This is a genomic window from Photorhabdus laumondii subsp. laumondii (genome assembly GCF_003343245.1).
GTDB classification, from domain to species: Bacteria; Pseudomonadota; Gammaproteobacteria; order Enterobacterales; family Enterobacteriaceae; genus Photorhabdus; species Photorhabdus laumondii.
On sequence record NZ_CP024901.1, the window covers coordinates 3,114,260 to 3,229,602 of the forward strand.

Annotated in this window: 61 protein-coding genes, 1 pseudogene and 1 other annotated feature (2 of these 63 running past the window's edge); of the genes and pseudogenes, 25 read left to right on the forward strand and 37 right to left on the reverse strand. The window is 46.2% G+C overall.

Annotated elements, in window-relative coordinates; genetic code table 11:
* The 12 genes from arnB to PluTT01m_RS13750 form a co-directional block, all read right to left on the reverse strand.
* A protein-coding gene (gene arnB / locus PluTT01m_RS13690; protein ID WP_011146882.1) for a UDP-4-amino-4-deoxy-L-arabinose aminotransferase crosses the window boundary here: on the reverse strand, positions 1-796 show its 5' portion. It extends 350 nt beyond the left edge of the window; only the first 796 of its 1,146 coding nucleotides appear in the window; it begins with the start codon at positions 794-796; the stop codon falls past the left edge of the window.
* A 160-nt stretch (positions 797-956) separates the two neighbouring features.
* Positions 957-1,703: a vitamin B12 ABC transporter ATP-binding protein BtuD gene (gene btuD / locus PluTT01m_RS13695; protein ID WP_041380894.1), complete on the reverse strand. Its 747-nt coding sequence runs from the start codon at positions 1,701-1,703 to the stop codon at positions 957-959.
* Positions 1,704-1,736: 33 nt separating this feature from the next.
* On the reverse strand, positions 1,737-2,744 hold the full coding sequence (gene btuC / locus PluTT01m_RS13700) for a vitamin B12 ABC transporter permease BtuC (RefSeq protein WP_011146884.1): 1,008 nt from the start codon (positions 2,742-2,744) through the stop codon (positions 1,737-1,739).
* A 65-nt stretch (positions 2,745-2,809) separates the two neighbouring features.
* Positions 2,810-3,106, reverse strand: a complete 297-nt coding sequence (ihfA, locus tag PluTT01m_RS13705) for an integration host factor subunit alpha (protein WP_011146885.1) — start codon at positions 3,104-3,106, stop codon at positions 2,810-2,812.
* A 4-nt stretch (positions 3,107-3,110) separates the two neighbouring features.
* Positions 3,111-5,498: a phenylalanine--tRNA ligase subunit beta gene (gene pheT, locus PluTT01m_RS13710; RefSeq protein WP_011146886.1), complete on the reverse strand. Its 2,388-nt coding sequence runs from the start codon at positions 5,496-5,498 to the stop codon at positions 3,111-3,113.
* A 15-nt stretch (positions 5,499-5,513) separates the two neighbouring features.
* Positions 5,514-6,497: a phenylalanine--tRNA ligase subunit alpha gene (pheS, locus tag PluTT01m_RS13715; RefSeq protein WP_011146887.1), complete on the reverse strand. Its 984-nt coding sequence runs from the start codon at positions 6,495-6,497 to the stop codon at positions 5,514-5,516.
* Between the two features lie 42 nt (positions 6,498-6,539).
* Positions 6,540-6,664: a sequence feature (Phe leader region), on the reverse strand.
* Between the two features lie 104 nt (positions 6,665-6,768).
* Positions 6,769-7,125 carry a 50S ribosomal protein L20 gene (gene rplT / locus PluTT01m_RS13720; RefSeq protein ID WP_011146888.1) on the reverse strand — a complete coding sequence of 119 codons (357 nt, stop codon included), beginning with the start codon at positions 7,123-7,125 and terminating at the stop codon, positions 6,769-6,771.
* 41 nt (positions 7,126-7,166) lie between these two features.
* Positions 7,167-7,364, reverse strand: coding sequence for a 50S ribosomal protein L35 (gene rpmI / locus PluTT01m_RS13725; protein WP_011146889.1), 198 nt, complete (start codon positions 7,362-7,364; stop codon positions 7,167-7,169).
* A 97-nt stretch (positions 7,365-7,461) separates the two neighbouring features.
* Positions 7,462-8,001, reverse strand: coding sequence for a translation initiation factor IF-3 (gene infC, locus PluTT01m_RS13730; RefSeq protein ID WP_071824118.1), 540 nt, complete (start codon positions 7,999-8,001; stop codon positions 7,462-7,464).
* 3 nt (positions 8,002-8,004) lie between these two features.
* Positions 8,005-9,933, reverse strand: a complete 1,929-nt coding sequence (gene thrS, locus PluTT01m_RS13735) for a threonine--tRNA ligase (protein WP_011146891.1) — start codon at positions 9,931-9,933, stop codon at positions 8,005-8,007.
* Between the two features lie 377 nt (positions 9,934-10,310).
* Positions 10,311-59,414: a non-ribosomal peptide synthase/polyketide synthase gene (locus tag PluTT01m_RS13740; protein WP_011146892.1), complete on the reverse strand. Its 49,104-nt coding sequence runs from the start codon at positions 59,412-59,414 to the stop codon at positions 10,311-10,313.
* 955 nt (positions 59,415-60,369) lie between these two features.
* Positions 60,370-61,041, reverse strand: coding sequence for a transglycosylase SLT domain-containing protein (locus tag PluTT01m_RS13750; RefSeq protein WP_011146893.1), 672 nt, complete (start codon positions 61,039-61,041; stop codon positions 60,370-60,372).
* Positions 61,042-61,309: 268 nt separating this feature from the next.
* On the opposite strand from PluTT01m_RS13750, the gene PluTT01m_RS13755 reads away from it, so the two are divergent.
* The 5 genes from PluTT01m_RS13755 (at position 61,310) to PluTT01m_RS13775 (ending at position 65,819) form a co-directional block, all read left to right on the forward strand.
* Positions 61,310-62,179, forward strand: a complete 870-nt coding sequence (locus tag PluTT01m_RS13755; protein WP_228956983.1) for a metal ABC transporter substrate-binding protein — start codon at positions 61,310-61,312, stop codon at positions 62,177-62,179.
* Positions 62,176-63,072 carry a manganese/iron ABC transporter ATP-binding protein gene (locus tag PluTT01m_RS13760; RefSeq protein ID WP_011146895.1) on the forward strand — a complete coding sequence of 299 codons (897 nt, stop codon included), beginning with the start codon at positions 62,176-62,178 and terminating at the stop codon, positions 63,070-63,072. Before PluTT01m_RS13755 ends, PluTT01m_RS13760 begins: the two co-directional genes overlap by 4 nt.
* On the forward strand, positions 63,069-63,947 hold the full coding sequence (locus PluTT01m_RS13765) for a metal ABC transporter permease (RefSeq protein WP_011146896.1): 879 nt from the start codon (positions 63,069-63,071) through the stop codon (positions 63,945-63,947). Before PluTT01m_RS13760 ends, PluTT01m_RS13765 begins: the two co-directional genes overlap by 4 nt.
* Positions 63,944-64,831, forward strand: a complete 888-nt coding sequence (locus PluTT01m_RS13770; RefSeq protein WP_011146897.1) for a metal ABC transporter permease — start codon at positions 63,944-63,946, stop codon at positions 64,829-64,831. The genes PluTT01m_RS13765 and PluTT01m_RS13770 overlap by 4 nt, the downstream gene beginning before the upstream one ends.
* Before the next feature lie 118 nt (positions 64,832-64,949).
* Positions 64,950-65,819 (forward strand): fructosamine kinase family protein, encoded by an 870-nt coding sequence (locus tag PluTT01m_RS13775; protein WP_011146898.1) that lies wholly within the window; start codon positions 64,950-64,952, stop codon positions 65,817-65,819.
* A 55-nt stretch (positions 65,820-65,874) separates the two neighbouring features.
* Here the strand turns inward: PluTT01m_RS13775 and PluTT01m_RS13780 are convergent, their stop codons facing one another.
* Positions 65,875-66,417 (reverse strand): YniB family protein, encoded by a 543-nt coding sequence (locus PluTT01m_RS13780; protein WP_011146899.1) that lies wholly within the window; start codon positions 66,415-66,417, stop codon positions 65,875-65,877.
* Positions 66,418-66,603: 186 nt separating this feature from the next.
* Between PluTT01m_RS13780 and hxpB the strand changes: the two genes are divergently transcribed.
* The 3 genes from hxpB to PluTT01m_RS13795 all read left to right on the forward strand — a co-directional run bounded on the left by hxpB (position 66,604) and on the right by PluTT01m_RS13795 (position 69,734).
* On the forward strand, positions 66,604-67,269 hold the full coding sequence (gene hxpB / locus PluTT01m_RS13785) for a hexitol phosphatase HxpB (protein ID WP_011146900.1): 666 nt from the start codon (positions 66,604-66,606) through the stop codon (positions 67,267-67,269).
* 337 nt (positions 67,270-67,606) lie between these two features.
* Positions 67,607-68,155: a metal-dependent hydrolase gene (locus PluTT01m_RS13790; protein WP_011146901.1), complete on the forward strand. Its 549-nt coding sequence runs from the start codon at positions 67,607-67,609 to the stop codon at positions 68,153-68,155.
* Between the two features lie 187 nt (positions 68,156-68,342).
* Positions 68,343-69,734 carry an L-cystine transporter gene (locus PluTT01m_RS13795; protein ID WP_011146902.1) on the forward strand — a complete coding sequence of 464 codons (1,392 nt, stop codon included), beginning with the start codon at positions 68,343-68,345 and terminating at the stop codon, positions 69,732-69,734.
* A gap of 67 nt (positions 69,735-69,801) precedes the next feature.
* On the opposite strand, the gene htpX is transcribed toward PluTT01m_RS13795, so the two are convergent.
* From htpX to PluTT01m_RS13815, 4 genes and pseudogenes are all read right to left on the reverse strand, one after another.
* On the reverse strand, positions 69,802-70,689 hold the full coding sequence (gene htpX / locus PluTT01m_RS13800; RefSeq protein ID WP_011146903.1) for a protease HtpX: 888 nt from the start codon (positions 70,687-70,689) through the stop codon (positions 69,802-69,804).
* 329 nt (positions 70,690-71,018) lie between these two features.
* Positions 71,019-72,974 (reverse strand): annotated as a pseudogene (prc, locus tag PluTT01m_RS13805) (carboxy terminal-processing peptidase); the annotation flags it as partial.
* A 115-nt stretch (positions 72,975-73,089) separates the two neighbouring features.
* Positions 73,090-73,809, reverse strand: a complete 720-nt coding sequence (gene proQ / locus PluTT01m_RS13810; RefSeq protein ID WP_011146905.1) for an RNA chaperone ProQ — start codon at positions 73,807-73,809, stop codon at positions 73,090-73,092.
* 95 nt (positions 73,810-73,904) lie between these two features.
* Complete coding sequence (locus PluTT01m_RS13815) at positions 73,905-74,402, reverse strand: GAF domain-containing protein (protein ID WP_011146906.1); 498 nt, start codon at positions 74,400-74,402, stop codon at positions 73,905-73,907.
* A gap of 665 nt (positions 74,403-75,067) precedes the next feature.
* Between PluTT01m_RS13815 and PluTT01m_RS13820 the strand changes: the two genes are divergently transcribed.
* Positions 75,068-75,310 carry a YebV family protein gene (locus tag PluTT01m_RS13820; RefSeq protein WP_011146907.1) on the forward strand — a complete coding sequence of 81 codons (243 nt, stop codon included), beginning with the start codon at positions 75,068-75,070 and terminating at the stop codon, positions 75,308-75,310.
* A gap of 351 nt (positions 75,311-75,661) precedes the next feature.
* Here PluTT01m_RS13820 and PluTT01m_RS13825 read toward each other — a convergent pair whose 3' ends face one another.
* From PluTT01m_RS13825 to ftnA, 4 genes are all read right to left on the reverse strand, one after another.
* On the reverse strand, positions 75,662-76,003 hold the full coding sequence (locus tag PluTT01m_RS13825; RefSeq protein WP_041380109.1) for a YebY family protein: 342 nt from the start codon (positions 76,001-76,003) through the stop codon (positions 75,662-75,664).
* A 211-nt stretch (positions 76,004-76,214) separates the two neighbouring features.
* On the reverse strand, positions 76,215-77,108 hold the full coding sequence (gene copD / locus PluTT01m_RS13830; RefSeq protein WP_011146909.1) for a copper homeostasis membrane protein CopD: 894 nt from the start codon (positions 77,106-77,108) through the stop codon (positions 76,215-76,217).
* Between the two features lie 2 nt (positions 77,109-77,110).
* On the reverse strand, positions 77,111-77,497 hold the full coding sequence (gene yobA / locus PluTT01m_RS13835) for a CopC domain-containing protein YobA (RefSeq protein WP_011146910.1): 387 nt from the start codon (positions 77,495-77,497) through the stop codon (positions 77,111-77,113).
* 194 nt (positions 77,498-77,691) lie between these two features.
* Complete coding sequence (gene ftnA, locus PluTT01m_RS13840) at positions 77,692-78,195, reverse strand: non-heme ferritin (protein ID WP_011146911.1); 504 nt, start codon at positions 78,193-78,195, stop codon at positions 77,692-77,694.
* A 313-nt stretch (positions 78,196-78,508) separates the two neighbouring features.
* On the opposite strand from ftnA, the gene PluTT01m_RS13845 reads away from it, so the two are divergent.
* On the forward strand, positions 78,509-78,739 hold the full coding sequence (locus PluTT01m_RS13845; protein ID WP_011146912.1) for a DNA polymerase III subunit theta: 231 nt from the start codon (positions 78,509-78,511) through the stop codon (positions 78,737-78,739).
* A gap of 177 nt (positions 78,740-78,916) precedes the next feature.
* On the opposite strand, the gene pip is transcribed toward PluTT01m_RS13845, so the two are convergent.
* From pip to PluTT01m_RS13860, 3 genes are all read right to left on the reverse strand, one after another.
* A complete protein-coding gene (pip, locus tag PluTT01m_RS13850; RefSeq protein ID WP_011146913.1) occupies positions 78,917-79,870 on the reverse strand; it encodes a prolyl aminopeptidase in 954 nt (317 codons plus the stop codon).
* A 73-nt stretch (positions 79,871-79,943) separates the two neighbouring features.
* A complete protein-coding gene (gene yebF / locus PluTT01m_RS13855; RefSeq protein ID WP_011146914.1) occupies positions 79,944-80,318 on the reverse strand; it encodes a protein YebF in 375 nt (124 codons plus the stop codon).
* Between the two features lie 107 nt (positions 80,319-80,425).
* A complete protein-coding gene (locus PluTT01m_RS13860) occupies positions 80,426-80,605 on the reverse strand; it encodes a YoaH family protein (RefSeq protein ID WP_011146915.1) in 180 nt (59 codons plus the stop codon).
* Between the two features lie 139 nt (positions 80,606-80,744).
* Here PluTT01m_RS13860 and pabB point away from each other — a divergent pair, with 139 nt between their 5' ends.
* The 8 genes from pabB to mntP all read left to right on the forward strand — a co-directional run bounded on the left by pabB (position 80,745) and on the right by mntP (position 89,145).
* Positions 80,745-82,115 carry an aminodeoxychorismate synthase component 1 gene (pabB, locus tag PluTT01m_RS13865; RefSeq protein WP_011146916.1) on the forward strand — a complete coding sequence of 457 codons (1,371 nt, stop codon included), beginning with the start codon at positions 80,745-80,747 and terminating at the stop codon, positions 82,113-82,115.
* The gene (locus PluTT01m_RS13870; RefSeq protein WP_011146917.1) at positions 82,112-82,675 is read left to right on the forward strand and encodes a CoA pyrophosphatase; all 564 of its coding nucleotides are present in this window, start codon (positions 82,112-82,114) and stop codon (positions 82,673-82,675) included. Before pabB ends, PluTT01m_RS13870 begins: the two co-directional genes overlap by 4 nt.
* A 174-nt stretch (positions 82,676-82,849) precedes the next feature.
* Positions 82,850-84,214, forward strand: coding sequence for an L-serine ammonia-lyase (locus tag PluTT01m_RS13875; protein ID WP_011146918.1), 1,365 nt, complete (start codon positions 82,850-82,852; stop codon positions 84,212-84,214).
* Positions 84,215-84,836: 622 nt separating this feature from the next.
* Positions 84,837-85,820, forward strand: coding sequence for a PTS mannose transporter subunit IIAB (gene manX / locus PluTT01m_RS13880; RefSeq protein WP_011146919.1), 984 nt, complete (start codon positions 84,837-84,839; stop codon positions 85,818-85,820).
* A 58-nt stretch (positions 85,821-85,878) separates the two neighbouring features.
* Positions 85,879-86,679 carry a PTS mannose/fructose/sorbose transporter subunit IIC gene (locus PluTT01m_RS13885; protein WP_011146920.1) on the forward strand — a complete coding sequence of 267 codons (801 nt, stop codon included), beginning with the start codon at positions 85,879-85,881 and terminating at the stop codon, positions 86,677-86,679.
* Positions 86,680-86,692: 13 nt separating this feature from the next.
* Positions 86,693-87,559, forward strand: a complete 867-nt coding sequence (locus PluTT01m_RS13890; RefSeq protein WP_011146921.1) for a PTS mannose transporter subunit IID — start codon at positions 86,693-86,695, stop codon at positions 87,557-87,559.
* A 120-nt stretch (positions 87,560-87,679) separates the two neighbouring features.
* Positions 87,680-88,138: a DUF986 family protein gene (locus PluTT01m_RS13895; protein WP_011146922.1), complete on the forward strand. Its 459-nt coding sequence runs from the start codon at positions 87,680-87,682 to the stop codon at positions 88,136-88,138.
* A gap of 425 nt (positions 88,139-88,563) precedes the next feature.
* Positions 88,564-89,145, forward strand: coding sequence for a manganese efflux pump MntP (mntP, locus tag PluTT01m_RS13900; protein WP_011146923.1), 582 nt, complete (start codon positions 88,564-88,566; stop codon positions 89,143-89,145).
* A gap of 66 nt (positions 89,146-89,211) precedes the next feature.
* Here the strand turns inward: mntP and rlmA are convergent, their stop codons facing one another.
* Positions 89,212-90,030 carry a 23S rRNA (guanine(745)-N(1))-methyltransferase gene (gene rlmA, locus PluTT01m_RS13905; RefSeq protein ID WP_011146924.1) on the reverse strand — a complete coding sequence of 273 codons (819 nt, stop codon included), beginning with the start codon at positions 90,028-90,030 and terminating at the stop codon, positions 89,212-89,214.
* Between the two features lie 485 nt (positions 90,031-90,515).
* On the opposite strand from rlmA, the gene PluTT01m_RS26915 reads away from it, so the two are divergent.
* The gene (locus tag PluTT01m_RS26915) at positions 90,516-90,683 is read left to right on the forward strand and encodes a hypothetical protein (protein ID WP_157852054.1); all 168 of its coding nucleotides are present in this window, start codon (positions 90,516-90,518) and stop codon (positions 90,681-90,683) included.
* Between the two features lie 47 nt (positions 90,684-90,730).
* Entirely contained in the window at positions 90,731-94,609 is a 3,879-nt protein-coding gene (locus PluTT01m_RS13915) for an SIR2 family NAD-dependent protein deacylase (RefSeq protein WP_011146926.1), read from the forward strand.
* 181 nt (positions 94,610-94,790) lie between these two features.
* Here the strand turns inward: PluTT01m_RS13915 and PluTT01m_RS13920 are convergent, their stop codons facing one another.
* Positions 94,791-95,084, reverse strand: a complete 294-nt coding sequence (locus PluTT01m_RS13920; protein ID WP_011146928.1) for an addiction module antidote protein — start codon at positions 95,082-95,084, stop codon at positions 94,791-94,793.
* Positions 95,085-95,277: 193 nt separating this feature from the next.
* Here PluTT01m_RS13920 and PluTT01m_RS13925 point away from each other — a divergent pair, with 193 nt between their 5' ends.
* Entirely contained in the window at positions 95,278-95,538 is a 261-nt protein-coding gene (locus tag PluTT01m_RS13925) for a helix-turn-helix domain-containing protein (RefSeq protein ID WP_011146929.1), read from the forward strand.
* A 449-nt stretch (positions 95,539-95,987) separates the two neighbouring features.
* Here PluTT01m_RS13925 and PluTT01m_RS13935 read toward each other — a convergent pair whose 3' ends face one another.
* From PluTT01m_RS13935 to guaB, 6 genes are all read right to left on the reverse strand, one after another.
* Positions 95,988-96,800: an abortive infection family protein gene (locus PluTT01m_RS13935; RefSeq protein WP_011146930.1), complete on the reverse strand. Its 813-nt coding sequence runs from the start codon at positions 96,798-96,800 to the stop codon at positions 95,988-95,990.
* 13 nt (positions 96,801-96,813) lie between these two features.
* Complete coding sequence (locus PluTT01m_RS13940) at positions 96,814-97,554, reverse strand: PaeR7I family type II restriction endonuclease (RefSeq protein ID WP_011146931.1); 741 nt, start codon at positions 97,552-97,554, stop codon at positions 96,814-96,816.
* Positions 97,555-99,303 carry an Eco57I restriction-modification methylase domain-containing protein gene (locus PluTT01m_RS13945; RefSeq protein WP_082302850.1) on the reverse strand — a complete coding sequence of 583 codons (1,749 nt, stop codon included), beginning with the start codon at positions 99,301-99,303 and terminating at the stop codon, positions 97,555-97,557.
* Positions 99,304-99,312: 9 nt separating this feature from the next.
* The gene (locus PluTT01m_RS28260) at positions 99,313-99,450 is read right to left on the reverse strand and encodes a helix-turn-helix domain-containing protein (RefSeq protein ID WP_434086425.1); all 138 of its coding nucleotides are present in this window, start codon (positions 99,448-99,450) and stop codon (positions 99,313-99,315) included.
* A gap of 206 nt (positions 99,451-99,656) precedes the next feature.
* Positions 99,657-101,234, reverse strand: coding sequence for a glutamine-hydrolyzing GMP synthase (gene guaA, locus PluTT01m_RS13955; RefSeq protein ID WP_011146933.1), 1,578 nt, complete (start codon positions 101,232-101,234; stop codon positions 99,657-99,659).
* Between the two features lie 73 nt (positions 101,235-101,307).
* The gene (guaB, locus tag PluTT01m_RS13960; RefSeq protein WP_011146934.1) at positions 101,308-102,774 is read right to left on the reverse strand and encodes an IMP dehydrogenase; all 1,467 of its coding nucleotides are present in this window, start codon (positions 102,772-102,774) and stop codon (positions 101,308-101,310) included.
* Between the two features lie 172 nt (positions 102,775-102,946).
* Here guaB and xseA point away from each other — a divergent pair, with 172 nt between their 5' ends.
* A complete protein-coding gene (xseA, locus tag PluTT01m_RS13965; RefSeq protein WP_011146935.1) occupies positions 102,947-104,320 on the forward strand; it encodes an exodeoxyribonuclease VII large subunit in 1,374 nt (457 codons plus the stop codon).
* Between the two features lie 87 nt (positions 104,321-104,407).
* On the opposite strand, the gene PluTT01m_RS13970 is transcribed toward xseA, so the two are convergent.
* The 5 genes from PluTT01m_RS13970 to maeB form a co-directional block, all read right to left on the reverse strand.
* Positions 104,408-106,684: a TonB-dependent receptor gene (locus tag PluTT01m_RS13970; RefSeq protein WP_011146936.1), complete on the reverse strand. Its 2,277-nt coding sequence runs from the start codon at positions 106,682-106,684 to the stop codon at positions 104,408-104,410.
* Between the two features lie 129 nt (positions 106,685-106,813).
* Positions 106,814-108,871: a S9 family peptidase gene (locus tag PluTT01m_RS13975; RefSeq protein WP_011146937.1), complete on the reverse strand. Its 2,058-nt coding sequence runs from the start codon at positions 108,869-108,871 to the stop codon at positions 106,814-106,816.
* 131 nt (positions 108,872-109,002) lie between these two features.
* The gene (locus PluTT01m_RS13980; protein ID WP_011146938.1) at positions 109,003-109,803 is read right to left on the reverse strand and encodes an energy transducer TonB; all 801 of its coding nucleotides are present in this window, start codon (positions 109,801-109,803) and stop codon (positions 109,003-109,005) included.
* A 153-nt stretch (positions 109,804-109,956) separates the two neighbouring features.
* On the reverse strand, positions 109,957-110,832 hold the full coding sequence (locus PluTT01m_RS13985) for a ChaN family lipoprotein (RefSeq protein ID WP_041380900.1): 876 nt from the start codon (positions 110,830-110,832) through the stop codon (positions 109,957-109,959).
* A 101-nt stretch (positions 110,833-110,933) separates the two neighbouring features.
* On the reverse strand, positions 110,934-113,213 hold the full coding sequence (gene maeB, locus PluTT01m_RS13990) for an NADP-dependent oxaloacetate-decarboxylating malate dehydrogenase (RefSeq protein WP_011146940.1): 2,280 nt from the start codon (positions 113,211-113,213) through the stop codon (positions 110,934-110,936).
* A 686-nt stretch (positions 113,214-113,899) separates the two neighbouring features.
* Here maeB and PluTT01m_RS14000 point away from each other — a divergent pair.
* The 3 genes from PluTT01m_RS14000 to dapE all read left to right on the forward strand — a co-directional run.
* Positions 113,900-114,535, forward strand: coding sequence for a response regulator (locus PluTT01m_RS14000; protein WP_011146941.1), 636 nt, complete (start codon positions 113,900-113,902; stop codon positions 114,533-114,535).
* Between the two features lie 229 nt (positions 114,536-114,764).
* Positions 114,765-115,148 (forward strand): ArsC family reductase, encoded by a 384-nt coding sequence (locus tag PluTT01m_RS14005; RefSeq protein ID WP_041380902.1) that lies wholly within the window; start codon positions 114,765-114,767, stop codon positions 115,146-115,148.
* A gap of 1 nt (position 115,149) precedes the next feature.
* Positions 115,150-115,343, forward strand: partial view of a succinyl-diaminopimelate desuccinylase gene (gene dapE / locus PluTT01m_RS14010; protein ID WP_011146943.1) — the 5' portion only. Its footprint extends 934 nt past the window's final position; the window shows 194 of its 1,128 coding nt (coding positions 1-194); it begins with the start codon at positions 115,150-115,152; the stop codon falls past the right edge of the window.

Sequence of the window (115,343 nt, forward strand, 5' to 3'; positions counted from 1 at the left end):
GGGCGACAATTTGCCGACGGCGAATATTCATTGATTCCAATTTACTTAATTGCACAACAGCAATCGCAGCGTGAATATCAGATAAATTATATTTGTAACCCGGTTCTACAACTTCCGCCTGTGGTCTCCTGCCTTGAATCTGACGATCAAAAGCATCAATACCCAATCCATGAAACTTTAGACATCGAATTCGTTCAACAAGTTCATTGTTATCAGTAGCAATTAACCCCCCTTCTGCACAAGTGGCATTTTTTATGGCATGAAAAGAGAAAATCGCTGTGCCATGCTCACCAATCCATTCATTCTTATAACGGGTTCCTAATGCATGAGCGGCGTCTTCAATCAAGGGAATACCCGCCTCCTGAGCAATTCCACGCAATATATCTAAATCACAAGGCGCACCGGCATAGTGAACCGGAATAATCGCTTTGGTTCTGGAAGTAATCGCTTTTTTCACTGTCTGCGCGTCGACCATTAAAGTATGACGATCAACATCAATCATGATTGGTTCAGCACCAAGCAAACAGATCATATTTATTGTGGAAACCCAAGTTTGAGACGGTGTAATCACTTCGTCACCAGGGCCAATTCCCAGTGCCATTAGTGTCAGATGCATACCCGCCGTTGCCGAGGCTAAAGCAACCGCATGTTTGCAACCAAACATGCGGCAAAAGTCCTGTTCCAATTGATGATTTTGCGGGCCTGTTGTAATCCACCCCGAACGAAGAACCTTCTCTACTGCCTGAATTTCTTCATCACCGATTGCAGGACGAGAAAATGGAAGAAAGCTATCCATAAAACACAGTCCAATTCATTCATAATATAACGATATATTAGATGACTATATTTGAACGAATCGTAAACACAGGTATGATTTAGCAAATTAAGTGGAAATTACTATCGATCCACGATACGTACAGATTCACGGCAGGCACATACATAAGCCTGGACTGTAATTATGGTAAGAAAACCCGCCAATATTTATCTGTCTTTTCTGGCACGCATTTGATATCAGCGGCAAAAACTCTGGAGAGCGTATTTTCTTTCATTACCTCATCCGGCTTTCCATTCGCAACCAGTGATCCATCAGCAAGCAACCAGATCCGATCAGCTTTATCATAGCTATGATTGAGATCATGACCACTCATGACTACGGTTCCACCAAGTTCACAGAATTTCTTTATCAACAGATCAAGTGCCGCGACCTGAGTGATATCAAGATTATTCGTAGGCTCATCCAAGAGCAATAATTTGCCTTCCAAATTGATTGATGGCCAGACTTGTAAAAAAACTCCGGTTAATCGCACCCTTTGCCATTCACCACCAGATAGATTGCCTACAGGTGTCTCTAGAAACTTTCCCAACTTAAAAAAGGAACAGAGTTCTGACAACACACCGTCACAATTAACAAGATGAGCTGCTAAATGCAGTTGCAAATATTGAAAAACCGGCATTATTGGCACAGAAGAAATTTGCTGGCTAAGCCATGCTCTGTAGCGTGCTAATTGGCAGTGACTATATTGACTAAGGCACTTTTGTTGCAAATCGATTGCACCACTATAGGGTAAAATACCGGCCATACAGGCTAATAGTGTACTTTTTCCTGAACCATTCGGCCCAATGATATGTATCTGTTCACCTTGTTGTACCAACGCTGTCAGCGGCATTAATCGGTTTCGTACTGATACCTGATTGAGAGCCATCAACTGATTAGTCACTTGCACATTATTCACTTTTTAACTCCAGTCTCTAACCCTCAATAATAACCAAATGAAGACTGGCGCACCCAATGTTGCAGTTACAACACCAATCGGTACTTCTGCATTATTCAAGCTAAGACGAGATAGCAGATCAGCCAGCAATAATCCATAACCGCCGGATAGAACACAGGCAGGCAGTAGAGTTTTATAATCTGTTAGGCCGCATAAACGCAAAATATGTGGAATAACCAAACCAATAAAGCTAATTGTTCCAGCAAGTGCAACACTTAACCCTACCAACAACCCAACAGCAAAGACAAATAAATTACGCCAATAATAAAGTGAGATACCTAGCTGTTGGGCCTGTGTTTCTCCCAGTGAAAGAAAATTAAGTACTTTTCCTTGTCTGCTCAACCAAATAATCAAAGGAAACAAAGCGACTACCAACCATTGATGCCGCCAGTCTATTCCACTAAAACTCCCCATCATCCAATACATTAGCTGACGCAAGTCCAAGCTAGTACTAAAATAAACCATCCAGGTCATTAAAGCACCAGAGGCAACACCAAAAGCAACCCCCACCAATAACAAACGGGCGTTATTCAGATAACGATTTCTTGAAAAGGTCAGCAATATCATTGTGACGGTCAGCGCACCGAGCACAGCGCCAATACTTAATAACCAGAACGGCGCAATGCCATGAAACATCAACACCAAAAACACCACCACCACGCCAGCACCATTACTGACCCCCAATAGCCCAGGTTCCGCCAACGGATTTTCAAACAGTGCCTGCATTACTGCACCCGCCACAGTCAGGCTCGCACCTACAGCAACGACAGCTAATACACGAGGAAAACGTAACTGCCACACAAACAATTGACCTGTTTCAGAAAACCATTTATTAGGCCAGATCCAATTTTCCCCAGCACAAAGCGAGAGAAAAAAAACGAGTAAAAATAAACACGTGAGAATTGCCAGAAAACGATAATCATGTCTTTTCTGACGAGTCACTAATTCAGCGATGGAATGAGTGGATTGCATGGTAAATCAAGCTCATGAGGGAGGATCATTTAAGAAAAAGGCCGCTATTGATGCGGCCTTTTTGATTATTCTTTAGGTGTGGCTTTCTCAACCCTGCTTTTTAACTTCTGACCAGGACGGAATGTCACTACTCGGCGAGCTGTAATCGGAATGTCCTCACCAGTCTTAGGGTTACGTCCCGGACGTTGGTTTTTATCCCGTAAATCAAAGTTGCCAAATCCAGACAATTTTACCTGCTCACCATTCTCCAAAGAACGACGCACTTCTTCAAAGAATAATTCAACCAGATCTTTAGCATCACGCTTGCTAATTCCCAGTTTCTCAAACAGATTTTCTGACATTTCAGCTTTAGTAAGCGCCATAAGTTCAGTCCCTCAAGGATGCTTGGAATCGCTGTTTCAGCACTGCAACACATTTATTAATCGTCGCAGCAATCTCTTCTTCTTCCAGTGTACGCGCGGTATCCTGCAAGATAAAACTTATAGCAAGGCTCTTATGACCCTCTGCTACACCTTTACCACAATACACGTCAAACAAGTTTATGCCAACTATATGATTTACGCCAACTTTCTTGCATTCAGCCAAAACATCTTCTACAGCAACATTTTCAGGCACCACGATCGCAATATCACGACGGTTTGACGGGAAACGTGAAATCTCTTTCGCATCAGGAACCACGCGGCTTGCCAGCTTGTTCCAGAGTACTTCGAATACCACGGTGCGGCCATTTAAATCAAGTTTGCGTTCCAATTCTGGGTGAACCACACCAATATATCCGATGTATTCATTTTCCAAATAAATCCCGGCGCTTTGACCTGGGTGCAACGCCGGATTTACATCTGCTCTAAAAGAAATCTTAGATAATTTTCCAGTTAACTCTAGAACGGCTTCCAAATCGCCTTTCATATCGAAGAAATCAACGGACTGTTTTTCCAGTGACCAATGCTCTTCAAAGCGATTTCCCGTAATAACCCCCCCTAGCATCAGCTCCTGACGAATCCCCTGATCGGCATTTTCATCAGGAACAAAACGCAAGCCAGTTTCAAACAAGCGCACACGGTTTTGCTGGCGGTTCTGGTTATATACCACCGTTGTTAACAAACCAGTCAGCAGAGATAAACGCATTGCTGACATATCCGCTGAAATTGGGTTAGGCAGCATCAACGCTTGTTGCTGTGGATGTAACAGCGCCTGAATTTTGGGATCAACAAAGCTATAAGTAATCGCTTCTTGATAACCTCTATCAACGAGCACCGTTTTAACACGTTGCAGGGAAAGATCCGTTTCACGATGTTTTTTCATGATAAGATCTGCGCGAATCGGTACATCTGGAATATTGTTGTAACCGTAGATACGGGCAACCTCTTCCACCAAATCTTCTTCAATCTCCACATCAAAACGCCAGCTTGGTGCAACCGCTTGCCAACAATTTTCCTGAATAGTGACTTTGCAACCTAAGTGGGTCAGGATGTCACCAACCTGTTCATCAGGTATATAGTGACCAATCAAACGATCCAGTTTTTCACGACGCAATGTGATTGTCGCAGATTGAGGCAATTGAGATTCATCAGTAACATCAATAATCGGGCCAGCTTCACCACCACAAATATCAATCAATAATTGAGTTGTTCTCTCTATTGCTTTGTGTTGTAACTGAGGATCAACTCCACGTTCATAACGATGAGAAGCATCAGTGTGTAAACCATAACGACGAGCACGGCCAGCAATCGCTAAAGGAGCAAAAAATGCGCACTCAAGTAAAATATTTTGCGTTTCTTCATTCACACCTGAATGTTCACCGCCAAAAATACCAGCCATTGCAACAGCTTGTTTTTCATCAGAAATAACTAGGGTATCAGTAGAAAGATTGGCTTCTGTACCATCCAGCAGCACCAATTTTTCATCCTGCTTCGCCATGCGCACAGTGATTGAGCCATTCAAACGCTCCAAATCAAACGCATGCAATGGTTGGCCTAATTCAAGCAATACATAGTTAGTCACATCGACAATCGGGTCGATGGAACGGATACCACCACGACGTAATTTTTCACGCATCCATTGGGGTGTTGCCGCTTTCACATTAATGTTTTTAATTACCCGTCCAAGGTAACGTGGACAAGCTTCTGTTGCTTCAACACGAATAGGGAAAATAGCATCTGTTGTCGGTTTTACTGCCTCAATTTGTGGCTCAGATAGTGGCATTTTATTAGCGACCGCCACATCACGCGCAACCCCTATAATACTTAGGCAGTCAGCGCGATTAGGCGTAATACTAATTTCAATGACCTTATCATCCAGCTTCAGATATTCACGCAGATCAACACCTAAAGGAGCATCAATTGGCAATTCAATAATACCGTCGTGATCCTCAGAAATACCCAGTTCAGAAAAAGAACATAGCATCCCTTCAGAAGGCTCACCTCGCAGTTTTGCCGCCTTGATTTTGAAATCACCCGGTAATACAGCACCCACGGTTGCTACAGCAACTTTCAACCCCAAGCGGCAATTTGGTGCACCACAAACGATGTCCAGCAGTCGTTCACCGCCTACATTCACTTTTGTTACCCGTAGCTTATCTGCATTTGGATGCTGAGCACATTGAACAACTTCACCGACAACCACACCATGAAATTGACCGGCAACGGCTTCAACGCCATCAACTTCCAGACCTATCATGGTAATTTGATCAGATAATGTTTCACTGCTAATGGCTGGATTTACCCATTCGCGTAACCAGAGTTCACTGAATTTCATGAGATATTCCCGCCCTTATTTAAACTGTTTGAGAAAACGCAGATCATTTTCGAAGAACGCACGCAAATCAGTTACACCGTAACGTAACATTGTCAGGCGTTCCACTCCCATGCCGAAAGCAAAACCAGAATAAATTTCAGGATCAAGACCAACATTATGCAATACATTAGGATGAACCATACCGCAACCCAACACTTCCAGCCATTTACCGTTTTTACCCATTACATCAACTTCCGCCGAAGGTTCTGTAAATGGAAAGTAAGAAGGTCGGAAACGAACCTGCAAATCTTCTTCAAAAAAGTTAGTCAGGAAATCGTGCAACGTTCCTTTCAGGCTGGTAAAACTGATATCACGATCAATAATCAAACCTTCTACCTGATGGAACATGGGCGTGTGTGTCTGATCGTAGTCATTACGATACACGCGACCCGGTGCAATGACGCGAATTGGCGGCTGTTGACTGTGCATAGTTCTAACCTGAACACCTGAAGTCTGAGTACGCAACAGACGTTTGGCATCAAACCAGAAAGTATCATGATCAGCACGTGCAGGATGGTGAGCAGGAATATTCAACGCATCGAAATTATGATAATCATCTTCAATCTCAGGGCCTGATTCTATAGAAAACCCTAATTCACCAAAGAAAGTCTCAATACGCTCTATTGTGCGGTTAACCGGATGTAGTCCACCATTTTCCATACGGCGACCCGGCAATGATACATCAATTTTTTCCGCTGCTAAACGGAAGTTCAAAAGGTCAGTCTCCAGTTTTTCTTTACGGATATTCAGAGCTTCCTGGACTTCTTGCTTAACCTGATTAATAACCGCCCCTGCTGCTGGACGTTCTTCGACCGGCAGATCACGCAGCGATGACATTTGGAGAGTTAAATGGCCTTTTTTGCCTAAATATTCAACACGCACCAAATCCAACGCAGCAACATCCTGGGCATCTTCTATGGCTGCTCTTGCGTTTGCAACCAGTTCAGCGAGATGTGGCATCGTTTTCCTCTTCCTTCGGCCTAACGGCCTTACTGTCATAAAAACAAAAAAGCCTCCACAACGGAGGCTCAGGCGCTACTTTTCGTTTCTTTTCTTACGCGCAAAGCCCCCTGAATTCAGGTGCTAAAGTAAAAAAAGATGCGAAAAAAAGCTAAAGACATAATGTTAGTTCTCTCAGAGTAAAACTCTTTTTTGACAACGACTCTCTCTCGTAAGCTACATCTGACAACAAAGTAAAAGAGGGAGCATGCCCCCCTCTTACTACCCTAACTTATGCCAGAGCGCTCTTCGCTTTTTCAACTAAAGCAGCAAATGCCACTTTGTCAAACACAGCGATGTCAGCCAGGATCTTACGGTCGATTTCAATAGAGGCTTTTTTCAGACCATCGATGAAACGGCTGTAAGACAAACCATTCTGACGTGCAGCAGCGTTGATACGTGCAATCCACAGTTGACGGAACTGACGTTTACGCTGACGACGGTCACGGTAAGCGTACTGCCCTGCTTTAATTACTGCCTGGAAGGCAACACGGTAAACGCGCGAACGGGCACCGTAGTAACCTTTCGCTTGCTTTAAAATTTTCTTGTGACGTGCACGGGCGACAACACCACGTTTTACGCGAGCCATATACTTCTCCTATCGTCTCTGAATTCTAATCTAAAAATTGCTTATGCGTACGGCAAGCAAGCAACAACCAGGCCCAGATCACCTTTGGAGACCATGCCCTTTGGACGTAAATGACGTTTACGCTTGGTTGATTTCTTAGTCAGAATGTGACGAAGGTTAGCACGCTTACGCTTAAAACCACCACTTGCGGTTTTTTTAAAGCGTTTAGCGGCGCCGCGTACTGTCTTAATCTTTGGCATTTTAATTTCCACTTTGCATTGTAAATTATAACGAATTAGTCAGGCGAACAAGCCCCAATCAGATGAACCGACAGGAGCTTATTACTTGATTGCCTAACTATTTCTTCTTAGGAGCGAGCACCATTACCATCTGACGGCCTTCAATCTTCGAAGGGAAGGATTCGACTACCGCCAGTCCATCCAGATCGTTGCGAACTTTGTCAAGCATTTCGATACCAATCTGTTGGTGCGCCATTTCACGCCCACGGAAACGCAGGGTAACTTTGGCTTTATCGCTATTCTCCAGAAAACGCTTCAGGTTGCCTATTTTTACCTGATAGTCGCCTTCCTCTGTACCAGGACGGAATTTAACTTCCTTAACCTTAGTAACCTTTTGTTTTTTCTTCTGTTCTTTGGTTGACTTACTCTTCTCATACAGGAACTTGCCGTAATCCATAAGACGGCAAACCGGCGGCTCAGCATTCGGGCTGATTTCAACTAAATCAACACCCTCTTCCTTAGCTTTTTCAAGCGCTTTTCCCAGACTGACAATGCCAATCTGTTCGCCATCTGAACCTGTTAAACGAACTTCAGTAGCGCGAATCTCTTCATTAATACGATTAGGACGCGCTGGTTGAATTCTTTTTCCGCCTTTAATACCTTATTCCTCCAATTGATGAAGATTGCGACTGCGTATTTCTATCAGCAGTTTTTCGATGAACCCGTTAACATCAATGCTGCCCAAATCTTTACCACGGCGGGTACGAACAGAAACTTTCCCTGATTCGACCTCTTTTTCACCACAGACAAGCATGTAGGGCACACGACGTAGAGTGTGTTCACGGATTTTAAAGCCAATCTTCTCGTTTCTCAAGTCTGCTTTTGCACGAATGCCAGCATCTTGAAGTTTTTTTACTAATTCCTGTACATAATCAGCTTGGCTATCGGTGATATTCATCACCACTACCTGCTGTGGGGCAATCCATGTTGGGAAGAAACCCGCATACTCCTCAGTTAGGATGCCGATAAACCGTTCCAGTGAACCCAGAACCGCTCGGTGAATCATTACAGGAACTTTACGTTCATTATTTTCACCTACGTAGGACGCACTCAAACGACCTGGTAGTGAAAAGTCGAGCTGCACAGTACCACATTGCCACGCACGATCCAAACAATCATGCAAAGTAAATTCAATTTTCGGTCCGTAGAAGGCACCTTCACCTGGCTGATATTCAAATTGAACACCATTTTCTTGTAGTGCTGCCGCCAGAGATTCTTCCGCTTGATTCCATTGTTCCTCAGTACCAATGCGCTTTTCCGGGCGGGTTGACAGCTTAACCACGATTTTTTCAAAACCAAAAGTGCTGTAAACGTCATACACCATCTTAATGCAACTACTGACTTCCCGGTGAATTTGCTCTTCTGTACAGAAGATATGAGCATCATCCTGAGTAAAACCCCGAACCCGCATCAAGCCATGTAATGCCCCTGATGGTTCATTACGGTGACAACTACCAAATTCAGCCATACGTAACGGCAAATCACGATAGGATTTTAACCCTTGGTTAAAAATCTGAATATGCCCCGGGCAGTTCATCGGTTTAACGCAATATTCACGGTTCTCTGAAGAAGTGGTAAACATATGCTCACCGTAGTTTTCCCAGTGACCCGTTCTTTCCCACATAACACGGTCCATCATAAACGGACCTTTAACTTCCTGATATTGGTATTCTTTCAGTTTGGTCCGGACAAAAGTTTCCAGCTCACGGAAAATAGTCCAACCATCATTATGCCAGAATGCCATACCTGGAGCTTCTTCCTGCATGTGGTATAGATCTAATTGTTTACCAATCTTACGATGGTCACGTTTAGCCGCTTCTTCCAAACGTTGCAGATAAGTATTGAGCTGTTTCTTATCAGCCCACGCGGTACCGTATATTCGTTGCAACATTTTATTGTTGCTATCCCCACGCCAATATGCCCCTGCAACTTTCTGCAATTTAAAATGATGGCAGAAACGCATATTTGGCACATGTGGGCCACGGCACATGTCAATATATTCTTCATGATTATAGAGACCAGGACGATCATCTCGACTGATGTTTTCATCCAAAATTTGTACTTTATAATCCTCACCACGAGCAACGAAGGTATCACGAGCTTCTTGCCAGTTCACTTTTTTCTTGATGACGTCATAGTCTTTTTTGGCAAGTTCCAACATGCGCTTTTCAAGCAGTTCAATATCTTCCTGCGTCAGGGCACGGCCAAGATCAACATCATAGTAAAAACCATTATCAATAATCGGACCAATAGCCATTTTCGTATCTGGCCATAATTGTTTAATCGCATGGCCCAGCAGATGAGCGCATGAATGGCGGATAATTTCCAGCCCTGCATCATCTTTACTTGTGATGATGGCAAGATTTGCATCTGAATCGATTAATTCACAAGCATCCACTAGCTCACCATTTACGCGGCCAGCAATGCATGCTTTCGCTAAACCAGGACCAATATCACAGGCAACATCCATTACAGAAACGGCATGGTCAAACTGGCGTTGGCTACCGTCAGGAAGAGTAACAACAGGCATTTAAAATCCTTATCTACAGTGGTGACCCACACGAAAGGTCACTTGAAGGAGTTTGATATTCAACTAAAATAACGATTTAAATTATTATCTCGTCAATCCATTAAAGTTTGGTACTAAAATTGGTACACAATGTAAAAAGTGACTACCTTCAATACCGAAACACCGCGAAAATATACCACCAACAACCAGTCAGGTCACGGCGATGTTTAGTATGGGTAAAATCATTTGCATTTATTAGTCGAATCCATCTAATGAAATAATAGGGTTGAGGAAAAACAGATAACAATTCTCTTCAAAACACATATAGAAAACCCGGCATAATTTATATATGCCGGATTATTATACGGATACAGGATCGTTTTAGTCTCTTTAAGCCATTACTGAACCTCTTCGTTCCAACCCACTGCCAACGCCATATTTAAAGCCTGAACTAAAGCAACTTTATCCTCATTATTCTCCAACAGACTAAAATGGTTACCCGAAATCGGAATTAACCGAAGCGAAGAATCGGGTAATACCTGCGCCCAACCTAACGACGAACCCATGTTTAAAGGCTGTGGTTCAATATCCATAATTTTAGTATCTATAACAACAGGAACAGATGGAGAAGATTCCATTGCATAGAATTGATGCAGCGTTATCGCTGATACTTGCGGCTCATAGTCTCTAACTATTTGTGCATAATTTGCTATCTGCTCCCAACGTTTTGCGATTAAATCGGCACGCAGATTCGCCGGGTATAATGCCAATTTCTGCGCCGTTTCGATAAACTGCACCAAATTTAACTCATCAATTCGCCGGTACAGTGCCGCCATTTCTTCAATATATCCGTCCTCTGCCTGCCTCGCCAATTCAATAAAAAATTGAAGTTTTGGTGGCGTTATCCGTTGCCTGTAATAATGAGGAGCAGGCGTATCTATCAGACCGAGGAAATTAACCACCTCACTGGAATACAGAAGTTGTTGGGCAATCGCGTAAGCCAATATGCCACCGGAAGAATAACCACATATCCGATATGGACCTTCCGGTTGAACCGCTTTCATAAAGTTGATCATTCTTGTCGCTTGCTCTTCCATTGTCGACATTGGTTCTTCACTGATGGACGGCCAAGGCAGTGCATAAATCGGGTAGCCTAGATGAAGCTGTTGAGACAACCCGAACACATAGGAATAATCACCCATCCCACTGGGCACAAAGAATAACGGTAAACCTGTTCCATCAGATCGCACCGATATTGCGCTATTTCTCGGTTGAGACAGCTTATCTGATGTCATTTTCGCGGCCAGTTCAGACAGAACAGGGAATTGAAACAGATCATTCAATGTACAAATAAGTCCATGATTAGCTGCAAGATTTATCATCCGCATAGCCAACAGTGAGTGACCACCCAAGGCGAAGAAATTGTCATACCGGCTTACCTGCTCAATCGCCAGTAATTCACACCAAATAGCCACCAATACGGTTTCCATTTCTCCTTGTGGCGCTTCATAGACCTGCCGGGCAAACGCTTCATTGCCTGGAGCTGGTAACGCATGACGATCCAATTTACCGTTGGGAGTCAACGGAAAATCATCCACACGCACAAAAACCGACGGCACCATGTAATCCGGTAAAATGGCACTCAGGTAAGTATGCAAGCTATTAGCCAGTCCTTCATCCTCCTGTGCCACCACATAAGCGACCAAACGTTTGTCCTGTCCATCACCTAGCACCAACACAATGGCCTCTTGTACAGTTGGATATTCCACCAACCGTGCCTCAATTTCACCCGGCTCAATACGGAAACCTCGGATTTTAATTTGCTGATCGTTACGGCCCAAGAACTCCAAATTACCGTCTGGCAGGTAACGGGCTAAATCTCCTGTTCGGTACATGCGGGCATCAGGTAAATCACTAAATGGATCAACAAGGAAGCGTTCAGCCGTTAACTCAGGACGATTGAGATAGCCACAGGCAACCCCATCCCCACCGATATAAATCTCACCGGTTACCCCCTGCGGCACTGGCTGGCCATAGATATCCAGCAGATAAACCCGCGTATTAGCTATTGGTCGACCAATAGGGATCTGGGTCATTCCCGGTGATAATGCCGTGATGCGGTAGGTGGTGGTAAAGGTAGTGCCCTCACTTGGCCCGTAACCATTCAATAACTGTTGAGGCGGGCCATCACGCAGAACCTGCGCTATCGCATGCGGATCCAGCACATCGCCGCCGACAATCAGGATTTTGAGCTGCGGAAGAACCGTGGACAACTCTGCCGCTAATCGGTTAAACAACCCGACACTCAACCACATAACAGTGACTCGATAAGCCTGTAATGTTTGGACAAACTCCTGCGGCGTCAATACAGTAGTGTGATCAATTACCACTAGTGTTCCACCATTAAGCAATGGAGCCCAAACTTCAAAGGTACTAGCATCGAAAGCCGGATTAGCCTCAAAAGCCACCCGATCATCCGGCCCGATTTCAGCATACCCATTATTAATCACCAGTCGGACCACGGCCCGATGCGGCACCATTACCCCTTTTGGTGTGCCAGTCGAGCCAGAGGTATACATGATATAAGCCAGATCGGTACTGGAACGAGGTAAATCAAGATTGAGGTAACCTTCTTCCTCAATATCGTCTACCTCATCGGCAAAGCAATACAGGGGAATATCCAGGTCAACTGGAATATCCGTAAGCAACAATTTGGCTGAACAATCGCTTATCAGCCAATGCAGCCGTTCGTCCGGTATACGGAGATCGAGTGGCACATAAACAGCCCCGGCCTTGAGGATAGCCAACTGAGCTATCACCAGTTCAACAGAACGTTCTAACAGTACAGCCACGCGATCATCCGACCTAATCCCAAGCCCGATTAGCCGGCGAGCCAGCCGGTTAGCACGAGCATTTAATTCCGCATAGTTGAGAATGTATTCTCCATACATCAGCGCTATCGCATCAGGGGTTTTTTCTGCCTGTTGTTCAAACAGCCGGTGCATGCAACATTGGTCAGGATACAACGCTTGGGTTGCATTCCAGCTCTCCAGCAACAGCTTCTTCTCAGCTTCCGGCAAGATATTCAGCAACCGTATCGGTGTCTCCGACTTCTGTTCAAGCGCCTCTGCCAAGCTTTCCAGTGCCTGTTGCATATAATCACATATCCGCTCCGGATCAATCGGTTGAACGATTTGCGTCGTCAGCCCAAGTGCATTACTAAAATCCTCCACCGACAAAACAAACGGGTAATTAGTGCGCTCTTGCTCACCCTGAAATTCAATGCCATTGGTAACTTCATCCGTGACAATCACGGGCGCATTATGCCGGTAGTTCAACAAAGCACTAAAGAGTGGAATTCCATTTTGTACCCCGCTGCAACGTTGAGCCAATGCCAGTGAAGCGTGCTCATGTTCCAATAATCCAGCCAGCCGAGTATGTGCAGCCTGTACACTCTCCTGCACCGGGGTATCATCCATATCCAGCCTTAATGGCAATGTATTAATAAACAATCCCATGCCGCTGTCACCACCTTCCCCTGCCTGCATCCGCCCAAACAGCACGGTACCAAACACCACTTTCTCCTGTCCGCTGGTACGTGACAGCACCTGTGCCCAAGCCAAATGACACAACGCAGCCAAACTAACGCCCAGACGCCGAGCCTGATGACGTAAACGGTCATTCAACATGGCAGGCAACATCCGGTGTGATTGGGCCACCTGTGAACCATCCCGATGTACCTCCGTCAACCCGAATGGTAACGTCGGTTGATCCACCTCTGCCAACATATCGGTGAAGAAGCGGGTATGCTCGGCCTGACTCATCCCCAGCCGAGCCTGAGCCACCAGATTGCGGAAAGGAATCGGAACAGGCAAGCTGTCCCCCTGCCCGGCAAGGTACGCCTGAACTTCACGGTTCATCACATCCATTGCGGTATGGTCGCCAATCAAATGATGCTGCAATTGCAATACGATCCAACGACCATCCGTCTCTTGTGCAATAACAAAACGTAATAGTGGTGCCTGTCCTAAATCAAGACGATGCTGACGCGGGTCAAAACGTTGAGACAATTGTTCATAAACTGGCCCATCTGCGGGATCCAACGTCAATTCAGTCACTGATAACGACGCTTGACGCCAGACTACCTGAGCCGGAACTGATAATCCTTGCCAAACAAAGGCAGTACGCAGGATGTCATGGCGATTAATCACCTGTTGCACTGCCGCCAGATAACGATCCAGCAATGAACGATCAGCAAAGGCTATAGGATAAGCCAACAGATACGGATCGCCTTTGTTCGCCAGTAAATGGTGGAACAGAATACCGTCCTGCAACGGAGACAAGGCATAGATATCCTGAATATTGGCCATCCCTCCCGGCACTTGTTCCACAATATGGTCAATCTCAGGCTGGGCCAACTCAATCAGCGGCAACATCTCAGGTGTAAGTACCGTGGTCGCCGGGGTGATGACATTCGCCGGTACTACCACTGCCCGAGACAGCCCTACTGTTTGCGCAAATGCGGATAACACCGGGGATTGGAACAGATCACGTACCGCCAGTATTAGCCCCGCGTTACGCAGGCGCTCAATCATCCGCACCGCCAACAATGAATGCCCCCCCAACGCAAAGAAGCTATCATGCCGACTGACCTGCTCAACGCCTAACAACTCGCTCCAGATAGCAGCCAGTGTGGTTTCTGTCACCCCTTGCGGCGCTGCATAAACCTGCCGAGCAAAAGCTTCTTCCCCCGGTGCCGGTAACGCCCGACGGTCCAGCTTGCCGTTTGGTGTCAAGGGGAAGGTATCCAGGCGTACAAACGCTGCCGGTACCATATAATCCGGCAAAATAGCGCTTAGATGAGTACGCAGATGGTTAACCAACTCTTCATTCGCTTCTGCTGCTACATAAGCTACCAACCGTTTGTCCTGGCTGTCACCCTGTGCCAACACAACAGCTTCACTCACCGCCGGATGTTCCATCAGCCGGACTTCGATTTCCCCCGGCTCAATACGGAAACCACGGATTTTCACTTGCTGGTCATTACGGCCTAGGAATTCCAGATTACCGTCTGGCAGGTAACGGGCCAAATCCCCGGTGCGGTACAAGCGGGCATCCGGCTTATCACTAAACGGATCTAGCAGAAAACGTTCCGCGGTCAGTTCAGGGCGATTGAGATAGCCACAGGCAACCCCATCTCCACCGATATAAATCTCACCAGTTACCCCCTGTGGCACTGGCTGACCATAGGTATCTAACAGATAAACCCGCGTATTGGCTATCGGTCGACCAATGGGGATCCGGCTCACTTCCGGTGATAATGCCGTAATGCGGTAGGTGGTAGTGAAGGTGGTACCCTCACTCGGTCCATAACCATTCAATAATTGTTGAGGCGGGCCATCACGCAGAACCTGGGCAATGACATGTGGATCAAGAATATCACCGCCAACAATCAGGGTTTTGATTTGTGGCAACACCGGGGACAACGCTGTCGCCAGTCGGTTAAACAGCCCAACACTCAGCCACAGTACGGTAATGCGATAAGTCTGTAATGCCTGAACAAACTCTTTCGGCGTCAGCAATGTGGCGTGATCAATCACCACTAGCGCACCGCCATTAAGCAACGGTGCCCAAACTTCAAAGGTACTGGCATCAAAAACCGGGTTAGCTTCAAACGCGACCCGATCATCTGCCCCGATTTCAGCGTACCCATTATTAATCGCCAGCCGAACCACCGCACGATGTGGCACCATTACCCCTTTGGGTGTGCCGGTCGAGCCAGAGGTATACATAATATAGGCCAATTCGGTACTGGAGCGGGGTAAGTCAAGATTACAGTGATCTTCCTGCCTGATAGCGTCCATCTCATCATCAAGGCAGAACTGAAGGACCGCTAGGTTAACCAAGATATCGGAGAGCAATAATTTGGCTGAACAGTCGCTTATCAGCCAGTTTTTCCGCTCGTCCGGCATCCGGGGATCGATCGGCACATAAACGGCTCCTGCCTTGAGAATAGCCAACTGAGCTACAACCAGCTCAATAGATCGTTCTAACAACACCGCGATCCGATCATCCGACTGTACCCCGCGCTCAATTAACCGATAGGCCAGCCGATTGGCGCGGGCATTTAATTCAGCATAGCTGAGAATGCGCTCTTCATACACCAGCGCTACTGCGTCAGGGGTTTTCTCCGTCTGCTGCTCAAACAGCCGGTGAATACATGTCTGGTCAGGATATCGCGTTTGGGTTGCATTCCAGCTTTCCAGTAATAGCTTACGCTCCTCCACGGTCAGGATATCGATTTTCCCAACTGGCTGTTGAGGGTTAGCCGTCATCTCTCGCAATACGGTATGGAGATAGCCCACCTGCCGCTCAACGGTCGATTGATCAAACAGGGTGGTGGCATAATTCAGATAACCGACAATCCGTCCATCCATCTCAGACAAATTCAGCTCAAGATCAAACTTAGCGATATCAAAAGATCGCCCAACAGGTGAAATGGTCAGTCCGGGTAACATCCAGTCCCTATTTTCATTGCTCTGCCAAGCAAACATCACCTGGAACAATGGGGTATGCACCAGTTGGCGCGACGGCTGCACGATTTCCACCACCTGTTCAAACGGGAGATCCTGATGTTCCTGTGCCGCCAGTGCGGTTTGTCGTACACGCGCCAGCAATTCCGTCACATTCGGTGCACCGGATAAATCCATCCGCAATGCCAGCGTATTCACAAAGAAGCCGATCAGGGATTCCACTTCTTGCCGACTGCGGCCCGCACTTGGGGTACCGATAACCACATCATCCTGACCTGACAGGCGCGACAAAACCGTCGCCCAAGCGGCCAACAGGGTCATAAATAACGTGACACCCTGCTGTTCACTCAGGCGCTTGAGAGATTGGGTTAACTCCGCATCCAAACTGACGAGTAAGATATTCCCGGCAAATGACTGCTGAGGAGGGCGTGGCCGATCAGTAGGCAAATCCAAGAGAATCGGTGCGTCAGCCAGCTTCGTGCGCCAATAATCAGATTGGGACTGTATCCGTTCAGCCGACAGCCATTGTCGCTGCCAAGCGGCGTAATCAGGATACTGAATCGTCAACGGTGGCAACGGATCTGGCTGCCCCGCCAGAAATGCGGTGTAAAGGGTGTTTAATTCACGCATCAACACGCTGACAGACCAACCATCGAAAATAATATGATGCAGAGTCAGTAGGAATACATGTTCATCATTAGCCAGTTGTACCAGACTGGAGCGGATTAATGGGCCACGGGTAAGGTTAAATGGTACTTCGGTTTCCTGAGCAGAGAGAGAGGCAAGCTGCGCATCCGCATCAGGTGCGTTACGCAGATCATATTTTTTCATCGGCAAACCTGATGCTGCCGGCAATAACTCCACCTGCGGCTGACCGTCAACGGCAACGAAGACAGAACGCAACGCTTTGTGGCGGGAAAACAGTGCATCAAGCGCCTGCTGCCAAGCAGCGATATCCAACCGACCACGCAAATGCAGGGCCACCGGAATATGATAGGTTTCACTCACTCCATCAAACTGGGACAGGAACCACAGACGCTGTTGCGCAAATGACAACGGCAATTTACCCTCACCAGATAGTGGTATAATGACCGGTAGTTTGCTGCTCTGCTCATTCAATCGAGTATTTATCGCTTCAGCAAAATCGGCCAAAGCAGGGAATGTAAACAGCGTAGACAGTGGTAATTCAATCTCCAACGCCGCTATCCGGTTCATCATCCTCACCGCCAATAACGAATGGCCGCCCAGTGCGAAAAAGTTGTCGTACCGGCTAATCCGCTCAACGCCCAGTAATTCACGCCAGATAGCGGCTAATGTGGTTTCCATCTCTCCTGACGGTGCGGCGTAAATCTGCCGGACAAAAGCCTCTTCCCCCGGTACCGGTAATGCCCGACGATCTAGTTTGCCGTTCGGGGTCAGCGGGAAGGCATTCAGGCGTACAAAAGCCGCCGGCACCATATAATCCGGTAAGATTGCGCTCAAGTGTGTACGCAGACGGTTAACCAGCGCCTCATCCGCTTCTGCCACTATATAAGCTACCAACCGTTTGTTCTGCTCATCACCCAGCACCAACACAACAGCCTCTTGCACCGCTGGGTGTTCCATCAATCGGGCTTCGATTTCCCCCGGCTCAATACGGAAACCGCGGATTTTCACCTGTTGGTCATTACGGCCCAGGAACTCCAGATTGCCGTCTGGCAGGTAACGAGCCAAATCCCCGGTCCGGTACAGGCGGGCATTGGGTTCATCACTGAACGGATCCGACAGAAAACGTTCTGCGGTCAGCTCAGGACGATTAAGGTAGCCACGCGCCACCCCCACACCACCAACATACAACTCACCCACTACTCCCAGCGGCACTGGCTGGCCGTAGCTATCCAACAGATAAATCTGGGTGTTGGCCGTTGGATGGCCGATAGGCACTAACATATCCGTGTAGTCTGGTGGACAACGCCAGGTCGTCGCACACACCGTGATTTCTGTCGGGCCATAGGCATTAAACACCGTTGCCCGACGACTCAGTGCCTGAAGCAGCATTACGCTAGGTGCTTCACCACCGAGTATCACCGTAGGTCTTATCGTCATTTCCGGTAAATCGGTCCTTTCCCGGAGAAAGGCTGGGGTCAGACAGGCATGGGTCACTGCCTGTTGCTCCAGATAATGCCAGAGACGAAGCGGGTCCTGCCGGACGATATCGACTGCGATAATCAGACTGGCCCCACTTCCCAACGCCACCATGATTTCCCAAACACTGGCATCAAAACTCAATGAGGCAAACTGCAATATCCGGCTATCCGAGTGAACGTCAAACTGGGCAATTTTATCCCAGACAAGATTGATTAGCCCACGATGCTCAACCATCACACCTTTTGGTGTACCGGTTGAACCTGATGTGTAAATCACATACGCCAGATGCTGTGCAGTCAGTGCGGTCACTTGCGGGTTACTGTCCGGCTTATCAGGCAGCGTATTCGGATCCAGTACCGTGAGTCCTGACAGTGCTTCCTCACCCAATGCGGCACATCCGACATTGTCCGCCAGCAAAATAGCCGGTGCTGCATCGGTCAAAATATGTGCCAAACGTTCCCCCGGATAAGCCGGGTCCAATGGAACATAGGCACCACCCGCTTTCAATACCGCCAGCAAGCCTACGACCATCGTCGGTGAACGTGTCACGCAAATCGCTACTCGCTGGTCTGGCGCAATACCCAACGCAATCAGTTGATGGGCCAGTCGGTTAGCGCGGGTATTCAGTTCCGCATAGCTGAACGTCTGTTCTTCATACACCAGCGCCGTAGCATCCGGGTTTTTCTCCACTTGTTGTTCAAATAACTGATGGACACATAACTGCTTAGGGTAGACAGTTTCAGTCGCATTCCAAGTTTTTAGCAACAATCGGCGTTCCACTTCTGGCAGAATATTCAATGCCCGTACCGGTGTTTCCGGTGCCTGTTCAAGTGCTTCCACCAAACTCTCCAGCGCCTGTTGCATATAACCACATATCCGTTTCGGATCAAACGGTTGTACCACTTGCGCGGTCAATCCCAAAGCGTGACCAAAATCCTCCACCGATAGAGTAAACGGATAGTTGGTACGTTCCTGCCCGTTAAAGGATTCTATACCGCTGATAGTTTCATCTACGGTGATCGGCTGCGCACTATGCCGGTAGTTCAGCAAAGTACTAAAGAGGGGCGTTTCCCCCGACACTTCACTGCAACGTTGAGCCAGTGCCAGTGAAGCATGTTCATGCGCAAGCAATTCAGCTAACCGAGTATGGGTTAAGCGTGCACTATCCTGTACCGGGGTATTATTTATATCCAGTCGTAACGGCAAGGTGTTGACAAACAGTCCCATGCCGCTATCAGCGCCTTCTCCACCCTGCATCCGCCCAAACAGCACAGTGCCGAACACCACTTTCTCTTGTCCACTGATACGCGACAATACCTGTGCCCAGGCCAGATGACACAACGCCGCCAAACTAACGCCCAGACGCCGGGCCTGACTACGCAAGCGATTATTCAATATGGTGGGCAACATCCGGTGCAATTCTGTCACCTGCGAGCCGTCTCGATGTACTTCCGTCAACCCGAACGGCAGCGTCGGTTCATCCACTTCAGCCAACATGTCAGTAAAGAAACGGGTATGTTCGGCCTGGCTCACGCCCAACCGGACCTGAGCCACCAGATTGCGGAAAGGGACCGGCGCAGACAAGTTCTCTTCCCGCCCGGTAAGGTACGCCTGAACTTCTCGGTTCATCACTTCCAGTGTCGTATGATCGCCAATCAGATGATGCTGTAATTGCAGTGCAATCCAGCGACCATCCGTTTCTTGCGCCACCATAAAACGCAGCAAGGGGGCTTGGCTCAAGTCGAGACGATGATAACGCGGGTCAAAACGTTGAATGAGTTGTTCATAAACCGGTCCATCAATGGGATCCAATGTCAATTCAGTCACTGATAACGGTGCCTGACGCCAGACCACCTGAACCGGTGTTGATAATCCTTGCCAGATAAAAGCAGTGCGTAGGATGTCATGGCGGTTAATCACCTGTTGTACTACTGCCAAATAACTGTCCAACAGAGATCGATCAACGAAAGCCGTCTGACTGACTAATAGGTACGGATCACCTTTATTCGCCAGTAGATGATGGAACAAGATACCGTCCTGTAACGGCGACAGGGCATAAATATCTTGAATATTAGCCATTCCACCCGGCACTTGTTCAACGATATGGTCAATTTCCGGTTGAGTGAGATCAATTAATGGCAACATATCGGGGGTGAGTATTGTGGTTACTGGGGTGATAACATTTGCCGGCACTACCACCGCCGGTGATTGCCCTACTGTTTGGGCAAATGCCGATAACACCGGGGATTGGAATAAATCACGCACCGCTAACGTTAACCCCACGTTACGCAGACGTTCAATCATTCGCACCGCCAGCAATGAATGACCGCCTAATGCAAAGAAGCTGTCGTGTCGGCTGATCTGTTCAATACCCAACAACTCGCTCCAAACAGTGGCTAACAGAGTTTCTGTCTCCCCTTGCGGCGCTGCATAAACCTGACGGGCAAAGGCATCTTCCCCCGGTGCCGGTAGCGCCCGGCGATCCAGTTTGCCGTTCGGGGTCAACGGAAAGGTCTCCAGACGCACAAAAGCGGCCGGCACCATATAATCCGGTAAAATCGCACCTAAGTGAGTACGCAGACGATTAATCAACTCCTCATCCACTTCTGCCACTACATAAGCCACCAGCCGTTTATCCTGACCATCATCCAGCGCCAGCACAACCGCTTCTCTCACCGCCGGGTATTCCATCAATCGGGCTTCGATTTCCCCCGGCTCAATGCGGAAGCCGCGGATTTTCACCTGTTGGTCATTACGGCCCAGGAACTCCAGATTGCCGTCAGGCAGGTAGCGGGCCAAATCCCCGGTGCGGTACATCCGGGCATCTGGAATATGACTAAACGGGTCTGTCAGGAAACGTTCCGCCGTCAGTTCAGGACGATTGAGATAACCCCGTGCCACACCGGCCCCGCCAATATATAACTCACCTACAGCGCCTGACGGTACTGGCTGACCATACTTATCCAACAAATAGAGGGTTAAATCCGGGAGCCGTGTGCCAATAGGACTCGTTGTCTGCTCTACATCATGGCGAGCCAGTGCCCAGTAAGTGACGTGTACCGTGGTCTCTGTGATACCGTACATATTCACCAACTGAGGCGATGTCTCTTCACGCAGGGCATACCACGGCTTCAGCATACTCGGTTCAAGTGCTTCCCCACCAAAGATGATATAGCGCAAGCAGTCCGGTAACGGATTGGCAACATAACTGGCAATAAAGGCTTTAAAGGCACTGGGGGTCTGATTCAACACCGTAACACCGTGCTGACACACGAATTGATGCAGCTCCTGGGGTGAACGGGCAATCGCATGCGGAACCAGCACCAGTTTAGCGCCGTAGCGTAACGCCCCCCATAATTCCCATACCGAGAAGTCAAACGCAATGGAATGGAACAGACACCAAATATCTTGCCGGTTAAATCGATACCAGGATTCAGTGGCGTCAAACAAACGCAGGATATGACGATGTTCCACCATCACCCCTTTCGGCGTACCGGTCGAGCCCGAGGTGTAAATCACATACGCCAGATGCTGTGCCGTCAATCCCGGCACTTGCGGGTTACTGTCCGGTTGATCAGGCAGGCTATTTGGGTCAAGTACCGTTAACCCTGCCAGTGCGTCCTCTCCCAGCACATCACGCCCGACATTATCCGCCAGCAAAATAGCGGGGGCAGCATCGGTCAGGATATGTGTCAGGCGCTCCCCAGTATAGACCGGATCCAGCGGCACATAGGCACCTCCGGCTTTCAGCACGGCTAATACCCCCACCACCATTGCCGGTGAACGTGACACGCAAACCGCCACCCGTTGGTCCGGTATGACGCCCAACGCGATCAGTTGATGCGCCAACCGGTTGGCACGGGCATTGAGCTCGCCGTAACTGAGGGTGTGTTCTTCATATACCACTGCCGTCTCATTAGGCTCGTTCTCCACCTGTTGTTCAAATAACTGATGAATACATAACTGCTTAGGATACCGGGTTTCAATGACATTCCGGGTTTCCAATAACAGCTTGCGCTCCGCTACGGTCAGAATATCGATTTTCCCAACCGTCTGTTGAGGATTAGCTACCATCTCCCGCAGCATGGTATGGAGATAGCCTACCTGCCGCTCAATGGTCACTTGATCAAATAGAGCGGTGGCATAATTCAGATAGCCAGTAATCCTGCCCTCCACCTCAAACAAATTCAGCTCAAGATCGAACTTAACCACATCAAAAGCTTGCTCAACAGGTGAAACCACCAATCCCGGCAACCGCCATTCCGTGTTCTCATTGTTCTGCCAGGCAAACATCACTTGGAACAATGGGGTATGCGCCAGTCGGCGGGACGGTTGCACGATTTCCACCACCTGCTCAAACGGCAGATCTTGGTGTTCTTGCGCTGCCAGCGCCGTTTGTCGCACACGTGCCAGTAATTCCGCCACACTGGGTTCACCGGATAAATCCATACGCAACGCTAGTGTATTCACAAAGAAGCCGATTAAAGATTCCACTTCCTGTCGACTGCGACCAGCACTTGGCGTACCGATAACCAGATCTTCCTGACCCGATAGACGCGACAGAACCGTCGCCCAAGCCGCCAACAGGGTCATAAATAACGTGACGCCCTGTTGCTCACTCAGGAGTTTAAGAGATTGGGTTAACTCCGCATCCAGACTGATGAGTAAAGTATTTCCGGCAAATGACTGCTGAGGCGGACGTGGCCGGTCAGTCGGTAAATCCAGTAGAACTGGTACGTCAGCCAGCTTTGTGCACCAGTAGTCAGATTGAGACTGTATCTGTGCTGCCGACAGCCATTGACACTGCCAAGCGGCGTAATCAGGGTACTGAATCGTCAACGGTAGCAACGGATCTGGCTGTTGGTTCAAGTAAGCCGAATACAGCGTCTCCAGCTCTGACTTCAGTACCCCTAAAGACCAGCCATCGGAAACAATATGATGTTGGGTCAGCAGAAAAACGTGATCATTGTCAGCCAGTTGTACCAGAGTGGAACGAATTAATGGGCCACGGGCAAGATCAAACGACACACTAGCTTCCTGAACTGAGAAAGAAGCAAGCTGCGCATCCACATCAGGCGTGTCACGCAGATCATATTTTCTCATCGGCAAGCCCCATTCCGTCGGCAACAATTCCACCTGCGGCTGACCGTCAACAGCAACAAAAACAGAACGCAACGCTTCATGGCGGGCAAACAGCGTATCAAGTGCCCGTTGCCAGGCGGCGATATCCAGCCGACCACGCAAACGCAGAGCCAGCGGAATATGATAGGTTTCACTCACCCCCTCAAACTGCGCCAGGAACCACAGACGCTGTTGCGCAAATGACAACGGCAATTGGCCTTCACGGGATAGCGGAATGATAGCTGGCAATGCCTCGCCTGACTCATCAAACCGGGCACTCATCACTTCAGCAAAAGCCATCAAAGTCGGGAATGTAAACAGCGTAGACAGCGGTAATTCAATCCCCAGCGCCGCTATTCGGTTCATCATCCGCACCGCCAGCAAAGAATGGCCGCCCAGTGCGAAAAAGTTGTCATACCGGCTAATCCGCTCAACGCTCAGTAATTCACGCCAGATAGCCGCCAATGTGGTTTCCATCTCCCCTGACGGTGCTGCGTAAATTTGCCGGGCAAAATCCTCTTCCCCCGGTGCCGGTAGCGCCCGACGGTCCAGCTTGCCGTTCGGCGTCAGCGGGAAGGCATCCAAACAGACAAAAGCGGCCGGTACCATATAATCCGGCAACACCGCACTTAAGTGATCACGCAGATGGTTAACCAGCATCTCATCCGCTTCTGCCACCACATAAGCCACCAACCGTTTATCCTGACCATCACTCATCACCAACACGACTGCTTCATGCACCGCCGGGTGTTCCATCAGCCGAGCTTCGATTTCCCCCGGCTCAATGCGGAAACCACGGATTTTCACCTGTTGGTCATTACGGCCCAGGAACTCCAGATTGCCATCCGGCAGGTAACGGGCCAAATCCCCAGTTCGGTACAGGCGGGCATCGGGTTTATCACTGAACGGATCCGGCAAAAAACGCTCTGCGGTCAGTTCAGGACGATTAAGATAGCCACAGGCAACTCCATCCCCGCCGATATAAATCTCTCCTTCCACACCCAACGGCACTGGCTGACCATTGGCATCCAACAGATAAACCCGCGTATTAGCTATCGGTCGGCCAATGGGGATCCGGATCACTCCTGACGGTAACGTTGCAATACGGTAGGTAGTGGTAAAGGTGGTGCCCTCACTGGGTCCATAGCCATTCAATAACTGTTGCGGCGGGCTATCACGCAGAACTTGCGCCATCACATGCGGATCCAGCACATCGCCACCAACAATCAAGATGTTGAGCTGCGGGAAAACCGGGGACAACTCTGCTGCCAGTCGGTTAAACAACCCGACACTCAGCCACAGCACGGTAATGCGATAATTCCGTAATACTTGAGCAAACTCTTTGGGTGTTAGCACAGTGGCGTGATCAATCACCACCAGCGCACCGCCATTAAGCAGCGGTGCCCACACTTCAAAGGTGCTAGCATCGAAAACCGGGTTAGCTTCAAACGCCACCCGATCATCCGGCCCAATTTCGGCATATCCGTTATTAATCACCAGCCGAACTACAGCACGATGCGGCACCATCACCCCTTTGGGCATACCGGTCGAGCCGGAAGTATACATAATATAAGCCAGCTCGGTACTGGACCGAGATAAGTCAAGATTAAGGTAATCCTCTCCCCTAATAGCCCCCATCTCATCGGCCAAACAAAACCGAGGAATCGCCAGGTCAATCGGGATATCGGTAAGCAATAACTTGGCTGAACAGTCTCTTATCAGCCAATGCTTCCTCTCGTCCGGCACACTGGGATCGATCGGCACATAAACAGCCCCGGCTTTGAGGATAGCCAATTGAGCCACCACCAGCTCAATAGAACGCTCTAACAAAACAGCAATCCGCTCATCCGGTTGAATCCCCTGCCTGATTAACCGACGCGCTAACCGGTTAGCGCGAGCATTTAATTCGGCATAGTTGAAAATGTGTTCTCCATATATCAGTGCTATCGCATCAGGCGTGTTTTCTGCCTGTTGTTCAAACAACCGGTGAATACAACATTGGTCAGGATATGGTGCTTGGGTCGCGTTCCAGCTCTCCAGCAACAGTTTTTTCTCCGATGCCGGCAAGATATTCAGCAATCGTACTGGTGCCTCCGGCTGCTGCTCAAGCGCCGCAGCCAGACTTTCTAGCGCCTGTTGCATATAACCACATATCCGCTCCGGATCAATCGGTTGAACAATTTGCACCGTCAATCCCAGTGCGTCACCAAAATCCTCCACTGAGAGCACCAACGGATAGTTAGTGCGCTCTTGCCCGCTAAGGAATTCAATGCCGCTAATGATTGCATCCGTGGCTATCGCCGGTACATTATGCCGGTAGTTCAACAAAGCGCTAAAGAGCGGTGCTTCATTTTGCACTCCACTGCAACGTTGAGCCAACGCCAGCGAAGCATGTTCATGCTCAAGCAACCCAGCTAACCGAGTATGCGCTAACCGTACACTGTCCTGCACCGAGGTCTCATCTATATCCAACCGCAACGGCAAGGTGTTGATAAATAATCCCATGCCGCTGTCAACTCCTTCCCCTACCTGCATCCGCCCAAACAGTACTGTGCCAAACACCACTTTCGCCTGTCCGCTGGTACGCGACAAGACCTGTGCCCAGGCCAAATGACACAACGCAGCCAAACTGACGCCCAGACGCCGGGCCTGACTACGCAAACGGTTATTCAGCTCAGGCGTCAACATCCGGTGCAACTCGGCCATTTGTGAGCCGTTCCGATGTACTTCCGTCAACCCGAACGGGAGCGTTGGTTCATCCACTTCAGCCAACATGTCAGTAAAGAAACGGGTATGCTCAGCCTGACTCCCCCCCAACCGAGCCTGTGCCACCAGATTGCGGAAAGGGACTGGCGCAGACAAGTTCTCTTCCTGTCCGGCAAGATAAGCCTGAACTTCACCGTTCATCACTTCTAGCGTCGTATGGTCGCCAATCAAATGATGCAACAATTGCAATACACTCCAGCGACCATCCTCCTCCTGAGCCACTACAAAATGCAGCAAAGGTGCTCGTTTCAGATCAATACGATATCGACGCGGATCAAAACGTTGAGCTAACTGGTCTCGGACCGGCCCATCAATCGGGTTCAATGTCAGTTCAGTAATTGACAATAAAGCCTGACACCAGACCACCTGAACCGGCGTGGATAATCCCTGCCAGATAAAAGCCGTGCGCAGGATGTCATGACGGTTAATCACCTGTTGCACTGCCACTAAATAGCTATCCAACAGAGCGCGGTCAGCAAAGACCATCTGACCAACCAGCAAATACGGGTCGCCTTCACTGGCCAGCAAATGGTGGAACAGGATGCCATCCTGCAACGGTGACAGGGCATAGATATCCTGAATATTGGCAATCCCACCCGGCACTTGTTCAATGATATGGTCAATCTCAGTCTGAGTGAGATCAATCAACGGCAACATCTCGGGTGTCAGTTTCGTAGTCGCCGAGGTAATGACATTCGTCGGCACCGCCACCACCGGTGATTGCCCTACTGTTTGGGCAAATTCAGATAACACTGGGGATTGGAATAAATCACGTACCGCCAACGTTAACCCCGCATTACGCAAACGTTCAACCATCCGCACCGCCAGCAATGAATGCCCCCCCAGAGCAAAGAAGCTGTCATGCCGACTAACCTGTTCAATGCCCAACAACTCGCGCCAGACAGCAGCCAGCCGGGTTTCTATTTCTCCTTGCGGCGCTGCATAAACCTGACGGGCAAAGGCTTCCACCCCCGGCGCGGGCAGTGCCCGGCGATCCAGTTTGCCGTTCGGTGTCAACGGGAAGGTATCCAGGCGTATAAAGGCCGCCGGCACCATGTAATCCGGCAAAATGGCTCTTAGATGAGCGTACAAGTTGTTAACCAACTGGTCATCCGCTTCTGCCACCACATAAGCCACCAACCGTTTATCCTGACCGTCACCCAAAGTCAGCACCAGTGCGTCGCTTACCGCCAGGTGTTCTATTAAGCGAGCTTCGATTTCCCCAGGTTCAATACGGAAACCGCGGATTTTCACCTGCTGGTCATTACGACCCAGGAATTCCAGATTGCCATCCGGCAGGTAGCGGGCTAAATCCCCGGTCCGGTACAGACGGGCATCCGGCTCATCGCTAAATGGATCGGCCAGAAAACGTTCCGCCGTCAAATCAGGCCGGTTGAGATAGCCTCGCGCTACCCCGATACCGCCAATATAGAGCTCTCCGACTGCCCCTAACGGCACCGGCTGGCCGTCAGTATTCAGCAAATAAACCTGTGTGTTAACTGTCGGACGTCCAATCGCAATGACACCCTCAGTGTAGTCTGACGGACAACGCCAGGTGGTCGCACACACCGTGATTTCCGTCGGGCCATAGGCATTAAACACCGTTGCCCGACGGCTCAGGGCTTGAAGCAACGTTGCGCTGGGTGCCTCACCACCGAGTATCAGCGTCGGTCTTATCGTCATTTCCGGTAAATCAGTCCCCTCCCGGAGCAGGGCCGGGGTCAGACAGGCGTGAGTTATCGCCTGCTCTTCCAGATAATGCCAGAGATAACGAGGCTCCTGACGAACCGTATCAGCCGGGATCGCCAAAGTGGCCCCACTGCACAATGCCATCATGGTTTCCCAGACACCCGCATCAAAGCCAAATGAGGCAAACTGCAACATCCGGCTACCCGGATGAATCTCAAACTGAACGATTTTTTCCTGAATCAGATTAACCAGCCCACGGTGTTCAACCATCACGCCCTTTGGTATGCCGGTCGAACCGGAGGTATAAATCACATACGCCAGATGGCGTGGGGTTAATGCCGATACTTGCGGGTTGCTATCCGGCTGATCAGGCAGGCTATTCGGATCCAGTACAGTTAACGCTGCCAGCACTTTTTCACCTAATGCGGTACGTCCCGTATTATCTGCCAGCACAATAGCTGGCACAGCATCGGTTAAAATATGAACCAGACGTTCCCCCGGATAAGCCGGGTCTAGCGGTACATAGGCCCCCCCGGCTTTCAGTACTGCCAGCAGTCCCACGATCCGCGCCGGTGAGCTCGCGACGCAAATTGCCACCCGCTGCTCTGGTGCGACTCCCAACATTATCAGTTGATGCGCCAGCCGATTAGCACGGGCATTTAATTCGGCATAACTGAGAACTTGCCCTGCATACATCAGCGCCGTGGCATCCGGGCTTTTTTCTGCCTGTTGCTCAAACAGCCGGTGAATACAACAGTGAGCAGGATACGGCATTTCAGTTGCGTTCCAAGTTTCCAGTAACAGCTTACGCTCCGCCACGGTCAGGATATCGATTTTCCCGACCGGCTGTTGAGGGTTAGCTACCATCCCCCGCAATACGGTATGGAGATAGCACACCTGCCGCTCAATGGTCGCTTGATCAAATAACGCCGTAGCATAATTCAGGTAACCGACAATCTGGCCTTCAACTTCAAACAAATTCAGCTCAAGATCAAACTTAGCCACATCAAAAACTTGCTCGACTGGTGAAACCTCTAGCCCCGGCAGCCGCCATTCCGTATTCTCATTGTTCTGCCAGGCAAACATCACCTGAAACAGCGGGGTGTGCGCCAGTTGGCGCGGCAGTTGCATGATTTCTACCACCTGTTCAAACGGGAGATCCTGATGTTCCTGTGCCGCCAGTGCGGTTTGTCGTACACGTGCCAGCAATTCCGTCACATTCGGTGCATCAGATAAATCCATCCGCAACGCCAACGTATTCACAAAGAAGCCAATCAGAGATTCCACTTCCTGCCGACCACGACCAGCACTTGGCGTACCGATAACCAGATCTTCCTGACCTGACAGGCGTGACAGCACTGTCGCCCAAGCCGCCAACAGGGTCATAAATAACGTGACGCCCTGTTGCTCACTCAGGCGCTTAAGGGATTGGGTTAACTCCGCATCCAGACTGACAGGCAATAAGGCCCCGGCAAACGACTGCTGAAGCGGACGTGGCCGGTCAGTAGGTAAATCCAAAAGAACCGGTGCATCAACCAGCCTCGCGCGCCAATAATCAGATTGGGACTGTATGCGTTCAGCCGACAACCATTGACGCTGCCAAGCGGCGTAATCAGGGTACTGAATCGTCAACGGTGGCAACGGATCTGGCTGTCCCGCCAGAAACGCGGTGTAAAGGGAGCTCAATTCACGCATCAACACGCTGACAGACCAACCATCAAAAACAATATGATGTAGAGTCAGCAAGAAAACGTGATCATCATCAGCCAGTTGTATCAGACTGGAACGAATTAATGGGCCGCGAGCAAGATCAAACAGTGTTTCAATTTCCTGAGCAGAGAGAGACGCAAGCTGCGCATCTACATCAGGCATGTCACGCAGATCATATTTTCTCATCAGCAAGCCTGATGCCGCCGGCAACAACTCTATCTGCGGTTGACCATCGACAGCAACGAAGACAGAGCGCAACGCTTCATGGCGGGCAAACAGTGTATCAAGTGTCTGTTGCCAAGCGGCGATATCCAACCGACCATGTAGACGTAAGGCCAGCGGAATATGATAGGTCTCACTCACCCCGTCAAACTGAGTCAGGAACCACAGACGTTGTTGCGCAAATGACAGCGGCAATTGGCCTTCACGCGATAGCGGAACGATAGCAGGTAATATCCTGTCCGATTCCCCAAACTGGGCACTTATCGCTTCAGCAAAAGTAGTCAAAACAGGGAATGTAAACAGCGTGGACAATGGCCATTCAATCCCCAACGCCGCTATCCGGTTCATCATTCGCACTGCTAACAACGAATGGCCGCCTAAAACGAAAAAGTTGTCATATCGGCTAATTCGCTCAACACCGAGTAATTCACACCAGATAGTCGCCAATAGGGTTTCCATCTCCCCTAGCGGTGCGGCGTAAATCTGCCGGGCAAAATCTTCTTCCCCCGGCACCGGTAATGCTCGGCGATCTAGTTTGCCGTTTGGCGTCAACGGAAAGGTATCCAAACGCACAAAGGCTGCCGGCACCATATAATCCGGTAAAATCATACTTAAGTGAGTACGTAGATGGTTAACCAGCATCTCATCCGCTTCTGCCACCACATAAGCCACCAACCGTTTATCCTGACCGTTACCCAAAGTCAGCACCAACGCTTCGCTTACTGCCGGGTGTTTCAGCAATTGGGCTTCGATTTCCCCCGGTTCAATGCGGAAACCGCGGATTTTCACCTGTTGATCATTGCGGCCCAGGAATTCCAGATTACCGTCTGGTAGGTAACGAGCTAAATCCCCGGTGCGATACAGGCGAGCATTGGGTTCATCACTGAACGGATCTGGCAAAAAACGTTCCTTCGTCAGTTCAGGACGATTAAGATAGCCACAAACAACTCCATCTCCGCCGATATAAATCTCACCGATTGCCCCCTGCGGCACTGGATGACCATAAGTATCCAACAGATAAACCCGCGTATTGGCTATTGGTCGACCAATGGGAATTCTCACCACTTCTGGCGATAACGCTGTAATACGGTAAGTGGTAGTAAAGGTGGTGCCTTCACTCGGTCCATAGCCATTCAATAACTGTTGCGGTGGGTTATCACGCAGAACTTGTCTAATTACATGTGGATCCAGCACATCACCGCCGACAATGAGGATTTTGAGCTGGGGGAAAGCCGGAGACAACTCTGCCGCCAGTCGGTTAAATAACCCGACACTTAGCCACAGCACGGTAATGCGATGAGTCTGCAATGCTTGAACAAGTTCTTTAGGCATCAGCAACGTGGCGTGATCAATCACCACCAGCACGCCGCCATTAAGCAACGGCGACCAGACTTCAAAGGTGCTGGCATCAAAAGCCGGGTTAGCTTCAAACGCCACCCGATCATCCGGCCCAATTTCGGCGTACCCATTATTAATCACCAGCCGAACCACTGCCCGATGCGGTACCATCACTCCTTTGGGCGTGCCCGTTGAGCCTGAGGTATACATGATATAGGCCAGTTCAGTACTGGAACGGGGTAAGTCAGGATTGCGGTTATCTTCCTGCCTAATAGCACCCATCTCATCGGCCAGGCAAAACCGGGGGATCGCCAAGTCAATCGGAGTATCGGTAAGCAATAACTTGGCTGAACAGTCACTTATCAACCAATACTTCCGCTCATCCGGCACTCGGGGATCAATCGGCACATAAACAGCCCCAGCCTTAAGGATAGCCAACTGAGCCACCACCAGCTCAACAGAACGTTCTAATAGCACAGCGACCCGGTTATCCGGCTTGACCCCTTGCCCAATTAACCAGTGGGCTAGTTGGTTAGCGCGAGCATTTAATTCGGCATAGTTGAGAATATGTTTTCCATACACCAACGCTATCGCATTAGGGGTATTTTCTGCCTGTTGCTCAAACAGCCGGTGAATACAACTCTGGTCAGGATATGGTGCTTGAGTCGCGTTCCAAGTTGCCAGTAACAACCTCTTCTCAGCTTCCGGCAAGATATTCAGCAACCGTACCGGTGTCTCCGGCTGCTGTTCAAGCGCCGCTGCCAGACTTTCCAGCGCCTGTTGCATATAACCACACACGCGTTTCGGATCAATCGGTTGAACAATTTGCACCGTCAGCCCCAGTGCGTGACCAAAATCTTCCACCGACAAGACAAGTGGATAGTTAGTGCGCTCTTGCCCGCTAAGGAATTCAATACCGCTGATGGTTACATCCGTGGTAACCGGCTGTGCACTATGCCGGTAGTTCAGTAACGCGCTAAAGAGAGGTGTTTCCCTCGGCACCTCACTACAACGTTGGGCCAGCGCCAGTGAGGCATGTTCATGCTCCAGCAATTCGGCTAATCGAGTATGGGCTAATCGTACACCGTCCCGCACCGGGGTATCATCCATATCCAGTCGCAACGGCAAAGTATTGGTAAATAGCCCCATGCCATTGTCAGCCCCTTGTCCTGCTTGCATCCGTCCAAACAGCACGGTGCCGAATACCACTTTTACCTGTCCGCTGGTACGCGACAAGACCTGTGCCCAGGCCAGATGGCATAAAGTTGCTAAGCTGACACCCATACGCCGTGCCTGACTGCGCAGACGATCATTCAGTTCAGGCGTTAACATCTGGTGCGATTCCATCACCTGTGAACCATCTCGATGTACCTCCATCAACCCGAACGGCAGCGTCGGTTCATCCACTTCAGACAACATGTCAGTAAAGAAGCGGGTATGTGCGGCCTGACTCACCCCCAACCGGGCCTGAGCCACCAGATTGCGGAAAGGGACCGGCACAGGCAAGTTCTCTTCCTGTCCGGCAAGATAAGCCTGAATCTCGCCCTGCATCACTTCCATTGTGGTATGGTCACCAATCAGATGATGCTGCAATTGCAGTGCGCTCCAACGGCCATCGTCCTCCTGCGCCACCGCAAAATGCAACAGTGGTGCTCGTTGCAGATCAATACGATAGCGACGCGGATCAAAATGTTGAGCTAGCTGGTCACAGACCAGCCCATCAACCGGGTCTAGTGTCAGTTCAGTGACTGATAATTGAGCTTGACGCCAAACCACCTGAACTGGCGCTGATAATCCTTGCCAAACAAAGGCGGTACGCAAAATATCGTGGCGATTAACTACCTGTTGTACTGCCGCCAAATAGTTGTCCAACAAGTCGCGGTTAGCAAAGACCATCTGACCAGCCAGCAGATACGGATCTCCTTTATTCGCTAGTAAATGGTGGAACAGAATACCGTCCTGCAACGGTGATAAGCCATAGATATCCTGAATATTGGCAACCCCACCTGATACTTGTGCAATGATATGATCAATCTCAGATTGGGTCAGATCAGCCAACGGCAACATTTCAGGTGTGAGTGCCGTGGTCACCGGGGTAATGACATTCGTCGGCACCACCACTTCCAGTGATTGTCCTGCTGTTTGGGCAAATGCCGATAACACCGGGGATTGGAATAAATCACGCACCGCCAGCGTTAATCCCGCATTACGCAGACGTTCAATCATCCGTACCGCCAACAGCGAATGACCACCCAATGCAAAGAAGTTGTCATGCCGACTCACCTGTTCAATACCCAATAACTCGCTCCAAATAGTGGCTAGCAGAGTTTCTGTCTCCCCTTGCGGCGCTGCATAAACCTGACGGGCAAAGGCATTTTCCCCCGGCACCGGTAGCGCCCGACGATCCAGTTTACCGTTCGGGGTCAATGGGAAGGCATCCATACAGACAAATGCTGCCGGCACCATATAATCCGGTAAAATCGCACCTAAGTGAGTACGCAGACGATTAATCAACTCCTTATCCACTTCTGCCACTACATAAGCCACCAGCCGTTTATCCTGACCGCCGCCCATCACCTGTACAACCGCTTCATGCACTGCCGGGTGTTCCGTCAATCGGGCTTCGATTTCCCCCGGCTCAATGCGGAAACCGCGGATTTTCACCTGTTGGTCATTTCGGCCCAGGAACGCCAAATTGCCATCTGGCAAATAGCGGGCCAAATCCCCGGTGCGGTACATCCGGGCATCCGGCTCACTACTGAACGGATCTGGTAGAAAACGCTCCGCCGTCAGTTCAGGACGATTGAGATAACCCCGTGCCACACCGGCCCCGCCAATATATAACTCACCCACGGCACCTAACGGTACAGGCTGACTATACTTATCCAGCAGATAGAGAGTTAAGTCCGGGATCCGTGTGCCAATAGGACTCGTTATCTGTTCTACATCATGGCGAGCCAGTGCCCGGTAAGTGACGTGAACCGTGGTCTCTGTGATACCGTACATATTCACCAACTGCGGCAACGTCTCCTCACGCAGGGCATACCACGGCTTCAAAATACTCGGATCGAGTGCTTCCCCACCAAAGATGATATAGCGCAAGCAGTCCGGTAACGGATTGGCGATATAGCTGGCAATAAAGGCTTTAAAGGCACTGGGGGTCTGATTCAACACTGTGATGCCATGCTGACACACGAATTGATGCAGCTCCTGGGGGGAACGGGCAATCGCGTGCGGAACCAGCACTAATTTAGCACCGTAACGTAACGCCCCCCATAATTCCCACACCGAGAAGTCAAACGCAATGGAGTGGAACAGGCACCAAATATCTTGCCGATTAAAGTGATACCAAAATTCAGTCGCCTCAAACAAACGCAGGATATGGCGATGTTCCACCATTACCCCTTTCGGCGTGCCGGTCGAGCCCGAGGTGTAAATCACATACGCCAGATGCTGTGCCGTCAATGCCGGCACTTGTGGGTTACTGTCCGGTTGATCAGGCGGGCTATTTGGGTCAAGTACCGTTAACCCTGCCAGTGCGTCCTCTCCCAGCACATCACGCCCGACATTATCCGCCAGCAAAATAGCGGGGGCAGCATCGGTCAGGATATGTGTCAGGCGCTCACCGGTATAGACCGGATCCAGCGGTACATAGGCACCCCCGGCTTTCAACACGGCTAATACCCCTACCACCATTGCCAATGAACGTGACACGCAAACCGCCACCCGTTGGTCCGGTATGACGCCCAACGCGATCAGTTGATGCGCCAGACGGTTGGCGCGGTTATTGAGCTCGGCATAGCTGAAACTCTGTTCTTCATACACCAGTGCCGTGGCATCTGGACTTTTCTCTGCCCATTGCTCAAACAGTTGGTGAATACAACCGTGATCTGGATACGACGTTTCAGTTGCATTCCAGGTTTCCAGCAACAGCTTTTTCTCTGCTGTTGGCAAAATATTCAATGTTCGTACCGGTATCTCTGGATGCTGTTCAAGCGCCACTGCCAGACTCTCCAGCGCCTGCTGCATATAATCACATATCCGTTCCGGATCAATCGGTTGAGCAATTTGCGCCGTCAATCCTAAAGCATGACCAACATCCTCCACCGACAAGACAAACGGATAGTTAGTGCGCTCTTGCCCGCCGAGAAATTCAATACCGCTGATGGTTGCATCCGTGGTAACCGGTTGTGCACTATGCCGGTAGTTCAGCAAAGCACTAAAGAGAGGCGCTTCCCCCGGTATTCCACTGCAACGTTGAGCCAGCGCCAGTGACGCATGTTCATGCTCCAGCAATCCAGCTAACCGAGAATGAGCTGCCCGTACACTTTCCTGCACCGGGGTATCATCCATATCCAGTCGCAACGGCAAGGTATTGATAAACAGCCCCATGCTGCTGTCACCTCCTTGCCCTGCCTGCATTCGCCCAAACAGCACGGTACCGAACACCACTTTATCCTGCCCGCTGGTACGTGATAAAACCTGTGCCCAAGCCAGATGGCATAACGTAGCCAAACTGACACCCAGACGCCGGGCCTGATTGCGCAGACGATCGTTCAACCTAACAGGTAACATCCGGTGCGATTCCGTCACCTGCGAACCATCCCGATGTACCTCCGTCAACCCAAATGGCAGTGTTGGTTCATCCACCTCAGCCAACATGTCAGTAAAGAAGCGGGTATGTTCGGCTTGACTCACCCCCAAACGAACTTGAGCTACCAGATTGCGGAAAGGAACTGGCACAGGCAAGTTCTCTTCCTGTCCGACTAGGTAAGCCTGAACTTCGCCATGCATCACTTCCATTGTGGTATGGTCGCCAATCAGATGATGTAGCAATTGCAGTACGCTCCAACGGCCATCCTCCTCCTGTGCTACCACAAAGTGCAACAATGGGGCTCGTTGCAGATCAATACGATAGCGACGTGGATCAAAAAGTTGAGCTAACTGGTCACGGACCGGCCCATCAACTGGGTCCAATGTCAGCTTAGTGACTGATAATGGTGCCTGACGCCAAACCACTTGAGCCGGCGTTGATAATCCTTGCCAAACAAAGGCGGTACGCAGAATATCGTGGCGATTCACTACCTGTTGCACTGCTGCCAGATAACGATCCAACAAGGCGCGATCATCAAAAGTCATTTGGCTGACCAATAGATACGGGTCACCTTCATTGGCCAACAAATGGTGAAACAGAATACCGTCCTGCAACGGAGACAGGGCATAGATATCCTGAATATTAGCCATCCCACCCGGCACTTGTCCCACGATATGGTCAATTTCAAGCTGGGTCAGCTCAATCAGCGGCAACATTTCGGGTGTAAGTGCCGTGGTCGCCGGGGTGATGACATTCGCCGGCACCACCACCGGAGGTGATTGGCCTACTGTTTGGGCAAATGCCGATAACATCGGAGATTGAAATAGGTCACGTACCGCCAGCGTTAACCCCACGTTACGCAGGCGCTCAATCATCCGCACCGCAAGCAGAGAATGGCCGCCCAAGGCAAAGAAACTATCGTGCCGACTGATCTGTTCAATCCCCAACAACTCGCTCCAGATAGCAGCCAATAGGATTTCTGTTTCTCCCTGCGGTGCTTCATAAACTTGCCGGGCAAAAGCTTCCTCCCCCGGTGCCGGTAATGCCCGACGATCCAATTTGCCGTTCGGCGTCAACGGGAAAGTATCCAGACGTACAAAGGCCGTCGGCACCATATAATCCGGTAAAATGGTACTTAGGTGGGTATGCAGACGGTTAACTAACTCCTCATCCGCTTCTGTTACCACATAAGCTATCAACCGTTTGTCCTGACCGTCGCCCATCACCTGCACAACCGCTTCACTCACGAACGGGTATTCCAGCAATCGGGCTTCGATTTCCCCTAGTTCAATACGGAAACCACGGATTTTCACCTGCTGGTCATTGCGGCCCAGAAACTCCAGATTGCCGTCTGGCAGGTAACGGGCCAAATCCCCGGTCCGATACAGGCGGGCATCCGGTTTATCACTAAACGGATCCGGCAGAAAACGCTCCGCGGTCAGTTCGGGGCGATTGAGATAACCACAGGCAACCCCATCTCCACCGATATAAATCTCACCAGTTACCCCCTGTGGCACTGGCTGACCATAGGTATCTAACAGATAAACCCGCGTATTGGCTATCGGTCGACCAATGGGGATCCGGCTCACTTCCGGTGATAATGCCGTGATGCGGTAGGTGGTAGTGAAGGTGGTGCCCTCACTCGGTCCATAACCATTTAATAACTGTTGAGGCGGGCTATCACGCAGAACCTGCGCCATCACATGCGGATCCAGCACATCGCCGCCGACAATCAGGGTCTTGATTTGTGGCAGCACTGGGAACAACGCTGTCGCCAGTCGGTTAAACAGCCCGACACTCAGCCATAGTACGGTAATGCGATAAGTCTGTAATGCCTGAACAAATTCTTTAGGCGTCAGTAACGTAGTGTGATCAATCACCACCAGCGTACCGCCATTGAGCAATGGTGCCCAGACTTCAAAGGTACTGGCATCGAAAGCCGGGTTGGCCTCAAACACCACCCGATCATCCGGCCCGATTTCAGCGTACCCGTTATTGATGACCAGTCGAACCACCGCACGATGCGGCACCATTACCCCTTTGGGTGTACCGGTCGAGCCAGAGGTATACATGATATAGGCCAAGTCGGTACTGGAGCGAGGCAAGTCAAGATTGCGGTGATCTTCTTCTTCGATAGTGATCATCTCATCAGTTAGAGAAAACCGGGGGATCGCCACATCAACCGGGATACCGCTAAGCAATAACTTGGCTGAACAGTCGTTTATCAGCCAGTTTTTCCGTTCGTCCGGCACACGGGGATCGATTGGCACATAAACGGCCCCGGCTTTGAGAATTGCCAATTGGGCCACGATCAGCTCAATGGAACGTTCTAACAGCACAGCAACCCGCTCATCTGACCGTATCCCCCACTTAATTAACTGGCGCGCCAATCGGTTAGCGCGAGCATTTAATTCGGTGTAGCTGAGAATGTGTTCTTCATACACCAGCGCTACTGCGTCAGGGGTTTTCTCCTCCTGTTGTTCAAACAACCGATGAATGCATGTCTGGTCAGGATATCGCGTCTGGGTTGCATTCCAGGTTTCCAGCAACAGTTTGCGTTCCGCCACGGTCAGGATATCGATTTTCCCAACCGGCTGTTGAGGGTTAGCCGCCATCTCTCGTAGTACGGTATGGAGATAGCCCACCTGCCGCTCAATGGTAAGTTGATCAAACAGGGCGGTGGCATAATTCAGATAACCGACAATTCGGCCGTCTACTTCAGACAGACTCAATTCAAGGTCAAACTTAGCGATATCAATGCGTTGCTCGGCAGGTGAAACCGTCAGTCCCGGCATCTTCCATTCCATGCCTTCATTGTTCTGCCAAGCAAACATCACCTGGAACAGCGGAGTATGTGCCAAGTGGCGTGGTGGTTGTACAATTTCCACTACCTGTTCAAACGGGAGATCCTGATGCTCCTGTGCCGCCAGCGCAGTTTGTCGCACTCGCGCCAGCAATTCCGCCACATTGGGGGAATCGGATAAATCCATGCGTAACGCCAGTGTATTCACAAAAAAGCCGATCAGGGATTCCACTTCCTGCCGACTGCGACCGGCACTCGGCGTACCGATAACCAGATCTTCCTGGCCTGATAGGCGTGATAAGACTGTTGCCCAAGCAGCCAGCAACGTCATAAATAACGTGACTCCCTGTTGCTCACTCAAACGTTTAAGAGATTGGGTTAACTCCGCATCCAAATTGACGGGTAATAAAGCCCCGGCAAACGACTGCTGAGATGGACGTGACCGATCAGTAGGCAAATCCAGTAGAACTGGCGCATCTGCCAGACTCATTCTCCAATAGTCAGATTGGATTTGTAACCGCTCCGCCGACAGCCACTGACGCTGCCAGGCAGCATAATCAGGATACTGAATTGCCAGTGGAGGTAACGGATCTGGCAGCCCCATTGAAAAAGCGGTATAGAGGGCACTCAACTCATGCATCAACACGCCAGCCGACCAGCCGTCTGACACAATATGATGCTGAGTCAGCAAAAAGACATAATCATCGTCAGCACGTTGTATCAAACCCGCTCGAATTAACGGACCACCAGCAAGATCAAACGGCACCTCCGCTTCCTGTACACATAAACGCTCAAGTCGTTTATCTGCATCAAACACTTTACGCAAATCGTGTTTGCTCATCGGCAAACCCAATTCAGCCGGCAACAATTCGACCTGAGGCTGACCATCCTCCGAGATAAAGATGGAACGCAAAGCCTCGTGGCGGGCAAACAAGCGATTCAGCGCCTGCTGCCAAGCAGCGATATCCAACTGACCATGTAAACGCAGAGCCATTGGGACATGATAAGTCTGGCTAACCCCTTCAAATTGGGTCAGGAGCCATAGACGCTGTTGAGCAAATGACAGCGGTAATGCACCCTCTCGGGATATCGGCAGCATAGCAGACACACTATTGTTCTGTTCACCAAGCTGAGCCCTCATTACCTCAGCAAAATCTGCCAACGTCGGTGATTTAAACAACGTGGTCAGCGGCAATTCAATGCCTAAAGCCGCCATTCGGTTTATCATCCTCACCGCCAATAACGAATGGCCGCCCAGAGCAAAGAAACTGTCATACCGTCCCACCAGCTCAATCCCCAGTAACTCACGCCAGATAGCGGCCAGTGCTATCTCTGTTTCGCCTTGTGGCGCTTCGTAAATCTGGCGGGAAAAGGCTTCTTCGTCCGGTGCCGGTAACGCTAGACGGTCCAGCTTTCCATTCGGCGTCAACGGTAGTGCATCCAAACGGACAAAAGCCGCCGGCATCATATAATCTGGCAAAATTGTGCTCAGATGAGTACGCAGGCTATTCGCCAATTCATCGTTTTCTTCTGCCACCACCCAAGCCACTAGACGCTTATCATGCTCCTCACCCCGCGCTAACACTACCGCTTCACGTACCGCAGGGTACTCTGTCAACCGGGTCTCGATTTCACCCGGTTCAATCCGGAAGCCCCGAATTTTAATCTGCTGGTCATTACGACCAACAAATACTAAATTGCCATCTGGCAGATAACGGGCCAAATCGCCGGTCCGATACATCCGCGCACCCGGCATCTCACTAAATGGGTCAGCTAAAAAGCGTTCAGCCGTCAGTTCAGGACGATTAAGGTAGCCACGCGCCACCCCCGCACCACCGACATACAACTCACCTACTGCCCCCAACGGCACTGGCTGGCCGTCGCTATTCAACAAATAAATCTGGGTGTTCGCCGTCGGATGGCCGATAGGCACTAACGTATCCGTGTAGTCTGGTGGACAACGCCAAGTCGCCGCACACACCGTGATTTCTGTCGGGCCATAGGCATTAAACAGCGCCGCCCGGCGACAAAGTGTCTGAAATAGTGCTGCGCTAGGTGCTTCACCGCCTAATATCACTGTCGGTGTTATCGTTAGCGCCGGTAAATCTCCTCCATCCCGAAGCAGAGCCGGGGTCAGACAGGCATGGGTCACTACCTGTTGCTCCAGATAATGCCAGAGACGAAGCGGGTCCTGCCGGACGATATCGACTGCGATAACCAGACAGGCCCCACTTCCCAACGCCATCATGATTTCCCAAACACTGGCATCAAAGCTCAATGAGGCAAACTGCAATATCCGGCTATCTGAGTGAATGTCAAACTGGGCAATTTTATCCCGGACAAGATTGATTAGCCCACGATGCTCAACCATCACACCTTTTGGTGTACCGGTTGAACCTGATGTGTAAATCACATACGCCAGATGCTGTGCAGTCAGTGCGGTCACTTGCGGGTTACTGTCCGGCTTATCAGGCAGCGTATTCGGATCCAGTACCGTGAGTCCTGACAGTGCTTCCTCACCCAATGCGGCACATCCGACATTGTCCGCCAGCAAAATAGCCGGTGCTGCATCGGTCAAAATATGTGCCAAACGTTCCCCTGGATAAGCCGGGGCCAATGGAACATAGGCACCACCCGCTTTCAACACCGCCAGCAAGCCCACAATCATCGTCGGTGAACGTGTCACGCAAATCGCTACTCGCTGGTCTGGCACAATACCCAGCGCAATCAGTTGATGGGCTAGTCGGTTAGCGCGGGTATTCAGTTCCGCATAGCTGTACGTCTGTTCTTCATACACCAGTGCTGTGGCGTCCGGGTTTTTCTCCACTTGTTGTTCAAATAATTGATGGATACACAGCGGGTCAGAATAGGCAATTTCTGTCTCATTCCAGGTTTTTAATAACAAAGTGCGTTCAGCCTCGGGCAAAATTTCCAACGTCCGTACCGGCGTTTCCGGGGCCAGCTCAAGTGTTTCTGCCAAACTTTCCAGCGCTTGTTGCATATAACCGCACACCCGTTCCGGATCAAATGGCTGGACAATTTGCGTTGTTAGCCCCAACGCATTACCAAAATCCTCCACCGATAGAGTAAACGGATAGTTGGTACGTTCCTGCGCGCCAAGAAACTCAACACCATTCATGATTTCATTCGAAGTCGCGGATAACGCACTATGCCGGTAATTCAACAAAGCACTAAAGAGTGGAACTTCACCTTGTATCCCACTGCAACGTTGAGCCATCGCCAGTGAAGCATGTTCATGCTCCAGTAACTCGGCTAGCCGGGCGTGTGCTGCCTGTACACGCCCTCGTACTGGGGTATCATCCATATCTAGCCGTAACGGCAAGGTATTGATAAACAGCCCCATACTGCTGTCAGTCCCTTGCCCTGTCTGCATCCGTCCAAACAATACGGTGCCGAATACCACTTTCTCCTGTCCACTGGTACGCGACAATACCTGTGCCCAGGCTAGATGGCACAGCGCTGCTAGACTGACACCCAGACGCCGGGCCTGACTACGCAAGCGGTTGTTCAGTATGGCGGGCAACATTCGGTACGATTGGGTCATCTGAGAACCATCCCGATGTACTTCCGTCAATCCGAATGGCAACGTCGGTTGATCCACCTCAGCTAACATGTCAGTAAAGAAGCGGGTATGCTCGGCCTGATTCACCCCCAGACGAACCTGAGCCACCAGATTGCGGAAAGGGGCCGGCACAGGCAGGCTCTCTTCCTGCCCGGTAAGGTACGCCTGAACTTCGCGGTTCATCACTTCCAGTGTCGTATGGTCGCCAATCAAATGATGCTGTAATTGCAGTGCAATCCAACGACCATCCATTTCCTGTGCAATAACAAAACGTAACAGTGGCGCTTGGCCCAGATCGAGACGATGCTGACGCGGATTAAAACGTTGAGCCAATTGCTCATAAACCGGTCCGTCAGCAGGATCTAATATCAGTTCCACAACTGATAACGGTGCCTGACGCCAAACAACCTGAACCGGTGCAGATAATCCTTGCCAAATAAAGGCGGTACGCAGAGTATCGTGGCGATTAACCACCTGTTGCACCGCCACCAGATAACTATCCAGCAACGAACGATCAGCAAAGGCCATCTGGCTGACTAACAGATACGGGTCGCCTTCATTGGTTAATAAGTGGTGGAACAGAATACCGTCCTGTAACGGCGACAGGGCATAGATATCCTGAATATTAACTATTCCACCCGGCATTTGTTGCACAATATAGTCAATCTCAGTTTGGGTCAGCTCAATCAACGGCAACATCTCAGGTGTGAGTGCCGTGGTCGCCGGGGTAATAACATTCTCCGGCACCACCACCGCTTGTGACTGCCCTACTGTTTCGGCAAATGCCGATAACACCGGGGATTGGAATAGATCATGCACCGCCAGCGTTAATCCCGCATTACGCAGACGTTCAATCATCCGCACTGCAAGCAGAGAATGGCCGCCCAAGGCAAAGAAGCTGTCGTGCCGACTAATCTGTTCAATACCCAACAACTCGCTCCAGATAGTGGCCAATAGGATTTCTGTTTCCCCTTGCGGCGCGGCATAAACCTGACGCGCAAAAGCATCCGCCCCCGGCGCAGGTAATGCTCGGCGATCCAGCTTGCCGTTTGGGGTCAGCGGGAAGGTATTCAGGCGTACAAAAGCGGCCGGCACCATATAATCAGGCAAAATAGCACTCAGATATCCACGCAAGCTCGCCGTCAATCCGTCATCTGGCTCTGCCACTACATAAGCCACCAGCCGTTTGTCCTGCCCGTCACTTAACGCCAGTACCAATGCTCCACTTACCGCAGGATGCTCCATCAGCCGCGCTTCAATTTCTTGCGGCTCAATACGGAACCCCCTGATTTTAACCTGTTGATCGTTACGACCAACGAATATCAGATTGCCGTCCGGCAGGTAACGAGCCAAATCCCCGGTGCGATACAAGCGGGCATCAGGTTCATTACTGAACGGATCAGTTAGGAAACGTTCAGCAGTCAACTCAGGATAATTGAGATAACCACGTGCGACACCTACGCCACCGATATACAGTTCCCCCACCGTCCCCAATGGTACCGGCTGACCATAAGTATCCAGCAGATAAACCCGTGTGTTGGTTGTTGGGCGCCCAATAGGAACCCATGCATCCGTATAGTCTGATGGGCAAGACCAAGAGGTGGCGCAAACCGTAATTTCCGTCGGGCCATAATCATTGAACAAATTTACCCGATCACACAACGCCCGGAACAGGGTTGAACCCGGTGCTTCTCCTGCAAATATTAACGTAGGCTTTATCGTTATTACCGGTAAATCGCTCTCTTCCCGGAACAGAGCCGGTGGCAGGAAAGCGTGCGTTACTGCTTGTTTTTCCAGATAAGACCAAAGACGACGCGGGTCCTGGCGGATAATATCGGTAGGAATAACCAAACAGGCCCCGCCACTTAACGCTGTCATGATCTCCGAGACACTGGCATCAAAACCCGATGAGGCAAATTGCAATATTCGACTGGTTTCATCAACGCTAAACCGGGTAATTTGAGCCAGAGCCAAGTTAACTACCCCACGATGTTCCACCATCACCCCTTTCGGCGTGCCAGTCGAACCCGAGGTGTAAACCACATAGGCCAAATGTCGTTCAGTCAATTCAGGTATCAGCGGATTACTGTCCGCTTGGTCAAACAGGATATTCGGATCGAGCATAATCAAGTCTGCAAGTGCTTTCTCACCCAACGCAGCACGTCCAGTATTATCCGCCAACAAAATAGCCGGTTTGGCATCAACCAGAATATGCCCCAGACGCTCGCCCGAATAAGCCGGATCCAGTGGCACATAAGCACCACCCGCTTTCAGCACCGCTAACAATCCGACTATCATTGCTGGTGAACGCGCCACACAAATCGCCACTCGCTGATCCGGCACCACACCCAACGTAATCAGTTGATGCGCCAGCCGATTAGCACTCGTATTTAATTCGGCATAACTGATGGCTTGCCCTTCATACATCAGTGCCGTAGCATCCGGATTCTTCTCTGCCCATTGCTCAAATAGTCGGTGAATACAACCGTGATCTGGATACGACGTTTCGGTCATGCTCCAGGTTTCCAATAACAGCTTACGTTCCGCTACAGTCAGGATATCGATTTTCCCGACTGGCTGTTGAGGGTTAGCCACCATCGCCCGCAATACGGTATGGAGATAACCCACCTGCCGCTCAATGGTCGCCTGATCAAATAGAGCAGTGGCATAATTCAGATAACCGACAATTCTTCCGTCCACCTCAGATAGGCTCAATTCAAGATCAAATTTAGCGATATCGATGAGTTGATCGGCAGGTAAAACCGTCAGTCCCGGCAATTGCCATTCCGCATTCTCATTACTCTGCCAAGCAAATATCACCTGAAATAGCGGAGTATGCGCTAATCGGCGCAGCGGTTGCACGATTTCTACCACCTGTTCAAAGGGTAGGTCCTGATGCTCCTGGGCCGCCAATGCAGTTTGTCGCACATGCGCCAACAATTCTGTTACATTCGGTGCACCGGATAAATCCATCCGCAACGCCAGTGTATTCACAAAGAAACCAATCAGGGATTCCACTTCTTGCCGACTGCGACCGGCACTCGGCGTACCGATAACCAGATCTTCCTGACCTGATAAGCGCGATAAAACCGTCGCCCAAGCCGCTAACAGGGTCATAAATAACGTGACACCTTGTTGCTCACTCAAGCGTTTAAGGGATTGCGTTAACTCCGCATCCAGACTGACGGGCAAGATATTTCCGGTAAATGACTGCCGAGGTGGACGTGGCCGATCAGTAGGCAAATCCAGTAGAACCGGTGCATCAACCAGTCTCGCGCGCCAATAATCAGATTGAAACTGTATGCGTTCAGCCGATAGCCATTGACGCTGCCAAGCGGCGTAATCAGGATACTGAATCGTCAACGGAGACAACGGATCCGGTTGCCCGGTAAGAAAAGCGGTATAAAGGGCGTTCAATTCACACATCAATACGCTGACAGACCAGCCATCGAAAATAATATGATGCAGGGTCAGCAGGAAGACATGTTCATCATTAGCCAGTTGTACCAGAGCAGAACGAATTAATGGACCACGGGCAAGATCAAACGGCGTACCAGCTTCCTGAGTAGAGAGAGAGGCAAGCTGCGCATCCACGTCAGGTGTGTTACGCAGATCATATTTTTTCATCGGCCAACCTAATGCCGCCGGCAACAATTCCACCTGCGGCTGGCCGTCAACAGCAACAAAAACAGAGCGCAACGCTTCGTGACGGGCAAACAGCGTATCAAGCGCCTGTTGCCAGGTGGCGATATCCAGCAGACCACGCAAACGCAGAGCCAGCGGAATATGATAGGTTTCACTCACCCCCTCAAACTGCGCCAGGAGCCACAGACGCTGTTGCGCAAATGACAACGGCAATTGGCCTTCACGGGATAGCGGAATGATAGCTGGCAATGCCTCGCCTGACTCATCAAACCGGGCACTCATCACTTCAGCAAAAGCCATCAAAGTCGGGAATGTAAACAGCGTAGACAGCGGTAATTCGATCCCCAAAGCCGCTATCCGGTTTATCATTCGCACCGCCAACAGCGAATGACCACCCAGTGCGAAAAAGTTGTCATACCGGCTAATCCGCTCAACACCCAATAATTCACGCCAGATAGCCGCCAATGTGGTTTCCATTTCCCCTGACGGTACAGCGTAAATTTGCCGGGCAAAATCTTCTTCCCCCGGTACCGGTAGCGCCCGACGGTCCAGCTTGCCGTTCGGCGTCAGCGGGAAGGCATCCAAACAGACAAAAGCAGCCGGTACCATATAATCCGGCAACACCGCACTTAAGTGATCACGCAGATGGTTAACCAGCATCTCATCCGCTTCTGCCACCACATAAGCCACCAGCCGTTTGTCCTGACCGTCATCCACCACTAGCACAACCGCTTCATGCACTGCCGGGTGTTCCAGCAATCGGGCTTCAACTTCCCCCGGTTCAATGCGGAAACCGCGAATTTTCACCTGTTGGTCATTACGGCCCAGAAATTCCAAATTACCGTCTGGTAGATAACGGGCCAGATCCCCAGTCCTGTACATACGGGCATCCGGTTGATCACTAAATGGATCTGTCAGGAAACGCTCAGCAGTCTGGTCAGGACGATTAAGATAGCCACAAGCGACCCCATCTCCCCCCACATAAATCTCACCGATCGCACCCAACGGTACCGGCTGACCGTAAGTATCCAGCAGATAAATGCGTGCATTGGCTATCGGCCGGCCAATGGGGATTCTCGCCACTACCGACGGTAACGCTGTAATACAGTAGGTGGTGGTAAAGGTGGTGCCCTCACTGGGTCCATAAGCACTTAATAACTGTTGCGGCGGGTTATCACGTAGAACTTGCGCCATCACATGAGGATCTAGCACATCACCGCCGACAATCAGGATTTTGAGCTGCGGGAGAACCGGGGACAACTCTGCTACCAGCCGGTTAAATAGCCCGACACTTAACCACAACACAGTAATGCGATAAGTCTGTAATGCCAGGGCAAACTCTTTGGGCGTTAGCACAGTGGCATGATCAATAACCACCAACGTACCACCATTCAGCAAAGGAGCCCAAACTTCAAAGGTGCTGGCATCGAAAGACGGGTTAGCTCCAAACGCGACCCGATCATCTGGTCCGATTTCGGCATAACCATTATTGATGACCAGCCGGGCCACCGCACGATGCGGTACCAACACCCCTTTTGGGGTACCAGTCGAGCCGGAGGTATACATAATATAAGCCAGCTCAGTACTGATGCGGGGCAAGTCAGGATTGGGGTAATCTTCCCCACTGATAGCGCCGATCTTATCGGCCAAGTCAACCGGGATATCCGTAAGCAATAATTTGGCTGCACAGTCGCTTATCAGCCAGTGCTTCCGTTCATCCGGTACGCGGGGATCGATCGGTACATAAACAGCCCCGGCCTTGAGGATAGCCAATTGAGCCACCACCAGTTCAATAGAACGTTCTAACTGCACAGCGACCCGGTCATCCGGCTGGATCCCCTGCCCAATTAACCAGTGTGCCAACCAGTTGGCACGAGCATTTAATTCGGCGTAGCTGAGAATGTGTTCTCCATACACCAGCGCTATCGCATCAGGCGTGTTTCCTGCCTGTTGTTCAAATAGCTGGTGAACACAACATTGGTCAGGATATGGCGCCTGAGTTGCATTCCAAGTCTCCAGCAACAACCTTTTTTCCGCTGCTGGCAAGATATTCAATGCCCGTATCGGTGTTTCCGGTGCCTGTTCAAGTGCTTCCACCAAACTTTCCAGCGCCTGTTGCATATAACCACATATTCGCTCTGGATCAATCGGTTGAACAATTTGCGTCGTCAGCCCCAGTGCATGACCAAAATCCTCTACCGACAAGACAAACGGATAGTTAGTGCGCTCTTGCTCGCTAAGGAATTCAATACCGCTGATGATTGCATCCGTGGTAACCGGCTGCGTACTATGCCGGTAGTTCAGTAACGCGCTAAAGAGAGGCACTTCCCCCAATACCCCACTGCAACGTTGAGCCAGTGCCAGTGAAGCATGTTCATGCTCCAGCAATCCGGCTAACCGGGTATGGGCTAACCGCACACTGTCCTGCACCGAGGTCTCATCCATATCCAATCGTAACGGTAAGGTATTGATAAACAGCCCCATGCCACTATCAGCGCCTTGCCCAGCCTGCATCCGCCCAAACAGCACGGTGCCGAACACCACTTGTTCCCGTCCACTGGTACGCGACAACACCTGTGCCCAGGCCAAATGGCACAAAGTCGCCAAACTGACGTCCAGACGCCGAGCCTGACTGCGCAGGCGGTCATTCAACGTAGCAGGTAACATTCGGTGAAATTCTGTCACCTGCGAACCATCCCGATATACCTCCGTCAACCCGAACGGCAGCGTCGGTTCGTCCACTTCTGCCAGCATGTCAGTAAAGAAGCGGGTATGCTCAGCCTGACTCACGCCCAACCGGGCCTGAGCCACCAGATTGCGGAAAGGGGCTGGCGCAGGCAAGCTCTCTTCCTGTCCTGCAAGATAAGCCTGAACCTCACCGTTCATCACTTCCAGCGTCGTATGGTCGCCAATCAGGTGATGCAGCAATTGCAGTACACTCCAGCGACCATCGTCCTCCTGCGCTATCGCAAAATGCAACAAAGGTGCTTGGTTCAAGTCGAGGCGATGATGGCGTGGGTCAAAATGTTGAGCTAATTGGTCACGGACCGGCCCATCAACCGGGTCTAATGTCAGTTCCGTGACTGACAATTGAGCCTGACGCCAAACGACTTGTACTGGCGCTGATAATCCTTGCCAAACAAAGGCGGTACGCAAAATATCGTGGCGATTAACCACCTGTTGCACTGCCGCCAGATAACGATCCAACAACGAACGATCAGCAAAAATCATTTGGCTGACCAATAGATATGGGTCACCTTTATTCGCCAGCAAATGGTGGAACAAGATGCCGTCCTGCAATGGTGACAGGGCATAGATATCTTGAATATTGGCCACCCCACCCGGTACTTGTTCAATGATATGGTCAATTTCAGACTGAGTGAGATCAATCAATGGCAACATTTCGGGTGTAAGTGTTGTGAGCGCCGGGGTAATGACATTTGCCGGCACCACCACCACCGGTGATTGCCCTACTGTTTGGGCAAATTCAGATAACACTGGGGATTGGAATAAATCACGTACTGCCAGCGTTAACCCCGCATTACGCAGACGTTCAACCATCCGCACCGCCAGCAATGAATGACCACCTAGGGCAAAGAAGCTGTCATGCCGACTAACCTGTTCAATGCCCAACAACTCGCTCCAGATAGCAGCCATCAGGGTTTCGGTCTCCCCTTGCGGCGCTGCATAAACCTGACGGGCAAAGGCTTCCGCCCCCGGCGCTGGTAGAGCCCGGCGATCCAGTTTGCCATTTGGCGTCAACGGGAAGGCATCCAAACGTACAAAGGCTGCCGGTACCATGTAATCCGGCAAAATGGCGCTCAGGTGAGTACGCAGATGGTTAACCAACTCTTCATTCGCTTCTGCTGCTACATAAGCCACCAACCGTTTATCCTGACCGTCACCTAAAGCTAGCACCAGCGCTTCACTCACCGCTGGGTACTCCAACAATCGGGCCTCGATTTCTCCCGGTTCAATGCGGAAACCACGGATTTTCACCTGTTGGTCATTGCGGCCTAGGAATTCCAGATTGCCATCCGGTAGATAGCGGGCTAAATCCCCAGTCCGATACAGGCGGGCATCCGGCTTATCGCTAAACGGATCGGCCAGAAAACGTTCCGCCGTCAAATCAGGTCGGTTGAGATAGCCTCGCGCTACCCCGATACCACCAATATAGAGCTCACCAACTGCCCCTAACGGCACCGGCTGGCCGTCAGTATTCAGCAAATAAATCTGTGTGTTAGCTGTCGGACGCCCAATCGCAATGACACCCTCAGTGTAGTCTGACGGACAACGCCAGGTGGCCGCACACACCGTAATTTCTGTTGGGCCATACGCATTAAACACCGTTGCCCGACGACACAGTGCTTGAAGCAACGTTGTACTGGGTGCTTCACCACCGAGTATCAGCGTCGGTCTTATCGTCATTTCCGGTAAATCGGTCCCCTCCCGGAGCAGGGCCGGTGTCAAGCAGGCATGGGTTATCGCCCGCTCTTCCAGATAATGCCAGAGATAACGGGGCTCCTGACGAACCGTATCAGCCGGGATCGCCAAAGTGGCCCCACTGCACAATGCCATCATGGTTTCCCAGACACCCGCATCAAAGCCAAATGAGGCAAACTGCAACATCCGGCTACCCGGATGAATATCAAACTGAACGATTTTTTCCTGAACCAGGTTAACCAGCCCACAATGTTCAACCATCACTCCCTTTGGTATGCCGGTTGAACCGGAGGTATAAATCACATACGCCAGATGATGTGGGGTTAATACCGGTACTTGCGGGTTGCTATCCGGTTGATCAGGCAAGCTATTCGGATCCAGTACAGTTAACGCTGCCAGCACTTTTTCGCCTAACGCGGCACGTCCCGTATTATCTGCCAGTACAATAGCGGGGGCAGCATCGGTTAAAATATGAATCAGACGTTCCCCCGGATAAGCCGGGTCTAGCGGTACATAGGCACCCCCAGCTTTCAGTACTGCCAGCAGTCCCACTATCCGCGCCGGCGAACTCGCGACGCAAATTGCCACCCGCTGCTCTGGTGCGACTCCCAACGTTATCAGTTGATGCGCCAGCCGATTAGCACGGGCATTTAATTCGGCATAACTGAGAATGTATTTTTCATACACCAGCGCTATCGCATCAGGGGTTTTCTCTGCCTGTTGCTCAAATAGTCGGTGAATACAACCGTGATCTGGATACGACGTTTTGGTCGCGTTCCAAGTTTCCAATAACAACTTGCGCTCCGTCACGGTCAGGATATCGATTTTCCCGACCGGCTGTTGAGGGTTAGTTGCCATCCCCCGCAATACGGTATGGAGATAGCCCACCTGCCGCTCAATGGTCGCTTGATCAAATAGCGCCGTAGCATAATTCAGATAACCGACAACTCTGCCGTCCACTTCAGACAGGCTCAATTCAAGATCAAACTTAGCGATATCAATAGGTTGATCCGCAAGTGAAACCGCCAACCCTGGCAACCGCCATTCTATGTTTTCATTGTTCTGCCAGGCAAATATCACCTGAAATAGCGGAGTATGCGCTAGTCGGCGCGGCGGTTGCACAATTTCCACCACCTGTTCAAACGGGAGATCCTGATGTTCCTGTGCCGCCAGTGCAGTTTGTCGTACGCGCGCCAGCAATTCCGTCACATTCGGTGCACCGGATAAATCCATCCGCAACGCCAGCGTATTCACAAAGAAACCGATTAAAGATTCTACTTCCTGCCGACTACGGCCCGCGCTTGGCGTACCGACAACCAAATCTTCCTGACCTGACAGGCGCGATAGAACTGCTGTCCAGGCCGCCAACAGGGTCATAAACAACGTGACACCCTGTTGCTCACTCAGGCGCTTAAGGGATTGGGTTAACTCCGCATCCAGATTGACGGGCAATAAGGCCCCGGCAAACGACTGCTGAGGCGGACGTGGCCGGTCAGTCGGCAAATCCAGGAGAACCGGTGCATCAACCAGCCTCGCGCGCCAATAATCAGATTGGGACTGTATGCGTTCAGCCGACAACCATTGACGCTGCCAGGCGGCGTAATCAGGGTACTGAATTGTCAACGGTGGCAACGGATCCGGCTGTTGATTCAAGTGAGCCGAATAAAGCGCCTCCAATTCTGATTTTAGTATCCCTAAAGACCAGCCATCGGAAACAATATGATGCTGGGTCAGCAAGAAAACGTGTTCATCGTCAGCCAGTTGTACCAGACTGGAACGAATTAATGGGCCACGGGCAAGATCAAACGGCGCACTGGCTTCCTGAGCAGAGAGAAACGCAAGCTGGTCATCCACATCAGGCGTGTCACGCAGATCATATTTTTTCATCAGCAAGCTTGATGCCGCCGGCAACAATTCCACCTGTGGCTGGCCGTCAACAGCAACAAAAACAGAACGCAATGCTTCATGGCGGGCAAACAGCGTATCAAGCGCCTGTTGCCAAGCGGTGATATCCAATCGACCACGCAAACGCAGGGCCAATGGAATATGATAGGTCTCACTCACTCCATTAAGCTGGGCCAGGAACCAAAGCCGTTGTTGCGCAAATGACAACGGCAATTGGTGATCCTCACGGGATAGCGGAACGATAGCGGGCAATGCCGCGCCTGACTCATCAAACTGGGTACGCATCACTTCAGCAAAAGCTATCAAAGACGGGAATGTAAACAGTGTGGACAGCGGTAATTCAATCCCCAACGCGGCTATCCGATTCATCATCCTCACCGCCAACAGCGAATGACCACCCAGTGCGAAAAAGTTGTCATACCGACTGATCCGCTCAACACCGAGTAATTCACGCCAGATAGCCGCCAATGTGGTTTCCATCTCCCCTGACGGTGCAGCGTAAATCTGCCGGGCAAAATCTTCTTCCCCTGGGGCTGGTAATGCCCGCCGATCCAGTTTGCCATTTGGCGTCAGCGGGAAGGCATCCAGACAGACAAAAGCGGCTGGCACCATATAATCTGGTAAAACCGCACTTAAGTGCGCATGCAGACGGTTAATCAATACCTCATCCGCTTCTGCCACCACATAAGCCACCAACCGTTTATCCTGATCATCATCCAGTGCCAGTATAACCGCCTCACTCACCGCTGGGTGTTCCATTAATCGGGCTTCGATTTCCCCCGGCTCAATGCGGAAACCACGGATTTTCACCTGCTGGTCATTGCGGCCCAGGAACTCCAAATTACCGTCTGGAAAATAACGAGCCAAATCCCCGGTACGGTACATACGGGCATCCGGCACATCACTAAACGGATCAATCAAGAACCGTTCCGCCGTTAAATCAGGGCGATTGAAGTAGCCACGTGCCACTCCCGCCCCCCCAATATAAATTTCCCCCACCACGCCCAACGGTACCGGCTGACCATTCTCGTCCAGTAAGTAAAGGCGGGTATTGGCTATCGGACGGCCGATACTTTCAATAATCCTGTCACCCCGCTGTATTGGCAACCAGGCAGAATAGGTTGTCGTTTCAGAAGGTCCATAGAGATTACACAACCGTTGTATTTGCGTTTTTTCGAAAATCTGTTCAATTAAGGCACCTTTAAGCGGTTCCCCCGCCAGATTAACGGTATGAACCGACGCCATCAGCGCCTGAGCCTGCAATAACGGTTTCATCGCAGACGGGACTGAGTTGATCAAGGTCACCGGCAGGGCATGCTGCATCAATGACAGGGCATCCTCCACCAGATGAATTGTCGCCCCTTGGGACAACGGCACAAAACATTCAAAAATGGACAGGTCGAAATTCATTGACGTCGAGAAAAGCACCTCCCGGATCTCTTCCGTTTCAAAAGCCTGCTGGGCCCAATACAGAAAGTTAACCGTATTGCGGTGCTCAATCATCACCCCTTTGGGCACCCCAGTGGAACCGGAGGTATAAATCACATAAGCCAGATGTCGCGAAGTCAGTCCAGATATCTGCGGGTTGCTGTCTACTTGGTTAGGCAAAATATTGGGGTCCAGTACCGTTAGTCCAGTAAGTGCTTCCTCACCCAGTGCAACCTTGCCGGCCTTATCCGCCAGCACAACAGCCGGGGCAGCATCGGTCAGAATATGTGCCAAACGCGCACTAGGATAAGCTGGATCTAGCGGCACATAAGCTCCACCCGCTTTCAGCACGGCTAATACCCCCGCCACCATTGCCGGTGAACGTGACACGCAAACCGCCACCCGTTGGTCCGGTGTGACTCCCAACGCGATCAGTTGATGCGCCAGACGGTTGGCGCAGGCATTGAGATTGGCATAGCTGAGGATCTGTTCTTCATACACCAGTGCTGTGGCATCCGGACTTTTCTTTGCCCATTGTTCAAACAGTCGGTGAATACAACTGTGATCTGGATACGACGTTTCGGTTGCGGTTGCATTCCAAGTTTCCAGCAACAGCTTTTTCTCTGCTGCCGGCAAGATATTCAGTGTTCGTACCGGTGTCTCCGGACGCTGTTCAAGGGCCTCAGCCAGACTTTCCAGCGCCTGTTGCATATAACCGCATACTCGTTCCGACTCAAACGGCTGCACTACCTGAGCAGTCAATCCCAAAGTAGACCCACCGTCCTCTACTGACAGCACAAACGGATAGTTGGTTCGTTCCTGTGCGCCTAGGAATTCAATACCTGGCACCTCTTTATTTGGGAATGTCGGTTGATCATTATGTCGATAGTTCAGCAAAGCACTGAAGAGCGGAATTTCCCCTGGCACCCTACTGCAACGCTGGGCCAATGCCAGTGACATATGTTCATGATCCAGCAATTCCGCCAGCCGGGTATGCACAGCCTGTACACTGTCCTGTACCGAAGCATCATTTATATCCAGTCGTAACGGCAAGGTATTGATAAACAGCCCCATACCGCTGTCAGCGCCTTGCCCTACCTGCATCCGCCCAAACAACACGGTGCCGAACACCACTTTCTCCTGTCCGCTGGTATGTGACAACACCTGTGCCCAGGCCAAATGGCACAAAGTCGCCAAACTGACACCCAGACGCTGGGCCTGACTGCGCAGACGGTCATTCAATGTAGCGGGTAACATCCGGTACGATTCCGTCACCTGAGAACCATCCCGATGTACCTCCATCAACCCGAATGGCAGCGTCGGTTGATCCACCTCAGCCAACATCTCAGTAAAGAAGCGGGTATGTTCGGCTTGACTCACCCCCAACCGGGCCTGAGCCACCAGATTGCGGAAAGGGATCGGCACAGGTAAGTTCCCTTCCTGTCCGGCAAGATAAGCCTGAATTTCACCGTTCATCACTTCCAGCGTCGTATGGTCGCCAATCAGATGATGCAGCAATTGCAGTACGCTCCAGCGACCATCCTCCTCCTGCGCTACCCCAAAGTGCAACAAAGGTGCTTGGTTCAAGTCGAGGCGATGGTGATGTAGGTCAAAATACTGAGCTAACTGATCACGGACCGGCCCATCAACCGGGTCTAATGTCAATTCAGTGACTGATAATTGCGCCTGACGCCAAACGACTTGTACCGGCGCTGATAATCCTTGCCAAACAAAGGCGGTACGCAGGATATCGTGGCGATTAACCACTTGTTGCACTGCCACTAAATAGCTATCCAACAGGGCGCGGTCAGCAAAAACCATCTTGCTAACAAATAGATACGGGTCACCTTTATTCGCCAGCAGATGGTGGAACAGGATGCCGTCCTGCAACGGTGACAAACCATAAATATCCTGAATATTGGCAACCCCACCCGGTACCTGCGCCACAATATGGTCAATCTCAGACTGAGTGAGATCAATCAACGGCAACATCTCGGGTGTCAGTGCTGTGATCGCAGGAGTCATGATATTTGCCGGCACTATCACCGCCTGTGACTGCCCTACTGTTTGGGCAAATTCAGATAACACTGGAGATTGGAATAAATCACGTACCGCCAACGTTAACCCCGCATTACGCAAACGTTCAACCATCCGCACCGCCAGCAATGAATGCCCCCCCAGAGCAAAGAAGCTGTCATGCCGACTCACCTGTTCAATGCCCAACAACTCACCCCAGACAGCAGACAACAGAGATTCTGTCTCCCCTTGCGGCGCTGCATAAGCCTGACGGGCAAAAGCTTCCTCCCCCGGCGCGGGCAGTGCCCGGCGATCCAGTTTGCCGTTCGGCGTCAACGGGAAGGTATCCAGGCGTACAAAGGCTGTCGGCACCATGTAATCCGGTAAAATGGCACTCAGATAGGCACGCAAGCTGTTAACCAACTGGTCATCCGCTTCTGCCATCACATAAGCCACCAACCGTTTATCCTGACCATCGTTCAAAGCCAGCACCAGCGCTTCGCTCACCGCCGGGTGTTCCATTAATCGGGCTTCGATTTCCCCCGGTTCAATGCGAAAACCGCGGATTTTCACCTGCTGGTCATTACGGCCCAGGAATTCCAGATTGCCATCCGGCAGGTAGCGGGCTAAATCCCCGGTCCGGTACAGACGGGCATCCGGCTTATCGCTAAATGGATCGGCCAGAAAACGTTCCGCCGTCAAATCAGGCCGGTTGAGATAGCCTCGCGCTACCCCGATACCACCAATATAGAGCTCTCCGACTGCCCCTAACGGCACCGGCTGGCCGTCAGTATTCAGCAAATAAACCTGTGTGTTAACTGTCGGACGTCCAATCGCAATGACACCCTCAGTGTAGTCTGACGGACAACGCCAGGTGGTCGCACACACCGTGATTTCCGTCGGGCCATAGGCATTAAACACCGTTGCCCGACGGCTCAGGGCTTGAAGCAACGTTGCGCTGGGTGCCTCACCACCGAGTATCAGCGTCGGTCTTATCGTCATTTCCGGTAAATCAGTCCCCTCCCGGAGCAGGGCCGGGGTCAGACAGGCGTGAGTTATCGCCTGCTCTTCCAGATAATGCCAGAGATAACGGGGCTCCTGACGAACCGTATCAGCCGGGATCGCCAAAGTGGCCCCACTGCACAATGCCATCATGGTTTCCCAGACACCCGCATCAAAACCAAATGAGGCAAACTGCAACATCCGGCTACCCGGATGAATCTCAAACTGAACGATTTTTTCCTGAATCAGGTTAACCAGCCCACGGTGTTCAACCATCACGCCCTTTGGTATGCCGGTCGAACCGGAGGTATAAATCACATACGCCAGATGGCGTGGGGTTAATGCCGATACTTGCGGGTTGCTATCCGGCTGATCAGGCAAACTATTCGGATCCAGTACAGTTAACGCTGCCAGCACTTTTTCGCCTAACGCGGCACGTCCCGTATTATCTGCCAGCACAATAGCTGGCACAGCATCGGTTAAAATATGAACCAGACGTTCCCCCGGATAAGCCGGATCTAGCGGTACATAGGCCCCCCCGGCTTTCAGTACTGCCAGCAGTCCCACGATCCGCGCCGGTGAACTCGCGACACAAATTGCCACCTGCTGCTCTGGTGCGACTCCCAACGTTATCAGTTGATGCGCCAGCCGATTAGCACGGGCATTTAATTCGGCATAACTGAGAATGTGTTCTTCATACACCAGCGCCGTGGCATCCGGGGTTTTCTCTGCCTGTTGCTCAAACAACCGGTGAATACATGTTTGGTCAGGGTATCGTGTTTGGGTTGCATTCCAGGTTTCCAGTAGCAGCGTGCGTTCAGCTTCAGGCAACAAATTAAGTTGCCAGACGGGAATATCATCCTTTTCTTCCGCCGATGATGACAACACCTGTAAATGTTCACTCATCCGCTGAACCACTTCCGCACTCAAACGGTTTGTATCGTAGATCCAGCGAAAACCACCCTGAGTATTCATCTGGAGTGTCAACAATTCACCTAACGCATTCTGCTCCCACGGCTTGTCATCCGGTATGAAAGAGACCGCAACTCGCCACGGGCGGCTTGTTGTTAATGCCGAGATAGCACACAGTGAAGGAGAACGAGAAAGGAGATCGCGGCAAAATGTACGATGCTGCACCAGCCGTGCAAACTCATCATTCATCCAGTTCGCTACCGTACACCATGGCTGATCAAACTCCACCTTAACAGTCATTGGCACCACCGGCGCCAAACCAGACAACAGGTCTGGTTCATTTTTCACCCTATCCACACACCAGCCGATTTGGAATTCGGTCTGATGAGTCAAACGCGCAAGATAAATAGCGAATGTCTGTAACAGTATCGGCAATGGGGCTTTTTCACCATTTTTTAACTTTTCACTATTTTCTAATAGCGGAGATTGCCAGGCACTTAATGCCCATTTAGGGGCTGCTGATTTTCCGGCAGTTTCGAAAGGTAATTGCAGCGGTATCAAAGAGGCAAGACGCTCACGCCAGAATGATTCACTGGGTGCAAGTGCCTGGAGGATATCTTTTACATTCTGAGCCTGTTGCGAAGAAAGCAGAGGCAACTGTTTGCCCGGCTTGAGTTCTGATATATCGGCAAGCTCCCCGGCGGAGAGTAATTTACCCTCAAGTGCGGCAAACCCTCCGATCCTGACATCCTCACTTCCGGTTGTTACCTGCCAAGCATCCTCTTCTACAGCAATCAACGTACCGGGTGCCCCCCCAGAATAGTGATTCAGCCGTTGAAGCCAGGAAATCCGTACTGTGCCCCATTTCAGTAACAGTTTCGGGCAACCCAGTGGATTTAAATAATTTTCGCCAAAATCTAACGCGCGTACTAAAGCTGAAAGTGCCTCACCCGGCTGCTGCCAACACAAATATCCCCCACCATCGGGACGACGAGACTGAGTATAAAAACTCCGTCGTGTCAGATCTTGCGGATGAGTCACCAACTCACCCTGATCAAGATCCCGAAGCAACTTAATAAACCCTTCCTGAGCCGCCTGATAGCATTTCAGATTCAATGAAAACGCATTATCGTGCTCCTCAATAGATACTGGCCATTGCACGGCGATATCACCGGTATCTACCCCCTCCTCAATGCAATGCCACGAAACGGCATAGTGTGTCTCCTGTGCTAACAGCGCCCAAGAAGTTGCATGACTGCCCGCATAACGTGGTAGTGGGCTATTGTGATAATTAAAAGCGCCGCCGCGAATCTGCCCAATCAGTGATACAGGCAGGATAATCGGATTAACGATTGAGAAAAGCCAGTCCACAGGGTGTTGCGCAATTTGTGCTTGTAATGCTTCGACGGAATTCACACAAACGATCCCTTGCCCGGCAGCCCATGTTTGCAGAACGGTATCGGTAGTCAGCATTGCTTGTATCGTATGCCCAGCCGCCTGAATTTGTTCGGCACAGAACACCGCAAGAGTCGTTCCCCCGACTATGATGCAGCTACGTGGCAGAGCAGGTATATTCTTTACGTTATTGGTTATATTTTCTGGTGTCTGAGAGAGAAGTTCGGCTTTAAGGATACTTTCCGCTTTTTTAGTAATGCTGTCTTTCATCTACTACCTCAACAAATCTGTTAGATATTTGGCAACTGTCATTCTTGACAGTCGTCACAAGTGTTTTTTCTTAACTGTTGTCCCACCCACCCTCGGTGAAATAAAAACGGGTACGTTAAGCATTAATTAAAATACTCAGGAAATGCTTTCTCTCTGGAATTGGATGTAAATAACTTAATTATTAGCAATTCTGTAATGATAACTTTCCTAAGAACGGGAAATGGTTATTCATGAAACGTAACTATATGTTCTATTTCATCCTTATTTTTTGGATAAGCACTTTTGATTGACACTTAATTCCATAGCTTAGACTAAAATCATCAACGACTATTAACATTAACACGGGAAAATTAGGTAATTTATTGAAAAATAACAGTTCCCCTTCAAACAAGGTGCAGATAAAATGCCACATAAAGTACAATTTATTAAACATTTACAAAGGTACCCCGTATATTTAATTACTTTAAAATATAAGTTCAGGCTAAAATCAATTTTAGTACATGTTATTTAATGGTAATAAATCGCTATAGTTAATGTAGAAGTTAGTTATCTTTAACCCCATAAGAAAACAATTTCTAATTAGAATCAATCTAGCTATATTGTTTTGTTATAATATAGCTGAGTTCAACATTGGTTAAATACCGTATTGATCATTAAGAAACATATTCGAAGAGAGCCCTTCTTTAGATATGAATTATCGGATATCAAACGATATTTACCATCGCATGATGTAAATTGAAATGAGGTCTCATACCTTTTAGCTTGTAAACACCAGTGAACACATATATTAAAGCCCCCTCCTCCACAATTAGCATCAAAGAAGGGATCATTTTATCTTCCAGAATCCACTACAGATTGAGTGCAAGCCTTTCGCAGTTAAATTTAGCCAAAACTGCCGTAAGCCCTTGTCCAATGTGAGGTTGTCGCAAATAGAATCGTCATTTTTACCAGCGACTCAATCTACCATTACTAACGAACGATAAGCCTTTTTCACCTTCCACAAATAGCGTGGAGCCTGAGGGGCTGGATGATTATCCTGAACATACTGATAAAACTCATCCGGCGTCATGCGGTTTATTTTATTAACGGCTAATTGACGATCTGCATTAAAAGTACGTAAAAGAGCACCCGCACCATTTACGTAGGCAACAATAGTGGCGTAGTAGAGAGTTTCAGGGTTATCAATACCTGCCAGATGCTGCTCTTTCAGGATACTGATATAAGCCGTGCCAAGATCAATATTAGTTTTAGGATCTTTCAACTCACGTGTTGTTGGCTGACCAGAACGCCCTTTCTGTCGATACACATCCCGCCCTGCTGTCGATGCTTTAATTTGCATAAGGCCAATTGCATTCGATTTACTGACTGCATTAGGACGAAAACCGGATTCAACTTGAATAATCGCTCTGATCAGCGTTTCATCAACACCGTACCGATTGGATGCTTGTTGAATAAAGGTATCAAAAGGCGTCGGCGAGAAAGAAGAAGAAATTCTAGCTGCGTTGGCAGTATTGCTAAGCATACGTTGCTGACCGGACTGTTTGCCAACATTTGTTTGCTGAACATTTCTCTCAGCACAACCGACTAACAGCACGACCAGTGCCACAAAGCTCAGTTTTAATTTCACCCTATAATCCTCTGGATCAAATGTTACTAAAGCGCAGCATATACAATTTCGTTTACAATCTAAAAATATTTTTACTTAACTTTTCACTGTATTCATGTTCATATCATATGGGATGACTATCGCAACAATCGTTGTTTCCAAATTTTATCATCTTGACTTTACTTAAATGATATTGATAATCGTTATCATATACTTATAACAAGTAAGGTTTGAATTTATGAAGAAAAAACTTTCTCTGCTGTTACTTTCGCCTCCTGTTCTGGGAATTATGTTGATTCTCTTATCTGTCATTCTATTTAGTCATCCGGTATCCGCCGCCAAACAATTTAAAGTTGTCACGACCTTTACTATCATTCAAGATATCGCACAAAATGTAGCGGGTGATGCAGCAATTGTTGAATCAATTACTAAACCTGGTGCCGAAATCCATGATTACCAACCCACTCCCAAAGATATTATAAAATCTCAACATGCTGATTTGATCCTTTGGAATGGGCTAAATCTAGAACGCTGGTTTGAACGCTTCTTTGAAAACCTTAAAGATGTACCTGCCGTTGTTATTACTGACGGCATTGAACCACTCCCTATCCGTGAAGGGCCTTACAACGGGAACCCTAATCCCCACGCCTGGATGTCACCCACAAATGCTTTAATCTATATTGAGAATATTCGCCAAGCATTTGTGAAATACGATCCTAAAAATACAGAAACTTATAATAAGAATGCCAAAGCCTATGCTGAAAAAATCGCACAACTGGATTCTCCACTGAGAGAACGTCTTTCCCGTATTCCACAGGATCAGCGTTGGCTAGTCACTAGTGAAGGGGCTTTTAGCTATTTAGCTAAAGATTACCAATTCAAGGAAGTTTATCTATGGCCAATTAATGCGGAAGAACAAGGTTCACCACAACAAGTTCGTCATGTCATTGATACTGTAAGAGCAAACAAAATCCCCGTTGTATTTAGCGAAAGTACAATTTCAGATAAACCGGCTAAACAAGTCAGTAAAGAAACAGATGCCCGTTATGGTGGCGTTCTTTATGTAGATTCACTCTCCGGCAGTAGTGGCCCAGTACCAACTTATATTGATTTACTGAACAAAACTGTAGATACAATCGCAAAAGGATTTAATCAATGAATAGCAATATACTGTTCGAACGTCCTCATTTAGTCGTTGATGACGCCACTGTGACTTATAACAACGGTCACACAGCTATTTATGATGCAAGTTTTTCTATCACCGGTGGAACTATTTGTGCGTTGGTGGGCATTAACGGTAGTGGTAAATCCACATTGTTTAAGACTATCATGGGACTGGTAAGTCCATCTCAGGGAAAAGTAACGCTGAGTGATATGCCAGTCAAAAATGCTTTGAAGAAAAATATTATTGCATATGTCCCTCAAACAGAAGAAGTCGACTGGAACTTTCCAGTATTGGTTTCTGATGTCGTTATGATGGGCCGCTATGGGAAAATGGGATTCCTGAGAATCCCAAGTAAAAGAGATCACCAAGCTGTTGATAAAGCACTTGAACGTGTCGGCTTAACGGCCTTACGCAACCGACAGATTGGCGAACTCTCAGGCGGACAGAAAAAACGGGTTTTTCTTGCAAGGGCTCTGGCTCAGGAAGGTAAAGTTCTATTACTAGATGAACCTTTTACTGGTGTTGATGTAAAAACAGAGAATGCCATCATCGACCTGTTGTGTGATTTACGTGATGAGGGCCATCTAGTTCTGGTTTCTACACATAACCTCGGTAGCGTGCCTGAATTCTGCGATCATGTTATCCTCATCAACCGAACGGTTCTAGCAAGTGGCCCAACAGAAACAACGTTCACCCAAAAAAATTTAGAGATGACTTTTGGTGGCGTGCTTCGTCATATTAATCTATCCGGTCCGGAATTACATGATGATGATGATCCACGCTCCTTGACTGTTATTACTGATGATGAACGCGCAGCCGTATTTTATGGTCGTGATCATCATGTTCCGCCAAGGCAGGGTCAGCATAAGGAGAAGCGTCAATCATGACAGAACTTTTGCTGCAACCTTTTCACTATAATTACATGGTAAAAGCCATCTGGGTTAGTGCCATCGTCGGTGCTGTCTGTGCCTTCCTTTCTTCCTACCTGATGTTAAAAGGCTGGTCATTGATGGGAGACGCGCTCTCTCACTCAGTTGTGCCTGGCGTCGCTGGTGCTTATGCGCTGGGTCTTCCTTATGCAGGTGGTGCTTTTTTTACCGGAATGCTGGCAGCTCTATCTATGACTTTAGTTCGTCATATCACTCGGTTACGTGAAGATGCAGTAATCGGGTTCATTTTTTCCACTTTCTTTGCGGCCGGCTTATTAATCGTTTCCCTCAATCCTACATCAGTTAACGTACAAACTATTATTTTCGGCAATATCCTTGGCATCGCGGATGAAGATGTTCTCCAAGTTGAAATCATTATTGCGATTTCATTTATCGTGCTCATGTTTATCTGGAAAGATTTGCTAATTGTATTTTTTGATGAAACGCATGCTCGCTCTATCGGCTTATCTCCCTTGCGGATGAAAATCATTTTTTTTACTTTGTTGAGTGCTTGTACTGTCGCAGCCTTACAAACTGTCGGCGCTATTCTGGTGATTGCAATGGTTGTCACTCCAGGCGCAACAGCTTACTTATTAACAGATCGTTTTAAGCACCTGCTGATCATTGCCGTTACTATTGGTTCCCTGACCAGTGCATTTGGCGCTTACCTAAGCTTCTTCCTTAACGGCGCTACTGGTGGTGTCATTGTCACGCTGCAAACCATTATTTTCCTACTAGCATTCTTCTTTGCACCAAAGCATGGGCTATTCGCTTCACGTATACGTGCCAGAAAAGAATCCTCAGCCTTGGCTCAGGAGACAACACAATTATGAATGAGTTGACACAGTTACTCACTGAGCCGTTTATGTTTCCATTTATGCAACGGGCAATATTCGCAGCGATTGTAACAGGCGCGGTATGTGCAATACTCTCTTGTTATCTGGTTCTTAAAGGCTGGTCGTTAATGGGGGACGCCATTTCTCACGCGGTATTACCAGGTATTGTGCTGGCTTTTGCTGCCGGTATACCGCTGGCTATTGGCGCATTCCTTTCCGGTATCTTTTGTGCTGTTGCAACAGGATATCTGAAAGAACATAGCCGGATAAAAGAAGATACTGTCATGGGAATTGTTTTTTCAGGCATGTTTGCCTTTGGTTTAGTTCTTTTTGCCCGCATAGATACCGACCAACATCTGACTCATATTCTGTTCGGAAATATACTAGGGATCACTAAAGATGAGTTGCATCAAACATTATGGATTACCTGCATCACTATGGCGGTGATACTGCTAAAGCGCAAAGACTTCATGCTTTATTGCTTCGATCCGAACCAAGCACGCGTAGTAGGATTGCCTGTTAAACTTTTGCATTACGGTTTGCTTTGCCTGCTGTCCATGACCATCGTCGCTTCCCTGCAAGCCGTGGGAATGATTTTGGTTATCGCAATGTTGATATCACCAGGCATTATCGCTTTCATGTTATGCCGCAGTTTTGACCGAATGTTAATTGTCGCTATCATTGCATCAGTCAGTTCCAGTGTCCTGGGTACTCTGATCAGTTTCCACATTGATGGTGCAACGGGGCCATGCATTGTTATTGTTCAGGCTATCTTCTTTACACTGGCACTGGCTTACAGTCAGATAAAACTTGTAAGAGCAAAATCCAAACGTAAAACGTATCAAGCAGCCCTACAAATCTCTAACGAGCCCAATCAATAACAAAAAGGGTTATATCTGTTTTGAGATATAACCCTGTTAATCATCTTTTTTACCTGATCATATGTTTTCTCTGACTATAATTGTTCATAAAGTAATTGACGACATAGAGAGGTGAACCATGTGGCAGACAGTAAATCGTTTGTTAAACGAACATTTCGGTGTTGCTGAAATTCACGATAAAACTGAGTTAGCCGGAGGAGACATCCACCAAGCTTGGCGAGTCACACATGGAAAACAACAAGTTTTTGTCAAATCAAATCTGCGCGAAATGCTCCCTGTCTTCAAAGCAGAATCAGAACAGCTTGAACTCCTGGCACGCAGCCAAACTATCCGTGTTCCAACTGTTTATGGTATTGGCAACACTCGTGACCATAGCTTTCTATTGCTTGAATTTCTGCCTTTAAAATCTTTTGACCTTCACAGTGCCTATTGCTTCGGTCAACAACTGGCAAAACTTCATCAATGGAGTGAACAACCTCAATTCGGCTTTGATTTTGACAATATGCTGGCAACAACTCCACAACCTAATAGCTGGCAACGACGTTGGCATCAATTTTATGCGGAAAAGCGGGTTGGTTGGCAATTACAAATCGCGGCAGAAAAAAACATGATATTTGGTGATATTGACAATATCGTTCAAGCTATAAGTAACAAACTTCAACACCATCAGCCACAACCCTCTCTGTTACATGGCGATCTCTGGCCTGCTAATTGTGCTTCGCTGGATGACCAAGCCGTTGCCTTCGACCCAGCCTGTTATTGGGGGGATCGTGAATGTGATTTCGCTATGTTACCGTTATACCCTGATTTACCAATGCAAATTTTTGATGGCTATCAGAGTATATGGCCACTCCCTACCAACTTTATTGAACGGCAACCTGTATATCAGCTCTATTATTTGCTTAACCGGTGTAATCTATTTGGTGGTGATAATCTTATTACGGCTCAAAATATTATCGATAATATTTTGACTGAAAATAGCCAATAGATGGGCAATCAGGCTGCGAAAATACTTATTCCGCAGCTATAGCCAACCGGAGAATCTACCAGCCTAAGATTTTCAATAGAAAATAAAAAATTGCACCGATAATTACCGGTGAAATATATAAGATATAAATCTGACTGAACAATGTATGACGAGGAAGTTTAATTTTTAATTCAATCTGTTCTCTTGTCAGGCTATCATTGCCTTTAGCTTTTTCAATAATAAGCTGATCTTCAATGTTTTCTCGTATAAACTTCACTTGTCTGTATATCCGTTGACCTGACGCATTCATAGCAAGGCCGAAAAAAATAAGAAAATAGATAATCAGGAAACCAAGCGTTGATCCGGTAAAACCAGCCAGACGATCAGGTGTTGGTGAATTTTTCCAGAAGAAATCCAGAAATGGGGTATTAAAACGCACCACTTCAGCCATCATTTTCAGGAAATCATCCAAAACAGCATTGATACCATCACCTTTAATACCGTGCAACCAGGCAAGGTTAATCACAGAAACAATAGTCGATAAAAGTGCCGGAACAAAAATCATCCAACCTAAAACTCGCTTAATAATAGCGATGTATCCGGCTTTTTGGTAAGTCATCGATACCCCTCATAACAATAAGCAGATTTTATTTTTGGCTAATCATAGCCCATCAATCACCAAATTTAACTTTATATTTAATTAACTAAGCATTTCTTACCATGTTCCCGATCAGGAAAAGATTTCACCTACTGAGATTGTTACAATCAGCTTTCGCTAACTGTCTGACCAGAGAGAGATACTTAAATGTCTTTTCATTTACCAATAAAAGCGGCCATTTTCGATATGGACGGCTTACTGATTGACTCTGAACCCTATTGGACCCAAGGAGAAAAAGAAGTATTTAGTGAATTAGGTCTGGATTTTTCTTTAGCAGAAAAACTACCAGATACTCTTGGGTTGCGAATTGATCAAGTTGTGGAACTTTGGTACCAGGCTTCTCCCTGGCAAGGGGTATCAAAATCAGACGTGGAACAGCGAATTACCGACCATGTTATCGATTTGGTAAAAGAAAACCGTCCCTTACTCCCAGGTGTTGAATATGCTTTAAACCTTTGCCGCAAACAAGGACTGAAAATCGGCCTGGCCTCAGCTTCTCCACAATATATGCTGGAACAAGTACTCGAAATGTTCAGTCTTAATCACTATTTTGATACTGTCGTTTCTGCTGCCAAATTACCTCACAGTAAACCTAATCCCGAAGTTTATTTACGCGCTGCTGAACAATTGGATGTCGCTCCGATAAATTGTGTGGCCCTGGAAGATTCATTCAATGGAATGATAGCAACAAAAGCTGCAAGAATGCGTTCAATCGTTGTGCCATCTGCTCATCACTTTGATGATCCACGTTGGGTTCTCGCAGATATTAAACTGCATTCTCTCGAACAACTCACTGTCATGAACATCACCTGATTATCACTTTAGCTGCCATCACTTATGCCGATGGCAGCTTCTTATTGTTCACATAGCAGCCGTAGCGCTTATGTCTTATTCTGTCAAACAAAAAATTAACGCTATATACCCTATGGATTTCAAGCTGCATCGCGACGGCAAGGGAGCGAATCCCCGGGAGCATAGCTAACTATGTGACTGGGGTGAGTGAGTGCAGCCAACAAAGAGGCAACTTGAAAGATGACGGGTATATATTAATAAATAAGATATTTTTGCTTTTCACCCTCTATCTTACCCACATAAAACCCTCTATACTTCGCCGACTGTATGGATAGACAGTTATTAGTCAGAGGAATTTATGACCGCAGAAGGGCATCTTTTATTTTCAGTTGCCAGCATTATCTTGGCACACAAGCTAGAAATAACACCAGAGATAGCTAATGGAGATTGGCTGCATATGCTACCAGGGGTACTGCTTACTGCCTTGTTACCCGATATCGATCACCCTAATTCAACCTTGGGTAGATTATTCAGATTTATCTCCATTCCTATTGCCAAACTCTGTGGTCATAGAGGCTTTACTCACAGTTTACTTGCTCTCATATTAGGGATTACTTTATTTTGGCTAAAAATCCCCGAAGAGTGGCTAATCCCAACTGATTTTTTCCATGCCATGATTGTTGGCTATTTGAGCCATCTGATTGCAGATATGCTAACACCTGCTGGTGTGCCGTTATTATGGCCAATCAAAATACGTTTCTGTCTACCTGTGCTTGGCAAGCAAGGAAATAAGAAAGCAGAAAGGTTTATTTCTGCCTTATTAATTGTCATTGCCGTTTTTCTACCAGAAGATATTGAATCTTCTATACTTTTTTATATAAATCGCATCAAAGATCTCTATTTCTAATGCTTTAATTGACTAAAAATAAATCTTAAAAGTCACATTTGTTATATTAAATTCTTTATAGTTATAAATGAGAATAGTTTAAGCTGATACTATATTCCCCAACTGCTTGTTGTAATGTGTTCGTTTGCAAACCTACACGATTCGATACAACTTATAACTTAACTAAATTGAATTCTGGAGTTTGGGGATGAATTTACCACTCATTTCGAATGTGCTCGTCTTCGTAGCACTGCTTTTGCTATTGTCAAAAGCCAGTTCACGGCAATGGAACCTGTCGAAAAAGGTTTTTGCGGGCCTTGCCATTGGCATTATTTTTGGCTTAGCACTGCAACTAGTTTATGGTTCTGATAATACCATAGTGAAGGAATCCATATCATGGTTCAACATTGTAGGTAATGGCTACGTACAACTTCTACAAATGGTCATTATGCCTCTGGTATTTGCCTCTATTTTGAGTGCAGTTGCCAAATTACACAAAGCATCTTCTCTAGGAAAAATCAGCTTTCTGACTATCGGGACGTTGTTATTCACGACAATGATTGCAGCGCTTATCGGTATCATGATTATCAACCTGTTCGGCCTGACTGCTGAAGGTCTGATTCAAGGTCCCCAAGAAACAACACGTCTGTCTGCTATCGAAAACAACTATGTCAGCAAAGTCTCTGACTTATCTGTACCACAATTGATTTTATCTTTTATTCCTAAAAATCCGTTCGCAGATTTAACCGGCGCTAACCCAACTTCTGTTATCAGCATTGTTATTTTTGCAACCTTCTTAGGTATCGCTGCCCTGCAAATGTTGAAAGATGATCATGAGAGGGGTGAACGCATATTAGTCGCTATTGACACTATACAGGCATGGGTAATGAAACTGGTTCGTCTGGTTATGCGCTTAACACCGTATGGTGTTATGGCCCTGATGACCAAAGTTGTCGCCAACTCTAATATCTATGAAATTGCAAAACTGGGAACCTTTGTTATCGCATCCTACATTGCACTAGCACTAGTATTTGTTGCTCATGGGTTTCTACTTTCTCTCTTCGGCATCAATCCACTTAGATTTTTCAAAAAAACTTGGCCAGTGTTGACCTTTGCATTCAGCAGCCGTTCCAGTGCTGCCAGTATTCCACTGAATGTCGAAACCCAGACACTCCGTATTGGCGTACCAGAATCAATCGCCAGCTTTTCAGCATCTTTTGGAGCAACAATCGGTCAGAATGGCTGTGCCGGGATTTATCCCGCCATGTTGGCCGCAATGGTTGCGCCAACAGTGGGCATAAACCCACTCGACCCGATGTGGATTGCAACACTCGTTGGCATTGTCACTATCAGCTCTGCTGGCGTTGCCGGTGTGGGTGGCGGTGCTACGTTTGCAGCACTGATTGTCTTACCCGCAATGGGATTACCTGTAACGTTGATTGCTTTATTGATTTCTGTTGAGCCTCTCATTGATATGGGCCGTACGGCACTGAATGTAAGTGGTTCAATGACTGCTGGCACTATTACCAGCCAACTGATGGGACAAACTGATAAAACTATCTTCGATCAGGAAGAACATGTTGAATTAAGTCAGCTATAATTTAAAACTTCAAAAACTGTAAAAAAGCCGGGATTTGATTTCCCCGGCTTTTATTTGATTCACAATATTATTTATTCAGGTATTGCCCACTACGCAGTGCTTCAATACGTTTGTCCAATGGCGGGTGAGACATGAACAGCTCACTGAATGTCTTTGATTTACCATTAATACAGAACGCCATCATACCGCCTTCTTCCTGCGGTTCATAACTGGTTTTCAGACGCTGTAAAGCAGCGATCATTTTCTCACGACCGACCAACTTAGCAGAACCTGCATCTGCATGGAATTCGCGATAACGCGAGAACCACATCGTGATAATGCTCGCCAGAATACCAAATACTATTTCCAACACCATTGAAGCAACCATGTAAACAATCGGATTGCCAGAGGAGTTACTCTCTTCCTCGTCACTATTGCCAGACAGGAAACTTGATACAGCTTGAGCCAGTAGACGGGAAATAAAGATAACGAAAGTATTTACTATCCCTTGCAACAAGGTCATCGTCACCATATCACCATTAGCAATATGACTAATCTCATGAGCAATAACAGCTTCTGCTTCTGCCCTACTCATGTTATCCAATAGACCGCTGCTGACAGCAACCAGAGAAGCATTACGACGCGCTCCGGTAGCGAATGCGTTAATATCAGGCGCGGCATAAATCGCAACCTGGGGCATGGCAATATTGACTTGTTCCGCTTGACTGCGAACAGTTTCAACTAACCAATGTTCAACTTCGTTTGCTGGCTGTTCGATGACCTGACCACCCACAGAACGCAGGGCCATCCATTTGGACATCAGCAGAGAAACAAACGCCCCACCGAAACCGAACAGGCCAGCCATAATCATCAAACCTTGTACACTACTCCCCTGAATTCCTGTCAAAGAAAGTATTATCCCGAACACCAACATAACAGCGAGGTTAGTGAGGAGGAACAAAACAATTCGCATCATAAAAACCGGCTTCCTTTATTAATAAATCAATGCACTTTCAGAACTACTCTATAAATAAGGCTGTTCTTACTATATTCAAGGCTTTTAGCCTGTTAAGCGATAAAACCAACACAACTTTACAAAATCATAAAAAAACCCACATTAGCCTAACACCAATTGGTTAAACAAAACACGCTAATACCTGGTAATGCTGAGAAAATGTGAAATAATTCATCTTTCCTGAAAAGAAAAAGACTGTTCATATTACTGACAGCACAATATCGTTCACTCAAAACATCCCAAGCGAACGATATTGGACATTAATCATTAACAAGCTTTAACCCATTATTTTACTTAGATTTAGCCAACATTTTCTCAGCAGGTTGGTGCGCTAAATCAAGTGCAATCTTCACTGATTCATCAAGATAGGGATCTGGCCCCTGATAATCTTTAGGCAAATCATCCAGTGAAGTTAACGGTTTTTTACCTTCGCGTTTAAAGCGATCATTTATGCGATTCAACTTCAGAGCATCCGCTTCTTTATTTTCTTTTTCTCTTTGTGCATAGTTCAGAGAAACAATATTTTTATGCTCTTTCAGCGCCTTATAGTGAGCAATATCCTCATTGATATACTTGAATTCTGGATCAGTTGTAATGCGGATATTGTGAACAACATTCAACTGAGGAACCAATGCAGCAATAACTTTAGACCCTGTATAACGGGCAGGAGGAATGCTATCCCAAGGCAAAGCATTATCTTCGAAACTTTCGCCGGTTTCTGCCGGATCAACCCCCGTAGGCATTACGATATCAGGAGTCACCCCTTTACGCTGAGTACTACCGCCATCCACACGATAAAACTTCTGAATCGTATATTGGACAGACCCCAGTGATGGCCAATCAGGGCGCATCATTTGATCATAAATACGACTCAAAGAACGGTATTGCTGAACTGTACCTTTACCAAAAGTCGGTTCACCAACAATCAACGCTCGCCCATAATCCTGCATTGCTGCGGCAAAAATTTCAGAAGCAGAAGCACTAAAATGGTCCACCAGAACAACCAAAGGTCCTTTATAGTACACCACTTCATCAGTATCAGAATCCTGACGAACTTTCCCATTATTATCTCTAACCTGGACAACCGGGCCACTTGGCAGAAACAAGCCTGATAAAGAAACCGCCTCTGTCAGTGCACCACCACCATTGCTACGCAAATCAATGACAATAGCACTGACATGCTGTTTGGTCAGTTTTTGTAATTGAGTTTTAACATTATCAGTCAAACCAACATAAAAACCGGGGATATCAAGCACGCCCACTTTTTCCTGACCGATTGTCTTAACTGACATCTTCACAGCCCGATCTTCCAAACGGATCTGTTCGCGAGTTAAAATAACAGTACGTGGTTTTGCCCCTTTGGTATCAGAAACAACCTCAAGCCGTACTTTGCTCCCTTTAGGTCCTTTAATCAGCGCAACCACATCATCCAAACGCCAGCCAATAATATCCACCATAGACTTTCCTGACTGGGCAACGCCGATAATCTTATCACCTACGTTTAGTGCTTTGCTTTTAGCAGCAGGTCCACCAGCAACCAAAGAATTTATAACCGTGTAGTCATCATCTATTTGCAAAACAGCACCAATCCCTTCCAGGGAAAGACTCATTTCTGAGTTAAACTGTTCAGTATTGCGTGGTGAAAGATAATTGGTATGAGGATCAATTTCACGGGCAAACGCTGTCATAATCAATTGGAAAACATCTTCACTCTGGCTTTGTGTCAGACGTTTTAACGCGGATTGATAGCGTTTGGTAAGCATCTCTTTGATTTTATTGTCCTCTTTGCCGCTGAGCTTGAGGTTGAGCCAATCATATTTAACTTTAGCATCCCAAAGTTTATTTAGCTCTTCCACACTCTGTGGCCAAGGGGCTTTGGAACGATCAACATCAATTGTATCGTTACCATCAAAACTCATTGGCTGTTCAAGACGCGATAAAGCGTACTGATAACGCTCAAAGCGACGTTTCTGTAACAAATTAAACAAGTCATACGGAATTTCCAGATTCCCATTTTCCAATTCCTTGCCTAACAACTTTTTCTTATCGGCATACTGAGCAACATCTGACGCCAATAATATGTTATGGCTGTAATCCAGTATATTGAGATAGCGGTCAAATATTTTTGCCGAAAAATCACCATTTAAATCAAATTGGCGATAATGAGAACGAGTGAAGCGGGATGTTACCCGCTCGCTAACTGTTGAATGCTGAGGTTCTTGCTTCAATATAGGTAATTGTTCAATACCAACAGGAACAGCCACTGGACTGTTTGTATTTGCATAACAAGTACCAAAAATTGAAACACCTAAGACAAAAGCCAGTCTGACGAATTTGTTCATGCCCAGGTCGGCCTCCGTATCAGAACTGTAAATGTTCTGCGCGTACAATCATTGCCAAACCGGAAGGCAATTGTACCCGTACACCATCTTTGGCGACTTCAAGCACAGAAGCATCCACTGAACTTTTACCCACTCTTACTTTAATTTCCTGACCAATTTTCAGCGATGAAACATCGACAATCTGAATCGGTGCAGCTTGAATAGGTTTAGCTTGAACAGGTTTAGCAACTGGTTTACGTGCTTGCTGAGGGCGCTTTTGCGGGCGTGGTGGCTGCCGCTTTTCCCCCTCAGTATTATTAGCACGGCGACGAGGAGCGGGTTTCTTGGCTGTGGGCCGTTCATTTTTTTCACCAGCAGCCACATTTTCAGCTTCACGTTTTTTAGCTCTTTGCTCTGCACGCTGTGCCTGAACCCGTGCTTTGGCTTCAGTCAGTTGCTGGAGAGCGTGCTCAATGTGTTCCGCTTCCAATTCACCGCATGAATTACCATCAAGGTCAACACGCTGGGCACCTTCTTTCACACCATACAGGTAACGCCAACTTGATGTGTACAGACGTAAGGCGGAGCGCAGTTGTGTTTTACTTAAACACTCTTCGTCCTGAATACGTTCAACGATATCTTGAAAAATACCGATCTTTAAGGGACGAGCTTCACCTTCGGCTACGAAACAGAGCGGGAAACGCTCAGCTAAAAAAGCAATAATCTCTTTACTACTATTCAACTTAGGTTGATTTTCCATGAAATTTCCTGATTACAACGGTTTTGCCAACCAGCATAGGCATGAACTGGCGTCATTATAATAGCGTTGCTGATAAATGCCACGTTATCCATATGTTAAGTTACATTCAATTCAACATATTTCGGCACAACGCACTGTTCTAAATGAGCACAAAGCCCATCAATAAGAGCTTGTAAGCCAAATTCGTCTTTCTCGTCGAACCTATTAAAGACCGTACTATCAATATCCAATACACCGATAATTCTATCGCTTACGATCAACGGCAACACAATTTCAGCGTTACTAGCAACATCACAGGCGATATGACCAGGGAACGCATGAACATCATCAACACGCTGGATACGCTTTTCCAATACAGCCGTTCCGCATACCCCCTTGCCAACAGGTATTCTGACACAAGCAACTTTTCCTTGAAATGGGCCTAACACCAACGTATTACCATCAATCAAGTAAAAGCCAACCCAGTTAACGTCATGCAAACGTTCATACAACAATGCACTGGCATTAGCCAGCGTCGCTATTAAGTCATACTCACCAGACAACAGAGCTTTTAGGTCCCCCGTAAGCTCCCGATAGAACTCATTTTTATTCATAATTGACCTATCCGATGAAATTCACAAAACGCATCTCTATTTTTATATCAAAAAAACATCAAATGCCCATAACAATAAGGTTAACAGTCTGTCACACTGACGTAAATTTTTTACTGCCTTTAATAAGATATTCTTTAATTATATTTATTAAGTGCTTGCAAAGGCTAGTGAGATAACACTACTTCACCAAAACATTATCAGAGGTACAACCAGTATGAATATGATTCACTGTTAGTGCCTCTATGCCCTCATACAATAAAATCAAATTGAGTTCTTACACAATTATAAAGATCAATTATCTGATAGTAGTGTCGTTCATTAGCCTCTTTCATTTGAGAGTTGACTAGTGGTGTAGTAAAAAAACAAAACATTCAAACAATTTATCCATAGAATTATTGCAGTTACCACACCATCACCAACACTTTGAGTCCTTACTACCACACCAAATAAATATTTCCTACTGAATGTATAAAAGGTCAAAGAATAGCAGAGATAAAAAAAGCAATATGACAAGAGTAAGTTTTAGAACAGATCATTATAACAGCAATATCATCTACCGATTATCCAACACAGAAAATATTATTACTGGCAATCTCAGCTATTTGATCTATTCTCAATGATGGCCCCACTGGTCTTACCTGTTATCTAAAAGTTAAGGAGCGATAATGAACCAGACAAAATTAAGAATTTCCAGCTACGAAATTGATGATGCTATTCTCTCTTCACCTTCCCAAGAAGACGATATCACCATTAGTATTCCTTGTAATTCCGACCAGGAACTTTGTATGCAGTTGGATGGATGGGATGAACATACCAGTATTCCCGCCTTACTCAACGATAAACACATTCTTCTCTACCGAAAGCATTATGATAGACAAAAACATGCATGGGTTATGAGGGTGGTCTGATGTCCACAAAACTTGTGATAAAAAAAGGCCGAGTTGACTCCTCTACTCGGCCTAGGGAAAATGGCTCTTAAGAGCCGTGCGCTAAAAGTGTCATTGAGACGAAAAACAACTTACAATTTAAAGAATAGCTGACATACTTGCCTTTTACCAACTTTTTGGATAATAAATAATCAAAAACAACATCTTCCATTAAGCCAAAATAGACGCTATACCCTACGGATTTCAAGATGCATCGCGACGGCAAGAGAGTGAATCCCCGGGAGCATAGCAAACTATGTGACCGGGGTGAGCGAGCGCAGCCAACAAAGAGGCAACTTGAAAGATAACGGGTATATTGCTTACTCAATGACATTATCTCTTATCGCACAATGCTAAAGCGGCTTGTTGGAATGGCTCTATGCTCATTTTTTGAGTCGGATTTTTGCTATCAGCCAATAGAATAATATCCAAAGACTTAGCATTCACTTTCCCTACCTTCATCATATCCGTGGCTATATCATTCAATGGGTATTGCACTAACGTACTTGGATTAATCACAAACAGAGCCTTATTTGCTCGGCAATCCAACATCACCTCTTCCCGCGTAAATGCCCATTTATCACCAAATTGTAGCTTACTCACCGTTTCAATCGGTGCAGCAACATTTTGAAAAGAGAGACAAAATAAGGAAAGTAATAAAAGTAAACGTTTCATAATAGTTACCAATGTAGATATATACCTTATAGATTTCAAGCTGCATCGCGACGGCAAGGGAGCAAATCCCCGGGAGCATAGATAACTATGTAACCGGGGTGAGTGAGTGCAGCCAACAAAGAGGCAACTTGAAAGATGACGGGTATAAAAGCAAGCGAAATGGATCTTGAAATCCATAGGGTATATTGAGATAGGCGCTTAATTAAGAACATCAAATCGGCTGATAAGTAGCAAAAACAGCAACACATAATAGAACCAATGCCCCAAGAATAATTTCAACCCAACTATTGATAATCAACAATTGATAGCGGCCAGGTTGCTTCAGTTTAGGAACCAAGATATAGCGGTTAATTAATGCAAGCATCACCATACCCACCACCAATGCTATCTTCAGCCATAGCATGGATTGATATTCACTACCGCTATATTTCGGCCAGTTCGGCAGCAAAATTAAGCTGCTTATAATGCCAGTAATGATAATCAGGGTTACAGCAACGTGACCATATGTGGAAAAACGCATCATAGAGATCATAATCTGTTTATCCAACCCTATAGCCAATTCATTTTGTATCCGTAAAAATTGCAAGCATAACAAAAACGGCCATAATCCACCAAACCAGTATCCAACACTCACTAAGTGAATTACCTGATTAATCTGAGAAAAAACACCTGTTATCCCATCATGCATCACCGAATGGCCGATAAAGGCATGGCAGGAGAGTAAAACAGCAGAACTGATTAACATCAAAATATTTCTGACTTTTTGTTTACTGATAAACAAAAACCCTGTAGCAACTATTGAAACCAGTATTTGCCATTGCCAAACTTTACCAAAAGTTGTTCCCAATACTGCCAACCAGATTTCTAGATTACAAATATCCTGCCAACCATCACCCATTATTCCCGATTGAATTGCCAACCATCCAATTGTTGTTACTAATGTCACAACTGTACTGATAATTACCCCTAAACGAAGGCGCGCATCAATCAGAACAGATAAACGCTCAGGAACCAATATGGCAGTAAATATGCTAAAGCCAAACACTAACATAACTGCCACGAAATGCGTGAAGCGACAAAGAACATACAGCGCCGCTAGAGACATAATTATTTCACTGTAAAGCTATAGACACCTTTAGTCTTATGCCCATCAACAGAGACCACGCTCCAGTTAACATCATATCTCCCTGTCGTCAGTTTATCTTCGATAGGAAGAATAAGTTTTGTATTAGTTGCCGGATCAAGCTTTAACTTTCCCGTTTTAATGGGTTTATTTTCAGGACCAATCACTTTTACTTTACTAAAACTCAGCTCAATACCTTCCGAAAAGCTTAGCGTGATCACCTGAGGTGTATTTTCTACTGTAGTATCTTCTGCCGGAATTTGTTCTGTTAAATGCGCATGGGCCAAAGCTTGCTGGCAAGATATGGCAACAAAAAGGACAATTAAAGCAGATAGTTTTCGGCCAAAAGAGCGGATTGTGCTAATGGTCATCAATAACCTCTTAATTTTCAAATGAATCTCTATGAATTGTCATCATTTTATATCAAAAGAGTTATTTTATCTGCGATAACTTACAATAAGAATTTCGTCTTGTGAACTATCGCGCAAAAATAAAGGAAAACCGCAGTATTGACTTTAAATACCTAAAGTTATTGCGACTACTGCGGTGAATTAATTCCATTTCATTAGACAGGATTTGCAGCAGCCAGACCTTTCAGATCCTTATCTAATAAGAAAAGCGCTTTACCATCCTCACCAACCATATCCAGTTTATCAAGGATAGATTTAAACAATTTCTCTTCTTCATGCTGTTCTGCTACATACCATTGCAGAAAATTAAAAGTAGAATAATCCTGCGTGGTTATCGCCAAATGAGCAAGTTTATTAATTTCGGCAGTAATAAATCTCTCGTGATCATAAGTTCTATTGAGTACATGAGATATAGATTCATAATCGGCCGAAGGTGCATCAATTTGCCCCAAACGTGGCATTGTGCCTGTATCACTCAGATACTCAAACAAGCGATGCATATGCTGCATCTCTTCCTGAGAATGCGATTTAAAAAACGCAGCGGCACCTGGTAACCCTTGTTCACTACACCATGCACTCATTTGCAGATATAAATTCGCAGAATAGAACTCCAGATTCATCTGCTCATTTAATTTATTAACCACTTCTTGATTTAACATAATAGATACTCCAGTTATTAATTGAACTATATTATGCCAATTAAATGAAAATAATAAAACCAAATAATAAAAATAAATCAAAAACAGATATCACATTGAAATATAAATATATTTTTCAATAAAAAAATGAAAATGAATCTCATTTAATATATTCAAATGAAAATGAATTACATTTACAAAATAATCTTCATCAAGGAATTTTTATATTTAATGATAATGAATATTATTTATCTTTATAAAATAATCAATTCATACCTTGCCAGAAAAACCAGTCTGGATTAGCTTTATCACTTTGTAAATGAGAGAGACACTGATGAAACACAATCTGGCCGAACTTTCTACAGAGAATATGGACAAAGTGAATGTTGATTTGGCAGCTTCTGGCGTAGCCTTTAAGGAACGTTACAATATGCCAGTACTTCCTGATACAGTTGAACAAGAACAACCCGAACATCTGCGGCAATATTTTCAACAACGTTTAGTCCATTATCGCCAATTATCCAAACAACTTTCCAATTTACCCTACGAACCCAAAGGCCGCTGATCATCCAGTAAGAATTAGGTATAACCACCGGATAACCGGTGGTTATACCCGTTATCTTTCAAGTTGCCTCTTTGTTGGCTGCACTCGCTCACCCCAGTCACATAGTTCTCTATGAGCCTGGGGATTCACTCCCTTGCCGTCGCAATCCATCTTGAAATCCATTGGGTATATATCCAATTACTGAGCGGCAAACCTATCTGTTGCACTAATAAGCTGATGTAAAATACCCGGCTCATCAAATGAATGCCCTGCTCCTTCAATAATATGTAATTCCGCTTCCGGCCATGCCTGCGCCAGATCCCAGGCATTTTGCACCCGGCAAGCCATATCATACCGGCCATGAATGATAACTGCCGGAATATCCCGTATAACGTCAATATTATTCAACAGTTGCTGCTCCTCATTCATAAAACCCTCATTGATAAAATAGTGGTTCTCAATCCGAGCAAATGCCAAAGCAAACTCATCTTCCGTAAAGCACTCTACACTATTTGAAGGAAGCAATGTTACCGTCTCTCCTTCCCACAAACTCCAGAGACGCGCGGCTTCTAATTGCACCCGAAGATCATGATTAGTCAGCCGCTTATTATACGCTTTGATCACATCCTTTCGTTCTTCCTCCGATAAAATAGATACCGTTCGTTGCCACTTGTCAGGGAAGAAATTAGAAGCACCATCCTGATAATACCAGTGCAACTCTTGTGGCCTCAGTAAGAAAATTCCCCGAAGAATTAATTCAGAAACGTGTTGAGGATGAGTTTGGGCGTAAACTAAAGATAAAGTTGAACCCCACGAACCACCAAATACCAGCCATTTTTCGACTCCCATCAATTGACGTAAACGCTCAATATCTTCAACTAAATGCCAAGTGGTATTATTTTCCAAGCTGGCATGAGGTTTTGAACGCCCACAACCACGCTGATCAAATAACATGACATGATATTTCTTTGGGTCGAATAACCGACGGTGATAAGAGGCAATACCACCGCCCGGCCCACCATGAATAAATACAGCCGGCTTACCTACAGGATTACCACACAATTCCCAATAAATTTGATGACCGTCGCCTGTATCCAAATACCCCGAACGATAAGCTTCACAAGCCGGATATAATTTTTTCAATTCTGACATAACATTTCCTTTACTGGCTAACACCAAATCTGGTATCCGTCAAATGACGGGTAGAGATAACTATCAGAAAATGTTATTTCAATTCACTATAGCTAATCGTATTTTGCTGACAATCAACGACAACACGGTAATCTTTGTCACGCTTAGAACCACGAACAGTCAGCGGAATTTTTAATATCTCTTTATCGCCAGTGATATTTTCCGCCTTTACCCACACCACTGGTTTAGAAGTTCCCAATTGCTTTCTATCTTCTGACCAATGGTTAATGCGGTTTTGCAGAAAATCACGCTTTACTTGAGCGGCAATTTGCGATTTAGTTAAATTGTCACAAGAAATAAATTTATCAACACGTTTGTTCTCCGACACAGCAGATACTGTGAATGAAACAGTGAGCAAAAGTGCAACACCTGATAGGCCAACTCTGTTAATGATATGACATGTTTTCATACTACCTCCCGTTAATATCTCAAAATAAGAGATTAAATATGGAGCTAACCTAACATGTCAGGTAAAACAAATGTGTGATTATTGTTAAATAAATAATTTAATTATGTTCATTTTTCATCATCAAACACCACATTAACCTGCTCTTTTCCTCGATGCCGCTCACGAAGTTCTTGTGCAACCAACGCAATCGCTTCGCCACTGCTCATTCCTTCAACCATCAATTGCTGAATTTTTTCTACTGCTCGTTGCTGTTCCTCATGGGATAAAGCTGGCATCGCTGAAAACATGATAATAACCTCTATAAAGTGATCTATGCCGAAGAGTATAGCGATTTTTAACTCAAGTAAGGAATGGATTTCTATGTTAATCTGTAAGGATTAAAATCAAGACTCACTTTTGCATTACAACTGCTAAACCAACACAATAATGAGCATTTCACTACAAAAACGGCAATTACCCTATCAACCAGACGCTGCCATCAACTATTTTGCGCCGATTTCAAATCAGTCTTGGGCAATGCTGCTCCATTCTGGTGCTGCCAACCATCCTCATAATCGGTTCGATATTCTGGTTGCAGAACCACGGATAACACTGCTTAGTCATAATAAATCAACTGAAATAAATGAAGATGGCGATAGCTATATTACTGAGGAAGATCCCTTTTACCTGCTAAAAAGACAACTAGAAAAATTAAATATTACAGCAAAGCGTGATCCTGATTTGCCATTTCAGGGCGGTGCGCTAGGTCTATGGGGATATGATCTTGGGCGTTACCTTGAAGAGTTACCATTACAAGCCAAAAATGAGTTGTCATTTCCAGATATGGCAATCGGTATTTATGACTGGGCGCTGATTGTTGATCATCACAAAAAAGAGGTGATTTTATTCAGCTACAGTGATGTTGACACGCGCCTGAACTGGCTTACTTCTCACCAAGTTTCGCCAAAAATGGCTTTTACGTTGACCAGTGAATGGCAATCAAATATGAGTGCCAAACAATATCATGAGAAAATTAACTGCATTCATCACTATCTGTTAAGTGGTGATTGTTATCAAGTTAACCTGGCACAACGATTTTGCGCTGATTACCAAGGAGATGAATGGCAAGCATTCATAAAACTTAATGAGAACAACCGTGCACCTTTTTCCGCCTTTATTCGTTTACCGGAAAACAGCGTTATCAGCGTCTCTCCTGAACGTTTTTTACTCCTGGAGAATAAACAAATTCAAACTCGCCCGATTAAGGGAACATTACCGCGCTTAAGTGATACAGAAAAGGACGTACTGCAAGCTGTAAAACTGGCCGCCTCGAAAAAAGACCAGGCTGAAAATTTGATGATCGTCGATTTATTGCGTAATGATATTGGCCGGGTAGCCACACCGGGGTCAGTTAAAGTTCCTGAATTGTTTTTAGTTGAACAATTCCCTGCCGTTCATCATCTGGTTAGCACAATCACCGCAACACTGCCAAATGAACAACATGCTACGGATTTATTACGCGCCTGCTTTCCCGGTGGTTCTATTACCGGAGCGCCTAAAATCAGAGCAATGGAAATAATAGAAGAGCTTGAACCTCACCGCCGACATGGATATTGTGGTTCAATTGGCTATATTAGTTTCTGTGGCACAATGGACAGCAATATCACCATACGTACCCTCTTAACTGAGAAAGAAAAAATATATTGCTGGGCCGGTGGCGGAATCGTTGCCGACAGCACTGCTGAAAAAGAGTATCAGGAAACATTTGATAAGTTGAATCGTATCTTACCGCAACTAGGGAAAATAAAAGTAATATGATATCACTGTCTGATTTCGTTAACAGATTTCAGTTACAACTTCCACCACCACCTAAACGGCTTTCAGATAACAACCGCCATGCTGCGGTGTTATTACCAATCATCTGCAAACCGAAGCCAACGTTATTATTGACCCGACGCTCAGCCACTTTACGATCACATGCCGGTCAAGTCGCCTTTCCAGGGGGCGTTGCTGATCCTAAAGATAAATCAATAATCGCGACAGCACTACGGGAAGCGGAAGAAGAAGTTAACATACCTCATCAGAAAGTTCAGGTTCTGGGACAACTCGCCCCTTTAAATAGCAGCGGCGGCTATCTGGTAACGCCTATTGTCGGATTATTGCCCCCCGGATTATCCCTCCACAGCAACCCGGCAGAAGTTGCCAAAATATTCGAAGTTCCTCTATCTGAAGCACTTTCACTTTCGAGTTATCATTATCTTGATGTTAGTCGCCGTGGTCAGCAGCATCGTGTCTATTTTTACTGGTATCAGCAGCATCTCATTTGGGGATTAACAGCGACAATAATTCATCAATTAGCTCAACAAGTTCAGGTTTGATCCAAATCATTTAAGGATAACAAATTTGTATTTTTTTTACCCATCTTTATCGCTGTTGCTATCATAATTCAAAAAAACCTGTAAACTCCCTTATCAACACTACTAAATCACAGTAAAGTAGCGTACCTCAATATATATAACTATATCATTTCTATCTTTTTTAAGGAGTCTAGCGTGATTAGCGTTTTCGACATGTTTAAGGTCGGTATTGGCCCATCTAGCTCTCATACGGTTGGCCCGATGAAAGCCGGCAAACAGTTTGTCGACGATCTGGTAAACCAGGGATTAATGCCTTCTATCACGCGTGTAGCCGTCGATGTTTACGGCTCACTCTCATTAACCGGCAAGGGTCATCATACGGATATCGCCATTATCATGGGTCTGGCAGGTAATTTACCCGCCACCGTTGATATTGATTCGATCCCCGGTTTTATTCGTGATGTAGAGCAAACACAGCGTATTAAACTAGCCAACGGTTTACATGAAGTCGATTTCCCACGTGATAGCGGCATGGTTTTCCGAAGTGATAATCTGTCATTACATGAAAACGGCATGCAAATTCACGCATTCGCGGGGGACAAAAAAGTTTATAGCAAAACCTACTACTCGATTGGTGGTGGTTTTATTGTTGATGAAGAGCACTTTGGTAAACCCTCTCAGGATACCAAACCGGTTTCATATCCATTCAATTCAGCAAAAGAATTACTGATGAATTGTAATAAAACCGGGTTATCTATTTCCGGTTTAATGATGAAAAACGAACTGGATCTCCACAGCAAAGAAGAAATTAATGCCTATTTTGCCGATGTCTGGGATACCATGCAGGCTTGTATTGAACGTGGTTTGAACACCGAAGGGATTTTACCTGGCCCACTGCGTGTACCACGCCGGGCAGCGGCATTACATCGTATGCTGACCTCATCAAACAATTTGTCTAATGATCCAATGAATGTCGTGGATTTGGTGAATATGTTTGCCTTGGCAGTCAATGAAGAAAATGCTGCGGGTGGGCGTGTTGTTACCGCACCAACCAACGGCGCTTGTGGCATTGTTCCTGCCGTACTCGCTTATTACAACCATTGTATTGAACCTGTAACACCAGAGCTCTATATCCGCTATTTCCTGGCTTCTGGCGCTATTGGCATCCTATATAAAATGAATGCATCGATATCTGGCGCTGAAGTGGGTTGCCAAGGGGAAGTAGGTGTTGCCTGCTCAATGGCCGCTGCCGGCCTTGCTGAACTGCTCGGTGGCAGCGCTGAACAGGTCTGTATTGCGGCTGAAATCGGTATGGAACATAACCTCGGCCTTACCTGTGACCCGGTGGCAGGCCAAGTACAAGTACCTTGTATTGAACGAAATGCCATTGCTTCAGTAAAAGCAATCAATGCTGCACGCATGGCTTTGCGCCGTACCAGCGAACCGCGCGTTTCTCTCGATAAAGTTATTGAAACCATGTACGAAACAGGCAAAGACATGAACGCCAAATATCGTGAAACATCCCGCGGTGGGTTAGCAATTAAGGTTCAGTGTGATTAATCAAATAAATAACCTGTTTTTTAATCAGTAAATGCTTCTGCAATGAAAATATCCCAACCCTATGGTTGGGATATTTTTTGACCAAAACTTAAAATGATCATCTTTTGATCTAAAAAGATGAATATTTTTTCAATTTTAAATTAATAAGATGCTACCGATGGCAGAATAAATATCTAACAATAAGCAAATTACAGATAATTATAAATTAATTTTGCAATTTTTAGCTTATTAAATTGTTTTGTGGTTAACATTTTTATCTATTTCATTTTTTCTGACTGACAGCAATTTTCCTCTGGTATTTCTAATGTTAATCTAACAGCCGATTTTTTCAGTCAATAAGAGATAAAGTCTAAATCAAGTCAAATATTTAGGTATCATATTGATAAAAGGTCATTATTCGTACAAATAAGATTTTTATTGGAGGGATGATTCATCAAATTTATTGCAGTAACTGTGTAATAATCCTGCGTTTATACCCTATGGGTTTCAAGATGGATCGCGACGGCAAGGGAGCGAATCCCCGGGAGTATAGATAATTATGTGACCGGGGTGAGTGAGTGCAGCCAACAAAGAGGCAACTTGAAAGATAACGGGTATATATTGTTAATAGAGGGGAAAACAGGTGAGTATAGCCATTATGATTGGCACACACGGAGCTGCGGCTGAGCAACTGCTTCATACCGCAGAGATGTTAATTGGAGAGCAAGAAAATGTCTCTTACATTGACTTCGTTCCTGGTGAAAATGCCGATACCTTATTTGAAAAATACAACAGTAAACTGGAAACGCTTAATACAGAGCAAGGTGTACTGTTTCTTGTCGATACATGGGGAGGAAGTCCATTCAATGCGGCTAGCCGTATCGCCGTAGATAAAGAGAATTATGAGATCATCACCGGAGTTAACGTTCCAATGTTAGTTGAAACCTTTATGTGTCGAGATGATGACCCATCTCTGGCAGAACTGGTTTCCGTTGCTCTGGAAACCGGGAAAGAAGGCATCCGGGCCCTGAAAACAGAAGAACCTCAAATAGCTGAACCCGCCAAGCCCGTGGCATCCGTTGCGGCACCTTCATTTGCACCATCAGCCGGTGGTCATATGAAAATTGCACTGGCTCGAATTGACGACCGCCTCATTCATGGTCAGGTTGCTACTCGTTGGACAAAAGAAACCAATGTCAAACGGATCATTGTCGTCAGCGATGAAGTTGCTGCTGATACTGTCCGTACCACCTTGCTAAAACAAGTTGCTCCACCGGGGCTCAGTGCTCACGTTGTTGATGTTGCAAAATGTGTTCGCGTTTATAACAACCCGAAATATGCCAATGAGCGTGTCATGTTGCTGTTTACAAACCCAACAGATGTTTTGCGTTTAGTCGAAGACGGTGTCGATATCACTTCTGTCAACATTGGTGGAATGGCTTTCCGTCAAGGAAAAACGCAAGTTAACAACGCAATATCCGTTGATGAAACCGATATTGCAGCCTTCAAAAAACTAAATGAACGAGGCATTGAACTTGAAGCCCGCAAGGTTGCCAGTGACAGCCGCTTACAAATGATGGATCTACTCCAGAAGGTTAAAAACGAAAATCAGATCAGAGCAATTTAACTATTACTCAACGACAAAAATTTCTTACCAAATTTAATTTGGTTACAGGAGACAAACAATGGAAATTACCGTTGTTCAAATTGCATTGATATTCATCGTAGCTTGTATAGCCGGAATGGATTCCATTCTTGATGAATTTCAATTCCACCGCCCACTCGTGGCTTGTACCTTAATCGGGATCATTCTTGGTGACATGACAACCGGTATCATTATCGGCGGTACACTAGAGATGATCGCTCTTGGCTGGATGAATATCGGTGCTGCAATTGCCCCGGATGCGGCCTTAGCATCAATCATCTCAACGATTTTGGTCATCGCGGGTGGTCGTGATATTGGTGAAGGTATCGCTTTGGCCATTCCACTGGCAGCAGCGGGGCAAGTGCTGACTATCATTGTACGTACCATCACAGTCGCCTTTCAGCATGCTGCTGACAACGCGGCAGAACGTGGCAGCCTGCGTGCGATTAGCTTTATCCATCTATCCGCATTACTGCTCCAGGCTATGCGTATCGCCATCCCTGCCCTGATCGTTGCACTATCGGTTGGCACCAACGAAGTCCAGCAGTTACTTGCTTCTATTCCAAAAGTGGTAACCGATGGCTTGAATATCGCTGGGGGAATGATCGTCGTTGTGGGTTACGCCATGGTTATCAACATGATGCGTGCCGGTTACCTAATGCCCTTCTTCTATCTCGGTTTCGTCACAGCAGCATTCACTGATTTTAACCTGGTTGCATTAGGCATTATTGGTATTGTTATGGCCGTGCTGTACATCCAGCTAAGCCCTAAATATAACAAATCTCAGGTAGCGGCTGCCCCTGGACACACCAATAACGACCTTGATAACGAATTAGATTAAAAGGATGAGCAACATGTTAGATACAACAAAAACGACTGCTCAGACAGCAGGCCAGAAAAAACTGACACCCAGTGATATCCGTGGTGTATTTCTCCGTTCTAATGTGTTTCAAGGTTCATGGAACTTTGAACGTATGCAGGCTTTGGGTTTCTGTTTCTCTATGGTGCCAGCTCTTCGTCGTTTGTATCCAGAAAATACCGATGAGCGTAAACAGGCACTCAAACGCCACCTTGAATTCTTTAACACTCACCCTTACGTCGTCGCACCTGTACTGGGTGTCACCCTGGCAATGGAGGAACAGCGTGCTAATGGCGCAACGATCGATGATGGTGCGATTAACGGTATCAAAGTCGGTCTGATGGGGCCATTGGCCGGTGTTGGTGACCCTATTTTCTGGGGGACAGTCCGCCCAGTATTTGCTGCTTTGGGTGCGGGCTTGGCAATGAGCGGTAGCTGGCTTGGGCCTGTCTTATTCTTCTTCTTATTCAACCTAGTACGCCTGTTGGTTCTTTATTCAGGTATCTCTTATGGTTATAAGAAAGGGATCAATATCGTTCAGGATATGGGTGGTGGCTTCCTGCAAAAAATGACCGAAGGAGCATCAATCCTTGGTCTATTTGTTATGGGGGCGTTAGTTAATAAATGGACGAAAGTCAATATCCCGCTGGTTGTATCAGAAATTCCTAACCAACAGACAGGTGAAAAGACAATAACCACGGTTCAAAATATCCTCGATCAATTGATGCCAGGCTTGGTACCACTTTTACTGACATTTGCTTGTATGTGGTTATTACGACATAAAGTCAATGCGCTGTGGATCATTATTGGCTTCTTTATTCTGGGGATTATTGGTGCCAGATTTGGTTTCCTTGGTCTCTAGTACAATGATCTTTTAGTACAATGATCTTTTAGTACAATGGTCTTTTAGTACAATATCATTCGGGGAGGCACTCCTCCCCATATTTTCTTTTTTATAACAATGCAGGGATAGGGATAAGGAATGAACCTTAATGATATAGCATTAACTGGTTTAATCGTACTCATGCTAGCTTTTGCTGTTTATGATGAATTCGTGGTGAATTTTCTAAAAGGGAAAACTCACTTACAAATAAAGCTAAAAAGAAAACATAAAATTGATGCACTCATCTTTATTATCCTGATACTTATTGTTGTTTATAATAATATTACTGTTTATGGTAGCCGTTTAACCACATATTTATTGCTGTTTACTATCTTGGTGACTATTTATATTGCCTATATACGTTCGCCTAAATTATTTTTTAAAAATAACGGTTTCTTCTATGCAAATACCTTTATTTCCTATAGCCGGATAAAAACCATGAATTTATCTGAAGATGGCATTCTGGTTATTGGTTTAGAAAACAAGAAATTATATATATCAGTAAGCCAAATTGATGATTTAGAAAGAATTTATAAATTTCTCATCGAAAACAGATAGATAAGAAAAAATAATAAATAAAAAAATAGACAATAAACAGTCAGCCTTACGCTGACTTTTATTTTCCCCATAAAACAGATAATGATAATTATTATCAATATCATACCTTAACCCTAAAAATAATATTATTTTCCCTTTTTGAATTATTGTGCTATCTTTTAAATTGTCATGGGGAGTAGCCTGTTTCAGAGAAACGATTTAGTTAATTTTTCTGAAAAGCCCGTATCAACACGCTCGTTACAAAATAAACGTGGTGCGGGTAACCTTATTGCTATCTTAACAGGCATTATTGTTGCTAAAAATAGCAAATGAAATAGTCTAATGAGATAGCTATTAATTCGGTTGGCAAGACCATTGCATATAGCACCATCATTGGTTGGGGGTGGGTTATATGTATATGGAAACACCCAACCGAGGCTATATTAATGAATATGTACGCAACCCTCATCCTAGCTTTAGCACTTTCAATGGATGCCTTTGCTGCTTCAATTTGTAAAGGGGCCGCACTACATAGACCGCATTTTCGTGAAGCAATCCGTACCGGTTTAATATTTGGTTTGGCAGAAGCCTGTACCCCATTGATTGGCTGGTCTCTAGGGCTTTATGCCAGCCAATATATTATAGAGTGGGATCACTGGGTTGCTTTCACTCTGTTATTCATTCTGGGTTGTAGAATGATTACAGAGAGTTTCAAAACAAAGCAGGAAAAAAAGTGTGAGTCACCCTGCCGCCATAATTCAATTGTGTTGATAACAACAGCCATTGCCACCAGCCTGGATGCAATGGCAATTGGTATTGGGTTAGCGTTCCTTGAAGTCAATATCGTACATACTGCGATGGCTATCGGAATGATGACAATGATTATGGCAACATTGGGTATGTTAATTGGCCGTTATATTGGCCCACGGTTAGGCAAACGCGCTGAACTTATTGGTGGGCTGATTCTAATTGCAATTGGCTTCAATATCTTGTTTGAACATCTAGAATTATTTATGTACGCAAAATAACGCCGCCAGCCCAAAATATTTACACCTGTAAAGCCATAGGGTATATATTTTGGGCTGAAATCTTGATCAATTAAGGCGTTGATAGACCCGCAATATAAAATCAGTTTCACATTCAAACAGCGCTCTATCTGCCAACTTATTTTTCACATCTTCTGTTGCTTGCCAGGCAAATGGGGTCATCTGTAATAAATGATACGCTTGCAGGCCATCTAATTTCATTGGATAAGATAACGATTCATCGGTTATCAATTCAAATCCTTCCAACAGTTCCGCCTTCAATGGATGAAGATGAATATTTTGATAAATCAACTCCTTGAGCTGATAAAGATGGCGAGGACCGGGAGTGACTGTCAAAACAATTCCCTGTGGCTTAACTACCCTTGCCAACTCTTCCGCTTTACAAGGCGCATAAATTCTTAACACCCCGGCAAGCGATTGATCGGCAAATGGCAAGCGATGGCTCGACGCAACACAAAAGCTAACAACCGGATAGCGCTTAGCGCCATAACGAACCGCAATCTTAGCAACATCTAACCCATAGATTTTAAAATTACGTCTCTTGCTTAACTGTGCTTCAACCGCAGCAGTGTAATAACCTTCACCGCATCCTATATCCAACAAACTCTCCGCATTTTCTGGCAGATACTTTTCCAGTAATTCCGAAACCCGTCGTTGTAATGGTTGATAATGCCCTGAATCCAAAAACACTCTTCTTGATTGCATCATCTCCGGGCTATCCCCCGGTTCCTTGGACCTTTTATGCTGAACGGGCATCAGATTAACATACCCTTCTTTAGCACAATCAAACTGATGATTATTCTCACAGCGCCATTGCTGTCGAATGAGCAATAAAGATTGATGACATAAGGGACATTGGTAAGACATAAGATTCCAAAAATATCAGCGAAAACCAGCCAGCACTATAGCATATTCTGATACTTATCGTCGTAAATCATGTTAATTAATAATTCTATATAAACAACTAATCATTATCTTGAATGAAATTATACTCCATTATTTTCAGTCCTTTTTTTGAAACGGCCCGCAATATTTCTATAGCATAAATATATTTATCGGGTATGATTCTTCAATCAAAATAAAATATCATTGTTAATAAGTCATTTAACTAATAGAAACAGCTAATAATGCAGATAATATAATGACCATTTTCATACAATATTTTAATAAATTAAGATCAATTTCACCGAAATTCGATATTATGCCCAACACAAACTATTGTGAACTTATCTCACAGAAAAGTGACGTTGAAACTCTAGCAGATGATCTGGATAAAGTCCGTGCAGACTTTGCTACGGTATTAAAACAATTCAATGATGAAATCATATTATCTACAGGGAAAGAGACGATATATGAGCAAAATAGTCATCGGAAAACACCCTAAAATAGCAAAACAATCTAATCAAGGTGGTATCAATCCATTACATTATCAATTGCCTGATTCAGAAATATTAACGCTTTATGAACAACATCAGAAACACAAACATGGGATAGAAAAAAGTTGCCTTATTCTAAGGTAAATGATAAAAAAGTATAATGAAATTATTTTCAATATAAGGAGAGAAAATTGCGGTTTATTCAAGATGGACCACTTATTCCTGATGAATTATTACTTGCCCGTGATCAAGGGCACGTGGTTTTCTTTTGTGGCGCAGGGATATCGCTTGCCAAAGCTAAGCTTCCTAATTTTTTTCAATTGGCGCAAAAAGTTATTGATTTACTCGGAACGACTAATGATAGCCAAGCTCGTCAACTTTATGATTTTTTGAATAAAGGATTAAAAGATAAGGAAGGAAATGAAGTTGCATTACCTTCTTATGCATCAACTCTTATTTCAACAGATCGGATATTTAGCTTATTAGAACAAGAGTTCGAAACGAATTTAATTGAAAAAACTGTAGCTCAAGTACTGAAACCATCGGACACAGTTGACACATCTGCACATAAATTATTGTTAGACCTTGCTACTACATCCGAAGGTCGAGTGCAATTAATTACAACTAACTTTGATCGTTTATTCAATGATTGTTCCTTGACAGAGATTCCGTGTTTTCTACCTCCAAATTTACCAGATTTATCCAAAAATGAATTAATTGATGGACTGGTATATCTTCATGGAAGATCTAATTCCGATTACATTGGTGCAGAAGGCAATGGTTTTGTTTTATCAGGTTCAGAGTTTGGAAGAGCCTATCTTTCTGATGGTTGGGCAACGAACTTTATTCGAGAGATTTTTTCTAAATATACAGTTGTATTTATTGGCTATTCTGCAAATGATCCCCCAATGCAATATTTGCTCGAAGGACTTAATAAAAATCTGATAAAAGCAAAAAATGTATATGCATTTCAATCTGGAACCATAGAAGAAGCAAGAAAACTATGGGAACATAAAGGTGTTCAAGCAATTGCTTACAGTCCTGAAGATAAACATACTGCTCTTTGGGAGACATTAGATGCTTGGGCGAAAAAAGCGAAGAACGTAGAGCAATGGTATAGCGAAACTATAGAGATAGCTCGACGTGGCCCAACCAATCTCTTACCCCACGAACGTGGACAAGTTGCTCATATTGTATCTACTTCAAAAGGTATGAAGAAGTTTGCACTTATTGATAATCCACCTCCTGCAGAATGGTTATGTGTTTTTGATCGTAATATACGACTTGCTACACACTCTAATAACCACTGGCCTTTGAGATGTAACACTTCCCCTGAACCTTTCACTTTATACGGTTTAGACTTTGATAAAACACCTGATATTTATCAAAAGAATAATGAAGATATAGATAAAGAAATAGCTAAAAAGGCATGGGATGCGTTTCAACCACATCATGATGATATTAAAGAGTTAAACAAGAAACATTTTGCTTCATTCAGAACAACATCTGAATATGGAAACTCAAAGTTATCTAATAGACAATGGTTTCTTGGTGTCTGGCTTGCAAAAGTAGCTCATCAGCCGACAGCCATATGGTGGGCAACGAAACAAAATTATCTTAAACCAGCTATCCAACATTATATTTTACAGAAACTCAAAGAGAATAAAGTAGATAGTGAAATTCGCAAAATCTGGCAATACCTAATTGAGTCGTGGCAATATGAATATAAAGATGAAGATTTTGAACGCCACTGGTATAGTCTATCACACGAAATTAAAACATACGGTTGGAATGAAGTGACGTTCCGTCAATATATAAAACTGACGCGCCCATATTTAGCTGTATCTAGCAAAATAAATAGCCTTCTCCCTCCAATTAATACGATAACTGAGCTTCGTAAATTTCTGGAATTAGATGTACGATATATAGAAAAACACCATTTTGATGCAATTAATATTCCAAATTCTTTACTAATTAAAGTGATTCCAGAACTGAGGAAAAATATTGAATACGCTTATTCGTTAGAATCAGAGAAAAGGACACCTCACTCAGTGCGTTTGTTATCACCAATTAGAGAGGACAGCAGTATAGAACTAGGTTTAAGTATAAGAGATGTCGGGCTGGAAGGATATGTATTGCGATACGTACATTTGTATGAAAGGTTAATTCAACTAGACCTGTATGAAGCAAGAAACGAATTCTTGAGTTGGCCCAGAAATAATCCTATATTTTCACAACTTCGTATATGGATTGCATGTAAGCCTGAAATCGTCCCCTCTTCCGATTTTTACCCACTTATCAATGCATTAAGCGATGATGAATTTTGGAATGAACATAATCAAAGAGACCTGATGCTAACACTTGCAGATAGATGGGATGAATTAAGAGAGAATGAGTGCATTGAAATTGTTGAGCGTTTATTAAAAGGTAGGCTCATTCCTGCATGTATAGATAGTAATCTAGGCGATAAATGGCAAGCTGATAGTATCCTAAATCGAATATTCTGGCTTAAGAATAAAGGCTGTCATTTTTATATTGATATAAAAGAGCGGGTTAGAGAACTTCAAAATATATATCCTGAATGGGAAATTGGGCTAGCAGATAATGCCATTACTTCTATGGAACCCAAAGGTGGGTATATAAGTATTGAATCTAACTGTAATGAATTATTGGGTATTCCTATAAGGGATATTATTCCGCAAGCCTTAGAATTTAATTCTGTTGAACGGATCGTTTCAGAGAGGAACGACCCTTTTAAAGGATTATCAAAGCAATATCCATTAAGGGCTTTTTCTGCACTAAGACATTGGGCTAAAGAGAAAAAAGAGTATCCTAAAGAAATATGGGAAAAGTTCCTGTCGTCTGAATCGCGAAAAAATGATAAAAAAAAGTTCATTTATTTTATTGCAAGACAAATGATGTCTTATTCTAACAAAGATTTAGTCTCAATTATTGATCCTGTTTTATGTTGGATTTCGTCTATAAATGAAAAGTTAGCTTCTATAGATATTGACATCTATGACACATTATTAAAGCATCTTATTGACACTATAGGGATAATGCCAACTCCTATTACTACCATCGAAATTAAAAGAGAACGGCGCGATTGGATTCCAGAAGCTGAAAACTCTCCCATGTCATCAATCGCACATATATTGTTTAAAGACCCTCGTCTAAAAAATTTCCATTTAGAAGACAAATTATCTCAACAATGGCTTTCTAATATTGAACGTTTGAATACTTTATCAGGTGATTCCAGGAAATACGCTTTAGTATATTTAGTCAAACAACTAATTTGGTTACATCACCATATTCCAGTGTGGACTAATAATAATTTGTTACATGTTATCAAAAATGGTGAGCCAGACGAGAAGGAAGCATTCTGGAATGGCTATTTCTGGGGAGAAACCTACCCCAGAAGCTCTCAGTTGTATGATACTTTGAAACCATTTTTACTAGGCTTTTTACGTAATAGCGTGTCATTTCACTCTGAGCATCAAACAAATTCAGTAGCAAATTTTTTATTATTTGGTTGGGCTAGTAAATTGTATGAAAAATCAAAGCAATTTATTTCCGATTCTGAATTTAGAGATGCTCTTTTTTATGGTGATGAGAAGTTACGCCATAAAATCCTATGGTTGCTATGGAGGCTTTCTTCAAAAGATGAACCTGATAATAAATTTTTTTTACAATGGCGAGATTTAATAATTCAATTTTTTACCCATGTTTGGCCTCGTCAAAAGGCAATAAAATCACCAGAAACAACAGAAAATATTTCCCGTCTTTTATTTTCTCAAGAAACTATGTTTCCAAAGTTAGTAGATATTGTTATGCCTTTCTTAACATGCACGAACAATGGTGCATCCTTGATGTATTATATTAAAAACGAAGCAATAGTTAAAAAATTCCCTAAAGAAACAATAGCGGTTTTATCCAATACTTTACCTGAGGATGTAAAGAAATGGCCTTATGATTTTGAGAAATGGCTTGAAAAAATGGAAAAAGCTGATGCCAGCTTAGGTTCTGATAGCAAATTCATTGAGCTTAAATATAAGTGGGAGTATCGCTAGACACTAATACAAATAACAGTCCCTCTCTCTATGAGTCTGTGGCTTTGCATATAGCGTTAACTGCAACATCCCTAAAGTAGTGAGTGAACCTGTTCTGTAACCAGTATAGTTCACTCCTTTTAGTTTTCCCCTTTCCACAACAAGCGGGCAAATAGCAGGTTATTCATTACTATGATCAATATTATTCCTCTGTCACATGGAGTTTCAAACCTAATGCTTTAACGACTTTCAGAATAGTGCCAAACTCAGGGTCTCCGTCACCAGATAACGCCCGATATAAACTCTCACGAGACAGACCGGCATCTTTTGCCACCTGAGTCATACCATGCGCACGCGCAATTGTACCTAACGCACGCACAATAAAGGCAGGATCATCACCCGCTTCTTCAATACAGGCATTCAAATACGCAGCCATATCTACTTTGGTTTTCAGGTATTCTGCTGAATCCCAACGAGTAAACTGTTCATTTATCATGTTGTTCTTTCCAACTGTGAGCTAATTATAAAACCAGTTTAATGTCTTTATTTTATGTTTTTATTACCGCCATAAAAGCTTCAAACCTGAGTTTTCTGATAAGTTAGCCAGTAAAGTTTCTCTTTTTCTTATTTTGGATATTTTTGCAAATGAGAGATATTCTATCTTAGGATTTTTTATTAAGGCAAAACGGATGAGCTCAATTTACTCAGAAGAATACCAGCGTGTTATCCGATTATTACGCGAAACACGCCTAGAAAAAGGCATTACACAGGAAAAATTGGCACAAGCATTTGGCCGTCCTCAATCATTTATAGCCAAAGTTGAGAATGGTGAAAGAAGACTAGATGTCGTGGAATTTGTGCACATGGCCGGTTTGTTGTCATTAAATCCAGCCCAGATTCTAGACAAAATAAAGCTGAAAAAACCAAGTCTTAACAGCAACCTAAAGTGAATATCCATAGTGCATACCATAAATAAAAACACCAAAAAACGCTTTAGTTTTATTGGTGTTTTTAGTTTAGGCTTCAATCGATGTCTATAGACTCTGGGAACTTTCCACTCTTATAAATTACGAATAAAAATACATATAAATCAGCACATTGCAATAACAGGAACTCACAAGACCATGAAAATACCACGTTCTAATCAGGGGGTTAGTTTGCGCCCTACATCGGTTGCATCTTGCCTCGCATCCTGCTCCGAGGCCATCTGCCGCAACAGAATGGCCAGTTCGGCCGGGTCACCGTCGCGACGGACTTCGGCAAGCAGCTCCGCTGCATAAGTCGATCAGCGCGGAAGTGCTCGGCCATGACCTCATCATGCGATCTATCTTTCATTTGGTGCCACCCTCCTTTCAAAGTGCACGGTTTGGTAGCCAAGTTCCGTGCGATGCCATCGCGGCTAGAAAAGGATACTTTCGTCCCAACCACCGTGTTTCGCCTGTGTCACTTTAGCTTTTATCCTCGCCTCTAGCGACTTGATAAACCGAACCGAGGCCGCAACGTGATTGAAGATCAACAGGCTTTCCTCATAATTCAGGATTGGGTTGTCGTGAGCTAAGCTCTTGTTGTTCCGCACATCGTTAAAGGCTTCAAGCACCGAGATGCTGGACTTTAAGATACGCTCGGTCATCGCTGACTCAAGATGACCTCCATCACGTAACGCCTTCACATACTCGCCAAAGACGCTATGCAACGGTTTGCCACGGGTGATCGTGATGCCGTGAGGCGCACATGTTACACGGATAAACTTGTTGACGAACGTATGAAGCCGATCTAACCCGCCCTCAGGTTGATTTTTCTCGATAGCTTCGCGAACGTGCTCCGCCACCACCTCGAAATCTCGTTCATCCGCGATGGCTATCAGCGCATCTAGCTCAGCAACCGGCTGGTCACTGAGAAGCCGCTGAGCGATCTTCCGGCAATCGTCAATCAGCACTGGGTTGCTGTCACCAAAGCACTGCTTTTCGCTGGCGTAGTCGACCAAACCGCCGATAACTCGACCCACCACATAGTTCGCCTCCAACTCCCAGAAGGTGCGCATACGGTTAGCCTTCGACGTGCCGCGCGCTCGGTAGCATTCAGCATCAATTTCCACCCGGTATTCGACGAAAAAGTCGCCGAAGGTTCGGTCGGAAAAATTGAGGACGTACCCGCCGCTCATTCCGAGCAGCCTTTCCAGTTTCCGACGTTCACTTCCGCTAAGATCGGACATAGGTGCTCCTATCTCAGCCCAATCGTGCCGCTTCTGCCGCAACGTGGCCTGCTAAAGCTGCCACGAACGTCTTGAGGCTGGTCATTGAAGACAGCTCCGCGAAATCGCCGGTATTCACTGCACTGCGCTCCGCCGCGATGACGGCAGCGGTAGTGTAAAGCTGCTCCTGCACCAGTCGCTGACACAGCAGGTCATACCGCTTGAGATATGACGCGCCCTTGAATTCCTCGAACACAGGAAAGTGTGGCGACGAGTCGCGGACGGATTTACGAGACTCCGACGCATCCTCAACCATCATCATCCACCCTACAAATGGACGCGGTTGCTTGCCGAAAGCTTCTTCACGGAAGGCTGTCCATAAATCATGAGCCGTCCCGATTGCTTCCTCAGTTCGATTATTAAAGTTGTTTCCGAACGAGGGGCCTACTTGGCTTTTCAGTTCGATGGCTGCGATTAATTGTCCCTTGTAGAGCACCAAAAGATCCCACAGTTTAGTCGGACGAAAATATCCGGGCAGGGTCAGCATCGCCCGGTTCTGGTGAATCTCAGCATGGGCTAGCCCATTGGCCTTGATGATGTCGAGCACCAAAGCCAAGAACCCGTCCATGTTCTTGCCAGCGGTGACTCCGGCACGTTCACCTTGGTCGGCCTTGCCCGACTCTATTTGTTTTTGTCTTGCTGCTTCGCGGTTGCCCCAAAACGCCTTCACGGCTTCGCGGGCTTTCTGTTCGTAGTCGACGAGATCGAGCGCCATTTATTCTCCATTTCCCCCGAGGGCAGATCGTTCTTCTTGGCTTAAGTCGTAGAGCCTGAACACAGCCCGGTTGCAAGCTTGCAAGTCCCGTTTGATAGCAGCCTCGGCTAACTCACGGCGCAGCGGTTCTGACACTTCAGCCCAGTGCGGAATGCGAATGCGGCGCAGGTACTGAGCTTGGAAGCGTAGGAATCCACCCCGCATTTTCGTTGAATAGGTCGCCACAAACAGACGAGTGACCGCGGATAGCAGGACAGCCTGCAAGGCCCGTAAATCCCAGTCGTCTGACGTGACGTAGTAGAGGTTGTGGTGAGGATACAGTTCACCATTTTCATAGACGATATGCGCCTGTCCCTTGATATCTGGAATCAGGAGCTTTGGCCTCGCAGCCAACGACGGCGTGATGCGGTCAATTGTGCGATACCAGTTGGCCGGAGCTTTCTGCGCACAGTGACGCCCAGCGATCACCTCTCGTCGAGCCTCAAGGTAGCGCCGCAGACGGGGATACTCGTCAAGATCGACCAGTCCGCCCTGCTCAGCAAAGGGGTTGATAACACCCAGACCGCGCCACTCCACTTCGCCGGTCATGATGTCTTTGGTTGTTACCAGCGGCACCTTCCGGTCTGGCTCAACATTAAGCGCGTCGAAATCCCCGATAAATGCTTTGTCCGCGCCAGTCGCAACACCGATCCCGACCTTACACCCTGCCTCTTCCAGCAGGGGAAAGTCCCCCTCCAGACGGCGAATAACCGCCATCTGGTCGAATGACTCCAGCAACCACGGCTCCGAACCGTTGGTCACTTGGGCAAGTTCACGCGCCGGGCCGACTTCCTTCGGCAGCGAGGGTGCTTTGAGCAAACCTGCCAATGCGGTCAGCGTCGCAGGGTCAATAGCCGGGCGGTAAGCGATGCGCGTTGGCCTCGGCACTTCACGGCTGATGATAGTGATTGCTGGGTAAGCAATCACATCGGAGTGGAAGGCAGGTGTATCCACCATGTCGACATAGACTTTCAGGTGGAACCGCTCGGCTACGAGGCTGCGCAGTGGCCCGCCATAGCGGTTTTTCATCCAGCGATCAGCGCAGATGAAGCCTAGGCTGCCACCATCCGACAAAACCGACAGAGACCGCTCAATGAAGGGAATGTAGATATCTGCCCGGTCATACATCGTCAGGTAACGACTACGATATTCTGCAAGCAGCGGTGCCGGAATCAACTCCTGACGAACATAGGGTGGGTTGCCAACCACAAAATCAAATTGCCCCTCCAGCGGTGCCAGCAGGAAATCGCCTTGCGACAGCCAGTAACTAGCCAACGTGACCGCAGCATTCGCAGCGATCCCTTGCCGCCTGAGCAGTGTGACAACGGCAGCTTTGGTGCTCTTAAAGGTCTCGTGGTGCAATTCCACCGCCCGGATTGCATCGGTTAGTTCGTCGAGCGCGGAACCGCTCGGCCTTGCTGCCCGCCATGCACTCAGTAGCCGCTCAATGATCGGCAACAGAAAGTCGCCACCACCAAATGACGGCTCCAAAAGCCGCTTTTCGTGAAGCGGTTGATCCTCTGTGTAACCAACCAAGTCGAGAATGAAATCCACCACCTCAAAGCGCGTGAAAATGGCCCCTCGGGCTTCGAGCCCGCCCTCTGTCGCCAAAGCCTCAGTCGCTGCCGTGACGGGACATACAGGCACTGCAACAGCTCTAGGAGTAACCTTGCTGCGCACGCTGTTTGCGGCGTCTAGTTGTTGGGTCATCCCAAATCCTCATTGGCGCGGCGTGATGACGCCGACATGCTTGTAAAGTGTGGTTCGGGACACGCCATAACGGCGGGCCACCTCGGCCACCTGAATATCGGGATCGCGCAACAGGGCTTTGATCTCGCGCACCTGCTGGTCGTCCAGCTTCGGTTTGCAGCCACAGGCCCGGCCTGCGTCCGCTCCCGGATTAAGCCGCGCTCGAACTCGGCCAGTGCCGCGAACACATGGAAAACCAATCTGCCCGCTGCGCTGCTCAAGGTCAGCCACGATCTGCATCAGATCGGCGAGGCTACGCCCGAGTCGATCCAGCCGCCACAACACTTTAGTGCCAGTCTATGCCGGATTCGGGATCATTCCCACTCAATAGTCGCAGGTGGTTTGCCGCTGACATCATAGACAACTCTTGATATCCCATTGACTTCATTGATGATCCGGTTAGAAACCCGGCCTAGGAAATCGTATGGTAAATGCGCCCAATGTGCGGTCATAAAATCAATCGTTTCTACTGCTCGCAACGAAACAACCCAGTCATATTTACGACCATCCCCCATCACACCCACGGAGCGAACTGGCAAGAATACGGTAAACGCCTGACTGACTTTATTGTACAAATCAGCTTTGTGCAGCTCTTCGATGAAAATAGCATCAGCCTGCCGTAACAGATCGCAGTACTCTTTCTTCACTTCACCCAGTACACGAACGCCCAAACCTGGGCCTGGGAATGGATGACGGTTCAACATGTCATAAGGCAATCCCAATTCCAAACCAATTTTACGTACTTCATCTTTGAACAACTCTTTCAGCGGTTCCACCAGACCCAATTTCATCTCTTCCGGCAAACCACCTACGTTATGATGAGATTTGATAACGTGTGCTTTGCCGGTCGCAGATGCCGCTGATTCGATAACATCTGGGTAAATAGTGCCTTGTGCCAGCCATTTAACCTGAGCCTGTTTGCTCGCCTCTTCATCAAAGACTTCAACAAACACACGGCCAATTGTTTTACGCTTCTCTTCCGGATCATTAATGCCAGCCAGTGCAGTCAGGAAGCGATCTTCTGCGGGAACATGAACAATATTCAGTCCAAATTTGCCGGCAAACATTTCCATCACTTGAGTGGCTTCATTCAAACGCAGTAAACCATTATCAACAAATACACAGGTCAGGCGGTTACCAATTGCACGATGCAGTAACAATGCAGTGACAGAGGAATCAACACCACCGGACAGCCCCAAAATAACGTGATCCTCACCAACCTGTTCACGCAGGCGTACAACGGTATCTTCGATAATAGAAGCAGGCGTCCACAACGCTTCACATTGGCATACATCCAGTACAAAACGTTCCAATATACGCTGTCCCTGATGGGTATGAGTGACTTCCGGGTGGAATTGCACGCCATAAAAACGTTTTTCTTCATTTGCTATGATGGCAAATGGACAGGTATCAGTGCTGGCGATAGTGATAAAGTCCTCGGGAATTGCAGTAACTTTATCACCGTGACTCATCCATACATCCAATGATGGTTTACCTTGCTCATTTAATGAATCTTGGATCCCACGGAATAATGCACTTTCCGCTTTAATCTCAACCTGAGCATACCCAAATTCACGCTCAGTAGAATCTTCTACCTTACCACCAAACTGTACTGACATCGTTTGCATGCCATAGCAGACCCCCAGAACCGGAACGCCAGCGTTGAAAACATATTCAGGAGCACGTGGACTTCCTTGTGCTGTGGTACTTTCCGGGCCACCGGAAAGAATAATGCCGCTTGGGTTAAATTCGCGGATTTGCTCTTCAGTGACATCCCATGCCCAAAGTTCACAATAAACCCCGATTTCACGGATACGGCGAGCAATCAATTGAGTATATTGCGAACCAAAATCAAGGATAAGAATGCGGTGCTGATGGATATTAGTTGTCATGTGCGGTGAATTCCAAAAAAACAAGTAACAAATAAAGATAAGTGGCCCTTATATGGGCCACAATAAATATGGATTACAAACCTAACCGGTAGTTTGGAGACTCTTTGATGATAGTGACATCGTGAACGTGGCTTTCCTGAATACCGGCATTACTGATGCGAACAAATTCTGCTTTGGTTCTCAACTCATCAATAGTTGCACAGCCAGTCAGCCCCATACAGGAACGCAAGCCTCCCATTTGCTGATGGACAATGTTTTTCAGCAAGCCTTTATAGGCAACACGGCCTTCAATACCTTCCGGCACCAGTTTGTCTGCGGCATTATCAGTTTGGAAATATCGATCAGAAGAGCCTTTGGACATCGCCCCCAATGATCCCATACCACGATAAGATTTAAATGAACGTCCTTGGTAGAGCTCAATTTCTCCTGGTGATTCTTCTGTCCCTGCCAACATAGAGCCCACCATAACACACGACGCTCCCGCGGCGATGGCTTTGGCAATATCGCCAGAGAAACGAATACCACCATCAGCAATAACTGGAATGCCGGTGCCTTCCAGCGCTTCAACGGCATCAGAGATAGCGGTAATTTGTGGTACCCCTACACCAGTAACAATACGGGTAGTACAGATAGAACCGGGACCAATACCGACTTTAACCGCATTGACGCCAGCCGCTACCAGCGCTTTTGCGCCTTCTCCAGTCGCCACGTTACCACCAATAATTTGTAGATTCGGGTACTTAGCACGGGTTTCACGGATACGTTGCAACACCCCTTCAGAATGACCATGCGAGGAATCAATCAGCAGAACATCAATACCAGCAGCAACCAATGCATCAATACGCGCTTCATTGCCAGCACCGGCACCAACCGCGGCACCAACACGTAAACGACCACGTGCATCCTTACAGGCGTTTGGTTTACGTTCTGCTTTCTGAAAATCTTTAACCGTGATCATGCCAAGCAGATGAAAGTTTTCATCAACTACCAGCGCTTTTTCAACACGTTTTTCGTGCATTTTCTGCAACACAACTTCACGGGCTTCACCTTCTTTTACTGTCACCAGACGCGCTTTAGGCGTCATTACCGCAGTAACAGGCTGATCCAAATCGGTAACGAAACGTACATCACGGCCAGTAATAATACCAACCAACTCATTTCCTTCAGTGACAACCGGATAACCCGCAAAACCATTACGTTCTGTCAATTCTTTAACTTCACGCAGCGTTGTTTCAGGTGCCACTGTGACGGGATCTGTCACAACACCACTCTCATGTTTTTTGACTCGGCTAACTTCTTCTGCCTGACGCTCAATGGACATATTTTTATGGATAAAACCCATTCCACCTTCCTGAGCCAACGCGATAGCCAAACCGGATTCGGTGACGGTATCCATAGCGGCAGATAACATAGGAACTTTCAGACAAATGGAGGAAGTCAGTTGAGTAGACAGGTCAGCAGTGTTAGGTAAAACAGTAGAGTGGGCAGGAACTAACAGAACATCATCAAAGGTTAAAGCTTCTTTTTTAATTCGTAACATAAGCAATATCTCACCAAGCTGCTGAAAATTTAAGGTATAAAATATTGCCGTGGCATTATACAGAACGTAATCGGTTGCCTCCAGCATTTTATTAAAAAATTTCTTGCTTACTTTATGATGAACGTTAGTATCAGCATATTAAGTTATTGTTTTGAAATTTGATCTTTCTCACATGTCACTACCTTTTAATACTGGAATTTTTTCTGTCAGTCGTCTTAATCAGACGGTTCGACAACTACTCGAAATGGAAATGGGCAGAATTTGGCTAAGCGCTGAGATATCCAATTTTTCTCACCCCTCCTCCGGGCACTGGTATTTCACGCTGAAAGATGAGCGTGCCCAAGTGCGGGCGGCAATGTTTCGCAGTAGCAATCAACGGGTAACATTCAGGCCACAAAATGGTCAGCAAGTTTTGGTTCGCGCGATAATCACGCTTTATGAACCAAGAGGAGATTACCAGCTTATTGTTGAAAATATGCAACCCGCTGGTGATGGCCTGTTACAGCAACAGTTTGAATTATTGAAACAAAAACTTGATGCCGAAGGATTATTTGACCAAAGCCACAAGAAGCCCCTGCCATCCCCTGCTCAACAGCTTGGTGTCATTACTTCAACCAGTGGCGCAGCCCTGCATGATATTTTGAATATTTTAAAGCGTCGTGATCCATCATTACCCATCATCATTTATCCAACATCGGTTCAGGGCGCAGAAGCACCATTACAGATTATCCGGGCTATTGAATTAGCTAATGAGCGTCGTGAGTGTGATGTATTGATTGTTGGGCGCGGTGGTGGCTCGCTGGAAGACTTATGGAGTTTCAACGATGAACGTGTCGCCAGAGCCATTTTTCACAGTGATATTCCGATAGTCAGTGCGGTCGGTCATGAAACAGATGTCACCATTGCTGATTTTGTGGCAGATTTACGCGCCCCAACGCCATCAGCGGCTGCTGAGTTAGTTAGCCGTAATCAGCTCGAATTATTACGTCAAATTCAGTCGCAACAACAGCGGTTGGAAATGGCAATGGATTATTTCTTTGCCCAGAAACAACATATTTTCAGTCTGTTATCTCATCGTTTACAGCAACAACATCCTCATCTACGACTAGCGCGTCAGCAAAACTTACTGGTCAATTTACGCCAGCGACTCACTGACAGCTTGCAACGGTACTTAAAGCAAAACAGCCTGGCTTATGAAAAATTACAACAACGGCTCTGGTACGCTGAACCTAGCCAGCAAATCCACCACTATAGTCAACAAATTCAGCAACAAGATTTTCGGTTAAGACAGGCAATTGAACGGCAAATCAGCCGTTCCAGAGAAAAATTTGCCGTTTCCTGTTCACGGATGGAAGCCGTTAGCCCTCTGGCAACACTGGCCCGTGGTTACAGCATCAGTCAAACATCGGATGGAAAATTACTGAAACAAACCAAACAGGTAGATGTTGGTGATGTCTTGAATACCCGTTTACAAGATGGTTGGATTGAAAGTGAGGTGTTGAAAATCAAAAAAGAACGGAAAAAACGATCTGCAAATCTGAAATAGTGGCATTCCTTTGCCACTTATTTTTCCTATACACCCTATGGATTTCAAGATGCATCGCGACGGCAACTTGAAAGATAACGGGTATAATCAGAAACGAATTTCTGCGCCGACAATATAAGTCCGGCCCCGGGCAGTTTGCATAGCCGAAGTTTGCTCAGTCATTAATGGAGAAGAATTTGCACGATTAAGTGCTTCAGAATAATTTTTATTTGCCAAATTCTGTACTGAGAATTTCAGCAGCACATTGTGATTTATCTGATAATCGCTATAAAGATCGACTATCGTTGGGATTTTAGGTTCTTTTTGCTGCACAACCCTCCCATCTTCATCAAAATTATATTGATCTGGGTCCAGCCTATGAGAATCACCGGTATATTTAACAATCGCACCAACACGGAATTTCTCATTAAATAAACAAACACCGGTATCCAACGTCATAAAGCTATCAGGTAGTTGTGACAACGGCTCCGCACCAAAATGCGCGGTAGCGGCCGAAGTTGGTTGACGCGTTTTTTGCCAACTATAAGCCAATTTGCTATAAAACATACCCGCATCATAATCAGCAGCAATTTCATATCCGTGTATTTTTACCGGAGTCAAGCTATTGTGGTAGATATACATTTTGATGTTAGGATCGACTTCATTGTAATCTGTCGAACTATCGGCTTTACATTTTTTCCTATTGCCACATATAAGCCAGATATCACTGAGAATATAATTTTTTACTTTAGTATGATACCAGGCCGCTTTCAGACGGAAAGTATCTCCCTTTACAATTAAATCTGGGCGGAAACTGTTAAAGCCAATTTGATAAGTGTCTGATGATTCTCCTTTCAGAAATGGGTTCATGGACCCACCACCTTCATTACTATAAAAAGTCTCCTGAATATTGGGTGCTCTCATTGAACGGGCATAACTGACGAATGGTTGGAACTCAGGAATAATTTCTGCTGATAGTAAAATACCTGGATTAAACCCATGTTCTTTCAAATCCAATTCGGTTGCTCCCTGGGGAAAACAAGGAATTCGCAGATCACAAGCCGGTTTATAGCCTTTGACACGGTAATCCATATAATTAAACGTAATATCTGCCTGATAAATTCCACGATTTATTTTCAATCCACCATAAATACTGGCAATATCTTGTTTACCACTTGGCGCGAAAACATTATTTTCTTTTACTTCACTGTCTTTCTTGTTATATTCTTGCTTTTCTTTTTCATCTTTACCTCGACCAGAATACACACTATTCGTTGTTCTGCTATATTCGGTTTCCATTAACTTACTGCCAAATGTTAACTCAAAATTTGTATCACCGTAGTCGAAACGACTAATATTACTGATATCTATTGCATCTGATTTATTTTTTGCATTACTATTGAGCAATTTAAAAAGTGAATCACCTTCATAGCGTTGACGACTCTCACTGGTACTGACCAATAATTTTATATCAACCCATTCACTAAATGGAGTGTAATTGTATTTTAAATAAATATCCCGACTATCAATATGACGGCGGGTAAATTTATTATGATAGTTACGGCCACTTAGTTCCATATCATGAAATTCATTGGGTTCAATTTTTATTTTCATTAATTGAGAATTAGGTTTTTGCTTAAACGATTTATCTGTAACAAACTCATCGCTTAATACTCCGTCGCCATTCTTATAATGTGCATCAATTGAATGCCCGCTGACAGCCAACATAGCGCCTATTGAACCTTCAGAACTGAAAGCGGGGGTTTTACCCGCAACCGCTATCATGCCATTATAGCCAATACCATTATTTCCATAAGCTGTCTTTGTGCGTACTCCCAATGAATTCCCTGCAAATATCACATCATCTACACCAATTGTGCGAAAATTAGCGCTACCTACTAATGCATTAACACTACTTGAGCCATCAGATTGACCACGGTTGACATCAACTCCTACAATAAAATTAGGATCAATGATTGTACCGAATTGGTTATAAGTAGTCCCGTGAGCAGGACTCGTCGGAGATGTGCCATAAAAACTTTGGCTAACACCATCAACCATCATATTTACTCGACCAAATCCACTTAATCCACGAATATTTACACTCACCGTTCCCTGCCCCGGATCTATTTGCGTATAAGTCCCAGGCATACTGCGTAATATACTATCCGTTGATTGAAGTTTTGTATCTTCTCCTTTAGAACTGTATGAACCGGGCCTTTCCATTGCCCTCACTTCCGCATCATCCTGTGAACCAGAAACTTTAAGGCTACCGAATTTCATCACCTTATCTGATTTTCTCTCTTGCTTTTCCTCACCATAAGCAAGCCCTTGAAGCCCAATTAAAACCACACCGGCCCCTGCTATCTTTGTCATTATTTTCATTTCAATCATCCCAAATGCATACAAATCAATATTTGCTCACATACCCGTCTTTAGAAAATAAAAATGTTTAGCACTGATAAATTATTATCAGTGCTTTAAATAACAAATTTATATTATTTATAATTTATTTCAGTTATCTTTTAATTGCGGAAAATACTTTTTAGCATCATCCAGCATCAAAATAAAACTGTAATCCAGTGCAGTATCTTTTAATCGACTAAATCGGCCAGATTTACCACCATGCCCGGCACTCATATTGGTTTCTAATAACAAAATAGAGTTATCTTCCTTCATATCCCGTAATTTTGCCACCCATTTAGTGGGTTCCCAATATTGCACTTGTGAATCATAAAATCCACTCGTAACCAATAAGTTCGGATAACGTTGATGTTTTATATTGTCATACGGACTATATGATTTAATCCGGAAATAATCCTCTTTATTTTCAGGATTACCCCACTCTTCATATTCTCCTACGGTCAGCGGAATAGAAGGGTCAAGCATGGTTGTCACGGCATCAACAAATGGAACCTGAGCAACCACACCGCGATATAATTCCGGTGCCTGATTAATCACAGCGCCCATCAACAAACCACCCGCGCTGCCCCCCATCGCATAAATTCGTTTGCTGTCACCATATTTTTGCGCAATCAGTGCCTTAGTCACATCAATAAAGTCATTAAAACTATTTTCCTTATTTTCGACTTTACCTTGTAAATACCATTTCTTACCCAATTCACCGCCACCACGCACATGTACTAATGCGTAAACAAAGCCTCGATCTAATAAACTCAATCGCGGTGAGCTAAATGAAGGGTCCATACTGATACCATAAGCCCCATATCCATAAATCAGTATTGGGTTATGGCCTTTTTTAAACAGTGATTTACGATATACCAGAGATACCGGAACTTCAACACCATCACGGGCCTTCACCCAAATACGCTGGCTCTCATAATGATGTTTATCAAAACCTTTTACTTCCTGCTGCTTAAGTAATTCCCGCTCACCTGTTTTCATATTCCATTGGAATGTTGAGCTTGGTGTCGTCATGGATGAATAACCATAACGGACAAAATCAGTATTGGGTTCAGGGTTGTAATCAATCCATGCCATATAACTTGGATCATCAAACTTAATCTGTTTTTCTTGCTGTGTCTGCCAATTAATCTGACGAATTGTCGGTAATCCTTTTGTTCGCTCCTGTACGACTAACCAGTCATTAAACAGATCGAAATCTTCAAGATCACTATCTTGCCGCGGAGCAATGACTATTTTCCACGGTATATTGATGGCATCCGTCTGATAAAGCCCATAAGTTTCATTCTCATGATTCGAACGGATGTAGAAATGATCGCGGAAATGGTCAATATAATACTCTCTGCCTTCCTGACGAGGAGAGAATAGTTGAAGCTCAGCTTGTGGTTTATTCGCATCAATCAGCAAATATTCGGAAGTCGAATTACTGGTTATCGCCAACATAATATAATCGCGGGAAGTGCTCTTAGATATACTTAAATAAAAACGCTCATCTTCTTCCTGATATATTTTATGATCTTCACTGGTATTGCTACCATATTGGTGACGAAATACCTGATATGGCAGTAACGTTTGTGAATGCCTGCGCACATAAAACAACGTATTGTTGTCGTTAGCCCAAACCATGTTGCCAGAAGTATTTTTTATTACATCATTATTCCACTGTTTATCAGCAATATCTTTAAAAGAGATCTGATAATTACGGCGTCCCTGCGTATCTTCAGCAATCGCCATACGTTTATTATCCAGAGAGATGGCAAAATTACTCAGTTGGTAATATTCGTGCCCTTTAGCCCTTTCATTACCATCGACCAGTATCTGCCAATCTGATGAGCCATCAACCGGTTTACGCTGATAAATCGGAAAATCTTTGCCCGTTTCATAGGTTGTCCGATATATATACCCATTATAAGTATAGGGTACCGATTGATCATCCTGCTTCATCCTGCCAACCATTTCTTCGTATAACGTATCACGTAGCTGTTCACCGGGTTTTAGCATCTGCTCGGTATATTTATTTTCGGCTGTCAGATAATCAATGACTTTTTGATCTTTACGATTATCGTCCCGCATCCAGTAATAATCATCTATACGAGTATCACCGTGGGTAGTTATATGGTGTGGTTGTTTCATTGCCTTTGGTGGCATAATTTCTTCCTCTGCGGCGACAGGATTCAACCAGCCGCTTAATAAAAACATCAATAACAGCCCTTTAGTTTTCAGGGCAAACCACGCTTGCTGCCTTAACATATTTGCTGTCCTTAAGTCGTTCAAAAGTATTAATTAGTTAAACTAAAATCAATCGGAATTTCTATCGTAATTTCATTACCGTTTAAAACGGCAATGGGAGGAACTGGCAACGGCTGCGCCCTTGCCAGAATTTGCTTCGCTTCCCGGTCTAAAGAATGGGTTCCAGAACGACGAACTAAGTCACTGTTAGTAACATAGCCCTGTTTATCAATAGTGAATCTGACTGTAGGACGACCCGTGCGGTTTCTTCTCTGTGCATCCTCTGGATAACGTTTATAGCGGTTCAAATGCCCGACAACTTCCGCTCGCCATAACGCATCCGCATCAGCAACGGCCTTTGAATCACTGTCATAAGCAGCGGCAACCCGCGAAGTCAGATTCGTAGAAGTGGCAGTACTGCTTGCCATAGCCGCGCTACTTTGAGATTTTTCACTCTCTTGTTCTTCTACCTGCTGGCGTTTCACCGGGGGTGTTTTTTTAATCTCTTCGTGGTGCTTTTTCTGTTTTTTAGGTTTATGTACCAAGATCTGTGCCTGTTCATCTTTCATAAGCTCAGGCGTCTTAATCTCATTAACCTCACTTTCCTGCTGTCGACTGGCAACAGAAAGTTGTTGTTCAAGACCAATAGGTTGTTTTTGTACCTGATGTGTCGCTTCTGTCAACAATGAAAGCTCCATCATCACCGCCGGTGGTGGCATCAATTCACCAACAGCAATTTCTTCTGGCTGGGAGATAATCCAGCCGACCAAAATGAGGTGAACAGCAATAGCAGAAACGAGCCCTTTTTTAAAATGACCCGTTTGAAAGGCCGAGTGTGTCAGCGTCAACATGGATGATAGCGCATAATTTTAATTATCATTTAGTAATGATAATTAATTTCATATGCTAATGAAAATTATTTTTATCTTTATCGTTAACTTGAGCACATCCCTGTGCCAAGACCTCTTATATACAGAGAAAAGACCACCATTTGTTTAAAATATCTATGGTTTTTTTACGGGTGTATACCAGACATAATCAGCATATTGGCTATCCAGTACATTGCTTTTCTCAGCCATGATCAACACAACAAAGTCCTCTTGGGGCGATAATTCTTTAACATGCAGAGGAACACCTATTACTTTTGTTGCATGATATCCACCCGCAATCAGTGTGGCAGGAGCCGGCGCTTTAAGTAACTGTTCCGCCATTCTGCGATCCCGCATTTGCTGAATAGTTGTCATGGCAGATAACTGTTGCTCCGTTATTTCACCACCGTGAACATCTTTGATCACCTCTTTAATCTGAGCCTTGACATTTTCAGCAACAGAAATATTCCCCTGGAGGACCGGAGGGTTACGATAAGCCGCTTTAATTTCACTGCGATCTAAGTTTGCAGACAGCAACGGATAAGGTTGATGCATAAGCTCCATGACCAATCCACCATACAACTCCCACCGCCACCCATCTTGCCATGCCAGAAGCTCTTTTATGCGGCTTTCACGTACGATAGGCTGAGTTTGCAACCAACTCTTAACCTTATTCACTTTTTGCTGCTGATCAGGATTAATCATCTCTAGCAGGACCGAACCCTGTTCTCTTTTAAGCGGAAGTTGCTGAACCAACCAAATCTCTATCTGATGATGATATGGATTATCATGTTTTTCACCCACAATTACCCGTTGATGTGATGCCAGCCGATTGATCAATTCATCAGGGGTCAGGGCGTGACCGGTTTTAAGATCGATAATAGCCCCTTGTTGAGTCAGTTCCGGTGAAAGTGCCTGGAGAGCGGTTTTTTGGTGTACAGATACACATCCAGATAAGATCAGTAAGCCACAGATAATCAGAAAAGATTTTACAGTCGTGAGAAATTTCATCATGTCCATATCCATATTATTAATGTTTTGCCCATCATGTAGATAATAAGAATCGTTTACAACAAACCGCCCCTGCCTACAGGAAACAGGGGCGATGGGTATTACAGCGGATGAGTTTGTGCTTCAACTGCCGCCAGAGCGACCATATTAACGATACGACGTACAGAAGAAATTGGTGTCAGAATGTGTATCGGTTTGGCAACCCCCATCAGAACTGGGCCAACGGTAACGCCTTCAGAACTGGTGACACGTAGCAAGTTATAACTGATACGGGCAGATTCCATATTCGGCATAATTAACAGATTGGCAGCCCCTTTCAATGGGCTATCTGGCATGATGTCACGGCGAATACTTTCAACCAATGCGGCATCACCATGCATTTCACCATCAATTTCAAGTGAAGGTGACATTTTATTCACCAATTCCAGCGTCTGGCGCATCTTCTGCGCTGAGAGGCAATCTGTGGAACCAAAACTTGAATGAGAAAGCAGCGCAACTTTTGGTTCAATACCGAAACGGCGGATAGTCTCTGAAGCCATAAGGGTAATCTCTGCCAATTGTTCAGGCGTTGGATCATTATTGACATAAGTATCCGCAATAAAAGTATTACCACTTGGCAACATCAATGCATTCATGGCACCAGCAGTATGAACCCCATCACGGAAACCAAATACATTTCTCACGACATCGTAATGTTCACTGTAACTGCCAACAGTACCACAAATCAGGCCATCAGCCTCACCACGCAGTACCATAATCGCCCCAATCAGGGTGGGATTACCGATAACTGCCCGGCGAGCTTGTTCAGCAGAAACACCCCGACGTTTCATAATGTGATGATATTCCTGCCAGTATTTTTTGAAGCGCGGATCATTCTCATTATTGACGACTTCAAAATCTTTACCCGCTTCAATATGCAATCCCAGTTTCTGGATACGCATTTCGATAACACTAGGGCGACCAATTAGAATCGGGTAAGCCAACCCAAGAGAGATCAGCTCCTGAGTCGCATGCAATACACGTACTTCTTCCCCTTCGGCCAAAACGATACGCTTTTTCGCTTTCTTAGCCTGAGAAAAAATAGGTTTCATAAACAAGTTTGTTTTATAGACAAACTCATTCAGCTTCTCAATATATGCGCCAAAGTCTTTAATCGGGCGGGTTGCCACGCCGGAATCCATTGCTGCTTTGGCAACTGCCGGGGCAATTTTCACAATCAGGCGCGGATCAAATGGTTTAGGAATAATATACTCCGGGCCAAAAAACAGATCCTGATCATCATAAGCGGAAGCCACTTCTTCACTCTGTTCCGCTAGCGCTAAATCCGCAATCGCATGAACACAGGCGAGCTTCATCTCCTCGTTAATGGTTGTTGCACCAACATCCAGCGCACCACGGAAAATAAACGGGAAACAGAGCACATTATTAACCTGATTCGGATAATCAGAACGACCAGTACAAATGATTGCATCAGGGCGAACTTGTTTTGCCAAGGGTGGCAAAATTTCTGGTTCAGGGTTTGCCAATGCCATGATGAGTGGATCTTTAGCCATCATTTTCACCATGTCTTGAGTCAACACGCCAGGGCCGGAACATCCGAGGAAAATATCGGCACCAGGGATAACATCACCTAATGTGCGGCTGCCATTGTCTTCAATCGCATAGGCCGCTTTAGTTTCTTCCATATTTTTATCGCGACCACGATAAATCACCCCTTTAGAGTCACATACCACAATATTCTTGCGTTGCAACCCAAGCGCAACCAGCAAGTTCATACAGGCAATTGAGGCAGCTCCGGCACCAGAAACAACTAAGCGAACCGCTGAAATCTCTTTTTTCATAATCCGCAAACCATTCAAAACAGCAGCGGTACAAATTATCGCTGTGCCATGCTGGTCATCATGGAATACCGGAATGTTCATTTTTTCCCGCAGTTTTTTCTCAATATAGAAACATTCCGGTGCTTTGATATCTTCGAGGTTAATCCCCCCAAACGTCGGCTCCAGTGCCGCAATGATATCAATCAATTTGTCAGGATCAGACTCATCAACTTCAATATCAAATACATCAATACCTGAGAACTTTTTAAACAGGACACCTTTTCCTTCCATCACGGGCTTACCTGCCAGTGCACCAATATTCCCCAATCCTAAAACCGCACTACCATTAGATATCACTGCCACAAGATTGCCACGCGCAGTATATTTGTAAGCTGCTAATGGATCTTCTGCAATTTCCAAGCAAGGCGCAGCAACACCTGGTGAATAAGCTAAGGCCAAATCTCGCTGAGTTATCAGAGGCTTAGTGGGAGTAATCGTGATTTTCCCTGGTTGTGGAAACTGGTGAAAATCCAATGCACTCTGTTTTAATTTTTCATCCATCGTCGGATCCTTTATATACAATCTGGAGTAAGAGCAGGAGCAGTATAATAGGTACTGTGTGTCAAATCATAACATTGACCGCATCTTATCAATAAAGTAGCACTTTTTTGCTCATAAAAAGCACTAGCCAATTTCTCCACTCATACCACTCTTTGCCATAAAGAACAAAAAAGCGAACCTAGGCAGTGCTCACTTTTATTTATAAGAACGACCTGCAACAATTACGCCTATTTACGCCTATTGAAATAGGCACTTAATCTAGGAAAATAAAGACAGAAACATTATCCTTTATACAATATCATTAAAGTTATAGTAACCAAAATAACTATAACTCGGAAAAACTCTCAATATAAATTCAATTAAAATAAATTTTATAAAAGAAAACAAATCTAATAATAACCAACTTAACATATTGATTTTTAACATCATTAAAATAAGTGAAGTTATGTGTTTTTTGTGAAAATTACTCATCTTCTTTTTTTACTTATCAAACTAATTTGCGCTATTTATATTTTTATATCAGGATGTGCTTTCTGGACTTACAGAGCTATCAATTCTGTAAATCAATCGGTTTTGATAAAATTTTTTCATAGCAATTTAATTTAGGGCAGACCCATTCATTACTGCCTTTTAATCAAATTCAAAGTCTGCATTTCGTGGCTTTACTTATTTAAGGGAGAAGGAAAATGTATAACCATTCAGTGATGATAGTTGATGACCACCCTCTCATTCGCCATGGCTTGAAACAGATTGTAGAGCTCGATCGGGCGCTTACCGTGACAGCGGAAGCTGACAATGGTGAAGAAGCAATAAATATTGCATGCAAGCTGAAACCTGATGTCATTATGATAGATCTCAATATGAATGGTCTTTCAGGCGTGGACACGATTAAATCTATCCGTAGAAAAGGGATCAATTCCTATGTACTGGTATTATCCGTTTCAGATGATCGAAATGATGTTTACGCAGCCATTGACGCAGGAGCTAATGGCTACTTACTTAAAGATAGCGACTTAGACTCGTTATTAAGCAGTATTCGCCATGCTGCTCGTGGACAAACTGTATTTAGTGAAAAAATATACCAACATCTCGCTAACCGTCATAAACATGTTGATCCTTTATCTGAATTGACCAAACGTGAGTTAGATGTATTAAAAGAAGTTTCCAGTGGCATGACCAATAAGGAAGTTGCTGATGTCCTATTTATTTCTGAAGAGACAGTGAAGGTACACATCAGAAACTTGTTAAAAAAACTGAATGTACGTTCCCGCCTGGCTGCAACCATCATGTATTTGCAACATAGGAAAAATGGAGTAGCCTAATATTTCTTCCGAGCCGCTCCTTGAGCTTATTACCGAGGGTCGGCTCTTACTTATCGTTGTTATGTAGTCAATGTTATGTCGCAAATACCCCCTATGAGAACAGGCCAATAAAATTGAGTCTCCTGTTTTGGTATCTCCGATAATAAAAATCAGGATATCATCTGGATAAAACAGGCATTTTCCAGCATTATGTTTAGGTATTTAAATTTTTTTAAGGATCTGTTAAATGATATTGGATAAATCTTCTCAACCCGCTTTTACTCTCTATGGGATCAAGAATTGTGACACGATAAAAAAAGCCCGTCGTTGGCTGGAGGAACAAGAAATTACTTATCTGTTTCATGATTATCGTGTTGATGGACTCAATGCCACACTTTTGCAGTCATTTATTGACAAACTGGGTTGGGAATCATTAATTAACACCCGTGGTACAACTTGGCGTAAACTGACCGATCAACAACGAGCAACAATTAATAATGCTGACGCAGCAAAAGCGTTGATGTTGGAACAACCCGCTATTATCAAACGTCCACTATTAATTTCTGCAAAAGGTGATTACCTATTAGGTTATAAAGTGGATGAATATCAGCAATTTTTTGCTGAGGCACGCTGAAATGACTTGCCCTGTCATTGAACTTGCACAACAACTCATCAGACAACCCTCTATCAGCCCGGACGATAAAGGTTGCCAAGATATTATGATCGCTCATTTGCAAACAATTGGCTTTACCATTGAACGGATGCCCTTTGGCGATACAAACAATTTTTGGGCCTATCGCGGCATAGGCCCGACGTTAGCCTTTGCCGG

Bases quoted from the DNA above. Each gene is read 5' to 3' on its own strand.
- btuD (WP_041380894.1), bottom strand. From the start codon at position 1,703: ATGGCTCTCAATCAGGTATCAGTACGAAACCGATTAATGCCGCTGACA.
- btuC (WP_011146884.1), bottom strand. From the start codon at position 2,744: ATGCAATCCACTCATTCCATCGCTGAATTAGTGACTCGTCAGAAAAGA.
- ihfA (WP_011146885.1), bottom strand. From the start codon at position 3,106: ATGGCGCTTACTAAAGCTGAAATGTCAGAAAATCTGTTTGAGAAACTG.
- pheT (WP_011146886.1), bottom strand. From the start codon at position 5,498: ATGAAATTCAGTGAACTCTGGTTACGCGAATGGGTAAATCCAGCCATT.
- pheS (WP_011146887.1), bottom strand. From the start codon at position 6,497: ATGCCACATCTCGCTGAACTGGTTGCAAACGCAAGAGCAGCCATAGAA.
- rplT (WP_011146888.1), bottom strand. From the start codon at position 7,125: ATGGCTCGCGTAAAACGTGGTGTTGTCGCCCGTGCACGTCACAAGAAA.
- rpmI (WP_011146889.1), bottom strand. From the start codon at position 7,364: ATGCCAAAGATTAAGACAGTACGCGGCGCCGCTAAACGCTTTAAAAAA.
- thrS (WP_011146891.1), bottom strand. From the start codon at position 9,933: ATGCCTGTTGTTACTCTTCCTGACGGTAGCCAACGCCAGTTTGACCAT.
- PluTT01m_RS13740 (WP_011146892.1), bottom strand. From the start codon at position 59,414: ATGAAAGACAGCATTACTAAAAAAGCGGAAAGTATCCTTAAAGCCGAA.
- PluTT01m_RS13755 (WP_228956983.1), top strand. From the start codon at position 61,310: ATGTTGATTCTCTTATCTGTCATTCTATTTAGTCATCCGGTATCCGCC.
- PluTT01m_RS13760 (WP_011146895.1), top strand. From the start codon at position 62,176: ATGAATAGCAATATACTGTTCGAACGTCCTCATTTAGTCGTTGATGAC.
- PluTT01m_RS13765 (WP_011146896.1), top strand. From the start codon at position 63,069: ATGACAGAACTTTTGCTGCAACCTTTTCACTATAATTACATGGTAAAA.
- PluTT01m_RS13770 (WP_011146897.1), top strand. From the start codon at position 63,944: ATGAATGAGTTGACACAGTTACTCACTGAGCCGTTTATGTTTCCATTT.
- PluTT01m_RS13775 (WP_011146898.1), top strand. From the start codon at position 64,950: ATGTGGCAGACAGTAAATCGTTTGTTAAACGAACATTTCGGTGTTGCT.
- PluTT01m_RS13780 (WP_011146899.1), bottom strand. From the start codon at position 66,417: ATGACTTACCAAAAAGCCGGATACATCGCTATTATTAAGCGAGTTTTA.
- hxpB (WP_011146900.1), top strand. From the start codon at position 66,604: ATGTCTTTTCATTTACCAATAAAAGCGGCCATTTTCGATATGGACGGC.
- PluTT01m_RS13790 (WP_011146901.1), top strand. From the start codon at position 67,607: ATGACCGCAGAAGGGCATCTTTTATTTTCAGTTGCCAGCATTATCTTG.
- PluTT01m_RS13795 (WP_011146902.1), top strand. From the start codon at position 68,343: ATGAATTTACCACTCATTTCGAATGTGCTCGTCTTCGTAGCACTGCTT.
- htpX (WP_011146903.1), bottom strand. From the start codon at position 70,689: ATGATGCGAATTGTTTTGTTCCTCCTCACTAACCTCGCTGTTATGTTG.
- proQ (WP_011146905.1), bottom strand. From the start codon at position 73,809: ATGGAAAATCAACCTAAGTTGAATAGTAGTAAAGAGATTATTGCTTTT.
- PluTT01m_RS13815 (WP_011146906.1), bottom strand. From the start codon at position 74,402: ATGAATAAAAATGAGTTCTATCGGGAGCTTACGGGGGACCTAAAAGCT.
- PluTT01m_RS13820 (WP_011146907.1), top strand. From the start codon at position 75,068: ATGAACCAGACAAAATTAAGAATTTCCAGCTACGAAATTGATGATGCT.
- PluTT01m_RS13825 (WP_041380109.1), bottom strand. From the start codon at position 76,003: ATGAAACGTTTACTTTTATTACTTTCCTTATTTTGTCTCTCTTTTCAA.
- copD (WP_011146909.1), bottom strand. From the start codon at position 77,108: ATGTCTCTAGCGGCGCTGTATGTTCTTTGTCGCTTCACGCATTTCGTG.
- yobA (WP_011146910.1), bottom strand. From the start codon at position 77,497: ATGACCATTAGCACAATCCGCTCTTTTGGCCGAAAACTATCTGCTTTA.
- ftnA (WP_011146911.1), bottom strand. From the start codon at position 78,195: ATGTTAAATCAAGAAGTGGTTAATAAATTAAATGAGCAGATGAATCTG.
- PluTT01m_RS13845 (WP_011146912.1), top strand. From the start codon at position 78,509: ATGAAACACAATCTGGCCGAACTTTCTACAGAGAATATGGACAAAGTG.
- pip (WP_011146913.1), bottom strand. From the start codon at position 79,870: ATGTCAGAATTGAAAAAATTATATCCGGCTTGTGAAGCTTATCGTTCG.
- yebF (WP_011146914.1), bottom strand. From the start codon at position 80,318: ATGAAAACATGTCATATCATTAACAGAGTTGGCCTATCAGGTGTTGCA.
- PluTT01m_RS13860 (WP_011146915.1), bottom strand. From the start codon at position 80,605: ATGTTTTCAGCGATGCCAGCTTTATCCCATGAGGAACAGCAACGAGCA.
- pabB (WP_011146916.1), top strand. From the start codon at position 80,745: ATGAGCATTTCACTACAAAAACGGCAATTACCCTATCAACCAGACGCT.
- PluTT01m_RS13870 (WP_011146917.1), top strand. From the start codon at position 82,112: ATGATATCACTGTCTGATTTCGTTAACAGATTTCAGTTACAACTTCCA.
- PluTT01m_RS13885 (WP_011146920.1), top strand. From the start codon at position 85,879: ATGGAAATTACCGTTGTTCAAATTGCATTGATATTCATCGTAGCTTGT.
- PluTT01m_RS13890 (WP_011146921.1), top strand. From the start codon at position 86,693: ATGTTAGATACAACAAAAACGACTGCTCAGACAGCAGGCCAGAAAAAA.
- PluTT01m_RS13895 (WP_011146922.1), top strand. From the start codon at position 87,680: ATGAACCTTAATGATATAGCATTAACTGGTTTAATCGTACTCATGCTA.
- mntP (WP_011146923.1), top strand. From the start codon at position 88,564: ATGAATATGTACGCAACCCTCATCCTAGCTTTAGCACTTTCAATGGAT.
- rlmA (WP_011146924.1), bottom strand. From the start codon at position 90,030: ATGTCTTACCAATGTCCCTTATGTCATCAATCTTTATTGCTCATTCGA.
- PluTT01m_RS26915 (WP_157852054.1), top strand. From the start codon at position 90,516: ATGAGCAAAATAGTCATCGGAAAACACCCTAAAATAGCAAAACAATCT.
- PluTT01m_RS13920 (WP_011146928.1), bottom strand. From the start codon at position 95,084: ATGATAAATGAACAGTTTACTCGTTGGGATTCAGCAGAATACCTGAAA.
- PluTT01m_RS13925 (WP_011146929.1), top strand. From the start codon at position 95,278: ATGAGCTCAATTTACTCAGAAGAATACCAGCGTGTTATCCGATTATTA.
- PluTT01m_RS13935 (WP_011146930.1), bottom strand. From the start codon at position 96,800: ATGTCCGATCTTAGCGGAAGTGAACGTCGGAAACTGGAAAGGCTGCTC.
- PluTT01m_RS13940 (WP_011146931.1), bottom strand. From the start codon at position 97,554: ATGGCGCTCGATCTCGTCGACTACGAACAGAAAGCCCGCGAAGCCGTG.
- PluTT01m_RS13945 (WP_082302850.1), bottom strand. From the start codon at position 99,303: ATGACCCAACAACTAGACGCCGCAAACAGCGTGCGCAGCAAGGTTACT.
- guaA (WP_011146933.1), bottom strand. From the start codon at position 101,234: ATGACAACTAATATCCATCAGCACCGCATTCTTATCCTTGATTTTGGT.
- guaB (WP_011146934.1), bottom strand. From the start codon at position 102,774: ATGTTACGAATTAAAAAAGAAGCTTTAACCTTTGATGATGTTCTGTTA.
- xseA (WP_011146935.1), top strand. From the start codon at position 102,947: ATGTCACTACCTTTTAATACTGGAATTTTTTCTGTCAGTCGTCTTAAT.
- PluTT01m_RS13970 (WP_011146936.1), bottom strand. From the start codon at position 106,684: ATGAAAATAATGACAAAGATAGCAGGGGCCGGTGTGGTTTTAATTGGG.
- PluTT01m_RS13975 (WP_011146937.1), bottom strand. From the start codon at position 108,871: ATGCCACCAAAGGCAATGAAACAACCACACCATATAACTACCCACGGT.
- PluTT01m_RS13980 (WP_011146938.1), bottom strand. From the start codon at position 109,803: ATGTTGACGCTGACACACTCGGCCTTTCAAACGGGTCATTTTAAAAAA.
- PluTT01m_RS13985 (WP_041380900.1), bottom strand. From the start codon at position 110,832: ATGAAATTTCTCACGACTGTAAAATCTTTTCTGATTATCTGTGGCTTA.
- maeB (WP_011146940.1), bottom strand. From the start codon at position 113,213: ATGGATGAAAAATTAAAACAGAGTGCATTGGATTTTCACCAGTTTCCA.
- PluTT01m_RS14000 (WP_011146941.1), top strand. From the start codon at position 113,900: ATGTATAACCATTCAGTGATGATAGTTGATGACCACCCTCTCATTCGC.